The organism is Pseudomonas sp. USTB-Z, from assembly GCF_019691255.1.
In the GTDB taxonomy this organism is placed as follows: domain Bacteria; phylum Pseudomonadota; class Gammaproteobacteria; order Pseudomonadales; family Pseudomonadaceae; genus Aquipseudomonas; species Aquipseudomonas alloputida.
This window is the reverse complement of the sequence record NZ_JAECZP010000020.1, coordinates 1-108,655: the sequence shown is the minus strand read 5'-3', so window position 1 is coordinate 108,655 and position 108,655 is coordinate 1. Positions and strand designations below refer to the sequence as shown.

General features: G+C 63.4%; 91 protein-coding genes, 2 tRNA genes and 1 pseudogene. 51 read left to right on the top strand and 43 right to left on the bottom strand.

The window, feature by feature from the left end:
* Both I8746_RS21000 and I8746_RS20995 read left to right on the top strand, forming a co-directional pair.
* Positions 1 to 823: pseudogene (locus tag I8746_RS21000) on the top strand (hypothetical protein); the annotation flags it as partial.
* Positions 823 to 1,959, top strand: a complete 1,137-nt coding sequence (locus tag I8746_RS20995) for a DUF6708 domain-containing protein (RefSeq protein ID WP_221101036.1) — start codon at positions 823 to 825, stop codon at positions 1,957 to 1,959. The pseudogene I8746_RS21000 and the gene I8746_RS20995, both read left to right, overlap by 1 nt.
* A 79-nt stretch (positions 1,960 to 2,038) precedes the next feature.
* Here I8746_RS20995 and I8746_RS20990 read toward each other — a convergent pair whose 3' ends face one another.
* A complete protein-coding gene (locus tag I8746_RS20990) occupies positions 2,039 to 2,962 on the bottom strand; it encodes a LysR family transcriptional regulator (RefSeq protein ID WP_221101035.1) in 924 nt (307 codons plus the stop codon).
* 269 nt (positions 2,963 to 3,231) lie between these two features.
* Between I8746_RS20990 and I8746_RS20985 the strand changes: the two genes are divergently transcribed.
* The 8 genes from I8746_RS20985 (at position 3,232) to I8746_RS20950 (ending at position 11,098) form a co-directional block, all read left to right on the top strand.
* Complete coding sequence (locus I8746_RS20985) at positions 3,232 to 3,675, top strand: acetyltransferase (protein WP_221101034.1); 444 nt, start codon at positions 3,232 to 3,234, stop codon at positions 3,673 to 3,675.
* A 19-nt stretch (positions 3,676 to 3,694) separates the two neighbouring features.
* Positions 3,695 to 4,519, top strand: a complete 825-nt coding sequence (locus I8746_RS20980; RefSeq protein WP_004577449.1) for an AraC family transcriptional regulator — start codon at positions 3,695 to 3,697, stop codon at positions 4,517 to 4,519.
* A gap of 108 nt (positions 4,520 to 4,627) precedes the next feature.
* Positions 4,628 to 5,014, top strand: coding sequence for a cupin domain-containing protein (locus tag I8746_RS20975; protein WP_003247285.1), 387 nt, complete (start codon positions 4,628 to 4,630; stop codon positions 5,012 to 5,014).
* A gap of 169 nt (positions 5,015 to 5,183) precedes the next feature.
* Positions 5,184 to 5,894, top strand: coding sequence for a helix-turn-helix transcriptional regulator (locus I8746_RS20970; protein WP_012053202.1), 711 nt, complete (start codon positions 5,184 to 5,186; stop codon positions 5,892 to 5,894).
* A 103-nt stretch (positions 5,895 to 5,997) separates the two neighbouring features.
* Positions 5,998 to 7,416, top strand: a complete 1,419-nt coding sequence (locus I8746_RS20965) for an efflux transporter outer membrane subunit (protein ID WP_012053203.1) — start codon at positions 5,998 to 6,000, stop codon at positions 7,414 to 7,416.
* Positions 7,417 to 7,617: 201 nt separating this feature from the next.
* Positions 7,618 to 8,763 carry an HlyD family secretion protein gene (locus I8746_RS20960; RefSeq protein ID WP_012053204.1) on the top strand — a complete coding sequence of 382 codons (1,146 nt, stop codon included), beginning with the start codon at positions 7,618 to 7,620 and terminating at the stop codon, positions 8,761 to 8,763.
* Positions 8,753 to 10,267, top strand: a complete 1,515-nt coding sequence (locus I8746_RS20955; RefSeq protein ID WP_012053205.1) for a DHA2 family efflux MFS transporter permease subunit — start codon at positions 8,753 to 8,755, stop codon at positions 10,265 to 10,267. Before I8746_RS20960 ends, I8746_RS20955 begins: the two co-directional genes overlap by 11 nt.
* A gap of 93 nt (positions 10,268 to 10,360) precedes the next feature.
* The gene (locus I8746_RS20950; RefSeq protein WP_041168506.1) at positions 10,361 to 11,098 is read left to right on the top strand and encodes a GntR family transcriptional regulator; all 738 of its coding nucleotides are present in this window, start codon (positions 10,361 to 10,363) and stop codon (positions 11,096 to 11,098) included.
* A gap of 53 nt (positions 11,099 to 11,151) precedes the next feature.
* Here I8746_RS20950 and I8746_RS20945 read toward each other — a convergent pair whose 3' ends face one another.
* Together I8746_RS20945 and I8746_RS20940 are read right to left on the bottom strand one after the other, a co-directional pair.
* Positions 11,152 to 14,235: a MexW/MexI family multidrug efflux RND transporter permease subunit gene (locus tag I8746_RS20945; RefSeq protein WP_012053207.1), complete on the bottom strand. Its 3,084-nt coding sequence runs from the start codon at positions 14,233 to 14,235 to the stop codon at positions 11,152 to 11,154.
* Complete coding sequence (locus tag I8746_RS20940) at positions 14,232 to 15,329, bottom strand: efflux RND transporter periplasmic adaptor subunit (protein ID WP_012053208.1); 1,098 nt, start codon at positions 15,327 to 15,329, stop codon at positions 14,232 to 14,234. The genes I8746_RS20945 and I8746_RS20940 overlap by 4 nt, the downstream gene beginning before the upstream one ends.
* Positions 15,330 to 15,413: 84 nt before the next feature.
* Between I8746_RS20940 and soxR the strand changes: the two genes are divergently transcribed.
* Together soxR and I8746_RS20930 are read left to right on the top strand one after the other, a co-directional pair.
* Positions 15,414 to 15,869, top strand: coding sequence for a redox-sensitive transcriptional activator SoxR (gene soxR, locus I8746_RS20935; protein WP_004577443.1), 456 nt, complete (start codon positions 15,414 to 15,416; stop codon positions 15,867 to 15,869).
* A 146-nt stretch (positions 15,870 to 16,015) separates the two neighbouring features.
* Positions 16,016 to 16,264: a CsbD family protein gene (locus I8746_RS20930; protein WP_221101033.1), complete on the top strand. Its 249-nt coding sequence runs from the start codon at positions 16,016 to 16,018 to the stop codon at positions 16,262 to 16,264.
* A gap of 52 nt (positions 16,265 to 16,316) precedes the next feature.
* On the opposite strand, the gene I8746_RS20925 is transcribed toward I8746_RS20930, so the two are convergent.
* The 4 genes from I8746_RS20925 to I8746_RS20910 form a co-directional block, all read right to left on the bottom strand.
* A complete protein-coding gene (locus I8746_RS20925; protein WP_012053209.1) occupies positions 16,317 to 17,570 on the bottom strand; it encodes an OprD family porin in 1,254 nt (417 codons plus the stop codon).
* A gap of 63 nt (positions 17,571 to 17,633) precedes the next feature.
* A complete protein-coding gene (locus I8746_RS20920; RefSeq protein WP_012053210.1) occupies positions 17,634 to 18,938 on the bottom strand; it encodes a CitMHS family transporter in 1,305 nt (434 codons plus the stop codon).
* Between the two features lie 114 nt (positions 18,939 to 19,052).
* Positions 19,053 to 20,360: a dicarboxylate/amino acid:cation symporter gene (locus I8746_RS20915; RefSeq protein WP_012053211.1), complete on the bottom strand. Its 1,308-nt coding sequence runs from the start codon at positions 20,358 to 20,360 to the stop codon at positions 19,053 to 19,055.
* Between the two features lie 71 nt (positions 20,361 to 20,431).
* Positions 20,432 to 21,511, bottom strand: coding sequence for a 4-oxalomesaconate tautomerase (locus I8746_RS20910; protein ID WP_080754563.1), 1,080 nt, complete (start codon positions 21,509 to 21,511; stop codon positions 20,432 to 20,434).
* Positions 21,512 to 21,658: 147 nt separating this feature from the next.
* Between I8746_RS20910 and I8746_RS20905 the strand changes: the two genes are divergently transcribed.
* Positions 21,659 to 22,552 (top strand): LysR family transcriptional regulator, encoded by an 894-nt coding sequence (locus I8746_RS20905; RefSeq protein WP_003247268.1) that lies wholly within the window; start codon positions 21,659 to 21,661, stop codon positions 22,550 to 22,552.
* 153 nt (positions 22,553 to 22,705) lie between these two features.
* Entirely contained in the window at positions 22,706 to 23,410 is a 705-nt protein-coding gene (locus tag I8746_RS20900; RefSeq protein ID WP_155295231.1) for an RHS repeat-associated core domain-containing protein, read from the top strand.
* Positions 23,411 to 23,501: 91 nt separating this feature from the next.
* On the opposite strand, the gene I8746_RS20895 is transcribed toward I8746_RS20900, so the two are convergent.
* Complete coding sequence (locus I8746_RS20895) at positions 23,502 to 23,798, bottom strand: DUF3144 domain-containing protein (protein ID WP_004577437.1); 297 nt, start codon at positions 23,796 to 23,798, stop codon at positions 23,502 to 23,504.
* Positions 23,799 to 24,194: 396 nt separating this feature from the next.
* Between I8746_RS20895 and mtlD the strand changes: the two genes are divergently transcribed.
* The gene (gene mtlD, locus I8746_RS20890; RefSeq protein WP_221101032.1) at positions 24,195 to 26,318 is read left to right on the top strand and encodes a bifunctional mannitol-1-phosphate dehydrogenase/phosphatase; all 2,124 of its coding nucleotides are present in this window, start codon (positions 24,195 to 24,197) and stop codon (positions 26,316 to 26,318) included.
* A 79-nt stretch (positions 26,319 to 26,397) separates the two neighbouring features.
* Here the strand turns inward: mtlD and I8746_RS20885 are convergent, their stop codons facing one another.
* The 5 genes from I8746_RS20885 to I8746_RS20865 are packed head-to-tail and all read right to left on the bottom strand — an operon-like array spanning position 26,398 to position 32,238.
* Complete coding sequence (locus I8746_RS20885) at positions 26,398 to 27,582, bottom strand: acetyl-CoA C-acyltransferase (RefSeq protein ID WP_014753993.1); 1,185 nt, start codon at positions 27,580 to 27,582, stop codon at positions 26,398 to 26,400.
* A complete protein-coding gene (locus I8746_RS20880) occupies positions 27,579 to 28,031 on the bottom strand; it encodes a thioesterase family protein (RefSeq protein WP_003247263.1) in 453 nt (150 codons plus the stop codon). Before I8746_RS20880 ends, I8746_RS20885 begins: the two co-directional genes overlap by 4 nt.
* Complete coding sequence (locus I8746_RS20875; RefSeq protein ID WP_221101031.1) at positions 28,031 to 29,194, bottom strand: iron-containing alcohol dehydrogenase; 1,164 nt, start codon at positions 29,192 to 29,194, stop codon at positions 28,031 to 28,033. The genes I8746_RS20880 and I8746_RS20875 overlap by 1 nt, the downstream gene beginning before the upstream one ends.
* Before the next feature lie 33 nt (positions 29,195 to 29,227).
* Positions 29,228 to 31,003: an acyl-CoA dehydrogenase C-terminal domain-containing protein gene (locus tag I8746_RS20870; protein WP_014753995.1), complete on the bottom strand. Its 1,776-nt coding sequence runs from the start codon at positions 31,001 to 31,003 to the stop codon at positions 29,228 to 29,230.
* On the bottom strand, positions 31,000 to 32,238 hold the full coding sequence (locus I8746_RS20865; protein WP_012053217.1) for a 3-hydroxyacyl-CoA dehydrogenase: 1,239 nt from the start codon (positions 32,236 to 32,238) through the stop codon (positions 31,000 to 31,002). The genes I8746_RS20870 and I8746_RS20865 overlap by 4 nt, the downstream gene beginning before the upstream one ends.
* A gap of 84 nt (positions 32,239 to 32,322) precedes the next feature.
* Between I8746_RS20865 and I8746_RS20860 the strand changes: the two genes are divergently transcribed.
* Both I8746_RS20860 and I8746_RS20855 read left to right on the top strand, forming a co-directional pair.
* Entirely contained in the window at positions 32,323 to 33,246 is a 924-nt protein-coding gene (locus I8746_RS20860) for a LysR family transcriptional regulator (RefSeq protein ID WP_041168508.1), read from the top strand.
* A 101-nt stretch (positions 33,247 to 33,347) separates the two neighbouring features.
* On the top strand, positions 33,348 to 35,309 hold the full coding sequence (locus I8746_RS20855) for an alkyl/aryl-sulfatase (RefSeq protein WP_012053219.1): 1,962 nt from the start codon (positions 33,348 to 33,350) through the stop codon (positions 35,307 to 35,309).
* Positions 35,310 to 35,337: 28 nt separating this feature from the next.
* On the opposite strand, the gene I8746_RS20850 is transcribed toward I8746_RS20855, so the two are convergent.
* From I8746_RS20850 to I8746_RS20835, 4 genes are read right to left on the bottom strand one after another with little or no spacing between them, the layout of a single operon-like run.
* Positions 35,338 to 35,631, bottom strand: coding sequence for a DUF202 domain-containing protein (locus tag I8746_RS20850; protein ID WP_003247257.1), 294 nt, complete (start codon positions 35,629 to 35,631; stop codon positions 35,338 to 35,340).
* Positions 35,624 to 36,010: a YidH family protein gene (locus I8746_RS20845; protein ID WP_003247256.1), complete on the bottom strand. Its 387-nt coding sequence runs from the start codon at positions 36,008 to 36,010 to the stop codon at positions 35,624 to 35,626. The genes I8746_RS20850 and I8746_RS20845 overlap by 8 nt, the downstream gene beginning before the upstream one ends.
* Positions 36,010 to 37,320, bottom strand: a complete 1,311-nt coding sequence (locus I8746_RS20840) for a DUF1329 domain-containing protein (RefSeq protein WP_017147819.1) — start codon at positions 37,318 to 37,320, stop codon at positions 36,010 to 36,012. The genes I8746_RS20845 and I8746_RS20840 overlap by 1 nt, the downstream gene beginning before the upstream one ends.
* A gap of 22 nt (positions 37,321 to 37,342) precedes the next feature.
* The gene (locus tag I8746_RS20835; RefSeq protein WP_017147820.1) at positions 37,343 to 39,196 is read right to left on the bottom strand and encodes a DUF1302 domain-containing protein; all 1,854 of its coding nucleotides are present in this window, start codon (positions 39,194 to 39,196) and stop codon (positions 37,343 to 37,345) included.
* A 214-nt stretch (positions 39,197 to 39,410) separates the two neighbouring features.
* Here I8746_RS20835 and I8746_RS20830 point away from each other — a divergent pair, with 214 nt between their 5' ends.
* Positions 39,411 to 40,355, top strand: a complete 945-nt coding sequence (locus tag I8746_RS20830; RefSeq protein ID WP_014754004.1) for a LysR family transcriptional regulator — start codon at positions 39,411 to 39,413, stop codon at positions 40,353 to 40,355.
* Positions 40,356 to 40,367: 12 nt separating this feature from the next.
* Here I8746_RS20830 and I8746_RS20825 read toward each other — a convergent pair whose 3' ends face one another.
* The 3 genes from I8746_RS20825 to I8746_RS20815 all read right to left on the bottom strand — a co-directional run bounded on the left by I8746_RS20825 (position 40,368) and on the right by I8746_RS20815 (position 44,454).
* Positions 40,368 to 41,621 carry an MFS transporter gene (locus I8746_RS20825; RefSeq protein WP_003247252.1) on the bottom strand — a complete coding sequence of 418 codons (1,254 nt, stop codon included), beginning with the start codon at positions 41,619 to 41,621 and terminating at the stop codon, positions 40,368 to 40,370.
* A 104-nt stretch (positions 41,622 to 41,725) separates the two neighbouring features.
* Entirely contained in the window at positions 41,726 to 42,892 is a 1,167-nt protein-coding gene (locus I8746_RS20820; RefSeq protein WP_012053224.1) for an acyl-CoA dehydrogenase family protein, read from the bottom strand.
* A 14-nt stretch (positions 42,893 to 42,906) separates the two neighbouring features.
* Positions 42,907 to 44,454: an AMP-binding protein gene (locus I8746_RS20815; protein WP_012053225.1), complete on the bottom strand. Its 1,548-nt coding sequence runs from the start codon at positions 44,452 to 44,454 to the stop codon at positions 42,907 to 42,909.
* Between the two features lie 244 nt (positions 44,455 to 44,698).
* Here I8746_RS20815 and I8746_RS20810 point away from each other — a divergent pair, with 244 nt between their 5' ends.
* The 4 genes from I8746_RS20810 (at position 44,699) to I8746_RS20795 (ending at position 49,053) form a co-directional block, all read left to right on the top strand.
* The gene (locus I8746_RS20810; RefSeq protein ID WP_004577435.1) at positions 44,699 to 45,481 is read left to right on the top strand and encodes an aldolase; all 783 of its coding nucleotides are present in this window, start codon (positions 44,699 to 44,701) and stop codon (positions 45,479 to 45,481) included.
* A 44-nt stretch (positions 45,482 to 45,525) separates the two neighbouring features.
* Complete coding sequence (locus I8746_RS20805; RefSeq protein WP_012053226.1) at positions 45,526 to 46,413, top strand: dihydrodipicolinate synthase family protein; 888 nt, start codon at positions 45,526 to 45,528, stop codon at positions 46,411 to 46,413.
* Positions 46,414 to 46,561: 148 nt separating this feature from the next.
* Positions 46,562 to 47,776: a benzoate/H(+) symporter BenE family transporter gene (locus I8746_RS20800; RefSeq protein WP_012053227.1), complete on the top strand. Its 1,215-nt coding sequence runs from the start codon at positions 46,562 to 46,564 to the stop codon at positions 47,774 to 47,776.
* Between the two features lie 59 nt (positions 47,777 to 47,835).
* Positions 47,836 to 49,053 (top strand): MFS transporter, encoded by a 1,218-nt coding sequence (locus tag I8746_RS20795; RefSeq protein WP_012053228.1) that lies wholly within the window; start codon positions 47,836 to 47,838, stop codon positions 49,051 to 49,053.
* A gap of 35 nt (positions 49,054 to 49,088) precedes the next feature.
* Here the strand turns inward: I8746_RS20795 and I8746_RS20790 are convergent, their stop codons facing one another.
* Positions 49,089 to 50,399 (bottom strand): DUF2235 domain-containing protein, encoded by a 1,311-nt coding sequence (locus tag I8746_RS20790; RefSeq protein WP_012053229.1) that lies wholly within the window; start codon positions 50,397 to 50,399, stop codon positions 49,089 to 49,091.
* 227 nt (positions 50,400 to 50,626) lie between these two features.
* Here I8746_RS20790 and I8746_RS20785 point away from each other — a divergent pair, with 227 nt between their 5' ends.
* The 6 genes from I8746_RS20785 to I8746_RS20760 are packed head-to-tail and all read left to right on the top strand — an operon-like array spanning position 50,627 to position 57,438.
* Complete coding sequence (locus tag I8746_RS20785; RefSeq protein ID WP_003247242.1) at positions 50,627 to 51,586, top strand: MoxR family ATPase; 960 nt, start codon at positions 50,627 to 50,629, stop codon at positions 51,584 to 51,586.
* Positions 51,587 to 51,590: 4 nt separating this feature from the next.
* Entirely contained in the window at positions 51,591 to 52,535 is a 945-nt protein-coding gene (locus tag I8746_RS20780; protein WP_004577431.1) for a DUF58 domain-containing protein, read from the top strand.
* A complete protein-coding gene (locus tag I8746_RS20775; protein ID WP_012053231.1) occupies positions 52,532 to 53,026 on the top strand; it encodes a DUF4381 domain-containing protein in 495 nt (164 codons plus the stop codon). The genes I8746_RS20780 and I8746_RS20775 overlap by 4 nt, the downstream gene beginning before the upstream one ends.
* Positions 53,019 to 54,095: a VWA domain-containing protein gene (locus tag I8746_RS20770; protein WP_012053232.1), complete on the top strand. Its 1,077-nt coding sequence runs from the start codon at positions 53,019 to 53,021 to the stop codon at positions 54,093 to 54,095. The genes I8746_RS20775 and I8746_RS20770 overlap by 8 nt, the downstream gene beginning before the upstream one ends.
* Positions 54,092 to 55,810, top strand: a complete 1,719-nt coding sequence (locus I8746_RS20765) for a tetratricopeptide repeat protein (RefSeq protein ID WP_003247238.1) — start codon at positions 54,092 to 54,094, stop codon at positions 55,808 to 55,810. The genes I8746_RS20770 and I8746_RS20765 overlap by 4 nt, the downstream gene beginning before the upstream one ends.
* The gene (locus tag I8746_RS20760; RefSeq protein WP_012053233.1) at positions 55,807 to 57,438 is read left to right on the top strand and encodes a BatD family protein; all 1,632 of its coding nucleotides are present in this window, start codon (positions 55,807 to 55,809) and stop codon (positions 57,436 to 57,438) included. Before I8746_RS20765 ends, I8746_RS20760 begins: the two co-directional genes overlap by 4 nt.
* A 72-nt stretch (positions 57,439 to 57,510) precedes the next feature.
* Here the strand turns inward: I8746_RS20760 and I8746_RS20755 are convergent, their stop codons facing one another.
* Positions 57,511 to 57,942, bottom strand: a complete 432-nt coding sequence (locus tag I8746_RS20755; RefSeq protein ID WP_003247236.1) for a DUF2628 domain-containing protein — start codon at positions 57,940 to 57,942, stop codon at positions 57,511 to 57,513.
* Positions 57,943 to 58,431: 489 nt separating this feature from the next.
* On the opposite strand from I8746_RS20755, the gene I8746_RS20750 reads away from it, so the two are divergent.
* From I8746_RS20750 to I8746_RS20740, 3 genes are read left to right on the top strand one after another with little or no spacing between them, the layout of a single operon-like run.
* The gene (locus I8746_RS20750; protein ID WP_012053234.1) at positions 58,432 to 59,670 is read left to right on the top strand and encodes an exonuclease SbcCD subunit D C-terminal domain-containing protein; all 1,239 of its coding nucleotides are present in this window, start codon (positions 58,432 to 58,434) and stop codon (positions 59,668 to 59,670) included.
* A complete protein-coding gene (locus I8746_RS20745; RefSeq protein ID WP_221101030.1) occupies positions 59,667 to 63,311 on the top strand; it encodes an AAA family ATPase in 3,645 nt (1,214 codons plus the stop codon). The genes I8746_RS20750 and I8746_RS20745 overlap by 4 nt, the downstream gene beginning before the upstream one ends.
* Complete coding sequence (locus tag I8746_RS20740) at positions 63,308 to 63,901, top strand: glutathione S-transferase (protein WP_003247233.1); 594 nt, start codon at positions 63,308 to 63,310, stop codon at positions 63,899 to 63,901. The genes I8746_RS20745 and I8746_RS20740 overlap by 4 nt, the downstream gene beginning before the upstream one ends.
* A 72-nt stretch (positions 63,902 to 63,973) precedes the next feature.
* Here the strand turns inward: I8746_RS20740 and I8746_RS20735 are convergent, their stop codons facing one another.
* From I8746_RS20735 to I8746_RS20685, 11 genes are all read right to left on the bottom strand, one after another.
* Positions 63,974 to 64,150, bottom strand: a complete 177-nt coding sequence (locus tag I8746_RS20735) for a hypothetical protein (RefSeq protein ID WP_012053237.1) — start codon at positions 64,148 to 64,150, stop codon at positions 63,974 to 63,976.
* A 122-nt stretch (positions 64,151 to 64,272) separates the two neighbouring features.
* Positions 64,273 to 65,403: a lactonase family protein gene (locus tag I8746_RS20730; RefSeq protein ID WP_259674182.1), complete on the bottom strand. Its 1,131-nt coding sequence runs from the start codon at positions 65,401 to 65,403 to the stop codon at positions 64,273 to 64,275.
* A complete protein-coding gene (locus I8746_RS20725) occupies positions 65,369 to 65,659 on the bottom strand; it encodes a DUF5629 family protein (protein WP_121783838.1) in 291 nt (96 codons plus the stop codon). Before I8746_RS20725 ends, I8746_RS20730 begins: the two co-directional genes overlap by 35 nt.
* Positions 65,660 to 65,810: 151 nt before the next feature.
* Positions 65,811 to 68,210 carry an RND family transporter gene (locus I8746_RS20720; protein ID WP_003247228.1) on the bottom strand — a complete coding sequence of 800 codons (2,400 nt, stop codon included), beginning with the start codon at positions 68,208 to 68,210 and terminating at the stop codon, positions 65,811 to 65,813.
* The gene (locus tag I8746_RS20715; protein WP_012053239.1) at positions 68,207 to 69,247 is read right to left on the bottom strand and encodes a YCF48-related protein; all 1,041 of its coding nucleotides are present in this window, start codon (positions 69,245 to 69,247) and stop codon (positions 68,207 to 68,209) included. The genes I8746_RS20720 and I8746_RS20715 overlap by 4 nt, the downstream gene beginning before the upstream one ends.
* Before the next feature lie 271 nt (positions 69,248 to 69,518).
* Positions 69,519 to 72,176, bottom strand: a complete 2,658-nt coding sequence (pepN, locus tag I8746_RS20710) for an aminopeptidase N (protein ID WP_221101029.1) — start codon at positions 72,174 to 72,176, stop codon at positions 69,519 to 69,521.
* Positions 72,177 to 72,189: 13 nt separating this feature from the next.
* Entirely contained in the window at positions 72,190 to 73,020 is an 831-nt protein-coding gene (locus I8746_RS20705; RefSeq protein WP_003247225.1) for a DUF2797 domain-containing protein, read from the bottom strand.
* Entirely contained in the window at positions 73,017 to 73,277 is a 261-nt protein-coding gene (locus tag I8746_RS20700) for a YeaC family protein (RefSeq protein ID WP_003247224.1), read from the bottom strand. Before I8746_RS20700 ends, I8746_RS20705 begins: the two co-directional genes overlap by 4 nt.
* A gap of 13 nt (positions 73,278 to 73,290) precedes the next feature.
* The gene (locus I8746_RS20695) at positions 73,291 to 74,178 is read right to left on the bottom strand and encodes a rhomboid family intramembrane serine protease (protein WP_012053241.1); all 888 of its coding nucleotides are present in this window, start codon (positions 74,176 to 74,178) and stop codon (positions 73,291 to 73,293) included.
* Positions 74,175 to 75,146: a metallophosphoesterase gene (locus I8746_RS20690; protein WP_143494777.1), complete on the bottom strand. Its 972-nt coding sequence runs from the start codon at positions 75,144 to 75,146 to the stop codon at positions 74,175 to 74,177. Before I8746_RS20690 ends, I8746_RS20695 begins: the two co-directional genes overlap by 4 nt.
* Positions 75,146 to 76,036 (bottom strand): NAD(+) kinase, encoded by an 891-nt coding sequence (locus tag I8746_RS20685; protein WP_003247220.1) that lies wholly within the window; start codon positions 76,034 to 76,036, stop codon positions 75,146 to 75,148. The genes I8746_RS20690 and I8746_RS20685 overlap by 1 nt, the downstream gene beginning before the upstream one ends.
* Here I8746_RS20685 and I8746_RS20680 point away from each other — a divergent pair.
* The gene (locus I8746_RS20680; protein ID WP_121783843.1) at positions 76,035 to 77,057 is read left to right on the top strand and encodes a DUF1853 family protein; all 1,023 of its coding nucleotides are present in this window, start codon (positions 76,035 to 76,037) and stop codon (positions 77,055 to 77,057) included. The two genes, I8746_RS20685 and I8746_RS20680, sit on opposite strands and share 2 nt — an antisense overlap.
* A 223-nt stretch (positions 77,058 to 77,280) precedes the next feature.
* Positions 77,281 to 77,826, top strand: coding sequence for a cytochrome b (locus I8746_RS20675; protein WP_003247218.1), 546 nt, complete (start codon positions 77,281 to 77,283; stop codon positions 77,824 to 77,826).
* On the opposite strand, the gene I8746_RS20670 is transcribed toward I8746_RS20675, so the two are convergent.
* From I8746_RS20670 to I8746_RS20650, 5 genes are all read right to left on the bottom strand, one after another.
* Complete coding sequence (locus tag I8746_RS20670) at positions 77,817 to 78,710, bottom strand: 1-aminocyclopropane-1-carboxylate deaminase/D-cysteine desulfhydrase (protein ID WP_014754022.1); 894 nt, start codon at positions 78,708 to 78,710, stop codon at positions 77,817 to 77,819. The two genes, I8746_RS20675 and I8746_RS20670, sit on opposite strands and share 10 nt — an antisense overlap.
* 236 nt (positions 78,711 to 78,946) lie before the next feature.
* On the bottom strand, positions 78,947 to 80,983 hold the full coding sequence (locus I8746_RS20665; protein WP_004577419.1) for an NADPH-dependent 2,4-dienoyl-CoA reductase: 2,037 nt from the start codon (positions 80,981 to 80,983) through the stop codon (positions 78,947 to 78,949).
* Between the two features lie 263 nt (positions 80,984 to 81,246).
* On the bottom strand, positions 81,247 to 82,155 hold the full coding sequence (locus I8746_RS20660; RefSeq protein WP_014754024.1) for an AraC family transcriptional regulator: 909 nt from the start codon (positions 82,153 to 82,155) through the stop codon (positions 81,247 to 81,249).
* Positions 82,156 to 82,290: 135 nt separating this feature from the next.
* Positions 82,291 to 82,632 carry a hypothetical protein gene (locus I8746_RS20655; protein ID WP_306299048.1) on the bottom strand — a complete coding sequence of 114 codons (342 nt, stop codon included), beginning with the start codon at positions 82,630 to 82,632 and terminating at the stop codon, positions 82,291 to 82,293.
* Between the two features lie 347 nt (positions 82,633 to 82,979).
* A complete protein-coding gene (locus tag I8746_RS20650; RefSeq protein ID WP_029611774.1) occupies positions 82,980 to 83,903 on the bottom strand; it encodes an NADP-dependent oxidoreductase in 924 nt (307 codons plus the stop codon).
* A 511-nt stretch (positions 83,904 to 84,414) separates the two neighbouring features.
* Between I8746_RS20650 and I8746_RS20645 the strand changes: the two genes are divergently transcribed.
* The 3 genes from I8746_RS20645 (at position 84,415) to I8746_RS20635 (ending at position 86,554) form a co-directional block, all read left to right on the top strand.
* A complete protein-coding gene (locus I8746_RS20645) occupies positions 84,415 to 85,152 on the top strand; it encodes an SDR family oxidoreductase (RefSeq protein ID WP_017147827.1) in 738 nt (245 codons plus the stop codon).
* Between the two features lie 29 nt (positions 85,153 to 85,181).
* Entirely contained in the window at positions 85,182 to 85,436 is a 255-nt protein-coding gene (locus tag I8746_RS20640; RefSeq protein ID WP_014754027.1) for an Atu4866 domain-containing protein, read from the top strand.
* Positions 85,437 to 85,648: 212 nt separating this feature from the next.
* Positions 85,649 to 86,554 carry an AraC family transcriptional regulator gene (locus I8746_RS20635; RefSeq protein WP_012053250.1) on the top strand — a complete coding sequence of 302 codons (906 nt, stop codon included), beginning with the start codon at positions 85,649 to 85,651 and terminating at the stop codon, positions 86,552 to 86,554.
* 311 nt (positions 86,555 to 86,865) lie between these two features.
* Here the strand turns inward: I8746_RS20635 and I8746_RS20630 are convergent, their stop codons facing one another.
* On the bottom strand, positions 86,866 to 87,771 hold the full coding sequence (locus I8746_RS20630; RefSeq protein ID WP_012053252.1) for a LysR family transcriptional regulator: 906 nt from the start codon (positions 87,769 to 87,771) through the stop codon (positions 86,866 to 86,868).
* Between the two features lie 297 nt (positions 87,772 to 88,068).
* Between I8746_RS20630 and I8746_RS20625 the strand changes: the two genes are divergently transcribed.
* The 3 genes from I8746_RS20625 to I8746_RS20615 are packed head-to-tail and all read left to right on the top strand — an operon-like array spanning position 88,069 to position 90,035.
* The gene (locus I8746_RS20625; protein ID WP_014859533.1) at positions 88,069 to 88,833 is read left to right on the top strand and encodes an SDR family NAD(P)-dependent oxidoreductase; all 765 of its coding nucleotides are present in this window, start codon (positions 88,069 to 88,071) and stop codon (positions 88,831 to 88,833) included.
* Positions 88,834 to 88,864: 31 nt separating this feature from the next.
* Entirely contained in the window at positions 88,865 to 89,152 is a 288-nt protein-coding gene (locus tag I8746_RS20620; RefSeq protein ID WP_012053254.1) for a putative quinol monooxygenase, read from the top strand.
* A 43-nt stretch (positions 89,153 to 89,195) separates the two neighbouring features.
* On the top strand, positions 89,196 to 90,035 hold the full coding sequence (locus I8746_RS20615; protein WP_221101028.1) for an oxidoreductase: 840 nt from the start codon (positions 89,196 to 89,198) through the stop codon (positions 90,033 to 90,035).
* Positions 90,036 to 90,163: 128 nt separating this feature from the next.
* Here I8746_RS20615 and I8746_RS20610 read toward each other — a convergent pair whose 3' ends face one another.
* Complete coding sequence (locus I8746_RS20610; RefSeq protein ID WP_029611775.1) at positions 90,164 to 90,508, bottom strand: hypothetical protein; 345 nt, start codon at positions 90,506 to 90,508, stop codon at positions 90,164 to 90,166.
* A gap of 197 nt (positions 90,509 to 90,705) precedes the next feature.
* On the opposite strand from I8746_RS20610, the gene I8746_RS20605 reads away from it, so the two are divergent.
* From I8746_RS20605 to I8746_RS20555, 12 genes are all read left to right on the top strand, one after another.
* Positions 90,706 to 91,410, top strand: coding sequence for a molecular chaperone (locus I8746_RS20605; RefSeq protein ID WP_014859530.1), 705 nt, complete (start codon positions 90,706 to 90,708; stop codon positions 91,408 to 91,410).
* Positions 91,411 to 91,435: 25 nt separating this feature from the next.
* Positions 91,436 to 92,425: a fimbrial protein gene (locus I8746_RS20600; protein WP_012053258.1), complete on the top strand. Its 990-nt coding sequence runs from the start codon at positions 91,436 to 91,438 to the stop codon at positions 92,423 to 92,425.
* 70 nt (positions 92,426 to 92,495) lie between these two features.
* Positions 92,496 to 95,303 (top strand): ATP-binding protein, encoded by a 2,808-nt coding sequence (locus I8746_RS20595; RefSeq protein ID WP_221101027.1) that lies wholly within the window; start codon positions 92,496 to 92,498, stop codon positions 95,301 to 95,303.
* On the top strand, positions 95,300 to 96,493 hold the full coding sequence (locus I8746_RS20590; RefSeq protein WP_012053260.1) for an EAL domain-containing protein: 1,194 nt from the start codon (positions 95,300 to 95,302) through the stop codon (positions 96,491 to 96,493). The genes I8746_RS20595 and I8746_RS20590 overlap by 4 nt, the downstream gene beginning before the upstream one ends.
* A gap of 84 nt (positions 96,494 to 96,577) precedes the next feature.
* Positions 96,578 to 99,790 carry a hybrid sensor histidine kinase/response regulator gene (locus I8746_RS20585; RefSeq protein ID WP_012053261.1) on the top strand — a complete coding sequence of 1,071 codons (3,213 nt, stop codon included), beginning with the start codon at positions 96,578 to 96,580 and terminating at the stop codon, positions 99,788 to 99,790.
* 69 nt (positions 99,791 to 99,859) lie between these two features.
* Positions 99,860 to 100,507 carry a response regulator gene (locus I8746_RS20580; RefSeq protein WP_221101026.1) on the top strand — a complete coding sequence of 216 codons (648 nt, stop codon included), beginning with the start codon at positions 99,860 to 99,862 and terminating at the stop codon, positions 100,505 to 100,507.
* Positions 100,508 to 100,624: 117 nt separating this feature from the next.
* Positions 100,625 to 101,224, top strand: coding sequence for a fimbrial protein (locus I8746_RS20575; RefSeq protein ID WP_012053263.1), 600 nt, complete (start codon positions 100,625 to 100,627; stop codon positions 101,222 to 101,224).
* A gap of 72 nt (positions 101,225 to 101,296) precedes the next feature.
* Positions 101,297 to 102,043: a molecular chaperone gene (locus I8746_RS20570; protein WP_104887245.1), complete on the top strand. Its 747-nt coding sequence runs from the start codon at positions 101,297 to 101,299 to the stop codon at positions 102,041 to 102,043.
* An 83-nt stretch (positions 102,044 to 102,126) separates the two neighbouring features.
* A complete protein-coding gene (locus I8746_RS20565; protein ID WP_221101025.1) occupies positions 102,127 to 104,682 on the top strand; it encodes a fimbria/pilus outer membrane usher protein in 2,556 nt (851 codons plus the stop codon).
* A gap of 50 nt (positions 104,683 to 104,732) precedes the next feature.
* Complete coding sequence (locus I8746_RS27280) at positions 104,733 to 104,855, top strand: hypothetical protein (RefSeq protein WP_257645153.1); 123 nt, start codon at positions 104,733 to 104,735, stop codon at positions 104,853 to 104,855.
* On the top strand, positions 104,855 to 105,973 hold the full coding sequence (locus I8746_RS20560; RefSeq protein ID WP_012053266.1) for a nitrilase-related carbon-nitrogen hydrolase: 1,119 nt from the start codon (positions 104,855 to 104,857) through the stop codon (positions 105,971 to 105,973). Before I8746_RS27280 ends, I8746_RS20560 begins: the two co-directional genes overlap by 1 nt.
* Before the next feature lie 4 nt (positions 105,974 to 105,977).
* Positions 105,978 to 107,018: an AraC family transcriptional regulator gene (locus tag I8746_RS20555; RefSeq protein WP_221101024.1), complete on the top strand. Its 1,041-nt coding sequence runs from the start codon at positions 105,978 to 105,980 to the stop codon at positions 107,016 to 107,018.
* 290 nt (positions 107,019 to 107,308) lie between these two features.
* Here I8746_RS20555 and I8746_RS20550 read toward each other — a convergent pair whose 3' ends face one another.
* From I8746_RS20550 to I8746_RS20540, 3 genes are all read right to left on the bottom strand, one after another.
* Positions 107,309 to 108,127, bottom strand: coding sequence for a DUF2242 domain-containing protein (locus I8746_RS20550; protein ID WP_221101023.1), 819 nt, complete (start codon positions 108,125 to 108,127; stop codon positions 107,309 to 107,311).
* Positions 108,128 to 108,327: 200 nt separating this feature from the next.
* Positions 108,328 to 108,404, bottom strand: a tRNA-Asp gene (locus I8746_RS20545).
* 141 nt (positions 108,405 to 108,545) lie between these two features.
* Positions 108,546 to 108,622, bottom strand: a tRNA-Asp gene (locus I8746_RS20540).
* Positions 108,623 to 108,655 lie beyond the last annotated feature (33 nt).

The window sequence follows — 108,655 nt, the reverse complement described above, 5'->3', positions numbered from 1 at the left end:
TGCAGGCCAGGTATCAAGGTACCTCGACCAGGCCTGGGCTGAAGGGTTGATGCAGGCCCGTAACAGTGACTTCTACAAAGTGCGTGTCTCCGGGCTGGTGTGCCTGCTGGAAGGGATGCTGATGGCCTTCAAAGCGCGCGAACTGCCTGACAGTGATGCGCGGGTGAAGACCGAACTCCTGGCGGCCGCGATGACCACGGCAGCGGCGGGCTTTGAAGTTGGAGCCAGCTATGTGGACCAGGTGGTCGCGCGGTACGGCGCGAACAGTGTGACCGGACGAGGAGCAGCGGCCGCTTTAGGGCGTTTGAAACTATGGGGCGCCAGTTTAGCTGTGACAGGTGGTTTCGTACTCGCCTGGTGGGACTTCGCCGATGCGGCTCAGCAGTTAGTATACCGCCAGCAAAACCTTACCGAACAAAGTACAAAAAAACCTAGAACGCTGGCACTCGCATACGCATCGCGGGCACTGGCAACTATTACAATCTCGCTGGCGGAAGCAGGAACAGCCATTGCAATCGCAAAACCTCTTTTTGACCATCTATCTCAGAATGCCAAAACAAAACTTGTGAGAATGATGACAACATCCATGGGCGCGCTCGCCAATAAACTGGGAACACAAGCTGCTCGCCTACTGCTTGCACGTTTAGTCTTGGGTGCATTTTGGATCGGACTCATCCTGACACTCATAATCTATATTCTGGAAGATGACGCGTTAGAGAAGTGGTGCAAACGTAGCTGCTTCCGAACTCATAAAAATATCAAGCCCTATGAAGAGCAGGAAGAACTGAGCGCCCTACATTCTGCTATCGGCGAGGTTTTATAATGTATCTTATCGAATGGGGATTCTGGCAGATGGCAACTCAGCCAGAAGCTGCACGTAGAACGTACGAAGCAGGGATGACACCAGCAGAGAAGCGCGCACATAGAGATTTTTATGAAGGCGACCTGAATGAAGAGATTCATTTTTGCCAGGTAAGTGAAGCCCCCCTCATACGCGGCCCTGTTTATGCATTCAATGAAACCTACATAGAAATGCGCTGTGGCGGTTCAGAAGAGAAGCGCGGCCTCATTACGCTAGTCACGATCGGCGGAGTGCTGCCTGGGATAATTTTCGGAACCGGCATAGCTGTCGGTTCCATCTGGCTTGATATCACCCAACCTTATTCAATCTCCTTTATAGCACTCCTACTTACAGCTCTCTTGGCTTCAGCTTCAGGAGCAGCATTGTATTTTTACCTGAAGTACGGCGTAAAAATCTCGCGACTGGAAATGCTGACCAGTCGGCATCTGCTTATTCGCTTCAATCGAATAACTCAACAGGTCCACCTCCATCGACCCAGCTACTGTGGTGGCATCGTCACCTTCCCCTGGAAAACAACCGGTAGCACGGGCATTCGCCCAGAAGATGATTCGCTAAGCGTTGGAATACGACTCGGCCTAATCTGGCACCCCAGCCGCACCGGCCTGCCCCACATGGAAATGGCCCTGCTAGGCAAACAAGGCCAAGGCGGCAGCGAACTGCGTGATGAGTGGGAATTCATCCGCCGTTACATGGAAGAAGGCCCACACGCCGTCCCCCGCCCCCGCCTGAGCACCCAGCTACCCTCACCCATCCAGGCATTCAGCGCCCAGTTCGAAGGCCTTGGGCGTTTCTTCCGCAAAAGCAGCTGGCTGTTCAAAGTTGCGCTGCTGTTTGTCTGGCCCGCTTTCGTCATCATCGGCACCGGCCACTGGCTCAGCCTGCTGCTGTGCTGGCGACCGCGCTGGCCGAAGGTCATCCGCGAGGCCGGCCTGCCCGGCAAGCCAGTCCCACCCGTGACAACCCTGAGCGACTACCCACCCGCAATCCAGGCACGCCTGCTCGCCAACGCCGACCGCTGGCAGCTCAAGCCCGGCAAGCGGCCGGCGAAAAAACCACGCAAGCGCTCTGCACCTCAACAGGCCAACGAAAGTGACTGATCAAACTGCACCCAGCGCGCGGGTACATTTGCGACACCTTCACTTCATCGGCAGCCAGTTGCAGCACGATGCAAAGCCATCATCCCATGACCGCTTCCCGTAGTCCGCCCATGTAATGCTCCAGGCGACTACGCAGCCAACGCTCGGCCGGGTCGCTGTCGGTGGTGCTCAACCAGACCATGGCCAGCTCCAGTGCAGCAGTCTCGAACGGCAGCGTCTCGGCCTGCAGGTTGCCCCAGCGTTCCATACCCTGTGCGGCATAGTCCGGGCAACAGGCCAGCAGGTCGGTACCGGCCAGAATCGCCGGCAGCGAACTGAACTGCGGCACCGACAACACCACCTTGCGTTCACGGCCGATGTCTTTCAACCAGTCATCGACCACACCCTGGGTGTTGGCGGTTGGCGAAACCTGGACATGCGGGCGTTGGCAAAACTCATCCAGTGAAAGCGGCGTGCTGGACTTGTCGGCCCGCACTACCTTGGCTTGCAGGGTGCGTAGCACCTTGCGTTTGGCATTGGCGGGCAGGCCCTTGGTCTGGCTGATACCCACCGTCACATCGCCCGCCGCCAGCAGGTCCGGAATGCGCCAATAGTCCACATGCTGCACGACCACCACCACGTTCGGCGCCTCCACCCGCAGCGCCCGCAACAGCGGCGGCAGCAGGCCCGACTCGACATCATCGGACAAGCCGATGCGGAAGGTCATCTTGCTGGTCAGCGGGTCGAAATCATGGGTCATGCTGAGGGCGACAGACATCGCATCCAAGGCTGGCGTGAGGTACTTGATCACCTCTTCGGCCCTGGCCGAGGGCTCCATGCGGTTGCCCACTCGAACCAGCAACGGGTCGTTGAACATCGCACGCAACCTGGCCAGCGCGGCGCTGACCGTGGGCTGGGCGACGAACAGCTTCTCCGCGGCACGGGTGAGGTTGCGTTCCTGCATCAGCGCTTCGAACACCACCATCAGGTTGATATCGGCTTTGCGCAGTTCGTTGCGGTTCATGGGTGCTCCCGGGCCGTGCTTGTTGTTCGGGTTCAATTCCGGCATCGACATGCATCCTAGCCGAGTCGAAACCTGCACTGCACCTTATGCGATCGCCATTGCCCCCTACTGCGCGACCGGGGTAATCTTCCGCGCTCTTCCCTTCCGGCCTCCCCTGCCGTGCACCGCCCAGGCGTTGACTCGCGAAGCGGTCATTCATGATGCCGACACTTGCATGGCCGCCGCTCACTGGCGCGCCCATCCGCCATCAATACACTCAGGATGACACCATGATCATTCGCCAAGGCATCGCTGCAGACTACACGCAGCTGCTCGACATCTGGCTGCGCGCTGTTCGCGCGACGCACCACTTCCTGCAACCCTCCGACATCGACGCACTGTTGCCACAGCTGCGCGACGTGTACTTCCCGGCCGTCGAGCTGTGGGTTGCGGTAGACACCGATGACCAGCCACTGGGCTTTATCGGCTTCAATGAAAACCATGTGGAAATGCTCTTCGTCGACCCAGCGCACCACCGCCAGGGCATTGGCCGTGCACTGCTGGATTTCGGCCGCCAGTCACGCAGTGCGATGAGTGTCGATGTCAACGAGCAGAACCCACAGGCAACAGCGTTCTACCAGCGCTATGGTTTCGTCCAGACCGGCCGTTCACCGCTGGATGGCGAAGGTCGCCCGTTCCCTTTGCTGCACATGAGCTTGCCCACCCGGGCGTGAGCAGGAGGCACTCACCGCGATGGCCCGTAAAGCGAAGCCCCTACCGCCGTCCGACTGGGTCATCCGTAGTGCCCAACCGGGCGGTATCGAGCGTATCGAAGCCTGGTTCGGTAGCCACGGCTACGACCCGCATCGCCACGATACCTATTCGATCGGCCGCACGCTGGCCGGCGTGCAAAGCTTCCACTACAAGGGTTCGCTGCGCCACGGCATACCGGGCAACACGCTGGTGTTGCACCCGGACGAACTGCATGACGGCATGGCCGGCACCGACGCAGGCTTTCGCTACCGCATGGCCTACGTCGACCCGGCACTGATCCAGAACGTGCTGGGTGGTCAGCCTTTGCCCTTCATCGCTGGCGGGCTGTCCAGCGACCCTCGCCTGTACCACGCCAGCGAAGCGTTCGTGCAGGCAGTGGACCACGCGCTGGAGCCATTGGAAGAACAGGACGCCCTGTATGACCTGGCGATCGCCTTGCGGGCCGTCGGCGGCAAGCCGCGCGGGCGCAAGCGCCTGGATTACCAGGCAGCCGAACGCGCCCGGGCCTTCATCATGGAACACCTGCATGTGGGCATAACACTGGACATGCTGGAACAGGCCAGCGGCCGCGAACGCTGGAGCCTGTCGCGTGACTTTCGCACGCTGTACGGCACCAGCCCCTATCGCTTTGTCACCCTGCGCCGCCTCGACAGCTTTCGCCGAATGATCCTGGACGGCTTCACCTTGGTCGAGGCAGCCCTTGCCGCAGGCTTTCATGACCAGAGCCACATGACCCGGCACTTCACCCGCTGCTATGGCGTACCGCCCTTACGCTGGCTGGAGCGTTTGCGAGCGTCACGCTGAGAAACCGCAGTCGCCCGCGTATCCCGTGGGAGCAGGCGTGCAGGATCGTACAAGAACCGGACTCGCCCGGCGCGATAGGCTGACCACTCCACTTTCCGAGGAACTGTCATGCCTGAATCCCGTCATCCACATCCCTCCCTGCCAGTGAACCTGGTCCACAAGGCAGCGCTTATCGAACAGCAATGGAGCCCCAGGGTCGTTGCCGAGATGAACGATTACCAGTTCAAGGTCGTGCGCATCGAAGGCGAATTCATCTGGCACGCGCACCCGGAGACCGACGAAGCATTCCTGGTGCTGGAAGGTACGCTGCGTATCGACCTGCCGGATGGCTGCGTGCATGTGAACCCTGGGGAACTTTATGTGGTGCCACGCGGCGTCGAGCACCGGACCGCCGCGCAAGGCGAAGCGAAACTGATGATGATCGAACCGCGGGGCATTCTGAATACCGGTCATGAAGGGGGGGATCGCACAGCACAGAGCGATGTCTGGATTTAACAACATTCACCACTTTCAAGCTGAGGTCTCTAACTTCACAGCAATAATTAACCATAAACAATCGCCTTATTGCGATTTGTAACCATGGCAATTCGCTCGCCGCCCACACTTCGCAACCCGGCACAGGTTCGCCTCGATATAATTGGATCCAATAACGAGGGTAACCTGCATGCAAGCACTGGAAATGGACTACGGACACGGCGATGAAGTGGCCAGCCACTGCCACGCCGAAGACCAGCTGATCTACGCCGCCAGCGGCGTGATGCGGGTCAGCAGCGAGGGCGGCAGCTGGGTGATCCCCGGCGGGCATGCCTTGTGGATGCCTGCGGGGGTCAGCCATGCCATCCGCATGGAGGGCGTGGTCTACCTGCGCACCTTGCTGCTCGATGCCCACATCGAACGCTGCCAGGTCATCGTCGTGTCCGGCCTGCTGCGCGAACTGATCCTGGCGGCGTCACGGGTGCTGAACCTGCGCGACGGCGCGCATGCTCGTGCGCTGATCTTGTTCGAACTCGCCGCCGCCCGGCGCATCGATGCCTTCGTCCCTACGCCGCAGCACGCACGCCTGCGTGCCTGGTGCGAGCGCTTCCTGCAGGACCCGGCCCAGGACCTGACCCTGGAGCAATGCGGCGCACAACTGAACATGAGTGCCCGCAGTGTGGCCAGGCTGTTCCAGCGCGAGGTGGGCATGTCGTATGGCCAATGGCGCGCCCGTGCCCGGGTGATGCTCAGCCAGCAGTGCCTGGCCGATGGCAAGCCGATCCTGAACGTTGCGCTGGAGCACGGCTATCAGAGCGCCAGCGCATTTACTGCCATGTTCAAGCGCATCCTCGGCCATGCACCGAGTGATTGGCAAAACGGTACCGCGCGCGAGCACTGAGCCTCAGGTTGTCCCGCTTGCGCGCAGGGTTGTCCCGCTTGCGACAGCGACGCCCATGCAACCCTCGTTAACCTCGCATCACGACCTTTGAGCGACAATCGTGATGCCCTTACTGCACTCATTTCCAGGCCCTGCCCGGCTTGCCACAGCCCTCGGCATGCTCGCTGCACTCGCGGCGTGCGGCCACCAACCCACGCCTGCCGAACCACCTCCAGCGCTGCAGGCAGACCCGCTGGCGAACATGCCGGCCAGCGTCAGCAAACAGCCCCTGCCCGAACGCTGGTGGGCACTGTATCAAGACCCCCAACTCAACCGCTGGGTACAGCAAGCCCTGGCGCACAACCAAGGCCTGGCACAGGCCGAGGCCAACGTGCAGGCCATGCTGGCCGGCATCGGCGAGTTCGACGCCAGGCGCTGGCCGTCTACCGCGATGGGCGTTGCCGCTACCTATGGAAGAAGCGCCGATGACCAGACGCTGGCCGAGGCGACCGACAGCAACGCGCCGTCACAATGGCAATTCAACCCGGGCATCGAGCTGGCCTATCAGGTGGATATCTGGGGCCAGGTACGCGCCGCCATCCAACGTGCCCGGGTGCAAGCCGAAGCCAGCGCTGCGGCACTAGACCTGGTACGCCTGCAGGTAGTCGCCCAGACCACCCGCGCCTACATCGACCAGTGCACCTACGCGGCCCGCCTGGAGGCAGCGAAGCAGGCCTTGCAAACCCTCGACCACAGCGTGCAACTCAGCCAGCGTCAGCGCCAGGCCGGTGTGGCCACTGCCCTCGACGGCGAGCGCCTGTTGGGCTTGCGGGAGCAGGTGCGTGCGCAACTGCCGATGCTCTCAGCCCGGCGGCAGATGGCGCTTTACGAACTGAGCATGCTCAGTGGCCAGGCCTCGGTGGCCGAAGCCAGGACCTGCGTAGCCATCCCCACGCTGTCGGCGCCGCTGCCGGCTGGCGATGGCTGGCATTTGCTCGAACGCCGGCCAGATGTGCGCCAGGCCGAACGGGAACTGCAGGCGGCCACCCTGGAGACCGACATCGTGCGGGCTGACCTTTACCCAAAGGTCAGCTTCGGCGCTTCGTTGACGTCTTCAGACCATCACCTTGCCAACCTCGGCGCCAGTCGCGCGGTGATGTTCGGCATTGGCCCGCTGATCCGCTGGGAATTTCCCAACCTGCAGGCCAACCGCGCACGGGTGAGCAAAGCCGAGGCATTGCAGCGGGCGCAGGTCGCCCGTTACCACGGCGTGGCGCTGAGCGCGCTGAAAGACGTGCGCCAGGCACTGGCCCGCTACGACGGCGAGCGACAACGGTTGCAGGCGCTGGACGCAGCCCTGGTGCACAGCCAGCACAGCTTTGCCCTGGCCCAGGGTAACTACCGTGCCGGCACCGTGGACGGGCTGGCCCTGCTCGACAGCGAGCGCGAAATGATCAGCCTGCGGGCCAGCCACACAGAAGCCCGAGGGCGCCTGGCGCAAGCGCAGGTAAACCTGTTCCGCGCGCTGGGCGGGCGGTGGTAGCGAGAAGCAAGACCAACAGCGAGCACCGCCCACTGTAGGAGCGGGTTTACCCGCGAAGAATACACCGCGGTGGATGGCACGGGCTTCGCCCGTGTTCGCGGGCAAGCCCGCTCCCACACGCGCCAGCTTTTAGAAATTGAGCAAGACAGTTGCTCCCACAACGGACAGCCAGCAGGCCCAATTCGAGAATGGAAACCAACCATGAATGTTGCCGTAGACAAACCCTCACCCGCCGAAACTGAACAGCGGCCGAGCGCTAGAAGCCGTCGCCGCCTGGCAGTCATCGCCAGCGGCAGCCTGGCCGCAATCACCCTGCTGGCCTTCACCTGCTACTGGTTAAGCACCGGCCGCTACCTGGAAACCACCGACGATGCCTACGTCCGCGCCGACTGGGTGGCCCTGAGCCCACGCGTGGCGGGCTACGTAGCCAAGGTCGAGGTGGCTGACGACCAGCCGGTAAAAGCCGGTGATGTGCTGGTGCGCCTGCAAAACCGCGACTACCGCGCCCGCCTCGACCAGGCCCGGGCTGGCGTGACCGAGGCACAGGCGGCACTGGCCGCCGCCCAGGCCAGCCAACAGATAGCGACCGAGCGCATCGACCAGCAACAGCAAGCCATCCTGCAGGCCGAGGCTGTCGTGCGCAGCGCCACCGCCGAACAGCACCGCAGTGAACTGGATGTCCAACGCTACCGTGGCCTGGTGCGTGACGATGCAGCGACCATGCAGCGCCTGGAAACCGCCAGCGCCCATGCCAGCCAGGCACAAGCCGCGCGGCAAGGTGCCCAGGCCGCGCTGCGCCAGCAACGCGCTCAACTGGCCATGGCCAAGGCCCGGTCAGCCCAGGCCGAGGCCGAGCTGCAACAACGGGCAGCGGCCCTGGCACGCGCCCTGGCCCACCAACAGCTTTCCGAGCAAGACGAACAGGACACGGTGATCCGCGCGCCGATCACCGGCGTGGTCGGCCAACGCCGCGTACGCACCGGCCAGTACGTGGTGCCGGGCCAGCCGCTGCTGGCTGTGGTGCCCCTACAGCAGGCCTATGTAGTGGCCAACTACAAGGAAACCCAACTGGCCCGCATGCGCCCTGGGCAACCGGTAGAAATACATGTCGACAGCTTCGCCAGCCAGCCACTGCATGGCCATGTGGCCAGTTTCTCGCCAGCCTCGGGCAATGTCTTCGCCTTGCTGCCGTCGGACAATGCCACCGGCAATTTCACCAAGATCGTCCAGCGTTTCCCGGTGCGCATTTTGCTCGACAAACCGTTGGATGGCCCGCAGGTACTGCCCGGCATGTCGGTGGTCAGTACAGTCGACACACGCCCCGCAGAGGTTGCCGATGCGCACTGAGCAAACGGTCTCGCTGCGTGCCTGGGTAGCGGTGCTTGGCGGCCTGTTCGGCTGCTTCATGGCGGGTATGAACGTGCATGTCACCAGCGCCGCACTGCCGGAAATCCGCGGCTCGCTGGGTGCCAGCTTCGAGGAAGGCTCATGGATCTCCACCGCCTACCTGGTGGCGGAAATCGTGATGATTCCGCTGACGGCCTGGTTGGTGGACGTGTTCTCGCTGCGCCGGGTCATGTGGACCGGCTCGCTCATCTTTCTGATCGCCTCGGTGGCCTGCTCATGGGCGCCCAACCTGGAGGCGATGATTGTAATCCGGGTGATCCAGGGGGCTGCGGGCGCGGTGCTGATTCCCCTGTCGTTCCAGCTGATCATCACCGAACTGCCGGCCAGCAAGATGGCCATGGGCATGGCGCTATTCAGCCTGGCCAACAGCGTGGCGCAGGCCGCCGGGCCGTCGATTGGCGGCTGGCTGACCGATGCCTATTCGTGGCGCTGGATCTTCTATCTGCAACTTTTCCCCGGCATTGCGCTGCTGCTGGCCATCGCCTGGTCGATCGAAGCCAAGCCGATGAAGCTCGAACTGTTACGCAAAGGTGATTGGCTGGGTATCGCGGCCATGGTGATCGGCCTGGGCGGCTTGCAGATCGTGCTGGAAGAAGGCGGTCGGCTGGACTGGTTCGGCTCGCCGCTCATTGTCGGCATGAGCGTGGTCGCTGCCATTGCGTTGGTGGTGTTCGTGGTGACCCAGCTGTTCGGCCAGCGCGCGTTCATCAACCTGCGCTTGCTCGGGCACTACAACTTCGGCGTTGCCAGCGTGGCGATGTTCATCTTTGGCGCTGCCACGTTCGGCCTGGTGTTCCTGGTGCCCAACTACCTGTCGCAGTTGCAGGGGTTCAGCGCGCACGACGTGGGCGTGGCGCTGATCGCCTATGGCGTGGTGCAGTTGTTGCTGGCGCCGTTGATGCCCCGGCTGATGGGCTGGACCAGTGCCAAGTTCATGGTCGCCAGCGGCTTTTTGATCATGGCGCTGGGCTGCTGGCTGGGGGCTGGCCTGAGCGCCGACAGTGCCGACAACGTGATCATCCCGTCCACGGTGGTGCGCGGTATTGGCCAGCCTTTCATCATGGTTGCGTTATCGGTGCTGGCGGTGGCCGGGCTGGACAAGCGTGAAGCCGGCTCAGCCTCGGCGGTGTTCTCGATGTTGCGCAACCTGGGTGGCGCCATCGGTACGGCCGGGTTGACGCAACTGGTGGCGACCCGTGAACGCTTTCACAGTGAGCGCATTCACGAGCAGGTGACGCTGTTCGAGCCAAGCGTCCAGGCGCGTATCAACCAGACGGTGCAAAGCTGGCTGCCGCCTCAGCAGCAAATGCTGGAAGCGTTGGCGGCGACCATTCGACGAGAGGCTTACCTGATGGCCTACAGTGATGCGTTCTACCTGGCGTGCCTGGCATTGGTCGGGTGTGCCCTTGCAGCGTTGCTGCTGCGGGCCAGAGAGCAGCATTGAAGGCAGTATCGACCTCTGTGGGCGACCGGAGCGTTCGGCATTCGGCCGCTGTTACACTGTCAACCGATGAAATTGGCGAGCCCGAGCAAAGGTATGAACCCGACGCGCTACTCCACCGTGGCAAAGGACCTGATGCAAGCGATTGCCAGCGGTCGCTACCCAGTAGGCAGCCTGCTGCCGACCGAGTTCGAGCTGTGCGACCTTTACAATGTGAGCCGGCACACGGTGCGTGCCGCTATCGACCAGTTGCTCACCCAAGGGCTGGTGTCGCGCCGCAAGCGTGTGGGCACCCGGGTGGAGGCCAGCAGCCCGCGCGGCGGCTATTCGCAGTCGTTAGCCAGTGTGGCTGACCTGGCGCACCTGGCAGACACCCAGCAGCGGGAAATCCAGAACGTGCGCCACTTTGTCGCCGACCTGAGCGAGGCGGCGAGGCTGGGGCTGGTGCCGGGGGAGCATTACTTCTGCGTGTCGAGCCTCCGCGTCGACAGGCAGCACCCTGCCGCGCCGCTGTGCTGGACCGACGTGTATGCGCCGCGCGACTACACCGCGGTCGTCGAACTGGCCCGCGAGCATCCTGACCAGCTGATTATCGGGTTGATCGAACAGCACTATGGCCGGGCAATCGCAGTGGTCGACCAGCGGGTGCGCGCGGTGTTGCTGACAGCGGAAATGGCCAGGGCGCTGAAGGCAGAGGCAGGCTCACCGGGGCTGAAGATCATCCGCCAATACCGCGAGGAAAATGGTGATTTGATGGCGGTCTCAGAGACCGTGCACCCGGATGACCGCTTTACCTTGGTCACCCAGATGCGCCGCGACCGCTCCCCCGCCTGAACCCGCTCGTACAGGGATGCTGCAACTTTCAGCTGATGAACAGGCCGTTGCGCCTAAAGCGCCCCCAGTTGCCTTTCAGCTTCGACCAACTGCCTCGCCCGCGCCGTGCTCACCCGGTGATCGCGTGCCAGCCAGGCGTAGATCGTCGGTAGCACGAACAAGGTGAACAAGGTCCCCACCAGCATCCCGCACACAATCACCACCCCCAACCCGAAACGGCTGTTGGCGCCGGCGCCGCTGGCGAACAGCAGTGGCAGCACGCCAAAAGTCATCGCCGCCGTGGTCATCAGCACTGGCCGCAAGCGTATTTGCGCCGCGCGAATAATGGCGGCAGCACGATCGAGGTTGTCGCGCACCTGAATCTCGTTGGCGAACGCCACCATAAGGATTCCATGCTTGCTGATCAGGCCGATCAGCGTCACCAGGCCAATTTGTGTGTAGATGTTCAGCGTGGCCCAGCCCAGCGCCAATGGCAGCAGCGCACCGCAGATCGACAGCGGCACGGTCACCAGAATGATCAGTGGGTCGACCAGGCTTTCGTACTGCGCCGCCAGCACCAGGTAGATCACCACCAGGGCCGCGAGAAATGCCCACATCAAGGCAAAGCCCTCCTGCACATACTGGCGCGATTCCGATTGCCAGTCGTGGCTGAAGCCCGGTGGCAGCTCGGCGGTGAGCTGTTCCAGAAATGCCACAGCGTTGCCCATCGATACACCCGGGGCCGGGATTGCCTGCAGGGTACTGGCGTTCTGCTGATCGAACTGCAACAGGCGGTTGGGTGCCACTTCGATATCCAGGCGCACCAACGTAGCCAGCGGCACCAGGCTGCCATCTTCGGCGCGCACATACTGGCGGCTCAGCGCCGCAGGCGTCAGGCGCTGGTCCTGGATACTCTGCGGGATCACGTCATAAGAGCGCCCGAACAGGGCGAAGCGGTTGAGGTACTGCTCGCCCACCAGCACCCCCAGCGACTCACCAATGGCCTGCATGCTGATGCCCAGGCTCGCCGCCTTGGCCCGGTCCACGCGTACCTTGACCACCGGGTTGTTGTAGTCGAGGTCGCTGTCCACCACGGCGAACAGGCCGCTGTCGCGGGCGCGTTGCTTGAGCACTTCCATGGTCTGGAACAGCTCGGGGTAATCCTGGGCGCTGCGCAGCACCATCTGCACCGGCAGGCCACCGCTGGAGCCCGGCAGCGACGCGACCTGGAAGGCGAAGATGCTGCTGCCCTCGATGTCCGCAACGGCCTGCTGCAACTGCGCCTGCACCTGTGCGGCGGAACGCTTGCGCGCCTGCCAGGCGCTGAGGTTGATGCCACCGAAACTGGCGGCCGGGCCGTCGGTACCGTTGATGATCCAGGTGTCGGTGGTTTCGGCAATGGACTTCATCACCTGGTCGAGCTTCAGCGCAAAGCGTTCTGCGTATTCGAGGCTGGCATGCTGCGGCGACTTGATGGCAGTCAGCACCGCCGCCTGGTCCTCGGGTGGCGCCAGCTCGCGCTGTGGCAGCAGGTACAGCCAGGGCAGGCTCAGGCACACCAGCAACGCCACGCCGCCACTGATCCAGCGGTGTGCCAGTGTGTAGGCCAGCACCCGTCCATAGGCCCCGCTCAGCGTACCAAACAACCGATCGGCGAGAGTGGCCATGGCGCCATGCTGCTGACCGGGCTGCAGCAACAGCGAGCTCATCACCGGCGACAGGGTCAGCGCCACAATGCCGGACACGATCACCGCCCCCGCCAGGGTCAAGGCAAACTCACGGAACAGCGTGCCGGTCAGCCCGCCCATCAAGCCAATGGGCGCATACACCGCCGCCAGGGTCAGGGTCATGGCGATCACCGGCCCGGCGATTTCCCGCGCCCCGGCCAATGCTGCCGCGACCGGCGACTTGCCCTCCTCGATATGCCGATGCACGTTTTCCACCACCACAATGGCATCGTCCACCACCAGGCCGATGGCCAGCACCATCGCCAGCAAGGTCAGCAGGTTGAGGCTGAAACCGAACATCAACATCAGGCCCGCGGCCCCCAGCATCGACAGCGGAATGGCCACCACCGCGATCAGCACGCTGCGCAGCGAACCCAGGCACAGCCAGATCACCAATACCACGATCAGCATCGCCTCCACCAAGGTGCGCAGCACTTCATGGATCGACGCATCGATGAAGCGTGCGGTTTCATAGGCCAGCGCCACGTTCACGCCAGGCGGCAAGGTCTGCTGGATCTGTGGCAGCAGCTGGCGAATACCCTCGACAATCACCAGAGGGTTGCCGCTGGGCGTGGGGAACAGCCCCAGGTGCACGGCAGGTTTGCCGTCCATGGTGGCACTGGTCTGCGTGGCCGCCGCACTCAGCTCGACGGTGCCGATATCGCGCAGGCGCACCAGGTCGGTGCCATCGTTGCGGATGATCAGCTCCCGGAAGTCTTCGACCCGGGTCAGGTCGGTGTCCACCTGGATATCGGCCAGCACGTACTGCCCGCGCACCTGGCCCGGCGTTGCCTGGTAGTTGTTGGCACGTACCGCCTGCGCCACGTCCGCCGCCGTCACCCCGCGCCCGGCCATCTGCTCACTGTCCAGCCACAGGCGCATGGCCAGGCGCTGCCCGCCGAACGACTGCACCTTTGCCACGCCGTCGATACCGGAGAACTGCGGTTCCACCACCCGCGACAGGTAATCGCTCAGTTCCGGTATCGACAGGCTGTCGCTGGCAAACCCCACATAGGCCACGGCAGTGGAGTCACCTGCCGACAGTTCCACCACTGGGTCGTAGGCTTTTTCCGGCAGGCGATAGCGCACCTGGTTGACCTTGGCCATGGTTTCGGCCAGCGCCTGGGTCGAATCGCGGTTGAGCACCATGCGCAAGGTGATCAGGCTGCGCCCCTGCTGCGACGACGAGGACAGGTAGTCGATGCCTTCGACCGACGACACTGCCTGGGTGATCGGCTGCGTCACGAAACCCTGCATCAACTCGGCGGAGGCACCGGGGTACTCGGTGCTGATGGTAATGGTCGAGCTTTCCAGCAACGGGTACTGGCGGATCGGCAACTTGCCCATGGCAAACAGCCCCATCAGGATGATCAGGCTGCTGACCACCAGCGCCAGCACCGGGCGGCGCACGAAGACGTCGGTAAACCTCACGACTGCCGCCCTCCCTGGCTGGCCTGCAGGCTGTCCTGCGCCACTGGCTCGACCGGCATGCCATCACTCAGTTTCAGCTGGCCGGAAACCACCACACGGTCACCGGGCGTCAGGCCGGAGGTGATTTCCACCCGCCCCTGCCAGCGCTCACCGGTGGTTACCTGCACCCGGCTCACCCGGGTGCCATGCTGCGGGTCCTGGGTCGCGACAAACACCGTCTGCCCATAGGCGGTGTAGGTGATCGCGGTTTCCGGCACGGCCAGCACGGTCGACGGCTGCGCAGCATCCAGCCGCACGCCGGCATACATACCCGGCTGCAACTGCCCTTGCGGGTTCGGCAAGGCCGCCTGTACCTGCACAAGGCGTGCTGTGCTGACCACCGGATCGACCGCCACCACCCGCGCCTGGAAGTCTTGCCCACGCACCGCGTCTACCGTCAGTGCCAACACTTGCCCGGCGTGCACTTCGGGGGCGGCCTGCTCGCCCAAGGCGAAGTTCACATGCAACTGGCTGATGTCGGCCAGGCTGACGATGGTCTCGCCAGCGCCCAGGTACTGGCCCTGATGCACACGGCGGATGCCGAGCTTGCCGGCGAACGGAGCACGAATGGCCTTCTGCGCGATCAGCGCCTCGACATGCTGCAGCTCACCACGGGCCACGTCCACGGCAGTGGCGGCGTTGTCCAGCAGCTCTTGCGACACGGCATTCATCGCGCGCAGTTTGCGGCTGCGCTGCAGCACCACGTCAGCGTTACGCAACCTGGCCTGCAACTGCACGCGAAGGGCCTGCTCGGGCGCGTCGTTGAGCTGCACCAGCAACTGCCCGGCCGCGACTGTCTGCCCCGACTCGAAGGCGATGCGGGTAATACGCCCTGGCATCTCGGCCGCCACCTGCACCTGGTTGACCGCCTCCAACTCCCCCGAAGCAAAGCGCTGCCGCGCCAGTTGCACCTGCTCGGCCGTGGCCAGCGCCACCTTGGTCGCCGGCCACACCGCCGCAGCGGGTGGCGCCGAGCCGCTTCCCACCAGCGCATAGGCAGCGGCCAGCGCACCGGCAACAGCGCCAGCCCAGGCCAGTAACGTCCGTTTGTTCATGCACAGCTCCGATCACAGGGAAAGCGGTTGCAGGGAAGATCGGGCAGGACTATAAAAGCTCAACTTTACTTGAGGTCAACAGGCATGGCAGCGGACAACACACGGATGCTCACAGTGGGTGAAGTGGCCAAGCGCAGCGGCGTGGCGGTGTCTGCGCTGCACTTCTACGAAACCAAGGGGCTAATCGCCAGCGTCCGTACGGCAGGCAACCAGCGCCGCTATCCCTCGCTGGTGCTGCGTACCCTGGCGATCATCAAAGTGGCCCAGCGCACGGGTATTGCGCTGGAGGAAATCAAACAGGCCTTCAGCCGTTATGCCCCCAACAGCAAGCTCACGGCCGCGCAATGGGGCGAGATGTCCACGGCCTGGCGCGAAGACCTGAATGCCCGCATTCGCACACTGGAAGCACTGCGCGACAGCCTCGACAACTGCATAGGCTGCGGTTGCCTGTCGCTGGAAGACTGCCCGCTGCGCAACCCCGAAGATGTGCTGGGCAAGGAAGGAACCGGGGCGCGGATCCTCGAAAAGAAGGCGCGCTAACCTCCCGCGCTCATGTCAGATGCGACTCTATGCCGGCACGCATCACCTGCAGGTGACAAGCAGTCGCTTTGAACCATTGCGGCGATTCACCGCCCTAACCCTGTGCTGTTAACCCAAAGCCGCTCACAGGAAGGAACTAAGCCATCATGAAACGCGAACAGATCGAAGGTGTAGCAGAGGACCTGGCTGGCAAGGCGCAAAGCGCCGTAGGTCGCCTGGTCGAAGACCCGGCACTGGAAGCCGAAGGCGATGCGCGTCAGGCCGCAGGCCAGTTGACCAAGTCCTACGGCGACACCCTGGACACGGTGTCCTCGTTCGTCAAGGAAAAGCCCTTCGCCGCACTGGCCATCACCGCCGCCGTCACACTGGTGGTACCTCGCCTGCTACGCCGCTGAACCACGGCGCCTCAGGCGTTTCAGGGCCGGATATCTTGTCCGGCCTGCGCCATCACCAGATGGCGATATCGTAGGTCAGGTAAAGGCGATTGCTGTCTCGGCCGCGGGCGAAATCTGATCGATACACATAGTTTCGCAGCTTTACGCCCAGCCCTTTCAGCGGCCCGCCCTGCACCACATAGGCAATCTCGGCATCACGCTCCCATTCTTTGATGCCCTCGCCACCTGAGCGGCCATTGTCGCCACTCAGGTAGCGCGTCATGAAGGTCAGCCCCGGCACCCCGGCGGCAGCGAAGTTGTAGGCGTAGCTGGCCATCCAGGTCTTCTCTTCCTCTTCGATGAACTTGCCGATGCCGACGTTGCTGAACGAATAGACCGTTGCCCCACTGATATACGGCAGCCCCGCTTCACCATCGAGCACCTGGTAACCTGCGCCGACGGTATGCCCGGAGTGGGCGTACGACAGTTGGCCGCTGAACATGTCGTTGTCGATGCCACCGCCATACGCCGTACCGCTGTCGCGGCTTTTGAAGTAACGCAGGTCGGTGGTCAGCACGCCGCCGCCCAGCGGCAGGTCGTGCACCAGCCCGGCGAAGTCCTGGCGGTAGAAATGCTCGAGCTCGCCATGGAAATAACTCAGGCGCAGTTGCTTGCTGACGGCATAGTCAGCACCGGCGAAGCTGAAGTCGCCAGACGCTGGGCCGCCATACCCGTCCAGGTACAACCCGGTACTATTGGATGAGTCGCGCTGTTTGAAGCGGTCCAGGTGGCCAGCGGTAAGGGTGAGGTTGTCGATGTCGGTGCTGGTCAGCTGGGTTCCCTGGTAAGTCTGCGGCAGCAGGCGTGCATCGTTGTACACCAGTACCGGCGTCTTGGGCAGCAAGGTGCCGTGCTTGACCACGGTGCTGCCCAGGCGGGCTTTGGCCGTGATACCGGCGCTGGCGAACTCATCCGCCGCGCGGCCATCGTCATGCACCGGCAACAACCCTGTACCGCTGCGCACACGGCCGGAATCAAGGCGTACGCCCAGCAGGCCCATGGCGTCGACGCCCAAGCCCAGGGTGCCTTGGGTAAAACCCGACTGGTAGTCGAGCAGAAAGCCTTGAGCCCACTCCACCCGTTCGCTTTTGGCAGTGGCGGCGGCGCGCGCGCTCATGCCCTGCTCGTCGCGGAAGTTCTCGTTGAAATACACGTTGCGTAGCTGCAGCTTGAGCTTGCTGTCTTCGATGAAACCGGCGGCACCGGCCACAGGCAGCCAGCCGCACAGCAGGCCACAAGTGGCCCCACGGAAAAGAAATCGGGACATGATGGTTACTCTGTTGTTGTTCTTGGGTGAGTCAGCGGGGCGCCGAGCGGCGCCCTGGGTGCTTCAAACCATGAAGGACAAGGCGCCCGTCAGCAGTGCCAGCGCAGTGATCACCAGAGAGGTGAGCACGGCCCACTTGAAGGTGGCTTTCTGGAAATCACCGATATCCCTGTCGACCATGCCCACCAGCAGCAGGGTCGAGGCCACCAGCGGGCTCATGAGGTGAACCGGCTGGCCAAGCACCGAAGCGCGGGCAATTTCCACCGGGTCGATGCCGTACGCGGCCGCGGCATTGGCCAGGATCGGCACAACGCCGAAGTAGTACGCGTCGTTGGACAGCACGAAGGTCAGCGGCATGCTGGTCAGCGCCACCACCAGCGGGAACCAGTGGCTCCACGCATCCGGAATCCAGTCCACCAGCGTCTGGGCCAATGCATCGACCATCTTGGTACCCGAGAAAATACCGGCAAAGATGCCTGCGGCGAACACCAGCAGCACCACGGTCATGGCGTTGCCCGAATGGGCGAGGATGCGCTCTTTCTGCAGGTCCAGCTGCGGGTAGTTGATCATCAGTGCGGCGACGAAACCGATCATGAACAGGATGGCCGCGTGCATCAGCCCCAGCACCAGCGCGGTCATCACGGCGATCACCAGCACCAGGTTCACATAGGCAAGGCGCGGGCGTTTGTGCGGGTTGTCGCCAAGGATTTCCTTGATGTAGCAGTTGCCGCCACCGGACTCCAGGGCAATATTGCCGATACGCCGGCGCTCGGCACGGCCCAGCAGGTAGGCGGTGAACACGACCCACGCCGCCCCACCGATGACGGTGGGCAACATCGGAATGAAGTACTCGGTCGCATCCAGACCGAGCGCGGCAATGGCGCGGGTGGCGGGACCACCCCACGGGCTCATGCCGCTCATGATGCTCAATGACAGCATCGATACGGTCGCCAGGATCATCGGGTTCATGCCGATGCGCTTGTACAGCGGCAGCATGGCAGCGCAGGTAATCATGTAAGTCGTGGTGCCATCACCGTCCAGCGCCACCAGCAGCGACAGCAGAGCGGTGCCGATAGCGATCTTGATCGGGTCACCATTCACCCGCTTGAGAATCTTGCGGATCAGCGGGTCGAACAGGCCGGCGTCGATCATCAGGCCGAAGAACAGGATGGCGAACAGCAGCAGCGCGGCAGACGGTGCGACCATTTTCAGCCCATCGAGCATCATCTTGCCCAGGTCTGGCGCGAAACCGCCAATAAGGGCGAAAACAATCGGCACGATGGTCAGCGCGACGATCGGTGACAGGCGTTTACTCATGATCAGGTAGGTGAAGGTCACCACCATGATCAGGCCCAGAAGTGCGAGCATGGTTTGTTCTCTTGTTTTTATTGTCTATGTGGCCCCCTGCAGCGCAGACGGCCCCCTGGCCCCCACCCGGCAACGCCTGGTGGGGGCCTGTGAAAAGCTTGAGGGTGTCGAGGCTCAGCCGTGGCGGTGTGGTTCGGCGACCCAGTCGGCCGATTCAGCGACGGGGGTGACCACCGGCTCGCCGTTCAGGCGGCTGTGCAACGTCTGGCGGTCACAAGCGTTTTCCGACAGCGATACCACCACCGTCGCCACAGCGTTGCTGGCAAGACTCGTCAGCGCACGGGCTTCCGACATGAAGCGGTCGACCCCGATCAACAGGGCCAGGCCAGCCAGGGGAATGTCATGGATCACGGTAAGGGTCGAGGCCAAGGCCACGAAACCACTGCCGGTGACACCTGCCGCGCCCTTTGAGGACAGCAGCATGATCGCCAGCATGGTGACCACCTGGCCCAGGCTCAGGTCGATGTTGCAGGCCTGTGCGATGAAGACGGCTGCCAACGACAGATAGATCGCAGTACCGTCCAGGTTGAACGAGTAGCCAGTGGGCAGCACCAGGCCAACCACGCCTTTCTTGCACCCAAGCTTCTCGAGTTTCTCGAGCATGCGCGGCAGCACCGGCTCGGTGGAGGAAGTACCCAGCACGACGAGGAACTCTTCGCGGAAATAGCGCAGCAACTTCCACAGGCTGAAGCCATGGGCGCGGCAGATGCCACCGAGCACCACCAGCACGAAGAAGGCGCAGGCGATGTACAACGTCCCCACCAGCTTGGCCAGCGCACCAAGGGACGTAATGCCGTACTGGCCCACGGTGAATGCCAGTGCGCCGAAAGCGCCGACCGGGGCAAAGCGCATCAGGTAGCCGAAGATGCGGAACACCATGGTCGAGGCCGACTCCAGCACATCCAGTACAGGCTTGCCCTTTTCGCCCATCGACGAGAGGGCGAAACCGCTGAGTACGGCGATGAACAGCACCGGCAAGACCTCACCCTTGTTGAAGGCACCGATGAAGGTGTCCGGGATGATGTGCATGAAGAAGTCCACCACGCTCAGCTTGGCGGCCGACGCGGTGTACTGGCTCAGGCCCGCTGTGCTCAAGGTAGCAGGATCGATGTTCATGCCGGCACCTGGCTTGAACAGGTAAACCGCCGCCAGTCCGATCACCAGGCTGACCACCGTCAGGCCCAGGAACAGCAGCAGGGTCTTGCTCATCAAGCGCCCCAGGGAACGCTTGTCGGTCATGCCGGCGATGCCGGTTACGATGGTGCAGAACACCACCGGCGCGATCATCATCTTGATCAGCTTGATGAACGCATCACCCAGCGGCTTGAGGGCCACGGCCTGTTGCGCCCAGAAGTGTCCGACCACCACGCCCAGCAGGACGGCGCAGAGAATCTGGAAATACAGCGATTTGGCGAGTCTCATGGCATCACCCATTGTTGAAATTGTGCGGATGCGCTTGTTACGAATGTGCAGGTCTGGATTGGTGCCTGGAACTACCCGGCCAACCTGCGGAATGTAGGGGCGTAGACGAACCCTGAGAAGAGCCGCCGGGCGGTTCGCACCACCGAAGCCTGGATCGTCTGGCCCTCGGCACCGCTGCGCGTCAGCGCAACATCGATGCCGCCACTTGGGTGCTCCAGGCGGACCTCGGCCAGTTGCTGCGCGCCTTCGCCCAACAGGTCGGCAATCACGGTGCCAGGGCTGACGCAGGCAGTCGCCAGCCCCACGGCTCCCGTGATCGCCAAGGCACGATGGCAGTTGTGCGGCATGAAATAGCGAACCTGCAGCGTGCCGTCGTAGCGCGGCTTGGACACCAGCACTGGCTTGGGGATGACCATGCCACTGACATCGCCCAGGCCCATGGCCTTTCCGGCCTTCAGCCGCAACGCTTCCAGGCGTTCGAGCAGCGCGCTGTCGGCGTCCAGCTGAGCCGGGGTTTCCGAGCCGCTGACCCCCACCTGGCTGGCCTCCACTACCATCATCGGCATGGCCATGTCGATGCAGGTCACCGGCACGCCATCAATCACGTCCTGGGCCTTGCCCGTGGGGAACAGCTTGCCGGTCTTGCTGCCGACCGCGTCGAGGAAGGTCAGGTGCACCGGGGCGGCAGTGCCCGGCACCCCATCGATCGCCGTACGGCCTTCGTAGCGCACGATACCGCCGGGCGTTTCGACCAACGAATTGACGAAGGTGCCAGTGTTGAGGTTACGGATGCGCACCAAGGTCTTGCCTTCCTGGCCTTTTACCAACCCCTGTTCGATGGCGAACGGCCCAACCGCACACAGCATGTTGCCGCAGTTGGGGGCCGTATCGACCCGGCGCTGTGCGACCATCACCTGCACGAACAGGTAGTCGACGTCGGCGTCGGCGTGCAATGACGGGCTGATGATCGCCACCTTGCTGGTCTGCGGGCTGCCGCCACCGATGCCGTCGATTTCCAGCTCATGGCCAGAGCCCATGAGGTTGATCAGCAACTCGTCGCGCTCGACCACATTGGCAGGCAGGTCCCAGGCGTGGAAGAACGGCCCTTTGGAGGTACCGCCGCGCATGAGTACGCAAGGAATTCGTTGCATGATTTCGCACTCTTGTTGATCAATGGACATCATTGATGCTGTGAGCAAAAGAGTGACAGGGATGGATAAATCAATCCAATGCAAATATCGTAGCTATTATTGCGATTCAAACATAAATAAAGCGCCAGGCCAGTCGAAGGTTTTCTTATGGAATATGAGCTGCAAGACATCAGATCTTTCGTGAAAATCGCCGAACTTGGCAGTTTTCATGAGGCCGCCGAAGCGCTTCACCTGTCCCAGCCGGCCCTGAGCCGGCGGATCAAGAAGCTGGAGGAAGGCCTGGGCACCTCCCTACTGGAACGCACCACTCGCCGGGTCAGCCTGACCAGCGTGGGCCGCGACTTCCTGCCCAAGGCCAGGCGCCTGCTGGATGATTTTGAAGACTCGATCCTCAGCATCCGCGAACTGGCCGAGCGCCAGACCGGTCAGGTTACCCTCGCCTGCATCCCTACCGCCGCGTTCTACTTCCTGCCGTCGGTGATCCGCGATTACAACGAGCAATACCCGAAAATCCGCATTCGCCTGCTGGACCTTAGCGCCAACGACGGGCTCGAAGCCGTGCTGCGCGGCGAGGCCGACTTCGGCATCAACATGATGAGCGGCCAGCACCCGGACATCGAGTTTGTCTCGCTGGTGCAGGAGCACTTTGTACTCGCCTGCCGGCGTGACCACCCACTGGCGAACCGCGCCTCCGTTACCTGGACAGAGCTGGCTGATTACCGCCTGATCGGCGTCGGCCGCCTGAGTGGCAACCGCATGCTGCTGGACCATGCGTTGTCCGGGCTCAACCTGCGGCCCAAGTGGTTCTACGAAGTGCAACACCTGTCCACGTCGCTGGGCATGGTCGAGGCCGGGCTGGGCGTGTCCGCCATGCCCAGCCTGGCCATGCCCAATGCCGACCACCCCACGCTGGTGAGCGTGCCGTTGATCGAGCCGCAAGTCACCCGCACGCTAGGGCTGGTGTACCGGCGCGGCGCATCGCTGTCGCCGGCTGCGGAAAAATTCGTTTCGATCCTGCTGCAGAAATGGCCAAATCGCTGAAGGAAGCGGCGCGCACAAAATCTAGTAAAACTGCCAGTTGCTAATAAAGGCTGTCTGCAGCAGGTTATGTGCAGGCGCACTGTTAGGAAGCATTCTGACGTGAAACACACAGGTGAACACTTTAATTACCGAATATTTGTCGACGAGAGGCGAATGAAGAAACAGCCGCTGTCGTATACAGCTTACGGGAAACTGTGGGCCAGGCCAGACGCGTGCTTAGGGTACAATGGCGAGTGGAAGGACGAGATTTTACAATCGTATAGTCTTGGCCAGGGACATCGCTACTATAGCCCTGCCTTGATGCGATTTCTCAGTCCAGACGCGTTGAGCCCGTTTGGGCAGGGTGGAGTAAATACATACTGTTATTGCCTGGGCGATCCGGTAAACAGGCATGACCCATCAGGCCGGATAAGCATCATTAAGCTAATGATGCCTTGGCGTAAAACAGGTCTTACTCAATTTCTGAAACAACATGGGATACCTAAGGAGCCACTCAAACCATTTTTAAAAACCTGGGGAAAAAGCTTGTCAGTGTACAAGAAGCAGGAAGATGGGACCTACAATCACTTCTTGATAAAGGAAAACGGCAAAAACGGGACATATGACGATCTTCCCCACCCTGTCCTGCGCGATGATCTTGCGGGCAAGACTGTTTTCAAGAAAGATGATTTAAGAATCGACCTATGGCTGGATGACGGTCGCAACAGAAACCATGACCGTACTGATGCCCACTTTAAAAAGTATGGTTTTGAAAGGGTTACCTACCCTCGTAAATGGTTCATAAGCGCCGCCCCTGCGCAGCCACAACAGAGCGAATCCGCTGAATCATTGGTTCCCGCTCTACGTGGAGCTCCATAAGGCACAAAGCAAAAGTACGCATCAAATTGCCATCATGCGGCGATAATTCACGCGCTTCATTGGATGGAACTTTCGAGATCGCGCACAGAAACTAGTCGTTCTTACCCAGCATGTACCGGTCAAAATGCTCGATATGCTCATCGAGGTTGTCCTCGAGCATCATCCGGTACTGATCGCAGAAGTACTTCAGAATCTCTTCCCGTGCCGCCCCCAGCTCCGCGCCGCTCTTGAAGCTGCGGGCGCTCATCCAGGCGCTGAAGCGCGCGGCACCGAAGGTCAGCGAGGCGCTTACCTTGCCCAGGTCTTCGAACTTTTCGATCTGCTGGTTCGCCAGTTCGATGTGCGCATCGGCGCGATCGTAAAAGGCCTGGTCGGTAGCTTGGGTCATTGGGGTTCACCTTGTTGCGCAATGCGAGCGGGAGGCCAAGCCTTGCATGTCGCGGCGCATACGTGCAAGGCTGAAAAAGGATCACCCATGACGAAAAGGAAGCAAAGCACCTCATGCTTGGAATCACACGTATCCATCGCTATTTGCGCCCACTGCCTGCAAAACCGACTGCAGCCAGTGGGCGTGACCTCAAGGCCAAACGCGCCACCCGCCTCACCTCAACGGTTGCCAACCTCCTCTGCACGCCCCGCTCCGCCCCGCCTTACCTCTGCGTCACTCCTGAGCGTCCCCCTGTCGAACGTGTGCCCCCGACCTGACTGCCTCCACTGCAGCTCACACACCGTTCTCGCCTGTTGCAGGCGGGATGCCTGACGCAACGACAAGGGGCAACAGCCAATGCTTTTCTTTCACGGTAAACAGATTTTCAGCGCCATCTTCGATATGGATGGCACCCTCTTCGACACCGAGCGCCTGCGCTTCAAGACACTCAAGCAAGCGTCTCTGGAAATCTTCGGCAAAGCGCTGAGCGAGCAGACCTTGATTGGCTCGCTGGGCCTGAGCGCAAAAAAGGCCGAAGCCCTTGCCAAGGCGCATAACGGCGACGACTTCCCGTACGCCGAAATCCGCCAACGCGCCGATGAACTTGAGCTGGAGTACGTGCGCAATCACGGCGTACCGATCAAGGCCGGCCTGCTGGAGGTGCTGGAGCGCCTGCGCAAGTCGGGCCTGACCATGGCAGTGGCCACCTCCAGCCGCCGTGCCATCGCCGAGGAATACCTGATCAACGCCAACGTGCTGAAGTACTTCGACATCACCGTTTGTGGCGATGAAGTCGGCCAAGGCAAACCCCACCCCGAGATTTTCCTGAAAGCCGCCCGCGCGCTCAATTGCGAGCCAGGCCAGTGCTTCATGGTCGAGGACTCGGAAAACGGCATGCTGTCAGCGATGCGCGCCGAAGGGCAGGCGATCCTGATCGAGGACATCAAGCCGCCTGCGCCGGAAATCAAGGCGGGCGCGCTCAAAGCCTACCGCAGCATGCATGCGTTTCTCGCCGACCTGAGCGAGTGCGTACCCGACCTGGGCATGCCTGCATTGAGCGAGCCGTTCCCGGCCTCGATGAACCAGTTCAGCGTGGGCATTCATGGTTTTGGCGCCATCGGCGGCGGTTACCTGACGCAGGTATTTTCCCATTGGGACGGCTACACCCGACCGCGTGAAATCATTGCCGCAACCCGCTCGCGCATGCTGCGCGAAAGCGTCAGCGCCTTCGGCCGCTACAGCGTGCGCTACGGTGCCACATCGTTCGACCAGACCATCGACAACGTGCGCATGATCGACATGGACGATGACGACGCGGTCATCAGCATGTACACCACTGCCGAAATCATCGGCCTGAGCCTGCCCGAGCAGGCCATCAGAAGCCAGGCCAGGGTGATCGCCCAAGGCCTGCTGCAACGCTTCGAGCGCCGAGGCCGCGAGCTGACCCTGCTGATCGTGCTGAACAAGGTTGGCGGTGCGGCGTTCGTGCGGCGTCATGTGCAAGCCGAGCTGGCGTTACTGTGCCCGCCTGCGATCAGCGAGCAGGTTTTGCAGAAGACCCATTTCGCCGAAACGGTGGTCAGCCGCATCGTGTCCAAACTGGGCAATGACGCGCTGGTGCGGCAACTGCGCATCAAGTCGCAGATGTTCCAGAACAGCCTGGAAGACGAGCCCGCAAGCACCTGCAAACCTTCAGCGCCGCTACCGGAGTACGAACGGCTGATCGGCCACTTCAGGCCCTTTGCACAGCCCAGCAGCGCCATGAGCCAGCTGCATCTGGTGCTGTTCAACAGTGAAGCCGACATGCCGCTTTACGCGGAGCGCGGCAGCGATCTGCTCGAACGCCTGCGCCAGGTGAAGACAGTGCCAGACATTGCCCAGATCCAGATCATCAAGAACCGCCTGTGGAACGGCCCGCACGCCATCGTGGCCTGGTACGCCAGCCTGCTGGGCCATGCCTGGGTCGGCCAGGGCATGGGCGATGCGCGGGTGAGTGAGTTGGCCGAGCGCCTGATTCGCCAGGAGGTCGCGCCTGCACTGGTGGCCGAATACCCACAGATGGCCGAGGTGGTCAGCCGCTTTGCCGAGGCATTCCTCGAGCGCTGCAAAACCTCGTTCAAAGACCCCTGCGCCCGGGTAGGCCGCGACCCCTTGCGCAAGCTGCAACGCAACGAACGCATCCTCAGCAGCATCGACCTTGCCCGCAAGCACGGTATTGCAACCCCGGCCCTGGCGTTTGGCGCCGGGCTCGCCATTCACCACGCCCTGAACTGCAGCAACAGCAAGGACCTGGAAAGCCAGGCAATCAGGCAGGTTTACCTGGATAACCAGGAAAGCGTCGAAGCCGTGCTCACCCATGCCAACAAACCGTTCCCCGGGTTGTGCCCCGTCAAGGACGCGGAACTGATCGCTGCCATCCGTGAAGGCTTCCGCCAATTGCCACAGCCAGCTTCGCGCCACGCGGTTGCTGTAGGCTCATAACCAGCCCTGGCCGGGACACCGTGGGCGCGGGTTGCGCCTGCGTCCCGGTCAGCGCCATGGGCTGGCCTTGGATACCGGCCTAAAGCACTTCGAACAGGCCTGCTGCGCCCATGCCGCCGCCCACGCACATCGTCACGACCACGTACTTCACCTTACGTCGCTTGCCCTCCAGCAAGGCATGGCCGACCATCCGCGCGCCGCTCATGCCGTAGGGGTGGCCGATAGCAATGGCGCCGCCATTGACGTTCAGTTTCGCCGGGTCGATCTGCAACTGCTGGGCGCAATACAGCACCTGGCAGGCAAACGCCTCGTTCAGCTCCCATAGCCCGATATCGTCTACCGTCAGGCCCTGTTGGCGCAGTAGCTTGGGCACCGCCAATACCGGGCCGATGCCCATTTCCTCGGGGGCAAGGCCAGCCACGGCGATACCGCGGTAAAGCCCCAGGGCTGCGATGCCCGAGCGCGCCGCCAGCGCGCCCTCCATCAGCACGCAGGCACTGGCGCCATCGGACAACTGACTGGCATTGCCGGCCGTGACACAACCGCCTTCGACCACGGGCTTGAGCCCCTGTAGATCGGCCAGGGTCGTCGCCGGTCGGTTCCCTTCGTCCTGGATCAGGCGCACCTCTTCATGGCTGACAACACCTGTCAGCTTGTCCACCACCTTCTTGCGTGCGGTGACCGGCACGATTTCAGCGGCGAACAACCCTGCCGCCTGCGCCGCCGCCGTGCGCTGCTGAGACTGCAGGGCGTAGACATCCTGTGCTTCGCGGCTTATGCCATAACGCCGGGCCACCCGTTCGGCCGTTTGCAACATCGGCATGTAGGCGTGCTCGCTCATGCGCAGCACTGCGGGGTCGTAAGCCTCACTGGCCAGCTGGTTGTGCACCTGCTGCACCAGGCTGATCTGCTCCTGGCCTGCGCCAATGGTCACTTGCATGCCATCAACCATGATCTGCTTCGCCGCCGTGGCAATGGCCATCAGGCCTGAAGCGCACTGGCGGTCGACGGTCTGACCGCTGACCGTTTGGGGCAGGCCGGCGGCCAGCGCCGACAGCCGACCCGGGTTGATCGCGGCAGTGCCGCTCTGCATGGCAGTCCCCAGCACCAGGTCATCGACCTGCGCCGGTTCGATACCGGCACGTTCTACCGCGGCGCGGATGGCGACAGCCGTCATGCTGGGGGTTTTCAGGTCGTTGAAGGCGCCACGCATGGCTTTGCCGATAGGGGTGCGAGCAGTGGCGACGATCACGGCGTCTTTCATGATGGCTGTTCCTCAGGGGATAGGGGCTGCAGTTCGCTCAACACGCGCCGCAGGCAGTCAGGTACCGGCACCGGGCGCCGCCCTTCGCGGTCGACGAATACATGGACGAAGCGGCCGGTGGCGCAGGCCAATGGCTGACCGGCAAGGAACACAGCCAACTGATAGTGCACCGAGGTGTTGCCCAACCGGCCCACCACTAGGCCCACTTCGATGTCATGCGGGAAGGCCACCGGCGCCTGGTAGTCGCAGGCGGAGCTGACCACCAGCGCGATCACCCTCCCCTGGTCGATATCCAACCCGCCCTCCCGCACCAGCAGGCGGTTTACGGCGCTGTCGAAAAAGCTGTAATAGACCACATTGTTCACGTGGCCATAGACATCGTTGTCGTGCCACCGGGTGGTTATAGGCGTGAAGTGCCGATAGTGTTCACGTTGCCGGAGGTCGCTCATCAGTAGGCTGCCTCATAGATGGCCAGCGCATCGGCCTGGGTGACTTCACGCGGGTTATTGACCAAAAGGCGCTGCTGTTGCATCGCGTCTTCGGCCAGCTGGCCAAGCCGATGACGCGGTACATCGGCGTCGCGCAGGCGGTCCGGTAACCCGCAGCGGCGACCTAGCGCGGCCAGCTCGGCCACGAATTGTTCTGCCTGCTGGCGCTGATCACCGGGCTGCAAACGGGCCCCCAGCAGCGGCACGGCCAGTTCGGCGTAGTCCACTGCCGCCACCGGCAGGTTGAAGCGCAGCACATGCGGCAACACCAGCGCGTTGGCCAGGCCATGGGGAACATGAAAGTGCCCACCCAGCGGATAGGCCAGGGCATGCACCGCCGCCACCGGTGCATTGGCAAAGGCCTGGCCGGCCAGGCAAGCCCCCAGCAGCATGGCCTGGCGGGCCTGCAGGTTGCCGCCATTGTGCACAGCCTGGTCAAGGTTATCCGCCAGCAGCCGCAGCGCCTCACGGGCCAGCAGACTGGACAGCGGGTTACGTTTGAGGCGGCTGGTATAGGCTTCGATGGCATGTACCATGGCGTCGATACCGGTAGCAGCCGTCACCGCCGATGGCAGGCCGAGGGTACAGACGGCGTCGAGCACTGCCAGGTCTGGCAACAGCAGCGGCGAAACAATGCCCATCTTGGTGGTGGCACCGGTGGTGACGATGGCGATCGGCGTCACCTCCGAACCGGTACCTGCCGTGGTGGGCACCTGGATCAACGGCAGCCGGCGGCCCTTGGCCCTGTCGATGCCGTACAGCTCGGCGATGGGCTGCGAACAGTCGCGGTGGGCCAGCAGCGCAACCAGCTTGGCCACATCCATCGAGCTGCCGCCGCCGAACCCCACCACCAGGTCGGCGCCGATATGCCGGGCGCGCTGGGCGGCCGCCAGCACGCATGCCTCGCTAGGGTCGGCCGTAACCTCACTGAAGATCGCCACACCGACCTTGGCTGCCGTGAACCCCGGCAGCAGGTCATCAAGCATGCCAAGGCGGGCGATACCCGGGTCACTGATAATCAAAACACGCTTGGCACCGCGCTCACGGCACAGACCTGCAAGGCGCTGCACCGCGCCGGGTTCGCAGAGGATCTGCGCAGTGGTGGCAAAGCTGAAAGGCTGCATCGCACTCTCCTTGTTCGTGTGGTTTGCCGTGCGCTAGAACGCGAAATCGCTCGCCGGTAGCGCCATCAGGCAGTCCGCGCCACCCAGCAGGGCCTCGCGGTGAGCAGTGGCGCGGGGCAGGAGCCGCCGCCAGTAGAACGTCGCGGCGTCAAGCTTGGCCCTGTAGAAGGCTGTTTCCGCGCTGCCGGCGGCAAGCGTCGCTTCAGCGCACACCGCCGCTTGCAACCACATCGCCGCCAACAGCACGTAGGCCGAGTAGGCAAGAAAATCAACCGACACTGCCCCTGACTCCTGGGGGTCGCGTTGACAGGCCTCGACCACATGGGCGGCCAGGACGCGCCATTCCTCCAGACGTTGCCCCACGGCCGTCGCCATGGCCTGCAGGCCGTCGAGCGCATTGGCAGCCCTGACGTGCGGCGCCATTTCGTCGATCAGCAGATTGAGCTCGGCCCCGCCGTCCCCCAGGACCTTGCGGCGTATCAGGTCGAGGGCCTGTATGCCGTTGGTGCCTTCATAAAGCTGGGTGATGCGGCTATCGCGCATCAACTGCTCCATCCCCCACTCGCGGATGTAGCCGTGACCGCCGTACACCTGCACCCCAAGACTGGCGACTTCCTGACCGACGTCGGTGAAGAACGCCTTGACGATAGGGATCAGCAACGCCGCCCGCCGAGCTGCGGCCTGGCGCGCCGGTGCATTTTTCGCAGCATGCTCCAGGTCCAGTTGCCGAGCGGTGTAGATGCCCAGCATGCGACAGCCCTCGGTAAGGGTCTTCTGGGTCAGCAGCATGCGCCGCACGTCTGGATGGACGATGATCGGATCGGCAGGCTTTTCCGCTGCCACCGGCCCAGCAAGCGAGCGCGACTGCAGACGCTCCCGGGCGTAGGCCAGCCCTCCCTGAAAAGCGGCCTCGGCAATACCAAGCCCCTGCAGGCCGACCTGGAAGCGGGCATCGTTCATCATGGTGAACATGCAGGCCAGGCCCTGGTTGGCCTCCCCCACCAGCCAGCCCTGGGCACCGTCGAAGTTCATCACGCAGGTCGATGCCCCCTTGATGCCCATCTTGTGCTCCAGCGCCCCGCAGCCCAGCGCATTGCGCTCGCCACCGGGCAACAGCTTGGGCACCAGGAACAGGCTGATGCCCCTGACACCGGCCGGCGCATCAGGCAGGCGCGCGAGTACCAGATGAACGATGTTGTCGGTCAGGTCCTGCTCGCCACCACTGATGAATATCTTGCTGCCGGTAATGCGATAGCTGCCGTCCGCTTCGGGCTGGGCGCGGGTACGCAGCAACGCCAGGTCGGTGCCGGCCTGCGGCTCGGTCAGGCACATGGTGCCGGCCCACTCGCCACTGACCATCCGGCTCAGGTAGGCCTGCTTGAGTGGCTCGCTGCCATGGCGATGCAACGCCAGGACCGCGCCCTCGGTCAGGCCGGAGTAGATGCGGAACGACAACGACGCTGCCATCAGCATTTCATGGAAGCTGGCCGATGCCATCTGCGGCAAACCCTGGCCACCGTAGGCCTGCGGCCCGGTCATACTGGCCCAGCCATGTTCGACGTATTGCCGATAGGCGTCCCGCATGCCGTCCGGGGTGGTGACCTCGCCGCCCACCCACTGGCAGCCCTGTTCGTCACTGTTGCGATTGAGTGGTGCGATGATTTGGCCAGTGAAGCGTGCGGCCTCCTCAAGGATGCCGTCGAGGGTGTCGCGGTCCAGTTCGATACCGAGTTGCTGGCAATGTCCGCTCAGGTCGAACAGTTCATGCAGCACGAAACGCATGTCGCGAAGGGGCGCCTGGTAGTTCATGCCTGAACCTCCCCGCGCGGTTCGAAACGCTTGCCACCGGCCACGAGTGAGTAGAGCAGCCCTGCCGGGCGCCAATGCTCGCCAAGCACGCCCTGCAGGTATTCCAGCCGGGCCAGGATAAACGGCGCCCCCTGCTCGTCAGCCCAGCGCATGGGCCCGCCAGTGGCAGCCGGGAAGCCATAGCCGTGGAGCCAGACCCGGTCGATGTCGCTGCTGCTGGCGGCGATACCTTCCTGGAGAACCTTCGCCCCTTCGTTGACCAGTGCCAGCAGGCACCGTTCGAGGATTTCCTCGGCACTGATGCCCCGACGTCGGTAGCCAAGGTTCTGAGACACCTGCAGCACCAACGCGTCGACCTGCGGGTCATGCTCGGCCTGCCGGCTGCCGGGGGCATAGCGGTAATAGCCCTGCCCGGTCTTCTGCCCAAGGCGGCCGAGCTCGCACAGTGCATTATCGACCTGCACCAGCGGGTCGTGCATGCCTTGCCCGGCCAACTGCCGGGCGCGCCACTCCAGGTCGATGCCCACCACGTCGTACATGCGGAACGGCCCCATGGCGAAGCCGAACTGCTGCAGTACCGCATCCACCTGATGTGGCAACGCCCCTTCAAGCAGCAACTTGCGCGCTTCGCCCACATAGCTGCGCAACATGCGATTGCCAATGAAACCAGGGCAGTTGCCTGCCACTATCGCCACTTTGCCCATGCGCTCGCCCAGCGCTTTGGCGGCATCGAGCACCTTCTGATCGGTGTGCGTCCCACGCACGATTTCGAGCAGCTTCATGACATGCGCAGGGCTGAAGAAATGCAGCCCCAGGACCTGGGACGGCCGCTGGGTGACGGCGGCAATCGCGTCGATGTCCAGCGCCGAGGTGTTGCTGGCCAGGATCGCACGTGGCTTGAGGTGTGCATCCAGTGCACGGAAGATTTCCTGCTTGAGCGCCAGGTTTTCATACACCGCTTCAATCACCAGGTCGGCCTCCGCCAACGCCGGATAGCCGTCCACTGCCTGCACACGCGCCAGGCAAGCGTCGGCCTGGGCCGGGGTGATGCGCTGCTTGTCCACCTGCTGGGCCCAGGCCTGGCTGACCATGCCCAGCCCGGCTTCGAGCGCTGCCGCGTTGCAGTCCAGCCACAGCACCGACAGCCCGGCGTTGGCCAGGCTGATGACGATGCCGCGGCCCATGGTGCCTGCACCTATCACAGCCACCTGATTGATCGGGAAGGGAGTATTCACGCGCAACGCTCCTGCTTTCTTGTAGGTATGAGGACTGTGATCACCCTAAGCAGGCCGAAGGTATTTTTGAAATTTCCATTTCGTATGCCATATATTTTCGGCATGAATATTTCGAACTTCGACCTGAACCTGCTGCGCGTCTTCGATATGTTGCTGCGTGAACAGAACGTATCCCGGGCAGCCGAGCGTCTGGCCCTCACCCAGCCGACCGTGAGCAATGCCCTGGCGCGCCTGCGTGACCAGCTGGGCGACCCGCTGCTGGTCCGCGTGGGCCGGCGCATGCGCCCGACACCACGGGCCTTGGCACTGGAGGGGCCAATACGAGCGGCGTTACAGCAGATCGAGCAGACGTTGGGCACCGGCGATGGCTTCGAGCCTCAGCGCAGCCATCGCCAGTTGCGCATCGCCCTCACCGATTTCGTCGAACAGCTGTGCATGCCGCCACTCCTGGCGCGGCTGGAGCTACTGGCACCCAACGTGCGCATCGACGTGGTGCACCTGGCCCCCAACCTGCCGGCCGAGGCGCTGGACCGGGGCGACCTCGACCTGGTACTGGGCCGTTTCGACGAGGTGCCGGCGCGCTTCACCCGCCACCCCTGGCGCCGTGAAACCCTGCAGATCGCGCTGCGCCAGCAGCACCCGCACCTGGTGCCGGGCCAGGCACTGGACCTCGACGCGTTCCTGGGTTTGCGGCACATCTGGGTGCACGGCGGCCAGACCCGGGGCATGGTCGACCAGTGGCTGGCCGAGCAAGGCCTGACCCGGCAAATCGCCTATACCACGCCCAACTACCTGCAGGCCGCCCATCTGGCCGCAGCCACCGACATGTGTGTGGTGCTGCCGCGGCAACTGGCGCAGCAGTTTGCGCACCTGCTGCCATTGGCGGTGTACGAACTGCCATTTGCCCTGGAGCCTTTCGAATTGGAAGTGGTGCACCTGAGCCACCGTCAGCACGACCCCGCCCTGGCCTGGCTGGTCGAACAGATCCTCACGCTCCCCCCCGCCTGAAGCCATCAGGAAACGCGATAGCGGCCATGCCGCTCTGGTATTGGCTGGTGCGCAAGCCCCTCCCCTAGAGTGTTCTGCCCCAATAACAACAAGGACATCCCATGCGCTTTTCACTGTCGATGCTGGCGCTTGCCCTGCTGGCCCCCCTTCCGAGCCTGGCCGCAACAGCGGCCAAGGATGCCACCCCGGCCACCCAGGCCAGCAACCAGCAGTGGCTGCAACGGTTGCCTTTCGAGGATCGCGTCGATTACGAAACCGCCCGGCGTGGGCTGGTCGAGCGGTTTGACGGGCCAGTCGCGACAGCCGATGGCAAGACCGTGTGGAACCTGGCCCAGTATGCTTTTCTGGAACCGGCGCAATCCCCTGCCACGGTAAACCCGAGCTTGTGGCGCATCGCTCAGTTGAACAACATCGCCGGACTGTTCAAGGTCACCGAGGGCATCTACCAGCTTCGCGGCCTGGACCTGGCCAACATGACCATCGTCGAGGGGAAGGACGGGCTGATTGTGCTTGACCCGCTGCTTGCCGTGGAGACTGCCAAGGCGGGCCTCGAACTGTACTTCAAGCACCGCCCGCGCAAGCCGGTGACCACGGTGATCTACACCCACCCGCACGTCGACCATTTCGGCGGCGTGCGCGGGGTGATCAACGAGGCGGACGTCAAGGCTGGCAAAGTCCAGGTCATCGCGCCCGAGGGGTTCTTCGAACATGCCATCGGCGAAAACGTGCTGGCCGGACCGGCCATGAAACGCCGCGCCCAGTACATGTACGGCGCCCCCCTGCCCCGTGGGCCGCGAGGCCAGGTGGATGCCGGACTGGGCAAGGGCGTGCCGGCCAATGCCACTGTCAGCCTCATCGCGCCGACGCTCGAAATCAGCCAACCGCTGCAACGCATGACCCTGAGCGGCGTGGAGGTGGAGTTCCAGCTGACCCCGGGCACCGAGGCGCCGGCGGAAATGAACATTTATTTCCCGGTGCTCAGGGCACTGTGCATGGCCGAGAACGCCACCCATGTGCAGCACAACGTACTGACGCTGCGCGGGGCACTGGTGCGCGATCCGAAAGTGTGGGCCCATTACCTGGACCAATCGCTGGCGCGCTATGGCGACCAGGCCGAGGTGGTGTTCGCCCAGCATCACTGGCCCACTTGGGGCGGCGCGGCCATCCGCGACTACCTGGCCGACCAGCGCGATATGTATGCCTTCATCGACAGCCAGACCTTGCGCCTGATCAATCAGGGCCAGACGCCCATGGAAATTGCCCAGACCTTGGCCAGCCTGCCGCCGCGCCTGGCAAGCAAATGGTACAGCCGCGACTACTACGGCTCGCTCAGCCATAACGTCAGGGCCGTCTATCAACGCTATATGGGGTTCTACGACGGCAACCCGGCCAACCTCGACCCATTGCCACCGCAAGCGGCCGGCAAGCGTTACGTGGCGGCGATGGGAGGTGCCGATCAGGTGCTGACCCAGGCCCGCCAGGCCTTCGCCGAGGGCGACTATCGCTGGGTGGCGCAATTGGTCAACCACCTGGTATTCGCCGAGCCAGACAACACCGAGGCCCGCGAACTGCAGGCCGACGCGCTGGAGCAACTGGGTTACCAGAGTGAGAACGCCACCTGGCGCAATGCCTACCTCAGTGGCGCGCAGGAATTGCGCTCAGGCGTTGCCACCGGTGCGGGTAGCGGCGGCAACGCCGATGACATGGTGCGGGCCCTGACACCCAGCCTGTTTTTCGACTATCTGGGCGTGCGGGTGAATGCCTACAAGGCTGCCGATAGCGACCTGACCATCAACTGGCGGTTTTCCGACCTGGACGAAGACTACGCGCTCACCCTGCGCAACGGCGTCCTCACCCACCGCGACCTGGCGCGCCACGCCAAGGCCGATGTAGAGGTGACCATGCGCAAGCAGACGCTGGACAGCATTGCCTTGAAGCAGACAGGCTTTCTCAAGGAAGCCACAGCAGGGGCAATCGACATCAAAGGCGAGCGGGTAAAGTTCCTGCAATTCATGGGCGGGCTGGAAGAGGCTGATTCACGCTTCAATCTCGTCACGCCCTGAGCGGCAGCGGGCGGCGCCGGCACTGCGCTCAGCCGCCCTTCGCCAACCGGCACAAGCCTGCCAATGCCATGAGCCACACCACGCTACCCAGTGCCAGCACTTCCCACGGCGCAGGCTGGCCGCGTTCGGCCTGCAACATCGCCAGGCCCCGTTCGTAACGCCGCCCCTGGCGGGTCAGCAGCGCCAGCGCGGCCACGCCCGCCAATGCCAGCACGTACACATCGCCCTGACGACAGGCCAACCCCGCCACCGCCATCAGCGCCAGCACAGTGCGCCGCCAGGCCAACTCGGTGCGTTCTGCCTGCAGGCCCGGATCACCCATGCCAGCGTGGCCACAGGACGAGACCTGCCAGCAGTACAGCGACCAGGCAGCCCAGCGCCAACAAGGGCACCAGTGCCGGCAACGGCAATGGACGTCGATGACGCAATGCCCGCTCTACCCGCAGCCAGCGCAGGCAGGCGCCCGCGCTCAGCAATGCGCTCAGCAGCATCAGGCCAGCGACCAGCCACAGCCGCAGGGGTGTCTCGAGGACGTGGCCGGCGAAGGTTTCAATGGCGATAGCGCCACCCAGCAGCGCCAGCGCGGTGCGAATCCAGGCCAGGAAAGTACGTTCGTTGGCCAGGGTGAAGCGCGGATCAGGCGCTTCACCCTGGCCCAACAGCCGCCGCGACCAGTCAGGCCGTGGTTCAGGCACGCCCATCAGCGCACACCAAAGCTGCGCAGGGCGCCGGGCGAGAAGTACGAAAGGCTGGTGCGCACATTGAAGGCAAAGGGCCGACGCTGCTCGTTGATCAAGCCCGATGCATGGTAGCGGCCACTCTTGAGGTCGTAGGTGACCTCCATGGCGTTGACCGCCACCTGGCCGCCGGGGTGAAAGAAACCATGGGCCTGTGAGGTGCGCCACAGCTCGCCACGTGCGTCGTAGCTGTCTGTTTCGAGAATGGCCCAGGTGTCTTCATCCAGGTAGAACCGGCGCTTGGCGTAGATATGCTGCGCCCCGGGCTTCAACGTCGCCTCCACGACCCATACCCGGTGCAGTTCGTAGCGGGTTGGTGCCGGGTCGATGTGACCTGGCTTGATCAGGTCCGCATAGCGCAGCTCAGGCGATGCCAAGCGGTAGCTGTTGTAGGGCACGTGCAGCGTCTGCTTGCCCAGCAGCTTCCAGTCGTACCGGTCTGGCGCGCCATTGAACATGTCGCGGCTGTCGGCGGTCCGCAGGCCGGCGGTGCCTGGGCCGGTGGTGTCATAGGCGATGTTCGGCGCCCGCCGTACCCGGCGCTGGCTGGCACTGTACACCCAGGACAAGCGCGGCTCGGCGACCTGGTCCAGTGTCTCATGCACCACCATCGCATCGCCGGCAAGCCGCGAGGGCGCCGTCATGCGGTAGGTGAAGTAATAAAGTACATTGCCCGCCCCCAGGCTGGCCAAGCCTTCAGGCCGGGCCACTTCCTGACGCGCGCTCATCAGCACGAAGCGGCCATTCTTCAGCGGCGTGACGCTGTCGGAGCTCAGGCTGTAGCTCTCGTTGCGATGCCGGGTCAGGTGGTTCCAGATCACCTCCAGGCCGTTGGTTGGCCGCGGAAAGGCGATGACGCCAGTGAAACCTCGCACACCGTTGCCCTGGTCATCCAGCTGCGCCTGCTCGGCGTTGCGGGCGGCCGATGCCGCGACCGCGTCGGGTACCGCAACACTGCGGTGGGTGGGATACACCGGCAAGCTGAGGCTGGCTGGGAAGCGTTTGAGCAAGGCCACCTGGCCGTCGGTAAGCTGACCTCGGTACTGCCGGTAGTTGGCGGCCGTGATTCGGTACAGAGGCTGCTCATCGGCAAACGGATCCAGCGGCGTGCCGTTGTCGCCCAGGCGTTGCTGGGCTGTACTCAACCCACCTTGCCAGGCCGGGATGCGCCCGTCGGGGCTGGCAGCACGCTCGGCTCCCACCGGGGTCAGGTTGTCGGGCAGGCCGGCTGCTGCCAGCGTGCCACTCGCCCAGAACAGGCCGATCATCACCATACGCATTTTCATTGTCATGCCCTCAGAAAGTGACGCCCAGGCTCAGCGAGATGAAGTCCCGGTCGCCGCGGGTGCCATAGTCGCCGTCGATAAAGTCGGTGTACGACACACTCAGGCTGTAGGTGCTGGCGAGCGTCGCATCCAACCCGACACTGATGGCCCTGGAGCCTTCGCTGAACGCCGACCCCTCCACCGGGCCGGTGCCGTGCACGTCATGTGCCCAGGACAGGTTCGGCCGCAGGTCGAAACCGGCAATCACGTTGGGGTAGGCCCAGGTGGCACGCAGCCGGTAGCCCCAGGAAAACGGGGTCATGAAGCCTTCGTCGTTGCAATGCTCAGGGGTTTTGGAAATGGCCACGCACACGCTGTTGTCCGCCAGTTCGCCGCTGTTGAACGTGCCCGAGCGCCCGTAACGGGGGCCATAGGCGCCCTCCAGACCGCCCACGTAGGTGGCGCCAGCCTCGCCTATCAACAGCAACTGGTTGGCCCCCATCACCTGGCTGAAAGCGTGAACAGCGGTTACCTGCAACTGGGTCATCTCTTTACGGCGGTAGCCGTCGAACAGCGTACTGGCGCTGTCTGGCCGCAGGCCGTCACCCAGCAAGGGCGAGCGGCCATCGACGTTCAACAACGACTGGATGATGTCGGTACCGTTGAGCTGCATGGGCATGTTCGGCCGGTAGCTCAGCTCCCCCTGCAGCGCCGTGCCGGTGCGCAGGGTAGTGGAGAACGAAAGGCCGTAGAGGCGAATGTCCTCGGGGTATTGCACCCGGTACTGCGAGGTGCCCAGGCGTAGCGCGCCGACCAGCGACTGGCCTGCGCTGGAACCCAGAAAAGCGGCACAGTCTGCAAGCCCGATAGCGAGGTTGGCGCACAACTGCGGGGCGAAACGGCGGTTGTCGAAATACGGGCTGCTGACCGTACCCAGGTAAGGCGTGCGGCTGTGGTAGTTCGCCGCGTAAGCACCAAACTCGGTGTCCAGCGCCGCCACGTACCAGCGCAGCGAAACGCCCCACTGCCCGCTGTTGCGGGCATCCTGGTCGCTGCCGCGAGGTATGCGCACGCCTTCGCGGGTGAGGTTCACACCGAACGGCGCAAGCCCGGTCACGGCTGTGGGGTTGCCGAGCAATTTGGCGCCCACGTCCAGGCCATCACACCCATCGGGCAAAAAGTCGTTGTTCGAAAAGAACGTGCCGCAGTTGTCGAGCTGGGTCTGTTCCCAGTCCAGCTGATAGAAACCGTCGACCGACAGCGCTTCGGTAAGGTTCTGGGTGAAGTAGAACAGGTTCACCGGCACCAGCGCGTCCTTCACTTCCGAGCCGGGGCGGCGCAAGGCCGCCAGGTTGAAGGGGTTGATGACGTTCAGTCCGCCCTGGATGAAGGTGCTCTCACCCCAGTTGACCACCTGCTTGCCCAACCTGAGCGAGCCCGGCTGGCCGTCGATGTCATACAGGTAGTAACCGAAGGCATCGAGCAGCTGGCTACCTGCGGTCTTGGCCGAACGCTTGCGGTTATTGTCATCGACCTGCTTGAAGCGCTGATCGTGATCACGCAGGGCCGTGTCGTACCAGTAGGTACCGCGAAGGAACACCCCCAGGTTATCGTGCTTGAGCTCCAGGTCATGGGTGCCTTTGAACACCGCTGAAAACACATCGCCAGAGGCAAAGTTCAGGCGGCCGTCATCGCTGTTGGCGCTGTTGTGCAGGGCCGGGTCAGGGTTGGCAGTCGCAAGGCTGGTACCAAAGGAAAGCGCCGAGTCGAATTGCCCCTCAAGTTCACCCCAGTGAAACTGAGCGGCACAGGCAGACGCAGAAAAAAGTACTGATGAGGCAAGTACCGACAACGGTCCCGAGCGACCGAAAATACGAGATGCCATCACTCTTAACCTCTTATTGTGTTTATTAGAGAGTGAATTGCGAGTTAATGCTTAAGTACGGCGCAAAGGCCTGCAGGCAAGGGCTTGGGTAATTATTCGAACGTTTCTGTTATCCTCGTTTTGCTGCTTACCGATACTAAGTAGGCCACCGGGGCTGAACAAATAGCGTCTCCCGATGGTTGCCATATCACTTCGGCATAGCCTGAGAACCACAATGACTTTGAAACAGCTGCGTTATTTGATCGCCATTGTCGAAGCCGGCAGTTTTTCCAATGCCGCACGCCAGGCGTTCATCGCCCAACCGGCCTTGAGCAGACAGATAGGCCTGCTGGAGAGCGAACTGGAAATGCAACTGCTGGCGCGCCAGCATGACGGTATCGAACTGACCGATGCCGGGCGGCAGTTGTACGAGGTGGCCCGATCGGTCGTGCAGCAACTCGATTCGGTGAAGGATGAGCTGAAGTCCAGCCGCGGCAACCCCAAGGGGCACGTGGCCATCTCGATTCCCGCCACGGCCTCGGCACTGTTGTTGCCGGCCATCATTACCCAGGCCCAGGCACGCTTCCCGGGGATCAAGCTCACCGTATGGGATGGCCTGAGCCGCGAAGGTGGCCAGGCGATCGAGCTGGGCAAGGTGGATTTCGGCGTAGTGCCCAACGCCGAAGAACTTGTCCATGTGGTCGCCGAGCCCGTGTTTTCCGAAGACCTGTACTGGGTCGGCCTGCCTGGGCACGGTCCTGACGAGTCGCCCATCACCTTGGCTGAAGCCGCAGCGAGCCGCCTGGTAATGCCACCCCGTAGCCTGCACTTGCGCAGGCGCATCGAGCAGGCTGCCATGGAGACCGGTGTGACCCTGGACTCCAGCTACGAACAGCAGTCCGCCCCCGGTATCACCAGCCTGGTCCGTGCTGGCCTGGCGGCCACCATCAGCAACTGGCCGCCGCTGCTGGATTTGGCCGCGCCTGCCAGCGCGCGGCTGATAGTGGAACCGCGCATCACCCGCACCATCGCCTTGGCCCACTCGCAGCACAAGCCGCTGTCGTTCGCCGCCGCCTGCATGCGCGATCTGGTGCGCGCACTGCTGGTGGATGCGGTGCGCAACGAGCGCTGGAAAGGAACCTTGATCGAGCGCGAGGCCCTGGCGGAGCAGAGCCTCTGAGCGCTGTGCACATCACGCTTGGGCTGGCGCAGCCGTGCCCACCTGCATCAGACGTTGCCGGGTTTTCTGCGGGTCCATCCAGGCCAGCCCGATCAGCCCGGCAATCACCAGCACCGCGCCGCACACCAGAAATCCCTGGCCAAACCCTGCCGTGTGCCCGGCCCCGGCGCCCTGCACCAGCAAACCGGTGACCACCGGTGCCGACAGCCCGGCCAACGAGGCGATACCGTTGCCGATCGCCAGAATGCCGCCGCGCTGCCCGCTGGGCGTGAACTCCGCCAGCATGGCAGGCCCCACGGAGTACATCACCAGCGCCAGCCCGCCGCTGAAGGTGAGGCTGACGATCCGCTCGACGTTGCTCAGACCGGGCAGAAACAACGCCGCTGACAGCAGCCCGCTGGCGATCAGGCACACTGAAACGAACGCACCGCGCGACCAGCGCGTGGCAACCCCGGCACGCATCATTCGCTGTGACAGCCAGGCCATGAACAGGCTCAGCGGCGTGGTAACCACCACGAACAGAACGAACACCTGGCCGGTCATGATCGGGTCGATCCCCAGCCCGGTTTCCAGGTAGCTCGGTACCCAGGTCAGGGTCAACGCCAGGGACCAGTTGGCGGCGAAGTGGCACAAGTAGTTGCCCAGTACCGTGCGGTCACCGAGCAGCCGACGATAGGGAACAGGGGCCTGCCCTTCTTCACGCTGGCCCGGGCGAATGCGGTCGAGGTTGCCCTCGCTGCCCAGCCACCACCACAGCACACACCACACCGCCCCGATCACCGCCAGCACGATGAAGTTCATGCGCCAGCCGTAGTGCACACTGATCCATGGGATCATGGCACCCGCTACCAACAGCCCCAGCGCACTGCCGGTATGCAACAGCGCCACGGGAAGGTTGCGACGGTCGTTGGGGAACCACTTGTACAAGGCATGTGTAGCCACCGGTGAGGCCGGTCCCTCGCCAATACCCAGCAGCACCCGGCAGGCGACGATCGCCCACAGCGAGCTGACGAACAACATGGGCAACTGGATAAGCGCCCAGAACGCGCCCATCCCCAGCAGCAGGGTGCGGGTTGGCCGGCGATTGGCCATGAAGCCGCCTATCACCGCCGAGATGGCGAAGAACCAGTGCAGTGCGCCCCCTACCAGGCCGAACTCGGCAGGGGACAAGCCCAGTTCCCTGGACATCGGCACCGCCACCAGGCCAATGACCACCTTGTCCAGGAAGTTCACCAGCATCAACAGCGCCAGCAGTACCGCAATCATCCAGGCCGTGCCTGCACGCGCGGGGGTGTCAGTATGAGTCATGATGATCTCTCGTTATTGTTCTTGTCTGGAGAGCCCGGCCGCCACGGGCCGGGCATACCGCGTCATTGCTCAGGCATGAGCACGCCCTTGGCGATGGTGTTGCGCTGGATCTCGCTGGTTCCCGTGAGAATGCGCATCATACGTGTCGCACGGAATATCCACTCCACCGGGTTGCCACGCAGCAGCCCGGCACCGCCGTGTATCTGCACGGCGCGATCGGCGATGCGGAAGGCCGTCTCCGAAACGAACAGCTTGCACATCGGGGCCTGGGTGCGGATATTGCCACCGGCGTCATTCACCGCTGCCGTGGCGTAGACCATGCTGCGTGCAGCATGCAGCTCGGTGGCCATGTCGGCGATCATGTGGTTGATCGACTGGAACATGGCGATAGGCTGGCCGAACTGCTTGCGCGTGCGGGCATAGTCGATCGAGAGGTTCAGTGCCAGGCCGGCCAGCCCCAGCAAGGTGGGGCAATGCAGCAGGCGGTTGAGGGTGATGCGCCCCATCGCCAACTTGAAGCCCTGCCCTTGCTCACCAATGCGGTTGGCCGCCGGCACCCGTACGTCCTCAAGAATGATGTCGCCATGCGCACCACCGCCGGACATGACCGAATAATCGCTTTCAACCCTTACCCCCGATGCGCTCAGGTCGACGAAGAACGCCGAAATCCCCTGGGCACCGCGCCCGGGATCCGTCACCGCAAGCAGCACGGCGATGTCGGCATAGGGCGCCCCTGAAATGTAGCGCTTGGCGCCATTGAGCACATAGTGTTCACCTTCCCGCCGTGCGGAGGTCTTGATCGCCGTTGCATCAGAGCCGGCTTCGCTTTCAGTCAGGGCGAAGCACACGGCCTTTTCGGCACGGCACACCGGCTGCAGGAACGCCTCGATCTGGGTCGGGCTCGCCACCTTGAACAGATGGCCGATACGGGGCGGTCCGGAAAGCTCACCGAGAATGTGCGGCGACAGCATCGAGCCGGTGAGCACCGTGGCTTCCTTGACCGCACACAGGTCTGACACGCTCAACCCGGCGCCACCTATCGCCTCGGGCAGCATGATGTTGTAGAAGCCCTGCTCGCACGAACGCTGCCATACCTGCTGCAGCACCGCCCGCGGGTGCGGCTCTGCCCAACTGAGACCGGCTTGCTGTTCCAGGGGCAGGATTTCGTTGCGAACGAAGCCACTGATGGCCTCGATGATCTGCTGGGCCTTTTCGCTTGGCTGATACATGGTCGTTCCTCGTGTCAGATACGGCGTTCGCTGTTTTGCCAGTAGGCGTCACGGATCAACCGGCGCACCACCTTGCCGTTGGGGTTTTTCGGCAGCTCGCTGACGAAGTCCACGGCACGTGGTTTCTTGAAACCGGCCAGGGCCTGGGCGCAATGTTCGATGACGTCCTGCTCCTGCAGCGCCATGCCCGGCTTGAGCACGATCACCGCCCGCACCGCTTCGCCCCACTGCTCGTCAGGCACCCCCACCACCGCCGCCTCGAACACCTGCGGCATGCTGTAGAGCACCTGCTCGACCTCGCTGGGGTAAATGTTGAAGCCACCGGAAATGATCATTTCTTTCTTGCGGTCGACGATGAACACATACCCCTGCTCATCCACCGTGGCCAGGTCGCCAGTCAGGTAGTAGCCGTCGCGCATCACCTCGGCGGTGAGGTGGGGGGCGCGCCAGTAGCCCTGCATGATGTCCGGGCCCTTGACTACGATTTCGCCCACCTCTCCCGGCTGGACGTCCTGGAAGTGGTCGTTCACCACGCGCAGGTCGGTTTCGAAGTAGCAACGTCCGCACGAGGCCAGGCGCCGGTAGTCGCCGCCCTCGCACAAATGGTCCTGTTCGGTCAGGACGGTTACCAGCGAGCAGGTCTCGCCAGCACCGTAACCCTGGGCCAGGATCGGCCCGAATACCTCGATGGCCCGTTTCACCAGCGCTGGTGCCATCGGCGCGGCACCGTACATGACCAGGCGCAAGCTGCTCAGGTCGTAGCGCTCGACATCAGGGAAGTTGACCAGGCGATTGATCATGGCAGGCACCAGGAACAAGCGGGTCACGCCTTCGCGCTGAATGGTCTCGAGCAACAGCTGGTCATCGTAGCGCTCCAGCAGCAGGTTGCAGGCACCGACCGCCAGCAGCGGCATCAGCTGCATGCCGCTGGCATGGGTGATAGGGCCGACGTGAGCCATGACGTCGCCCGGGGCGGCGCGACGGGTCGGGCTGGCGAGGCTCTTGCGGATTAGCGCCTTGCGGTTGCCCACGCTGAGCATCGCAGCCTTGAGCACACCAGAGCTGCCAGAGGTGTAATGCAAAACGGCAAGGGCGTCGTCAGGCAGGTCGCAGCTGATTGGCTGGCTACTGCCTTGTGCCAGCAGCGCGGCATAGGTGATGTCACCGCCCCGCTCACCCAAGGTCACGATCAAGCGTAATGAAGGTACCTCCTGCCTGCGGTCCAGCAACGCCTGGGCGAGTTGCGCATCGGCGATCAGCGCGACACTGCAGGCGTCGTTGAGCACCTGAATGACTTCATCCGGTGCCAGACGCGCATTGACCGGTACCTTGACCAGGCCGGCCTTGTAGAAAGCCACCTCTGCTTCCACCAGTTCGGCGCGGTTTGGCGCCAGGATGGCGACATGCTCGCCCGTGGCGATGCCCTGTGCCAGCAAGGCCGAGGCCAGCTGGTTGGCCCGCTGTTCGAGCTGAGCGAAGGTCAGCCGGGTGTGGCGGTCGATTACCGCCAGACGTTCAGGCCAGTATCTGGCACTTCGACTGGATAGGGTTCCAAGGTTCACGTTGTTGTTCTCGTCGACGGTTAAGACCCGCTCGATGCTAAACAGCGTGAAGCCGGGGCAAGTAATACCAGTTGCGTATGCACGCCATAACAGATTGCGCTGGCACTGATGTGTTGAGGCCCTGAGGCAAGGATGACACATCGCTTGCATATGACACCTTGTGTCATTATGATCAACGCCGTGTCCTGGCGTCGCCTCCGCGCCGATCAGCCATCCCTAGTCTCCACCCCAGCAGGTACCGCCCATGACGACCACCATGCACACCCCCAAGGACCAGCTTGTCAAACTCGCCCAGCAACAGATGCTGACGGCGCTGACCGACAACACCTACACCGTACGACAAAAGCTCGCCCTCACCTGTCGCATCCTGTTCGACGGCGGCCACGACTCTGGCCTGGCCGGGCAGATCACTGCGCGTGCGCAGGAACCTGGCACCTACTACACCCAACAACTGGGGCTTGGCTTCGACGAAATCGCTGCCTCCAACCTGCTGGTGGTGGACGAAGACCTGACGGTGCTGCAAGGCCGTGGCATGGCCAACCCGGCCAACCGCTTCCACAGCTGGCTGTACCGCGCCCGCCCCGACGTCAACTGCATCATCCACACCCACCCGCTGCACAGCGCCGCCTTGTCGATGCTGGAAGTTCCGCTGGCCATCTCGCACATGGACCTGTGCCCACTGTTCGACGACTGTGCATTCCTCAAGGAATGGCCCGGTGTGCCGGTGGGCAACGAAGAAGGCGAAATCATCGCGAACGCGATTGGCGACAAGCGCGCAATCCTGCTTTCCCATCATGGCCTGCTGATCGCTGGGCGTTCGATCGAGGAAGCCTGCGTGCTCGCCCTGCTGTTCGAGCGGGCAGCAAAGATGCAACTGCTGGCCATGGGCGCCGGTGACATCCGCCCCATCCCCGAAGCACTGGGCAAAGAGGCCCACGACTGGATTTCCACCCCCAAACGTCACGGTGCTGCCTTCAGCTACTACGCGCGCCGTGCCTTGCGTGCCCATGGCGACTGCCTGGGCTGATCGAAGCTGTACTCTTCCCTCAACAACGGCAAAGGTGCCTGGTCATGTCTACACCTGTAATTCGCGGCGTTATCGGCTACACCATCACTCCCTTCACGGCAGACGGCTCACTCGACCTGGATGCCCTGGGCACGTCCATCGATAGCCTGATCGCAGACGGCGTGCACGCCATCGCGCCGCTGGGCAGCACCGGCGAAGGGGCTTACCTGTCCGACAGCGAATGGGAAACCGTGGTGCGCTTCAGCCAGGTACGCATTGCCGGGCGCGTACCCAGCGTGGTCAGCGTCTCCGACCTGACCACCGCCCGCACCGTGCAGCGTGCCCGCCTGGCACAGGCCTGCGGTGCTACGGCGGTGATGGTGCTGCCCATCTCTTACTGGAAGCTCACCGAAGCCGAAGTGGTCGCCCACTACAAGGCGGTCGGCGCCGCCATCGACATTCCGATCATGCTCTACAACAACCCGGGCACCAGCGGCACCGACCTGTCGGTGGAGCTGATCCTGCGTATCCTCGGCGAAGTGCCCACTGTGACCATGGTCAAGGAAAGCACCGGTGACATCCAGCGCATGCACCGCCTGTTCACGGCTACAGATGGTCAGGTGGCGTTCTACAACGGTTGCAACCCGCTGACCCTGGAAGCCTTGGTGGCCGGCGCCACGGGCTGGTGTACCGCCGCGCCCAACCTGATCCCTGCACTCAACCTGGCACTGTGGGACGCCGTACAACAAGGCGATCTGGCCGAAGCCCGTGCGTTGTTCTACCGCCAGTACGAGCTGCTGGAGTACATCACCCGCCGTGGCCTGCCGACCACCATCAAGGCCGGCCTGAAAATGCTCGGCCAGGAGGTCGGCGCCCCACGCCTGCCCCTGCAGCCGCTGGATGCGCAAGGCAGCAACCACCTGAAAAACCTGCTGGTGGCGCTGACCAACTGATGCACAAACCTGCCCGGCAGCCTGTCGCTGTCGGGCAGCCTTTTTTTCAGGAACAGCCTTGGGCTGCGAAAGGGCCAATGACGCTGCAGTCGGATTACCCCTTCGCCGCACAAAACCGCTCCTCATCTGACCATTACCAGAGGCAACCATGGACGCGCCTGCTCAAAGCTCTGCAACGCCGCTCAGGCTGACAGACATCCTTCACCCGGTGATTGCCGGACTCGTTTCGGTGATCGTCAACTACGGCGGCACGTTCATCCTGGTGTTCCAGGCGGCCAAAGTGGCCGGGCTGAGCCCGGAGCTGACGTCGTCGTGGGTCTGGGCGGTGTCGATCGGCGTCGGCCTCAGCGGCCTGGCATTGTCCTGGTACAGCCGCGAGCCGGTCATCACAGCCTGGTCCACGCCAGCCGCCGCGTTCCTGGTCACCGCCCTGGCCAGCGTGCCCTACAGCGAGGCCATAGGTGCCTACCTGCTGTCGGCCGCCGGCTTCGTGGTGCTGGGGCTGAGCGGGTGCTTCGAGCGCCTGGTGCGTGTCGTGCCCGGCGGCATTGCCGCCGGCCTGCTGGCCGGCATCCTGCTGCAGTTTGGCATCGGTGCCTTTGCCAGCCTGTCGGTCGACCCCACCCTCGCCGGGCTGCTGATTGCAGCCTATGTGGCCTTCAAACGCTTCACCGCCCGTTACGCCGTGGTCGCCATATTGCTGCTGGGCCTGGGCTACCTGTTGCTGCAGGGGCAAGTGGGCCTGACGACGTTGCGGCTGGAATTCGCCTCACCGGTTTTCACCGCGCCCACCTTCTCCCTCAACGCGGCCCTCAGCGTGGCCCTGCCCTTGTTCCTGATCACCCTCACCGGCCAGTACATGCCCGGCATGCTGGTGCTGCGCAACGATGGTTTCAAGACCAGCGCCAACCCGATTGTCGCCGTCACCGGCATCGGCTCGTTGCTGATGGCGCCCTTCGGTTCACACGCGTTCAACATCGCTGCCATCACCGCGGCCATCTGCACCGGCAAGGAAGCCCATGAAAACCCGGACAAGCGCTGGGTGGCGGGCATCGCTGCCGGTGTCTGCTACATCCTCGTCGGGGTGTTCGGGGTCACGCTGGCGAGTGTCTTCATGGCCCTGCCGGGCACCTTTATCACCACCCTGGCGGGCCTTGCCCTGCTGGGCACCATCGGTGCCAGCCTGGCCAGCGCCCTGGCCGATGCCCGTTCACGCGAATCAGCACTGATCACCTTCCTGGCGGCGGCGGCCAACATCAGCCTGTTGGGCATTGGCGGGGCTTTCTGGGGCCTGGTCATTGGTCTGCTGGCCCATGTTGTGCTGAACGGTCGCTTGCCCGGTTTGCGCGGCGCCTCCCGCTAAACGAGCTTTCCACCACCTTGCCGTGCGCCAGGGGCGCACGCTGTTCAACAGGTATCGACATGCCCCACGCTGGCCCCAAGCTGCTGACCCAAATTGCTGCCGTGCACTTCGTCAGCCACGTGCACATCATGCTGATCCCGGCGCTACTGCCCGTATTGCCCGGCCTGCTGGGCGTGGGCTTCGTAGAGCTGGGCGTAGCCCTGGCGGTGTTCAACATCGTCTCCGCGCTGGTACAGGCCCCGCTGGGTTACGCCGTCGATCACTATGGCGCACGTAAAGTGCTCAAGGCGGGGCTGTTGCTGGGCAGCCTCAGTTTCGTGCTACTGGCGGCCAGCCCCGGGTATGCGGTATTGCTGGTGGCGATGGCCATGGCTGGCCTGGCCAATGGTGTGTACCACCCGGCCGACTATGCGCTGCTGGCCAACGGCATCGAGCCCGCACGCCTGGGGCGGTCGTTCTCTATTCATACCTTTGCCGGTTTCCTCGGTTCAGCCGTTACCCCAGCCGTATTTCTCGGCATCGCCGCGGCGCTCGGCACGCGGGCAGCCCTGGCGGCGGGCGCGGTATTCGGGGTAGCCGCGCTACTGCTGATATCGATACCAGGCAGTGGCGTTTACCGGGTCGCCAGGCCTGCCAACAAACAAGACACAGGCCCGGCCGCAGCAACAGGCCGCGTACGTTTGTTCACCCCCATGATCGGCGTGCTGACGGTGCTGTTCATCCTGCTCAACCTGAGCACCAGTGCCATCGAGAAGTTCTCCGTAGCCGCCCTGGTCCAGGGCCAAGGCCTGACACTGGCCTGGGCCAACGCCGCGCTCACCGCTTTCCTGCTGAGCAGCGCAGCCGGCGTGCTGTGCGGAGGCGCTTTGGCCGACCGTACCCGGCGCCATGGCCTGGTGGCGGCGCTGGCCTTCGCGCTGGCGGCTGCGCTGACCGCTCTGGTGGCACTGGGGCTGCTGCAGGGCTGGGCATTGGTGGTCGTACTGGGCGCCATTGGCTTGCTCACGGGGGTCATCGCCCCATCAAGGGACATGCTGGTCAAGGCAGCGGCGCCACCCGGGGCCGAGGGCAAAACCTTCGGCCTGGTGTCGACCGGGTTCAACATCGGTGGCGCCATCGGGCCGGTAGCGTTCGGCTGGATGCTCGATCAGCGCCTGCCCAACGGGATCTTCATCGCATCGGTGGTGTTCATGTTGCTGACGGTGCTGCTGACCCTGGCACAGGAGACGTATTCAGCCAGAAGGCGCGCGACTGAACAGCTGGCGCGCGCCCTGTAGGCCCGGTGCAGCATTGCCAGGCCAGGGTCAGTCATTCATTGCGCCGGGTTGGCATGCATCACTCGCCCGCCTGCCCCCGGCCGATTGACGAACAGCACATCCAGCACACTGTTGCGCAAACCCTTCAGTGCATTCCAGTTCGCTGACGCATGCATGTATCTGTCGCGCAACAGCCGCTGTTCTTCCTCGCTCAACCCCGCCTGGCCAGTTTCCCCCAAGGCAAAGGCATGCAGTTTTCGGCTGATGCCCGACAACTCATCCGGCAGCCAATGCTCTGCCTGCGCGCCCAACGGCGCAAACGGCACACCCGCGCGCACCGCCAACGCCCGCATCACGCTCAAGTACACCCGGGACAAGTGCCCCGCCACTTGCCGCTCCCGGTACACCGCCGCATAGACCTGCTTTTGCGCCTCGTCCCGATGCCCACCGGCAATCGGCTCCTCCCAGGTCATCACGCGCGGCCTGGGTTCGCCCATATCGGCAAACGCCGAAGCCAGCAAGGCGCTCACCTTGGCATGGACGCGGCACTGCTCGACACGCATGCCTGCGGGCACACGCTGGGACTGAGGTTTACACAGCAGCACCTGCTCCAGGGTGGTTTCCGGGTAACCACCTCCAATGTTCGAGTGCACACCCGGCAGCACGATATCGTGGCCACTGCGTACCAGCGGGAAGTTATGCCGCCGCTCGTCCTCGGCCACCAGTTGCACCACGTGCCGGGCAATACCCGCACCCAGGCCCAGGCGCAGGCCACCGTGGCGGCCGTCTGCAGGGTCGAAGTCACCCTGTAAGGGCGCGATGATCGCCGCCACGGTGTCGAACAGGCCGATAAAGTTGATCGAGGTTTCGCACGCCACCGATAACAGCCCGCCCGCGTCCTCGTGCAGCAGGTTGGCCAGATGCCGCACCGCCGCCGCACCCCGGCTGAAACCGAAAAGATCGAACTCGACCCCTTCCAGCGTTGCCTGCGGATGCGCCCGGCGCCACGCCTGCAGTTGCTCGGCCATCGCCTGCAACGCCTCGGCAACCCGCGCCTCGGCCCCCGTGCGCCCATGCCCGGTGGCCGAGGCGTAGACATGGTCGGCTTCACCCGCCAGCGTGCCCACGCCTTCCACATAGTGCTTCAAGAACGCCTGCGGCCCGTCGGTATTGGCCGCATCAGCCGGATACAACGCATGCAACAGGGCCACATTGCTCAAGGCGTTGCCATAGCTGCCGCCCTTGTCGCCCTGATCACCCATCGTCATGGCATTGTGCTGGTTATTACCGGTGCCATCGAAGAAAACGCCAAACCGCAAGGTGATCGGCGTAAGGTTTGGCGTGCTGGCGCTGGTCATTTTCATCATCGTGCCTCCTGCTTGTCCGAAAAGCACAAGCAGGCGCCAGCACGCCGTCACGGAACATCAGGCAATGGCCAGCCATACGTGGGACATTTCTTTGCCCGCATGCCCGGCTGCAACGATAAATTTACCCGCCGCCATTGGTGGTCGCCCCCCCGGATAGATTAAAGTATCCCCCCTTGCCAAGGCTGCTGCCTCACGCCGCCTCAGGCCCCTACCAGGAACCGTCGCCGATGGAACACCGTGAAGCGCTGATCGCGCTGCGCACTTTTCTTTCTACCCAGATCCTAGGCCAGGAGAAACTGGTCGAACGGCTGTTGATCGTGCTGCTGGCCGACGGCCACATGCTGGTCGAAGGGGCACCGGGCCTGGCCAAGACCAAAGCCATCAAAGAACTCGCAGAAGGCATCGAAGCGCAGTTCCATCGCATCCAGTTCACCCCCGACCTGCTCCCGGCCGACATCACCGGCACGGAGATTTACCGCCCGGAAACCGGCAGCTTCGTGTTCCAGCAGGGGCCTATCTTCCATAACCTGGTGCTGGCCGACGAAATCAACCGCGCACCGGCCAAGGTGCAGTCGGCGCTGCTCGAAGCCATGGCCGAGCGCCAGGTCAGCGTGGGCCGCAGCACCTATGACCTGTCGCCGCTGTTTCTGGTCATGGCCACACAGAACCCGATCGAGCAGGAAGGCACCTACCCGCTGCCCGAAGCCCAGCTCGACCGCTTCCTGATGCATGTAAAAATCGGCTTCCCCGACGCCGCCGTAGAGCGGCGTATCCTGGCGCAGGCCCGGGGTGAAGCCCTAGGCGGCGAGACCAAGCCTGAGCGCCGGGTCAGCCAGCAGGCCATCTTCGCTGCGCGCAAGGAAATCCTTGGCCTGTACATGGCCGACGCAGTGGAGGAATACCTGGTGCAGCTGGTCATGGCCACCCGCACCCCGGCCAAGTTCGACACCGAGCTGGCCGACTGGATCGCCTACGGCGCCAGCCCGCGTGGCTCCATCTCGCTGGACCGCTGCGCGCGTGCCCATGCCTGGCTGGCCGGGCGCGACTTCGTCAGCCCCGAAGACATCCAGGCCGTGCTGTTCGACGTCCTGCGCCACCGCATCATCCTCTCGTTCGAGGCCGAGGCGGCAGGGATCGACCAGGACCGCGTGGTCCAGCGCATCCTCGACGTCGTCGCCGTTGCCTGACCCCATGCCCACTGCGCAGCTGGCCGAACACGGCATCCGCATTGGCCTTGCCGAGCTGATCGACATGCGCCACCGCGTGCGCGAAATCCAGCTGTTTTCCAAGCCCGGCCAGCGCAGCCCGCTGGTCGGCCTGCACCATTCCAGGCTGCGCGGGCGCGGCGTGGACTTCGACCAGGTGCGCGTTTACCAGGCCGGCGATGATGTGCGCAACATCGACTGGCGTGTCACTGCGCGTACCCAGGAGCCGCACACCAAGCTGTTCCACGAAGAACGCGAGCGGCCGATCTTCATCCTCGTCGAACAAAGCCAACGGCTTTTCTTCGGCTCAGGGCTGATGTTCAAGTCCGTGCTGGCGGCCCAGGCGGCGGCGCTGTTCGGCTGGGCAGCGCTGGGCCACAACGACCGCATCGGCGGCTTGGTGTTCGGCGACAACGAACACCACGAGATCAAGCCCCGACGCAGCAAACAGAGCCTGCTGCAACTGCTCAACCGCTTGGCAAAGGTCAACCAGTCACTGCACACCGAAGCCATACCCGGGGCCGACAGCCTCGGCCTGGCCCTGCGCCGCGCCCGCGAAGTGCTACGCCCCGGCAGCCTGGCCATCGTGATCTGCGATGAGCGCTCGCTCAGCGCCCAGGTGGAACAGCACCTGGCCATGCTCTCACGGCATTGCGACCTGCTGTTGCTGCCGGTATCCGACCCGCTCGACCACGCGTTGCCCGCCGCCGGCCTGCTGCGCTTCGCCCAGCGCAGCGCCCAGCTGGAGCTCGACACCCTCGACGCCAACCTGCGCCAGGCCTACCGCCAGCAGGCCGAGGCCCGCATCGAGCGCTGGGAGCTGATGGCGCAAAAGCTGAGGGTGGTCCTGATGCCACTGAGCACGCAAAGCGAAATGATCGAGCAACTGCGCGAGTACCTGAACGCCCAGCGGCCCCGGAGCGCGTCATGAACCCGCTCGACCAGTTGCACCCACTGATCGCCCCGGCACCGGTCAGCCTGTGGCCACCCGCACCAGGCTGGTGGCTGCTGCTGGCCGCCCTGCCACTCCTGGGCTGGGGCCTGTGGCGGCTGCGCCGCTGGCGCCCGGGCAAACGCCGCATCGTGCGCGCCGAACAACCCCTGGACCCGGTACGCCTGGAGGCCTTGGCCGAGCTGGCCCGCCTGCCACGCCCGTATGACGGCGCCCCGGCCGGCGCCTGGCTGCAACAGATCAACGCCCTGCTCAAACGCCTGTGCCGCAACCACTACCCAGGCGCCAACAGCCACACCCTCAACGGCCGCCAGTGGCTGGCCTTTCTGGATAACCGCTGCCCGGCCGCCGGCCTGACCCGCTGGATGGTACTGGTAGAAGGCGCCTATAAACCCGAGTGCAAGCTCGATGACAAGGCCATCGCCGGGCTCAGCCAAGCCGTCGAAACCTGGATCCGCAAGCATGTTTGAACTGGCCTGGCCGTGGGTCTTCGCCCTGTTGCCGTTGCCATGGCTGGCGCGCCTGCTGCTGCCCGCCGCCGACAGCGGTGAACCGGTGCTCAAGGTGGGCTTCCTCAGCGAGCTGGAAGGCCTGGCCGGGCGCCGCGCACGGCTCAACCTGCCCACCTGGCGCCAGCAGGCACCGTTCGTCGTCATCTGGCTGTTGCTGCTGTGCGCCGCCGCTCGCCCGCAATGGCTGGGCGAACCGGTGCCGATCGCCGCCAGCGGCCGCGACCTGCTGGTGGCGGTGGACGTGTCCGGGTCGATGGACTTCCCCGACATGCAGTGGAAGAACGAGGACATCAGCCGCCTCGACCTGGTCAAGGCGCTGATGGGCGACTTCCTGCAAGACCGTGAAGGCGACCGTGTGGGCCTGATCCTGTTCGGCAGCCAGGCCTACCTGCAGGCGCCGCTCACCTTTGACCGGCGCACCGTGCGCACCTTCCTCATCGAGGCGCAGATCGGCATCGCCGGCAAGAACACCGCCATCGGCGACGCCATTGGCCTGGCGGTCAAACGGCTGCGCGAACGCCCGGCACAAAGCCGGGTGCTGGTGCTGATCACGGACGGTGCCAACAACGGCGGGCAGATTCACCCGCTGACAGCCGCCCGCCTGGCGGCCCAGGAAGGCGTGCGCATCTACACCATCGGTATCGGCGCCAACCCCGAAGCCAGTGGCACACCAGGCCTGCTCGGCCTCAACCCGAGCCTGGACCTGGACGAAGCCGCGCTCAAGGAAATTGCCGACATCACCCACGGCGCCTACTTCCGCGCCCATGACGGCGCCGAACTGGACGCTATCGGCGATACCCTCGACCAACTGGAGCCCGTGGCCCAGCAACCGACCCAGGCACGCACAGCCCAGGCCCTGTACGCCTGGCCCCTGGCGCTGGCGCTGCTGCTCAGCGTGCTGCTGGTGGTAGCCGTGCAGTGGCCTGACAACCTGTTGCAGCGCCTGCTGCGCAAGCCGCGCTTCCTGCAGCCGCACCCGGAATGGCGCCAGCGCTTGAAGCGCCTGCGTTTAAGGAGGCGGCGATGATCGACTTGTGGCCCCAATGGCTGCGCCCGCTCTGGCTGCTGGCGGTTCCCGTGCTCGGCTGGCTGCTGTACAAGCTGTGGCACCGGCGCAAGCGTGCCGGGCGCTGGCAGATGATTCTGCCGCCCGCCTTCCATGGTGTACTGCTGGGTGGCGGCAGCGGCAGCACCAGCAAACTGCCGTGGGTGGCGCTGGGCCTCGCCTGGTTACTGGTGATCCTGGCGCTGCTCGGGCCCAGCTGGCAGCGGCTGGAAGAAAGCCGTCAGCGCCCGGCCGACCCCCTGGTGATCCTGCTCGAACTGACCCCGCAAATGCTCGCCGAGGACAGCCCGCCCAACCGCCTGGAACAGGCCCGGCGCAAGATCCTCGACCTGCTTGAACACCGCCGCGACAGCCAGACGGCGCTGGTGGTGTATGCCGGCTCCGCGCACACCCTGGTGCCGCTGTCTGACGACCTGGCCACCACCCGCAACTTGCTCGAGGCCATCGACCCGTCGATCATGCCAAAACCCGGCCAGCGTGCCGACCTGGCCGTGCAAAAAGGCCTGGCGCTGCTGGCCCAGAGCGGCCTCGGCCAAGGCCGCCTGCTGCTGGTAGGCTCGGCACTCAGCGCCGCCGAGCGCCAGGGCATCACCCAGGCCCTCGGCCGCCAGGGCCCAAGCCTGCTGATGCTGGGCATCGGCAGCCGCGAAGGCGCCCCGGTGCGCCAGGCCAATGGCGAATACCTTAAAGACGACCAGGGCGGCATCCTCTTGCCTCGCCTGGACAGTGCCAGCCTGAAGGGTTTTATCAGCGGCACGGGCGGGCGCTACCGGCACGCCCGCATTGACGACCTCGACCTGCGTGGCCTGGGCCTGTTCGACAACCCGCGGAGCGGGCGCAATGACGGCCAGACCCTGCAACTGGACAGCTGGGCCGACCAAGGTTACTGGCTGCTGATTCCGTTGTTGCTGCTGGCCGCCTGCGCTGGCCGGCGCGGCTGGCTGTTCTGCCTGCCGCTGCTGCTGGCCTTGCCGCAGCCTAGCCAGGCTTTCGAGTTCAACGACCTGTGGCTGCGCCCCGACCAGCAAGGCCAGAAGCTGCTGGAGCAAAACCGCCCGGCCAGCGCTGCACGTCACTTCCAGAACCCGCAATGGCGCGGCATGGCCCTGTACCAGGCCGGCGACTATGCCGGGGCCGCCGAGGCATTTTCCCAAGGCGACACTGCAGCAGCCCACTACAATCGAGGCAATGCCCTGGCCCATAGTGGCGAGCTGGACGCCGCCCTGGATGCCTACGAGCAAGCCCTGGAGCGCCAGCCCGACCTGCAGGCCGCGCTGGACAACCAGGCGCTGGTGCAGCAACTGCTGCAGCAACGTGAAGCCAAGGCCGAGGAACAACCGCCCGGCAGCGATGCCCAAGACACGCCCGGCAGCGAAACCGAAGGCAACAGCAGCTCGGCCAGCAGCCCGGCCCAAGGCACACCCGGCGACGACCAACAGGCCAGCCCCGAACAACCCGGCGAAAGCAGCAGCAACAGCCAGGCCGCCCCCGGCAACCAGGCCGGGGGTGACGACAGCGTCATCCAGCCGCCACAGCGCCCGGTGTCGACCAGCCTCGACGGCGAACAGCGCCAAGCCCTGGAGCAATGGCTGCGGGAAATTCCCGACAACCCGGCAGAGCTGCTGCGACGCAAATTCTGGTATGAACAGCAATTGCATCAGGAAAAATCACGATGAGTCGCTTCGGCGTCTTTCTCCTCACCCTGCTATGGGCCGTAATGGCCCAGGCCGAACCGCTGCTGCAGGCCAGCGTCGACCGCACCCGCCTGGAAGCGGGCGAAAGCCTGGAACTGACCCTGGAAAGCCAGGACGTCACCCAGTTCGGCAAGCCTGACCTGCGCGCCCTGGAAGGTGACTTCGAAGTGCGCGGCACGCGCCAGTTGAACAGCCTGCACACCCTGGACGGCGAAACCCGCGCCAGCACCCGCTGGATCATCACCCTGCTGCCACGGCGCAGCGGTAGCCTGCGCATCCCCGAGCTGCAGCTGGGCCAGTCACACAGCCAAGCCATCGAATTGCAAGTGCTGCAGGCCGATGCCAGCCGCCAGGACAACGCTCAGGTCTTCATCGAAGCGACCCTCGACAGCCATGACGTCTATGTCCAGGCCCAAGCCGTGCTGACCCTGCGCATCTACCACTCGGTAGCGCTGTACGACGACAGCAGCCTCAGCCCCCTGCAACTGGAGAACGCCAAGGTCGAGCCGTTGGGCGAGTCGCGCACGTATGAAAAGGAAATCAACGGCGTGCGTCACGGTGTGATCGAAACCCGCTATGCGGTGTATGCCCAGCAAAGCGGCAACCTCGACATCCCGCCACTGACGTTCACCGCCACGGCAGCCGCCAGCAGCGACGAAGCAGCACAGGCCAATGGCACGGCCCGCGCCGGCCACCAGGTGCAGGTCAGCTCGCTGCCCTTGCGCCTCACGGTACGGCCGATTCCGGCAGCCTGGCCGGCTGGCTTGCCGTGGCTGCCCGCCAGCAGCCTGACCCTGGAAGAGCACTGGAGCCCCGACCCCAGCAGCCAGCAGGTACAGATTGGCGACTCGCTGACGCGCAACATCACCTTGCGTGCCGAAGGCTTGTCCAGCACCCAACTGCCGCCGCTGCCGGCCACAGAAATCATCGGCCTGCGCCGCTACCCTGACCAGCCGATGCTGCGCAACGAAATCAGCGAACGGGGCATGACCGCCAACCGCGAAGAGCGCGAGGCCCTGGTGCCGACTCACAGCGGCACGCTGGCCTTGCCGGCGCTGGAAGTGGCCTGGTGGAACACCCGCGAAGACCACCTGGAGCACAGCAGCCTGCCGGCGCGCACGCTGAACGTGCTGGACAACCCGGCACTGAGCGCCGACACCCCGGTGGGCGACAACAGCAGCGCCAGCACCCTGCTGTGGCCCTGGCAGCTGTCCACACTGGTGTTCGCCCTGACCACTGTGCTTGGCTTTGCCCTGTGGTGGCGCGCCCGTTCGCGGCCAGCGGTGCTGCGCACGGCACAGAACGGGCCAAGCCCACGCACCTTGCTGGACGACCTCAAGCGCGCATGCCAGGCCAACGACCCCCAGGCTACGCGCCAGGCGCTGGATGCCTGGGCCCGGCAGCAACCGGAAACCCTGGCCGAGATGGCGGCGCGCTTCGTGCCGTTGTCGGATGCGCTGGATGGTTTGAACGGGGCGTTGTACAGCGAGAGCGGGCAGTATTGGCAGGGGGAGGATTTGTGGCGGGCGATTGGTACCATTCCGCCAGCTGAGCAGGTGTTGCTGCCGGCGGGCGAGAACGGCAGCTTGCCGCCGCTCTATCCCAAGTGATGCGCAGTGGCTGATTGCGAATTTTCAGCTCATGGCCGCCCCTGACAATACTTGCCGAATGTACCAGCCGAGTCAGATGAACCGCTGCCCCTCGAACGGGTTCCAGCTCTGCTGCCCTTTGGCCTGCTTCAGGTAATAGGCCCGGTTGGTCAGGAAGCTGTACAGAAACGCAAACCCCATGCTGATACCGTTATCCAGAGGACGCGGGATTTCGCTGCCCGTCGCCACCTCATAGACGCTCAGCAGCAGCCCGATGCCGATGATGATGGCCAGCATGACCAGGTTCTTCTTCCACAGCCCCAGCACGAACCAATAGATCGGGCCGAAGAAAAAGGCTATGAAATTGTTGTTGATCAGCAACTTCTTCCCGAATGGCAAGGCGCGGAATGCGGCTTTGTATGACTCGGAGGTGGGGGCGCCGTACTGATCGAAGAAGGCGAAACGCTCCCGCCATTTTGGCTTGAGGTTATCCGGGGAAGATTGGGTCTGAGGGATGCCTTCCATTGGTGACTCCTGTGATTGTCGTCCGTGGGTTTCGAATAGCCGTGATCATGGCCGTTTCGGAGGGTAGATCAGCCTACTTTTGAGGGCAAGCTTGATCCCTGGTACAAAGCGAGAGCCAGCTCACAGAACGTTCAAGGCGGAAGTGGCCGAGCGTGTGCTCGCTGCTTTGCCGCGACACGTCTTGTGGGGCAAACCGAGATGAGCGACACCCTGCTATCAATGTCAGCTTTTCATGGAACCAACGTGGCAACCCGCGTCAACGCCTGGAGTCGCAGGACGCTACCGCGATAAGCCAATGCCATCCATGAACAAGGGGTTTAATGCGCGGGCTTGCCTGCAGGACAACCAGCACCGTACGCCGATGAGATCAAGCGCTGAACTTTCGGGCCGCACAGCGCCCCCGTGCTTGGGTTACCATACCGCCCTTGCGCAACACCCATCACCCAAGCCAAGCCCTCGCTTGCTCGACTCGACACCAACAGGTCATCCATGCGTCTGTTTCATACCTCCGACTGGCACCTGGGCCAAAGCCTGCACGGCCAGGAACGCGACTTCGAACACGCCTGCTTCCTCGACTGGCTGCTCGGCCAGCTGCGCCTGCGCCAGCCGGATGCGCTGCTGATTGCGGGCGACATCTTCGACACCGTCAACCCACCCGTCAAAGCCCAGGAACGCCTCTACGACTTCATCGTCCAGGCCCATGAGCAACAGCCCAAGCTGGACATTGTGATGATCGCCGGCAACCACGACTCCGGTTCGCGCATCGAGCTGCCCGCCGCACTCATGCGCCGCCTGCGCACCCATGCGTTGGGCCGTGTGCACTGGCTGGACGAGGGTCAGCTGGATGCCGAGCGCCTGTTGATTCCGCTGACCAACGGCCGGGGCAAGGTCGCTGCCTGGTGCCTGGCCCTGCCCTTCCTGCGGCCGGCCGAAGTCACCGGCCCGCAGCTGGGTGACGATTACCTGCAAGGCATCACCCAGGTGCACCAGCAACTGATCGCCGCCGCCCTGAAGAAACGCAAGAAAGACCAGGCGCTGATCGCCATCAGCCACGCGCACATGGCCGGTGGCGCGGTGTCGGAAGACTCCGAACGCAGCCTGATCATCGGCAACGCCGAGGCGCTGCCGGCCAAGCTGTTCGACAAGGCTATCAGCTACGTCGCCCTGGGCCATCTGCACAAACCGCAGAAGGTCAACCGCGAAGAACGCATCCGCTACAGCGGCTCGCCAATCCCGCTGTCGTTCGCCGAAATCAACTACCCGCACCAGGTCCTGGAAGTGGAGCTGGACGGCAACGGCCTGGTCAGCGTCGAGCCACGCCCCGTACCACGCGCCGTGGCCCTGCAACGGGTGGGCCCGGCACCGCTGGGCGAGCTGTTGCAGCAACTGGCCGACCTGCCCGTGATCGACCTGCTTGAAGACCCCAACCGCCAGCCCTGGCTGGAGGTGCGGGTGATGCTCGACGAGCCGCAACCCGACCTGCGCCAGCAGATCGAAACCGCGCTTGAAGGCAAGGCGGTACGGTTGATCCGCATCAGCGCCGAGTACGCCGGCCGCAACAACGCCGAGGACGATGACCTGGCCTTTGTCGAACTGGCCCAGATGACCCCGCAAGACCTGTTCAGCCGCGCCTGGGAGCAAGCCTACGGCAACCCCGCCGACGAGCAGGCGCTGGCCGACTTCGCCCTGCTGTTGCAGGACGTGCAGCAGGAAGAGGAACAGCCATGAAGATTCTCGCCATCCGCCTGAAGAACCTGGCATCGCTGGCCGGCCCGATCGACATCGATTTCACCGCAGAACCGTTGGCCAGCGCTGGCCTGTTCGCTATCACCGGGCCTACCGGTGCTGGCAAGAGCACCTTGCTTGACGCCCTGTGCCTGGCGCTGTTCGGCACCGTGCCGCGCCTCAATGCCATTGGCCGTGAGGCCAAGGTGCCGGACGCCGACGGCGACATCCCCACCTCCGACCCGCGCAACCTGCTGCGCCGTGGCACCGGCAGCGGGTTTGCCGAGGTCGATTTCGTCGGCATCGACGGCCGCCGCTACCGCGCCCGCTGGGAAGCCAACCGCGCCCGCGACAAGGCCAACGGCAAACTGCAGCACAGCCGTCAAAGCTTCTACGACCTCGACAGCGAGCAAGTGCTCGGCAGTGGCAAGAACGAATACAAGCAACTGGTCGAAGCCCGTTTGGGCCTGAACTTCGAACAGTTCACCCGTGCGGTGATGCTGGCCCAGAGCGAGTTCGGCGCGTTCCTCAAGGCCGACGACAAAGACCGCAGCGAGTTGCTGGAAAAGCTCACCAACACCGCGATCTACACCCGCCTGGGCCAGCGTGCCTTCAGCAAGGCGCGCGAAGCCGGCGAGGCGCACAACACCCTGAAAGAGCGCGCCAGCCACCTGCTGCCGATGGCTGCCGAGGCCCGTGCCGAGCTCGACAAGCGCCTGGAGCAGGCGCAGCAGCAGTTCAAGGCCGACCAGGCCGGCGAGCGCCAGCTGGAGCAGCAACGCAACTGGCTGAATGAACAATGCCAGCTACAGGCCCAACACACCGAAGCCAGCACCACGCTGCAGGCCGCCGAACTGGACTGGCAACAGCTGGCCGAACCACGCCTGGACCTGGCACGCCTGGAGCGCCTGGCCCCACAGCGTCACCAGTTCCACCGCCGACAGGCCCTGAGCGCACAGCTGGCGCCAGTGGCCGCGAAAATGGCCGAACAGCAACAGCAGCAAGCCGAACTGCAGGTGCGCACCCGCGAGCTCGAACAGGCGCTGGACACTGCGCGCCAAGCGCTTGCGGACCGCCAGGCCCAGCACAGCGAGAACGCGCCGCGCCTGCGCCAGGCCTTTGCCGCCCAGGACAGTCTGGCACGCCTGGACCAGGAGCTGGCCGCCCAGCGCAGCATCAGCCAACAGGCCCAACAACAGGTCGCTGACGGCCAGCAGCAACTGCAGCAGCTGGAAGACAACCAGCAGCGCAGCGTGCAGCAACTGGCGCAGATCGACACCGCGCTTGCCGACAGCCAGCACCTGGCGGGCCTGGCCAATGCCTGGCACGCCTACCTGCCGCAACTGAAACAGGTGATGCTGATCGGTGGCCGCCTGACCAAGGGCCGAGAAGAGCTACCCGGCTTGCAGGCCCAGGCCAGCCAGGCCAATGCGCACCTGCAGGCCGAGCGCGATGCCTACGACCTGTTGTTCCGTGAAGCCAAGGCCGAACCCCAGGCCCTGGCCGAACAGATCGACCTGCTCGGCGGCATGCTGCAGGACAACCGCAAACAGCAGCGCGCCGTAGAAGAAATGTCACGCCTGCACGGCCGTGAACAGGAGCTGCGCCAGCAGCTGGATGCCCTGCGCGAACGGCAGCAGCAGGCCATGCTGCAACGCCAGCAACTGATTACCGAAGGCACCGCCGCCAAGGCCGAGCTGGAGGCCGCCGAGCAGGCGTTGATCCTCACCCGTCAACTGCTGGAACGGCAACGCCTGGCACGCAACACCAGCGTCGAAGAACTGCGTGACCAACTGCGTGACGGCGAACCCTGCCCGGTCTGTGGCAGCGCCGAACACCCCTTCCATCAGCCAGAAGCGCTGCTGCAGAGCTTGGGTCGCCATGACCAGGCCGAAGAGCACGCCGCGCAGAAGCAGGTCGAAACGCTCAACAACACGCTGGTGGAGCTGCGTACCCAGCTGGGTGTGGTCAATGCCCAGCTCAAGGACTTTCAGCAGCAACAGCAGCAACTGGGCGAACAGTTGCAACCGCTGGTGGCTCAGGTACAGGCACACAGCCTATGGCCAGCCCTCGCCCCGCAGGACGACAAGGCCCGTAGCACCTGGCTCGACAGCCAGCTGCGTCGCCTGGATGAAGAAATCAGCCAGGACGAGAAACGCCAGAGCGCCCTGCTGGCCCTGCAAAAAGACGCCGCCCGCCTGAACCAGCAATTGCAGGCGGCCCACGACGCCCAGCAACAGGCCCAACGCCATCTGGAGCAACAGCACCAGGCCCTGGCCAACGACGAACAGCTGTTGCAGCAAGGCCTGAACGACCTGGCCGGCGTACTGCCAGAGGAAGCGCTCAAGGCCCTCAACGACGACCCGGCCAATGCCTTCCTCGCCCTCGACCAGCAGATTGCCCAGCGCCTGCAGCAACTGGAACAGCGCAAGGACGAACAGGAAGAACAGCAAGCCCGGCAAGCCCAGCTGGACAAACTGCGCGATCAGCAACAGGCGCGCGTGCAAGGCCTGCAGCAGTTGCAACACACACTCGCGGCCCTCGACGAACAGCGCCAGCAGGCCCAGGCGTCGCTCGGCGAGCTGCTAGGCGAACATGCCAGTGCCGAAGCCTGGCAGCAGCATATGGAAGCCACGCTGGAACAAGCCCGCGCCCTCGATGCCGACACCGCCCAGCGCCTGCAAGATCTGCGCACCCAAGGCGTGCAACTGGCCAGCGAGCTCAAGGCCAATACCCAGCAACAACAGGCACTGGATGCCGAATGCCAACAGTTGCAGGCCCAGATCGCCCAGTGGCGCAGCGAGCATCCGGAACTGGACGATGCCGGCCTCGATCGCCTGCTGGCCATGGATGACGCGCAAGTCAATGAATTGCGCCAGCGTTTGCAAGCCGCGGAAAAAGCCATCGAGCAGGGCCGCGTGCTGCTGCAGGAACGTGAGCAGCGCCTGCAACAACACGCCGCACAAATGACCGTGGACACCTCGGCCGAAGCCTTGGAACACGCCCTGACCGAGCTGCGCGGGCGGCTGGTCAACCATGAGCAGCAGTGCGCCGAATTGCGTGCACAACAGGCCGACGATCAGCGCCGGCAGCAGGCCCACCAGGCGCTGGCGGCAGAAATCGAACAGGCCCACCAGCAGTGGCAACGCTGGGCCCGCCTCAATGCCCTGATCGGTTCGGCCTCCGGTGATGTGTTCCGCAAGATCGCCCAAGGCTACAACCTTGATCTGCTGCTGCACCACGCCAACGCCCAGCTACGTCAGCTGGCCCGTCGCTACCGCCTCAAGCGCGGCGGCAGCGCCCTTGGCCTGCTGGTACTGGACACCGAGATGGGCGACGAACTGCGTTCGGTGCACTCGTTGTCGGGCGGGGAAACCTTCCTGGTGTCGCTGGCCCTGGCGCTGGGCCTGGCGTCGATGGCGTCCAGCACCTTGCGTATCGAGTCGCTGTTCATCGACGAAGGCTTCGGCAGCCTCGACCCCGAGTCGCTGCAACTGGCAATGAACGCCCTCGACGGCTTGCAAGCCCAGGGCCGCAAAGTGGCGGTGATTTCCCACGTACAGGAAATGCACGAGCGCATCCCGGTCCAGATCCAGGTGCGGCGCCAGGGTAATGGCCTCAGTGACGTGGAGGTGTGCGGGTGATCCTCTACTCGTTCCGCCGCTGCCCATGGGCCATGCGTGCGCGCCTGGCCCTGCGCTATGCCGGCTGCGAGGTGGAAATTTGCGAGGTGGCGATGAAGAACAAGCCGGCAGAGCTGCTGGCCTTGTCGCCCAAGGGCACGGTACCGGTGCTGGATACCGGTGCCGAGGTACTGGAAGAGAGCCTGGACATCATGCGCTGGGCGCTGACGCAAAACGACCCGCAGGATTGGCGGCTACAGGCCAACCCTGCGGCTGCGCAGCAGGCTGAAACGCTGATTGCGCGCAATGACACCACGTTCAAGGCGCACGTGAACCTGTACAAGTATGCCGAACGTTACCCGGAGCATTCCCGCGAGCATTACCGCCAGCAGGCCGAGGCCTGGCTGGCGGAGCTCGAAGGCTTGCTGGTGGGGCGGGCTTACCTGCTGGCCGACCACCCGAGCATGGCCGATGCCGCGTTGCTGCCCCTGATGCGCCAGTTTGCCGGGGTCGAACCGCAGTGGTTCGCCGAGGCGGCTTATCCGCGTGTGCGGAGCTGGCTGGAGGGGTGGCTGGCTTCGGAACTGTTCAGGTCAGTGATGGCCAAATGAGTTCACGCGATACCTTGTAGGAGCGGCCTTGTGTCACGACGCAGGCCGCTCCTACAGGACACCGCACAAGGCTCAGTGGTGGTGCTTGCCACTCAGGGCCGCATGGAAATGGGCGCTCTGGCGCAGGTACTGCTCGGTGTAGCTGTGGGTGGCAGAAGCCTTGCTGCTGTCGGCATGGGCATGCGCTGGCAGGACGACCGATGCGGAAATGGCGGATGCGGCAATAACCGGGAAGAGATTGAAGTTCATCTGGGCTGACCTCGACGGCGGTGGTTTGACGGTGGCCCTTTTGGGCCTTGGGTCAAACTTACGCCGCCGAGGCCGCACGCAAAAATTCATTGCAGCAGTACCGATTATCACGCTGATCGATATCACTCGATGAACTTGAGGTCCGAGGGTGCATCCTGCTTCAGCGTCTGCATCGTCTCCAGCAGCTTGCCACTGCGCGGATCGCGACGTATCACCACGATCTGGTTGCTCTTCTGGTTGGCCACCAGCAGGAAGTTGTCACTCGGGTCCAGGGCAAACTCCCGAGGGTGATCACCTTCTACCGGGCGACGCTGCAGGAACGTCAACTGGCCGTCCTGCTTGCCCACGCTGAACGCCACAATTTCATTGGCTGTGCCACGGTTGCTCACGTACAGGAAGCGCCCGTCCGCCGACAGGTGCAAGCCACCTGCCGCCTTCGCTGCGGCCTCCTGGCGCTCGGTCAGGGGTAAGCGCTGGCGTTCAACCAGGTTGCCGTCCTGCACATCGAACATCACCACCTCGGCGTTCATTTCCAGGGTGAGGTAGGCGTGCCGGCCCTTGGCGTCGAACAGCAAGTGACGCGGACCGCTGCCCGGCGGCAAGGCCACGGACGCAGGTATCGCCGCTGTCAGCGGGTGGTCCGCACTGGCACCGTCGTAGCGGTAGATAAACACCTTGTCGGCACCCAGGTCGCTGGCATACAGGTGCTGGCCATCCGACGACAGCACCAGCGAATGCACGTGGGCGCCGGCCTGACGCTCAGGGTTGACCCCGCTCGCCTTATGCCGGGCCTGTTGCACCACGGGCTTGAGCGTGCCGTCCTTGGCCACCGGGATCACCACCAGGCTGCCACCGGGGTCGGGGTTGACCGCGTAGTTGGCCACGAACAGGTAGCGCTGGTCACGGCTGAGGCTGGCGTGGGTGGGCTCGTCGCCCTGGGTGACCACTTGGTTGAGCGGCTTGATTTCGCCTTTGCTGCTGATGCTGAAACTGCTGGCATGGCCCTGCGGGGTCTCATTCACCGCGAACAGCTGACGCTGGTCGGCCGACAGCACCAGCCACGAAGGGCTGACGCTTTTCACCACCTGCAGAGGTGTGGGGCCGATTTGGCCGGCCTTGTCGTCGAAATGGTAGCGGTAGATACCCTGGCTGGCGCCATCGGTGTAGCTGCCCACCAGCAAGGTGGCAGCGTGGGCAGAGATTGTCAGGCTCATCAGGCTAGCGGTCAGCAGGCTCGTCCAGGTCCGGTTCATCTTGGTCATCATCCGGGGCACGAAAGGCACTCATACAGATTAGCCGATGCTCGCCGTTGGCATCGTTGAGTTGCCATTCATCTCCGGTGGCGATAGCGGCGGCGACTTGTTCGGGGGTGAAGGACCAGCGGCGAAGCTGGCGGCCGTCCATGCATTCGACGGTGAGACCGGATGCGTCGGCGGTGAAATCGAAGGCGTGCAGGCCGTCAATCAAGAGCATGTCGCAGGACTGCAGGGCGGTGGCGAGGGGGGACATGGGGGTACCTGTGGAAGATGTGGCGGCATTATAACCCTGGTGCTGCTTTGCAGCCCAATCGCGACACAAGGCTGCTTCTACAAGGGCACGCGAACCTAGTGGAGGAGCGGCCTTGTGTCGCGATTGGGCCGCAATGCGGCCCCCTTGCGATTCAATGGGCGAAAATCGAGCCCCCCTCCTTGCCCACCATCTTCTCCGGCTTGATCAGGAACCGTGCCAGCGCCGGCAGCAGCCACAGCGCGCCAAACATGTTCCACAGCAGCATGAAGGTCAGCATCAGCCCCATATCAGCCTGGAACTTGATTGCCGAGAAGATCCAGGTGCACACGCCGATGGCCAGGCACAAGCCAGTGAACAACACGGCTTTACCCGTCGAGCGCAGGGTCTGGTAATAGGCCTCCTGCAACGGCAGCCCCGCACGCAGGAAGCTCTCCAGCCGGCTGTAGATGTAGATGCCGTAATCCACGCCAATCCCCACCCCCAGCGCCACCACCGGCAAGGTCGCCACCTTCACCCCGATGCCCATATAGGCCATCAGCGCGTTGCCCAGCACCGAGGTCAGCACCAGGGGCAGCACGATGCACAGCGTGGCGGCGAACGAGCGGAAGGTGATCAGGCACATCACTGCCACGCAGATGTACACCAGGATCAGGATGGTCAGTTCGGCCGACTTGATCACTTCGTTGGTCGCTGCCTCGATACCGGCGTTGCCCGCCGCCAGCAGGAACTGCAGGCCTTCCTTGTCATGGCTGTCGGCAAACGCCTTGGCCACGGCGGTGACACGCTCCAGCGTTTCAGCCTTGTGGTCATTGAGGAACACCAGCACGGGTGCCAATGAGCAGTCGCCGTTATAAAGGCCGTCAGCCCGGGCGATGGAGTTGTTGAGGATGTCCGGGTTACGCGACAGGGTTTCCCATTTCAGGCTGCCCTCGTTCATGCCCTTGATCACCTGCTTGGAAACGGTGACCAGGGAAATCGCCGACTGCACGCCAGGGGTGTTTTCCATGGTCCACATCAGCTCGTCGATCGGCGCCATGGTCGAGTGGACCGAGCACTTCTCCGACGGCGTCTTGACCATGATCACCAGCACATCGGAACTGGTCGAGTAGTTGCTGATGATGAAGTTGTTGTCCTGGTTGTAGCGTGAGTCGGGGCGCAGCTCCGGTGCGCCCTGGTCGAGGTCGCCGATCTTCAGGTTCTGGCTGTACCACAAGCCCCCGGCGAAGGCGAGCAGCGCCAGCACCACCGACACCGGCGCCACCTTGGCACTGGCGAAGTTCGACAACAGGCGCCAGAACGGGTGCTCGCGGGTCGCGTCTTTCTTGCTGCGTTCGATGGCCTTCTTGCTGATGCCCACGTAGGAGATGGCCACCGGCAACAGGATCAGGTTGGTGAACACGATCACCGCCACGCCAATGGAAGCGCCAATGGCCAGTTCGCGAATCACCCCGATGTCGATGATCAGCAGGGTAATGAAGCCCACCGCGTCGGCAAGGATGGCGATCATTCCCGGCAGGAACAACTGACGGAAAGTGCGCCGGGCAGCGGTAAGGGCGTTGTCGGCGTCACTCGACTGCAGGGCGATGCCGTTGATCTTCTGCACCCCGTGGGAAATGCCGATGGCGAAGATCAGGAACGGCACCAGCATCGAGTACGGGTCCAGGCCAAAGCCCACCGCATGCATCAGCCCCAGCTGCCAGACTACCGCCACCAGCGTGGTGATGAGCACGGCGACAGTGCTGCGGATGCACCAGGTAAACCAGTACAACAGCACCCAGGTGATCACCAGGGCAACGCCGAAGAACATCGCCACCATCACCAGGCCATCGATCAGGTCACCGACCTTCTTGGCAAAGCCGACGATGTGGATTTTTACATTGGGGTTCTGCGCCTGGAACTTGTCACGGATCTTCTCTTCCAGCAGGTGAGAGAACTGCTGGTAGTCCAGCTTCACCTGTTTGCCCGGGTCCTGCGGGTCGGGGTAGCTCTCCAGCAGCGGCACGTCGACGATGCTGGACTTGAAGTTGTTGCCTACCAGACGCCCCACCTGGCCTGACTTGAGCACGTTGTCGCGCAGGGTATCGAGGCTGTCCTGCGACCCGTTGTAGGTGTTAGGGATGACCTCGCCACCGGAAAACCCCTCTTCGGTGACCTCGCTCCAGCGCACGCTGGGGCTCCACAGTGACTTCAGCCCGGCCCGATCGACACCCGGGATGTAGAACACTTCGTCATGGATCTGACGCAGGGTCTCCATGTAGTCCTTGTCGAAGATGTCACCGTTCACCGCCTCCACCGAGATGCGCACGGTGTTGCCGAGGTTGGCCAGGTCGTTGCGGTGCTCCATCATCTGCTCGATGAACGGATGCTGCAGCGGGATCATCTTCTCGAAGCTGGTGGAGGGGCGAATCTGCGTGGCCTGCCAGAACAGGAAAATGCTGACCAGCACGCACAGGGCGATGACCACTGGGCGGTTGTTGAAGATCAGGCGTTCGAGCAGCGTGGCTTTATCCTGGTGATGCGGGTGCATGGCAATGCTCTCCCTGCTGGTCATGGGCGCACCTCCCGGGCCGCCTGATCAGCCCCTTCGGCGCTGGCCAGGTGCACACCCCCCTGCCCCACCAGCAGCAGGCCGCCGTTGGCCAGGCCACTGACGCCGGCCAGGGCCAGGCGGTCGGCACGGTTGTACACGCTGAAGGTCTGGCCGTCGTCCGTGCTGCGCAGCACGCTGCCACCATTGCCGACCAGCACCAGGCTGCCATCATCGACAAGCGTAGCGCCTGCCAGGCCGAACTCCAGGGTACCGCGCGCGGCCTTGAGTTCGATCGGCTGCCAGCTGTCACCGAAGTCGCTGGAGCGGAACAGGTTGCCGCGAAGGCCGTAGGCCAGCAGGGTCTGCGGCCTGGCGGTGCCGATCACGCCGAACAACGAGCCCTCGTAGGGGCCCTGGACCTTGGCCCAGGTCTGGCCGTTGTCGGTGGAGCGGAACATGCCGCCCTGCTCACCCACGATGAACAGGCCGGCATCGCGCACGTGGGCGATACCGTTCAGGTGCAGCTGGTCCGGGTTGTCCAGCCGCTCGGCCACATCCTGCCAGTGCTGCCCACCATCGGTGGTTTCCAGCAAGGCACCATAGGCCCCCACGGCAAAGCCGTGCTGAGCGTCAAGGAAGGAGACATCGAGCAAGGGCGCTTCACGGGCGAGGTCTTCGAACTGCTTGCTCCAGGTGGCGCCGCCGTCGCTGCTGGCGAGGATCTGCGCGTCATGGCCGACGGCCCAGCCACGCTTGTCGTCGAGGAAAAACACGGCAGTGAGCAATTGCCGGGTGGGTACCCGGGCCTGGGTCCAGGTACTGCCTTGGTCGTCGGAGAACAGAATGTGGCCGCGATCACCCACCACCACCAGGCGCTTGCCGGCATGGGTGGCGTCGATCAACAGGCTTTGGCTGGCCTTGGCCGATTCGGTGGAGTATTCGTCGGCGGCCGCGGCCTGGGCGCTGTCTGCCCACACCCCCAATGCCAATGCCAGCATCGCGCTGGCTGCCCATGGCCAGGCACCACGCCTGGCTGGCGTACGTAACTGTTCCCTCATGACTGCCCCCTTGTTGTGTTCTTTTTGGTGGGTCAATGCATTGCAGGCTTTGCAAAAAGCCTGATCTAGAGGCCTGCAATCGCTTGAGGGGATCGTAGCGGGGATGTTTGCGGGAAGACAACGGGCGGGGTGTTATGTTTTGTTGTCGGCCGGGGAAAGCCGGGGCCGCTGGGCGGCCCTTCGCGGGTAAACCCGCTCCTACAAGGTTACGCCCCCCTGTAGGAGCGGGTTCACCCGCGAAGGGCTGCAAAGCAGCCCCAATTCACAACAATTACGCCAGACTCTTGCTCACAACCTCATACACATCACTGGACAACTCACCCGAAGCCAGAATCCGCTCCAGCTCACCCTTCATCAGCGCCTGACGCGCATCGTCATACTTGCGCCAGCGGGTCAGCGGCGCCAGTTGCCGCGAGGCAATCTGCGGATTCAGCGCATTCAGCTCGATCACCAGGTCCGCCAGGAAGCGATACCCGGAGCCATCGGCAGCATGGAAGTTGACCAGGTTCTGCCCGGCAAAGGCACCGATCAGCGCACGCACCTTGTTCGGGTTCTTCAGGGTAAAGGCCGGGTGCTGCATCAACGCCTTGACCCGCGCCAGCCCGCCCGGCAGCGTGCTGGCCGCCTGCACGCTGAACCATTGGTCCATGACCAGCGGGTTGTCCTTGAAGTGCTCGGCAAATGCCGCCAGCGCTTTGGCGCGCTCGGCCTCGAACGGCGAGTTGACCAGTACCGCCAGCGCGGTAAGGCGCTCGGTCATGTTGTCGCAGTGCTCGAACTGCTCCAGGGTCGCGTCCAGCACCTGTTGCTTGCCACTCTGCATCAGGTACGACAGCGCGATGTTCTGCAGGCTGCGGCGGGCAAAGTGCTCGGCCGAGGCCACATAGGCAGTGCTGCGCGACACTGCACGGTGGGCCTGGTAACGCGCCCACAGGGCGTCGAACAGGTGTTCGGCGATCTGCTGGCGTGCGAACTCGCGGGCGGCGTGGATGGCGTCGACGTCGGCCACCTGGCTGATCTCGGTAAGGTACGCCTCACCTGGCAGCGAGAGCATTTCGGCCACCATGGCCGGGTCCAGCGATTCGTTGCCCAGCACAGTGCCCAGGGCGGTGATCAGGCGCTGGTCGAGCTTCAGGGCTTCACCGCGTTGATGCTGGCCGATCAGTTCCTGCAGTACCTGCACCGACAGCTGCTGGCCCGCTTCCCAGCGGTTGAAGCCGTCGCTGTCGTGCTGCATCAGGAACATCAGCTGGTCGCGGTCATACGGGAAGCTCAGCTTCACCGGGGCGCTGAAGCCACGCAGCAGCGACGGCAGCGGCTTGGCCTGAATGCCCTGGAAGGTGAAGGTTTGCTCGGCCTCGGTCACCGACAGCACGCGGCTGGTCCCTTGAGCGGCCTCTTCGCCCGCCAACTGCAGCGGCAGATCGTTGCCGGCGGCATCCAGCAGGCCCAGCTCCACCGGGATCACGAACGGCAGTTTCTCGGCCTTGTCCGGGGTCTGCGGGCAGCTCTGGCGGAACGTCAGGCTGTAGGTCTGCGCGGCGGCGTCATACGCCTCGCTGACCTCCAGACGCGGGGTACCCGCCTGGCTGTACCAGCGCTTGAACTGGGTAAAGTCGACGCCATTGGCGTCTTCCATGGCCTTGATGAAGTCGTCGGTGGTTACCGCCTGGCCATCGTGACGTTCAAAGTACAGGTCGCTGCCTTTACGGAAGCCTTCGGTACCCAACAGGGTGCGGACCATGCGCACCACTTCGGCGCCCTTCTCGTAGACGGTCAGGGTGTAGAAGTTGGAGATTTCGATGAAGCTGTCCGGGCGCACCGGGTGGGCCATGGGGCCGGCGTCTTCGGCGAACTGGTGGGTGCGCAGGTAGGCGACGTCTTCGATGCGCTTGACCGTGCGCGAGTTCATGTCGGCACTGAACTCGGCATCGCGGAACACCGTGAAGCCTTCCTTCAGCGACAGCTGGAACCAGTCACGGCAGGTGACACGGTTGCCCGACCAGTTGTGGAAATACTCGTGAGCGACCACCCCTTCGACGCGCTGGTGCGCAGCATCGGTGGCGGTTTCGGCGCGGGCCAGCACACAGCTGGAGTTGAAGATGTTCAGGCCCTTGTTTTCCATGGCGCCCATGTTGAAGTCATTGACCGCAACAATCATGAAGATGTCCAGGTCGTACTCGCGGCCATAGACTTCTTCGTCCCAGCGCATGGACTTTTTCAGGCTGACCATGGCGTGGTCGCACTTGTCGATATTCTCGGGCTCGACGTAGATGCGCAGGGTCACCTCACGGCCGGACTGGCGGGTGAAGCTGTCTTCAACGCACCACAGGTCACCGGCCACCAGGGCGAACAGGTAGGCCGGCTTCATGAACGGGTCTTCCCAGGTCGCCCAGTGACGGCCGTCTTCGGCCGGGCCGCTGCCGATCGGGTTGCCGTTCGACAGCAAGACCGGGTAGCGATGCTGCTCGGCGATGACCGTGGTGGTGAAGGTGCTCATCACGTCCGGGCGGTCGAGGTAGTAGGTAATCTTGCGGAAGCCCTCGGCCTCGCACTGGGTGCAGAACATCTTGCCCGACTTGTACAGGCCTTCCAGGGCGGTGTTGCTTTCCGGGTGGATCTTCACGCTGGTGTCGAGGGTGAACCGCTCGGCCTTGGGCTGAATGGTCAGGCTGTCGGCGTCGAGCCGGTAGTCGCCTGGCTGCAATTCCTGGTCATCCAGGGAGGCGCGCAGCAGTTCCAGCTGCTGGCCATCGAGTTCCAGTGGCGGCAGGCCGGCACCGCGTGCCGGGTTGCGGCGCATGACCAGTTGCGCGTGAACCAGCGTGTGGTCCTCGAACAGCTCGAAGGTCAGGTGCGTCTCGTCGATCAGGTACTCCGGCGCCTGGTAATCCTTGAGGTAGATCACTTGCGGTTGTTCGGTACGCATGTGCAGGTCCTTTTTACTGGAGCACGGCCAACTGGTAGGCCGTGTACTTGCGAATATTGATCACACCGGTGTCGAAGATCAGGTACTGGCCCTTGATGCCCAGCAGCGTGCCCTCGGCCACCGGGTCCTTGTCGAGGTTGAAGCTGACAATCTTCTTCGGGTACGCCTCGACCGGGTAGTTCATCTGCACCACTTCGGCGTCCGGCAGCGGCTGGATCGCCTGCAGGCCAAAGCGCCCCTGCAGTTCGCGCAGGCCGTCGGCGCAGGCTTCGAAGACCTGCTCCCGGATGGCCGGCAGGTCGAGCACCTCGGCATCGCCCTTGAGCAGCGCGCGCCAGTTGGTACGGTCCGGCACCTGGCTGCGCAGCACGTCTTCAACCAGGCCCGATTGCTGCCGGGTGGCCACGCGCATGATCGGCAACGCCTGGCTGGCGCCCTGGTCGAGCCAGCGGGTGGGCAGCTGGGTGGCACGGGTGATGCCGACCTTGATCCCCGACGAATTGGCCAGGTAGACGACGTGGTCGGTCATGCAGAACTGTTCGCCCCACGACGGCTCCCGGCAGGTGCCGGCGTCGTAGTGGCATTTTTCCGGGGCCATGATGCACACATCGCACTGGGCCAGCTTGGTCATGCACGGGTAGCAGTAACCCTGGCTGAAGCTGGTCTTGGTGCGCTTGCCGCAATGGCTGCAATGAATGGCGCCGAGGTATTCCAGGCGCAGGCGCTGGCCGATCATGGGGTTGACCGGCACCTGCGTGTCATCCAGGCGGAAGCTGTACTGCACCACCGGTGCCTGCAGGCTTACCGCCATCTTGCTCAACGAGCCACGCGCGAGTTCGATCAATGTACCGAGTCCGACTTGAACAGAATGTTGGCGATGGGCGCGGACTTCGACGCGCATTCCTGAGGGCCCATGTAGCCGGTGCGCTGGTCTTCAGGCAGGTTCTTCATCTCCCAGGCGATGACCGCCTGCAGCGACAGCTCTTTCTGCTCGGCGGTGAGCTTGCGGCCATCGGACCATTTGCCGATTTCCACGGCCAGTTTCAGGCTCTGGTAGATTTCCGGGGTAATGTTTTCAATCATTTGCGCGAAAGTGGACATAGTGTCTCCTGATTCAAGCCGACAGTTTACGCCGGGCCAGCGCCCCACCCAAGAGCCCGGTCAGGCATCCGATGAGCAGCCCGCCGACGTGGGCGGCATTGGCGATCTGGCCAAGGCCGAGCGTGCCGACCACGCCGGTCAGGCATACCACCAGCCAGATCAGCATCATCACCAGCACGCCCTTGGGCAGGTTGAAGTAACGGTCAGGCGCCAGCCACTGGTACAGCCAGATATGCCCGAGCAGGCCGTACAGCACGCCGGACAGACCACCAAACAAGCTCGGCCCACTGGTGTAGTGCTGGGCCAGGTTGGACACCAGGCTGAACAGCAGGGTCAGGCCCAGCAACGCCCACGGGCCCTGGCGCAGTTCGATGCGTTTGCCCAGCTCCCAGTACCACAGGCTGTTCATGGCCAGGTGCAGCACGCCGAAATGCAGCAGCATGGGTGATACCAGGCGCCACCACTGGCCTTCATCCAGGGTTTGCGCCAGCGAGGTGAAGTACAGGTAGTCGCCCTGGACACGGAAGTCGAGGAAGGTGAACCAGCTGATGGTGGTGAAGTTGTCACCAAGGCCCGTAAGGCCGGCGACGATGAAGCACAGCAGCAGTGTGAGGGTGGTGATTTTGCAGGCCTTGGCCTGGGCTGCCAGAGAAGGCTGTGTGGGGGCATTCGCGGGTGAACCCGCCCCTACAGGTTCGGCGCTGGCCGGCAGGTCGGCGTTGCCGTCGGGGTAGCGCTGGTAAAGCTGCAGCACATCTTCGGCCAGGGTGTCGGGGGCCCAGAGGACCTGGGCATCGCCCTCCTCGCTGACCCGGTGCGGTACCTGCAGGCGTTGCAACAGGTGGACGAAGCCGCTGAGGTCGACCGACAGCGGCAGGCGCATCACTTCGATAATGTTCATTGGTTGGCCTGTGGGCGGTCGACGTCGACCCAGACGAACTTGTGTGGGTCTATACGGGTTTCATCATCCAGCCGGTAGGCGACCAGCTTGCCGTAGAGCACGGCGCTGTAGTCCAGGCAGGCCAGGTTGGCGCGGATCGGTGCCGGTCGGCCGCTGCGCCAGTAATGCCCGACGAACAGCATCGGCTGGTCTTCGTCATAACGCAGCAAGGCGTTCTTCTGGCTGTGGCTGAGCGGGGTGCTGGCCACTTCCTCGGGCAGGGCATCGGGCTGGAACACGATGTCACCGTAGGTTTTCGGGTCTTCTTCCCAGAACTTGGTGCGGAAGAACGCGCGGGTCAGGCCGTCGCCGCCGGTCAGCGTCAGCCCGTCCGGCAGGCGCATGTCGGTACCGCGCAACAGGCGGTTGCACACCGTGTCGGCAAAACTGCCACTGACCGCCGAGGCCTGGATGAAGTGCTCATCGATGCGTCCGTCGGGGTATTGCCGGCGCAGCGGCTCGATCAGCCGCGGGTCCCAGCAGGCGTGCACCAGACGGAAGCGCCCTGCGTCGATGAACAGCGGCAGCTGGTAGAACCAGTTGACGAAATCGTGCCAATCGCCGGGGTGTTGGGCAAACTGGGTCAGGGTTTCGTCGATCAGCCGGGCATGCCGCGGCGTGTGTTCGCGGACATAGGCCTTGCCGCTGCCAGGCAGCGCCGGGGTGACCCAGCCCAGGGCATTGTATTCGTGGTTGCCCATGATGCAGAACGCCTGGCCGGCTTCGACCATGCCGTGGACGATGTGCAGCGCCTCACGAATGCGTGGCCCGCGGTCGACGATGTCGCCAAGGAACAGTGCCTGACGTCGCGGGTGGCGCCACACGCCAGCCACGCGCTTGTATCCGAGGGCGTCGAGCAGGCGTTCAAGGGTCAGTGCACAGCCGTGCACGTCGCCGATGATGTCAAAACTTCGCGCCGGATCGAGCATCAGTCGTCACTGCTCCCCAGGCGGCTGCCCCAACCCAGTTTGGTGCGGCAGACCTCGTAGTAATTGTGGTCCAGCGGGTGGATCAGGCGCAGCTTTTGCGGCTTTTTGCTGACCGTGATGGTGTCGCCGGGGGCGCACGTGAAGTGGTTCTGGCCGTCACAGGACACCTGCGGGTAGATCTGCAGGTCCTTGGACACCACGATCTTCAGCTCGCTGTTGCCGTCAACCACGATCGGCCGGCCCGACAAGGTGTGCGGGTACATCGGCACGATGACGATGGCATCGAGCTTGGGGTGCATGATCGGGCCACCGGCCGACAGCGCATAGGCGGTGGAGCCGGTGGGGGTGGCGACGATCAGGCCGTCGGCCTTCTGGCTGCAGACGAACTGGCCGTCGATGTAGATCTCGAACTCGATCATGCGCGTGGACTTGCCCGGGTGCAGCACCACGTCGTTCAGCGCATCGCCCTGGCCGATGGCCTCGTGGTGGCGACGCACCTCGGCCTGCAGCAGGAAACGGTTTTCTACCAGGTAGTGGCCGTCGAGCACTTCGGCGACCTTCTGTTCCAGCTCGTCGGGGCGGATGTCGGTGAGAAAACCCAGGTTGCCACGGTTGATACCCAGCACCGGAATGTTGTGCCGGGCCAGCGCGCGGGCAGCGCCCAGCAGGCTGCCGTCGCCGCCGACCACGATGACCAGGTCGCAGACCTCGCCCAGCAGCTTGCGGGTGGACGTCTGCAAGCCATGGCCGGGCAGCACTTCGGCAATGGTGTCCTCGAGGATCACGTGCAGGTGGCGATCGAGGAGGAATTTTTTCAGTCGGCGAATGGTGTCGAGCACCTGCGAGCTGCCAAGGCGACCGATGATACCGATATTGCGAAATTGCTCCATGGGGCTCCTGCGAGGCTCTGCGGCGGGTGACGATGCGCCGATTATGGGCGAAACCACCGGGCAGCGGCAAACCGGCTATGCTCGCAGGATGACGCCATTCGCCCAGCTTCACGACCTGCCCCGACAACTGCAGCACTCTACCGTGCGTGACCTGGCATGGGCCCTGTTGTCGCCGCCCCTGCTCAGCGCCCCGCCCTGCCCCCAGCGACACCCGCTGGCGGGCAGCCTGTGGGCGCAGCAGCCACAACGCCTTGAACAATGGTTGCGGGCCCTGGATGCCGATGACCGACCGTTGCGCGAGTGGCTGGCGCAATTGGGCAGCCGGCGCCTGGGGCATTACTACGAACGCCTGTGGCAATTTGCCCTGGGCCAGGCGCCAGGCATCGAGCTGCTGGCCGCCAACCTGGCGATTCGCGACGGCGGGCGCACCTTGGGCGAGCTCGACGTGGTGTTGCGCGACTGCGACGGCGTGCACCACCTGGAACTGGCGATCAAGCTGTACCTGGGCCCGGAAGGCGCCGGGCACGATCCCCATGCCTGGCTGGGGCCAGGTTGCCATGACCGGCTGGGGACCAAGCTTGCGCACCTGGCGGGGCACCAGTTGCCCATGTCCAAGGGGGCGCACAGCCGTCAGGCGCTGGCCCAGCTAGGGGTGGAGCAGGTGCAGGCGCAAATGTGGCTGGGTGGTTACCTGTTCTATCCACGGCCTGGGCATGCCGAGGCGCCGGAGGGCGCCAACCCGCAACATTTGCGCGGGCGCTGGCTTCGTCGGCGGGACTGGGTGATGGCCGAGGGCGAGCGTTGGCAGCCGCTGCAGCGGCATGCCTGGCTGGCGCCGGCTAGGGTGGCGTCAGGTGAGTGCTGGCAGGCGGAGCAGTTTGCGGCGTGGCTGCATGTGCTGGAGCAGCAGGCACCGGCGCAGTTGCTGGTACGACTGGTGCCTGATGCCGAGGGTGCCTGGCAGGAGGCAGAGCGGGTGTTTTTGGTGGCTGATGACTGGCCGTATCTGCCCGGTAACTGATGTCGCCTGTTCCGGCCCCTTCGCGGGCACGCCCGCTCCCACAGGTACTGCACGGCTTCAAAGACTGTGCAGTACCTGTGGGAGCGGGCGGGCCCGCGAAGAGGCCGGTGGCTGGCAACAGAATTTTCACAGACCCAGCGCAAAGATTCGTTTCTGGTAACCATTACAATGGTACCTGAGCGCCAGCAAGAGCGCCTTTCCGACCTGATGACGAGGACCGATCATGGTTTCATCCAACCCCGCGACCCATTACGCGCGCCTGTCCATCGCCCTGCATTGGCTGATGCTGGTGCTGCTGGCCGCTGTCTATGCGCTCATCGAATTGCGCGGCCTGTTCCCCAAGGACAGCGTCGAACGCAACCTGATGAAGGACCTGCACTTCATGCTCGGGCTCAGCGTGTTCGTGCTGGTCTGGCTGCGTCTGGCCATGCGCCTGAGCCGCCCGACGCCGCCCATCGTGCCAAAACCACCGGCCTGGCAGACTGGCCTGGCGCACCTGATGCACCTGGCACTGTACCTGATGATGATCGGCCTGCCGCTGGCCGGCTGGCTGATCCTCAGCGCCGCCGACAAACCGGTGCCGTTCTTTGGCCTGGAGCTGCCCCATCTGATCGGCCCGAACCCGGACCAGGCCAAGTTCATCAAAGGCTGGCATGAGCGTATTGGCAGCTGGGGCTACTGGCTGATCGGCCTGCATGCACTGGCCGGGCTTTACCACCACTATGTGCAGCGCGACAACACGCTGTTGCGCATGCTGCCTTACAAGTAACCGCGTCGCCCCTGCAGGCCACCTGTGTGTACGAAGATCAGGCGGCTGCCGGGCTTGAACAGCCCGGCAGCGACCTGATCACGCAAGGCCAGCAGAGCCTTGCCGGTATAGAGGGCTTCGAGCGGCACGTCAGTGTGCTGCTCGCAGTCGGCGATAAACGTCAGTAGCGCATCGTCGAATTTTCCGAAACCGCCACGGCAGGCGTCGTGTAGCTGGTAGCCGTGCGTGCCGGCCAGTGCTGCCACCGTCTCCGGCACCCCATGATCCCTGGGTACGGCCAAGGCGCCATGCACGGCATGCGCCCCTGCCTCGGCCATCACCAGGCCGGCCAAGGTAGTCCCCGTTCCGGCAGCCAACCACCAGGCGTCGTAGTCTGACCAGCCCAAGGCCGAGATTTGCGCGCGCGCCTGCTGCATGATCAGCGCGCAGCCCTGCGCACCGGCCAGCCCGCCGCCCCCTTCGGGGATGCAGTGCCAGCCTGGATAGCGCGCCTGCCAGGAAGCCCAAAAGCCTGGCTCGTTGCGCGCACGGTAGCCGCCGTAGCCTAGCCAATGCAGTTTCATGCCCAGCGCCTGCAGGTCACGCACGGTTGGCGTGTCCTGGGCATGGCCGCGTAACAGGCCGACGGTGGCGAAGCCGAAACGCTTGCCGGCAGCGGCCAAGGCGTGCAGGTGGTTGGAATGGTTGCCGCCAAGGCTGATCAGGCCTGGAGCATGGCTGGCGCCGGCCTGTTGCAGGTGGTGGCGTAGCTTGAACCACTTGTTGCCGCTGATCAGCGGGTCAATCAGGTCCAGGCGCAGAATGGCGGCCTGGACCTGGGCTTGCCGCAGCCAGGGCAAGTCCAGAAACTGCAGGGGGGCTGGGGGGAGGTCGAATACATGCATGGATCGCAGTGTACAGGGTAATCCCGCAAGCGCTTGTAATCGATGAGTCACCCCCGCCGAGGCATCACAGTGCCAGGGTGGCTCGACACAGGCATCGATACCCCGGCACAGGCCGTCGTAGGAGCGGGTTCACCCGCGAACACCGGCAAAGCCGGTGCCATCCACCGCGTCACCTGTTTCGCGGGCATGCCCGCTCCCACACGTGCAGGTGTCGGGTTCACGCAGCCCCAACGACCTCAGAGCTCAGCCGCCAACCGCGAGCCTTGGTTGATCGCCCGCTTGGCATCCAGCTCGGCCGCCACATCCGCGCCACCAATCAGGTGCACCGACTGCCCCGCCGCCGCCAGCCCTTCCTGCAGCTCGCGCAGCGGATCTTGCCCGGCACAGATCACCACGTTATCCACCGCCAGCACCTGCGGCTCGCCGCCGTCCACACGAATGTGCAGGCCGGCATCGTCGATAGCCAGATACTCGACGCTGTTGAGCATCTGCACCCCCTTGTTCTTCAACCCGGTGCGGTGAATCCAGCCGGTCGTCTTGCCGAGCCCGTCACCCACCTTGGATTTCTTGCGCTGCAACAGGTACACCTGCCGCGCCGGGGCATGCGGCTCGGCCTTGATCCCGGCCACACCACCTCGCGCCTGAAGGTGGGTATCGATGCCCCACTCTTTCCAGAATGCCGCTCGGTCCTGGCTGGTGGCCACGCCCTCATGTACCAGGTACTCGGACACATCGAAGCCGATACCTCCCGCGCCAATCACGGCCACCGACTTGCCCACAGGCTTGCGCTCGAGCAGCACGTCCAGGTAGCTGAGCACCTTGGCGTGCTCCACGCCCGCAATGGCCGGGGTACGCGGGGCGATGCCGGTAGCCAGGATGATTTCATCAAAGCCGCCGCCCACCAGTGCCTGCACATCCACACGGGTATTCAGGCGCAGGTCGACGCCCGTGCTTTTGACCTTGTTGCGGAAGTAACGCAGCGTTTCGAAGAATTCTTCCTTGCCCGGCACCCGCTTGGCCACGTTGAACTGGCCACCGATCTCGCTGGCGGCGTCAAACAGGGTCACCGCGTGGCCCCGCTCGGCCGCCACGGTGGCCGCCGCCAGGCCAGCCGGGCCGGCGCCGACCACGGCAATGCGCTTCACCGTACGTACAGGCAGGTAGTTGAGTTCGGTCTCGTGGCAGGCACGCGGGTTGACCAGACAGCTGGTCAGTTTGCCGCCGAAGGTGTGGTCCAGGCAGGCCTGGTTGCAGCCGATGCAGGTGTTGATTTCATCCGCGCGACCGGCTGCGGCCTTGTTGACGAAGTCCGGGTCGGCGAGAAACGGTCGGGCCATCGAGACCATGTCCGCATCGCCCTCGGCCAGCACCGCCTCGGCCACCTCCGGGGTGTTGATGCGGTTGGTGGTGATCAGCGGAATGCTCACCACGCCCCGCAACTTGGCGGTGACTTTGCTGAAGGCCGCACGCGGCACTTTGGTGGCGATGGTCGGAATACGCGCCTCGTGCCAACCGATTCCGGTGTTGATCAAGGTAGCGCCGGCCTGCTCGATGGCCTTGGCCAGCAGCTCGATCTCGTCCCAGGTGCTGCCACCCTCGACCAGGTCGAGCATCGACAGGCGGAAGATGATGATGAAGTTCGGCCCTACCGCGCCACGCACCCGGCTGACGATTTCCACTGCCAGGCGCATGCGGTTTTCATAACTGCCGCCCCAGCGGTCGGTGCGGTGGTTGGTGTGGGCGGCCAGGAACTGGTTGATGAAGTAACCTTCCGAACCCATGATTTCGACACCGTCGTAACCGGCACGCTGGGCCAGCACGGCACAATTGACGAAGTCGGCAATCTGCTTCTCGATACCCTCCTCGTCCAGCGCCTTGGGCTTGAACGGGTTGATCGGCGCCTGGATCGCGCTAGGTGCCACCTGGCGTGGGCTGTAGGCGTAGCGCCCGGCATGCAGGATCTGCAGGCAGATCTTGCCACCGGCAGCGTGCACCGCCTCGGTGACGATGCGGTGCTTGTCGGCCTCTTCCTCGGTGCTGAGCTTTGCCGCACCGGAATACACCCCGCCTTCATCATTGGGCGCAATGCCGCCAGTGACCATCAGGCCAACGCCACCGCGGGCGCGCTCGGCAAAGTATGCAGCCATGCGCTCGAAGCCGCCGGGGCGCTCTTCGAGGCCGGTGTGCATCGAGCCCATCAGGGTGCGGTTGCGCAAGGTGGTAAAGCCCAGGTCCAGCGGGGCAAGCAGGTGCGGGTAGCGGTCGGCGGCCATGGAAAGGTCCCCTGATGGCGTGATCACGGATTGCGGGCACCTCACTGGGTGGCGGGCCCCGTCGTTTGTCTGTCAGCGACATTAAACAGCCGTTTGAAAGGGCTCAATGATCGAAACTGACAAGTTATTGATCCTGGCGCACAGCGAGACTGCTGAGGGCTGACGCATAGGCCCGACCGGTATCAATACCCCTACGCTGCCCCCCTTTACTTGCTTGCGGGGCATAGGGGGAGCCTCTTTGCATGCCCGTTCCACCTTGCAACTCATCCCATCGATCGAATCTTTGCGATGTCCTTGCTTGGAGGGGCTCCGAACATCCGGCTGTATTCTCGGCTGAACTGTGACGGGCTCTCATAGCCCACCGTGAACCCGGCCGTGGAAACATCCAGCCCTTCTGAAATCATCAACCTTCGTGCGTGCTGCAGACGCAGTTGTTTCTGGTACTGCAACGGGCTCATCGCGGTGATTGCCTTGAATCGGTGGTGAAGCGTGGAATTACTCAAATTGACATAGCTCGCCAACTCATCGATGTGCAGCGGCTGCGCATAGTTGTTGTTCAACCATTCGATAGCTCTTGTCACCCGGTGGGTCTGGCTGTCGTTGATGGCTATCTCATGTAATCGCTGGCCCTGCTGGCCTTTGAGCAACCGGTAGAATATTTCCCTGAGGGCCAGCGGAGCCAATGCCGGGATATCGGAGGGCACATCCAACAGACGTACCAGTCGCAACATGGCATCAAGCAATGGGGTATCAATCCTGTCCAGATAGAGGCCGCGACGAGATGGCTGGCTGGGTACGCCGATCGGGCTGACGTCGGCAATCAGCTGAGCGATTTCTGCCGGGTCGATATCCAGGCGAATGCAGAAGTAGGGCCTCTCTGGAGAGGCCTCGGTCACTTGCCCAGCCAGAGGCAGTGTCACAGAGACAACCAGATAGTTCAGTTGATCGTAGGTATAGCTTTCATCCCACAACTGGATCTGTTTCCGGCCCTGTACAATTATGCACAATCCCGGTTTATGAACCGTATGGATGACGTCTGTTGGCGTGTCGCTGCGTATGAAATGCAACGGATCAATCGCCGTTTGATAGACGCCGTATGTCGGAGCAAAACGTTGCATCGCTGATGCCAGTTCGGCCCTGAGGCGTGTCAGCTCATCGTCCAGATCACTCACTACCGTTACCTCCCCGTTCGGCTGTCCCGATTGCAGAGGATAGGTGGGTTCGCATCCATTTGGGTAGATGCCGAATGGATCATTTGATCTGCCAAAAGCCCGGTTTTTCCGGGCTTTTGGCGCAGCCCAGGCACATCAGGCATTGATGACTCGGTCCGAACCGTCCTCGGCTACACGCCGGTCGTTGAGTCGGTCTGCACCGTCCTCGGCGACCCGACGGCCATTGAGTCGGTCTGCACCGTCCTCGGCAACCCGACGGCCATTGAGTCGGTCTGCACCGTCCTCGGCGACCCGACGGCCATTGAGTCGATCTGCACCGTCCTCGGCAACCCGACGGCCATTGAGTCGGTCTGCACCGTCCTCGGCAACCCGACGGCCATTGAGTCGGTCTGCACCGTCCTCGACCAGGATTGGTGCACACAGGTATTTGCAAGGTTTATGGGTCCAGTTGCCTTGCTCTTTGGCTGGAAGCGCCATCGAACTTGCGCTCAGAACAGTTAAGGCGACTCCAATCATCATTTTGTTAACATTTTTCATGACAGCGACTCCGAAATTAGCGATGGATTCGTTGCCGGTTGTCAGTGCAATGCGTGACGTTGATGCCTGTATGCTTCCAGGCTTGGTCGCTCTGATGGCCGGCAGCAGCAGTGGGTTCGCTTGCTGCTTGGGCTCAGATTAAGGCGGCGGTAATGAACCCGTTATGGGTTTCCTGCGATGATTTTGCACATTCCTGCGGCGAGGCATCTCGGGGCTCAGGCTTCAGGCAGGAGCAGGCATCCCTTTCCCAGGCTTTGCATAAAGAGCCTAATACAGTTAACCGCTGTTCAACGATTGACATCCAGGACACGCTTGCCGCGGGTATGCCCCCCTGAGCTCAGCGTTATAGCGTCGGTCACCTTGGAAAGTGGCATCACCTCAACCTCGACGCGCAACTTCTCCTCAGCAATCAATTGCGCGATCTGTGCTAACTGGCGCCCGTCCGAACGGGTAGCGAAATGTTTGCCGACAGCGTCGTGTTCAAGCGCCTTCTGCGGGTCGGGTGGGCTGACGGTAGATACAAGTACACCTCCTCGTTTGACAATCGTCCACGAACGGTCTTGCGTTTCTCCTCCTACCAGGTCGAGAACAACATCGATCTCTTCAGCCACGTCTTCGAACCGTTGCGCGGTATAGTCAATGACCTGCTGCGCCCCGAGTGAAAACAGGTAGTCTCGGTTGCCGGCCGAGGCCGTTGTCAATACATAGGCACCGGCCAGGCGAGCCAGCTGTACGGCGAAACTTCCTACACCTCCCGCAGCCCCGTGAATCAACACTGTTTGACCCGACTGTAGGTTGGCGTGTTCATGCAGTGCTTGCCAGGCGGTAAGCGCTGCAGCAGGAATGCCACTGGCGTGGAGGAGCGGCAGGCCGGCGGGCTTATGCGCAAGCCTGTCGGCGGCTACCACGGCCTGAGTCGCGTAGCCACCGACTATGCCTATGAAACCGAATACCTCATCCCCCACAACAAACCCGTGGACATTTTTGCCAACCGCTGCAACGGTACCGGCAACCTCGACCCCCGGCGTATAGGGCAAAGACAACGGGATGAATTGCTTCATTGCCCCTGAGAGGATCTTCCAGTCAATCGGGTTGACTCCACTCCCCGCGACATTGATTAAAACCTGGTCGTCATTGGGCACCAAATCTGGGACATCTTTGAGTTCCAACCCCTGAACCTGACCGTACTGTGCCACTTGGATAGCTTTCATAGTTTTTCCCATTGGTAAGGTGATGATGCCCCAGATGCTCTGTGGTGCTGCACTTCGACTACTGACGACGGGCGTCCAAGCTGAAGCGGCCTGCACCAAAAAAGCCACGGTCTGCAGCAAGCCACCGGCCATCGCGATGTTCTTGAAGAAATGGATGAACTGGGCCTGGTCGGCCAGCGCGCTGTGGAAAATCGCTGCGGTGAGAACACTGAACAACGCCAGTACGACTGCAGCAGTTCGGGTGAGAGTGTGGCTCCATACGCCTTTGCTTAATAGCCGGTTAGTTTCGGCATTTATGTTCGAATAAATAGAAAAGTTGTATCCGGTTCGTGCAGCCCTCAGACAGTCCAGGATCGGGCAAAGGGCTGAGAGGAGTCGCAGATCAATCAAGCAGGATCGTGCATGACTGCCGCAGGAATCACATAACGCTGTTCCCCCCAGGATTTTTACTCTTGCTTCAACACCTGCCGGTCAGCAGGTGCCTCTGAAACCAGTAACAGGAGTGAAAAAAATGCACGGCATCGAACACAAAGTCATCGTGATTACAGGCGCCAGCAGTGGTATCGGCGAAGCCACAGCCCGCCTGCTCGCCAGCAAAGGCGCTCGCGTCGTTCTGGGGGCCCGCCGTACCGACCGCCTTGAAGCCCTGGCCGATGACATTCGTTCAGCAGGCGGTACCGCTGATGTGCTGGCACTGGACGTCACCAGCCTGGACGACATGCAGTCCTTCATCGATTTCGCTGTCGAATTGCATGGTCGCGTCGATGTACTCATCAACAATGCCGGCGTAATGCCTCTCTCGAAACTGGAAGCGTTGAAGGTCAATGAGTGGAACCGGATGATCGACGTGAACATTCGCGGCGTACTGCACGGTATTGCTGCAACGCTGCCGCTCATGCAACAGCAGCGTGCTGGCCAGATCATCAATATCGCCTCAATTGGTGCCTACGCCGTGAGCCCTACCGCTGCGGTGTACTGCGCCACCAAATATGCCGTCCGGGCAATTTCCGAAGGTCTGCGTCAAGAGGTCGGGGGTGATATTCGAGTCACGGTGATTGCACCAGGCGTTACCGAATCGGAGCTGGCCGACAGCATTTCGGATGAAGGCGGACGCGCGGAGATGAGGGAGTTTCGCAAGATCGCGATTCCCGCTGCGGCCATTGCCCGTGCGATTGCCTACGCGGTCGAGCAGCCAGCGGATGTCGACGTCAGCGAGCTGATCGTGCGTCCAACCGCGAGTCCATTCTGATGCTCTATTGACGATAGCGAGGAACAGAGATGGGCAAGCCATATGGAAACCAGAACACATACGTTGGCATGTGGGTGACGGCTGACGGTCGGATCCGCCATGAACTCTTGCCCGGGGGCCGCTACGACGAAGCACGCGGTCGGCAAGCAAGTGCTTACCAGGGCCGCTATTGGTTGGAGGGTGATCACATCGAGTATGTCGATGACACTGGATTTACCGCTGATGGTGAGTTTCGCAACAATGTGTTGTACCACGCCGGGATGGTTTTATACCCCGAACGTTGAAGCGCAAGCCGGAATGGAGACATTCCGGCTTTGTCGTGACTCTGAACCCTGAAAGCCCTGCCGTTGCGTCCAGAGTGTGTTCTCACTGCCGTGACCAGATCAGGTGAAATACACCGCGCGCTGTCCGCCTTGAACCTGTACCTGACCGTACGGCACCCAGGAAGCGAGGCAGCTTTTATCCTGCGTACTCGCCAAGAAAGAGGGAGGACACTATGACCCTGGATGTGACAGAGCGGACTTCTGCCCATGGTTTGGAGGCACACATCCGGGGCAAGCGAATTGCCGCTTCGGACGTGCTGGCCGACCGGGACATCTTGGTGCAGATTTTCAACCGGGAACGTGAGGAAGGTAACTTCATCGTCCCAGCGGTGGCCGAACCCTTGCTGGTCTGGATCATTTCGGGAAACGCTGCCGTACAGGAACGTGAGCTTGGGGGCCAATGGGAAACCAGCGAAGTTGCTAAAGGCGATTTCTTTTTGACCACTTCGGCGCAACCGTATGAGATGCGTTGGAACGTCTCCAGCGCAGACGCCTTTGAAGTCATGCACATCTATCTCGGTGTCCCGCTCCTGGAAAAAGCCATCCATGAAGTAATGGGCGGGCCTGTCGAGGCCGTTCGCCTGCGGGAAGTGTCAGGCGGGCGTGACGAAGGACTGTCGGTACTGCTGGAGCATGTTCGGCTGGAACTCATGGGACGTGGCGCAAGCCCGCTCTATTTGCAGGGTCTGGCCCAATGCATCGCCGTCTACCTTGCCCGCAATTATCTGGATAGCTCAGCGGACGATCGCCCACGCCGCAACGCTCTCCCTGCGTACAAGTTTCGGCGCGTGCTGGCGGCCATGGAAGCCGATCTGGCAAGGGACTTCAATTTAAGGCAGTTGGCCGAGGTTGCCGGGATGAGTGAATGCCACTTCAGCCGAATGTTCAAAAAAGCCGCCGGATATTCACCCTTGCAGTTCTTCATCAGGTTGAGGATGGCTCGGGCCCGGCAGCTTCTCCTCGAGACCGATCAGAGCATCATCGATATAGGCCTGGAGGTTGGGTATAGCAGTCACAGCCATTTCTCACAGGTGTTCAAACGCGAGGTGGGCGTAACGCCCACGCAATACCGCCAATAGGGGAATATGATGCCGTATAGAAGCTCGGCGAACGCATCGGTTTTTGTTACCGACCGCCCAGTGTGCCTTCAAGATCCCTCCAGCCGAACAGCCAGGGGCTCAGCGAAGCGGCAACCGTGCAGCGGCGTTGCGTAAGCGCGAGCGACACCTTAACTGGCCAACGCAGGAATCGGCGCATTCAGGGCAACGGCAGCCCGGACCGGGTCGAAGTACTCACGGATAAAGGCAAGCTTGCCGTCCTTGACACGCACGAAGAGCACATACTCCTGTTCATAGATGCGCCGGGCGTCAGGTTCGACTTTTTCGAATGGTCAGGAGGATCGGGCCTGAGCCTTAAACCGTTCGATCAGCCATTTCGAGGCCGGGCCGGGAGGCGTGTCGGTGCGGTAAATAACATCGAACGCATAATCGCCGCCAAAACAGTCGGGCAGTTCGACTTGCACGAGGCGTCCGGTGGCCAGGTCATCGCGAACCATGTCTATCGGCATGTTGCCCCAGCCGATGCCTTCGCGAAGCAGCATGTGCTTGGCGCCCAAATCCGCCAGGCGCCACGTGCGTGTGCCGATCACCGCGAATTCCTGATCTGCAGTGAGCCGTGAACGATCTGTCAGAACCAGTTGAACATGTGCGCGACCTGAACCCGGCGGGTGTGGACCCGGTTGCGCCAACGGGTGGTCAGGCGCGGCCACCGGAACCAGCGCCACCTTACCTACGCCGATACGTTCAATGCCATCAATGCTTGTGGTCAGAGGGCCACTCACACCCAACGTGGCGCCGCGGTCGAGCACCCGTTGGGTCACTGCGCCAAGCGCCTCTATATGCAGGTGTAGGGATACGGTTGGAAACGTTTCTCGGAAGGCTTTCAGCGCATCGACCATACGCTCGCGAGGCAACATTACGTCAAGCACGAGATGCACTTCGGCTTCCAGGCCATGCAGCAAACCGCGAACCTTGGCGCGCAGCCCGTCAATGCTGCTGTAGATGGTGCGCGCCTCGGCCAGCACTGTCCGGCCGGCGTCGGTCAATTGCGGCTTACGGGTGGTTTTGCGATCAAAAAGGCTGACGCCCAGCTGCAGTTCCAGGTTGGCAATGGAGTAGCTCACCACTGAAGTGGCGCGATGCAACTTGCGCGCTGCTCCAGCAAAACTGCCGACATCGACTACTGCAAGAAATACCCGCAGTTGATCGAGCGTTGGGGTACCCGGGTCTGAAATCATTGCTCTTCTCTCGAACGTTCCGGCTCATATTATCTGAGGTTTGCAGGTAAGCCAGCGGGTCAAAGCCCCGGTGAGCCAGGTGCCCCTGTGTTTACTCCGCTCCTGGATGGCGGGGTTGGCTGGCGATTCAAAGCATGATTTGCGCTTACGGACCGAGAGACTGCATATCGGCGCAAAATCCCGACAGCCTCGGCAAGCTTACGAAAGCCTCTCTCTGCGCGTTGCGCGACAGTAAAGCCGTCCCTTACGGGCTAGAGCCGGCGAATGTCTCCTCGGCTCACAACGCAGGAGAGCATCATGACTACTATCACGCCCAACATTCCCCATGAAGTCGAAGGCAAAGTCGCGCTGGTCACCGGCGCCGCCAGTGGCATCGGCAAGGCAATTGCGCTTTTGCTGCATGCACGTGGCGCCAAGGTCGTTGCCGAAGATATCGACCCTGCCGTAGAAGACCTCGCACGTCCAGGGCTGGTCCCACTGGTGGCGGACATCAGCGAAGATGGCGCTGCAGAACGTGCCGTCGGCCTTGCCGTCGAGCGGTTCGGCCGGCTGGACATCCTGGTGAATAACGCCGGGATCATCATCAACAAACTGGTCATCGACATGACCCGCGAAGACTGGGAGCGCATCCAGGCGGTTAATACCACCGCGGCCTTTCTGCATTGCCGCGAGGCAGTCAAGGCAATGATGCCTAACAAGTCCGGCGCAATCGTCAATATCGCCTCCTATGCCGCCTACTTCGCCTTTCCAACCATCGCGGCCTACACCGCCTCCAAGGGTGCGCTGGCACAGCTGACCCGTACGCTGGCACTCGAAGCCATCGAGTACGGTATCCGCGTCAATGCCATCGGCGTCGGCGACGTGGTCACCAACATCCTCAATGACGTGGTCGAAGACGGTCCTGGCTTTCTTGCCAAGCACGGCGAAGCGGCCCCCATCGGCCGTGCCGCACAGCCGGAAGAAATTGCCGAGCTCGTCGCGTTTCTCGCGTCCGAACGGGCCAGCTTCATGGTCGGTTCGGTTGTCATGGCCGACGGCGGCATGACCGTGACCGCCGGTTGATCGGTCTATCACCCATAAAGGAGCCCATAGCATGCTCACAAAGCTCGCGTTCTTCACCGCACGCCCCGGGCAAAGCGGTGCCCTCGGCCAGCGCCTGTTGGCGCTGGTCGGCCCCACACGGCAGGAGCCTGGCTGCGTCCGTTACGACATCTACCAATCGGGCGACTCGGTCGAGGGTTGGCTCGTTTACGAGGACTGGCACTCGTCCGAGGCCTTTGACGGACATCTGCAGACACCTTATGTGCAGGCCTTCATGACCGAACTCGACACGTTCTGCAGCGAGGTCCCCAAGGTCCATACGTTCGAGCGGCGCGCCTAGACGATCAAGCACTGAACCCGACCACTTGCAGGAGGACCCTCCCATGAGTACACAGAACACCTGGCTGGTAACCGGCTGTTCCACCGGTTTTGGCCGCCACATTGCAGCCCATTTGCTTAAGCAAGGCGAGCGCGTGGTTGTCACCGCACGCAAGACCGAACAGGTGCGGGATCTCGCCAGCCTCGGCCAATCGCTGGTACTGCCACTGGATGTAACCGATGCCGAACAGGCCAAGGCCGTGGTGGCTGAAGCTGAACGCGTATTCGGCAGGGTGGATGTACTGGTCAACAACGCCGGTATCGGTTACTTCGCCGCTGTCGAGGAAACAGACCCGCAGGCGGCGCGCCGCCTGTTCGACGTTAACTTCTTCGGCACCTCCCATATGATCCAGGCAGTGCTGCCCGGCATGCGCCAGCGGCGTCAGGGCATGATCGTGAACCTGACCTCCATAGGTGGGCTCGCGGGCTTCTCCGCAGTAGGCTACTACTGCGCGAGCAAGTTCGCTGTCGAGGGGTTATCGGAAACCTTGCGTGCTGAGCTTGAGCCCCTGGGGATCGGTGTCATGACGGTCGAGCCCAGCGCATTTCGCACCGAATGGGCAGGCTCATCGGGTGAAGTGCCGGAACCGATAGCGGATTACGAGGTTACCGCAGGTAAGGCGCGCCGTGCCTACCACGCTTCGGTCGGCAAGCAGGAGGGGGACCCGGCCCGTGCAGCTGCGGCGATTCATACTGCGGTTACTTCGCCTCAGCCACCACACCGCCTGCTGCTGGGCAACAGAGCATTCGATGTGGCGATGGCCAAGCTGTCCGCCATGCGTACGGAGTTCAGCCTCTGGGAAGCCACCGCTCGCGGCGTCGATTTTCCAGCGTCCCAGGGTTGAGAACCAGCGGCTCGCTTCCCGAGCCGCCATCCAAACGAACTGGCGGATTGCCTGTACGGCAATTCATGTTGTGTTGAGCGCTGAAGCTGAAGATGTTCTCCAAAGCGCGAGCGAGCGGCTGCCCGCCCTCAAGGTGAGGTCAGGATCACCACGTAATGGCCTTGGGTCAGCGGCTCGCCGCGCCCGTCGACCAGCCTGTAGGCCTGGTCGACCGTGGCCCCCTGATCGACGCGTACCGCCAGCGCCGGCAGTGCCTGGCCGTCCACGCCCTCAATGCCGATGACGCTGTCACGCGCCAGCGCCGGACAGTCATCCATACGCCAACCGGCACTGCCCACGGTAGTCGTGCAGGACGGCTCGACGATGCTGCCAGTGAACTGCAGCATGCCCGAGGCGACGACGGCGCCTGCCTGGGCCTGACCGACCAGGGCCAGACTCATTGCAACACTCAATGCGAATCGCTTGCCGCTCATGGTTTCCACTCCCCGATACCCACGTTTGAGCCTATCGGATGAGCAGTGACCGGGCCGTCTGCGCGCGTGAGGCAGTTCACAAAGCAGGCATTTAAACCACGCGGCAATTTAAGAAACGTCTCAAAGCCGGGGGCGGCCCAGCTGTCTAGGATGCCCAGGCCCTGCCCAGTCAACCTCACCGGAGCCCTGCCCTGACCATGTCGCGCTTGCTTCATACCCTCTCGCGCCCAGCCATGGCGGCGCTGGTCCTGATGGGCCTGGCGTCCGGTGCCTGGGGCCAGCTCAAAGTCGAGGGCACACGCCTCATTTACCCAGGCTCGAACAAGGAAGCAAGCATCAGCGTGGTCAATCGCAGCGACCTCGACACCGTCATGCAAAGCTGGGTCAGCAGTACCGACGAACGCGCCGATGCGCCCTTCGCCATCGTCCAACCGTTGGCATTGATACCGCCCAACGGCCGGCACATGCTGCGGGTGCTGTACGCCGGCAAGGGCCTGCCCGAGGACAGGGAGTCACTGTTCTGGCTGAACATCCTCGAGATCCCGCGCAAACCCGAACAGGCCAATACCCTGCAATTCGCCGTTCGCCAGCGCCTGAAGCTGTTCTACCGCCCCGCCGGCCTGCCAGGCTCGGCCAGCGAGGCGGTCGAGGGGCTGGCATGGCGCGCACGTCAGCCTGGCCTGATCGAAGTCAGCAACCCGAGTGCCTTTCATGTTTCGCTGGTCAACCTCCAGCTCGACAGCCCCGGGCAGTCGCGCCAGCTTGCGGACTACGTCCTCCTGCGCCCGGGGGCATCGCTCACCCTCGAGGCGCCCTCGCCCCTGCCCGCGCAAAGTCGCGTGGCGTTCAGCGAACTCACCGATATCGGCCTGCAGAAGCGCCACCACATCGCGCTGCCGTGAACACACCGCCACAGGATACCCACTCATGAACCTGATCCGGAAACACTTGCTTGGCCTGCTTTTCGTCGCCGCCAGCTGCCCCGCCACCAGCTATGCGCTGTCCTGCAAGCTGGACCCGTCCATGGCGACGGTATTCAAGGAGGCACTGGGCACTGCACTGGCGGTACCGGCCGACGCGCCCGACGGCACGATCATCTGGGAGTCGGCACCACACTCGCTTCCGGTCATCTGCGCCGACGACTATGAAACCGGCATCAAGGAAGATGTCTATTTCTATGTCAACCCGGCCAAAGCCAGTATAGGCAAGGGCATACGGGTCGGGATTCGCTACGGCTCGCAGAAAATCACTCAGACTTCGGGCGCCGTCACCACTGGCTACAACTCGTTTCATGGTTGCGACTGGGCGAACTGTACAGGCTGGTACAAGGCCCGCTTCACCCTGAACTTTACGGTGTTCATCGAAAAGTACGGCGCAACGCCAACCAACGGACAAGCCAGCACGCTCAGCGAATACCGGGTATTTCAGCTGGACGGCGGGTACATGCTCAACCCCAAACCCGACAGCAACCTCAACTATGTCGTCACCGGCATGAACAACATCCGCTTCGTGCCTTGCTCTCCCGAGTTGACCATCTTGCCTTCGGTGGTCAATTTCCGCCGTGCCCTGGCCAGCTCGGCACAGGTCGGCCAGGTCGCCAGCTCGGCCAGTTTCAGCCTCGACCTGACCAGATCCTGCGACACGCCCTACACCGTCAGCGCCCGCTTCACCCCGGTCGCTGGCAGCGCCAGCGTCATCGACAAGCTGCTGGTGCCCGCCAACAACACCTCCGTCGGCATTGCCCTGACCCAGCAGGACAGCAACCAGCCGGTGCCTTTCGCCACCTGGTTCAAGCTGGCCGACCTGGCTGCGCCGGGCGTGATCCACAACCCGTTCCGCGCCGACCTGATCTGGCGCTCGGCGCCCATTTCCGGTCCGTTCGAAGCCACGGCGCTGGTCGACCTGTACTACCAGTAAAACCTTCGGCCAGGCGGCCTTTAAGGATCGTCTGATGTCCAGTTGCCAGCGGCCTGCCTAGATTTGCGGGATGCGACTCAAAGCCTACCTGCAACAGATCAACCCCCTGCTCTCCAACCCCGAGGCAGCACGCCGCCTGCTTCGGTTGCTGGCGATCGTGCTATCGGCCGGCATTCTCGGCGCGGCCTACAATTTCCTGTCCTTTACCTTCAACACCGATATCGCTCGGCGCCATGGTGCCATGAGCAGCGCGATCGCCGAGGCCCATACCTTCTTCACCAACCGCGAGGCGCTGCTGGAGAGCCTGAGCCTGGCAGCCGTGCGTCAAACGGCGCCGGGTGTCGACTGGCTGCCCCTGGCACCGGGCGAGGAAGTGCACCTGCAACTGGGCAGCCAGCCGGGCAAACGCTGGAGCCTGTGGCTGACCCAGCGCATGTGTGCCTACCTAGAGGCCCGGCGGGTCAACCTGCTGTATGTCGACACAGCGGCTCAGGCCCCCATGCGCTGGTTGTACAACGCTGACGCCCAGGCCTCGCTGCCTTCGCCCGCCCTGCTGGAGCAGTTGCGCGCTGCGGAACTGCGGGCCACGGCCCCTCGGGAACTGTGGCTGGCCGACCAGGGCGCCCAAGGTTCGCGCCTGTTCATCTTCCTGCGCCTGGACGCACGCGACCCGGACTCTGGCTGGCTAGGCCTGGAAATCGACAGCCAGGCAGTGTCGCCGTCGCTCGAGGATGCCAGCGCGGGTAAGTTCATGATGTTCAATGCCGACGGCATGCTGGTGTTCACCAACACCCCAGGCCCGGCGCTGGACCGTTCGCTGCACCATCCCGTGGGTAACAACTTCTTCGGCTTCGCCGGCCAGGGGCTCCTGCCGGAGTACCTGGTCATCAGCAAGCCGTTGATGTCTTCGGACTGGCAACTGGTTTACGCAATCGACCTGTCCGCGATCCTCGCCGGTCTGTGGCAGCAGCTGCTGGGTGCCTTGCTGTTCTGCGTGCTCAGCATCACCTTGATTCGGGTGTTGATCCAGCGGTTCGACCAGCGCTTGTTCACCCCCACGGTTGAACGCATCCGCGCGCTGGTGGAAAGCGAGATGTTCAGCCGCGACGTCATCGAAACCGCACCTGTCGCCCTGTGCGTGTTGCGCCGCAGCGATGGCCAGGTGGTGCTGGAGAACCACCTGGCCCAGCAGTGGCTGGGCCAGGACCCGGCACGCGGTGCGCGTAGCGCGCAATGGATCGAGCAGGCTTTCGAGCGACACGAAGGCCAGTGCAGCGACTATTTCGAGAGCGCCGAAGGGCGCCACCTGTACCTGAGCTGCTCGCCAACCCGCTACAAGGGCGAGCCGGTGCTGCTTTGCGCGTTCAGCGACATCAGCGCACGCAAGCAGATCGAGGCCGCGCTGGAGGACGCCCGGCGCGCGGCCGACACCGCCAACGAAGCAAAAACCCAGTTCCTGGCGACCATGAGCCACGAAATCCGCACACCGCTGTACGGCGTGTTGGGGACCCTGGAGCTGCTGTCGCGCACCGTGCTCGACGCCCAGCAGCGCGATTACCTGCGGGCAATCGAAGGCTCCTCGTCAACCTTGCTGCAGTTGATCTGCGACGTGCTGGACGTGTCCAAGATCGAGGCCGGTCAGCTGGCCCTCGAACTCAGCGAGTTCAGTGCCCCGGACCTGGTCCGCGAGGTGGTCCAGGGCTACAGCGCGGCAGCCAGGAGCAAGGGGCTGCAGCTCTACAGCTGCCTGGACCCACGCCTGCCGGAACACCTGATCGGCGACGTCAACCGGATCCGCCAGATCCTCAACAACCTGCTGAGCAATGCGGTCAAGTTCACCGATTGCGGCCGCGTGGTGCTGCGGGCCAGGCTGCTCAACCGCGACGGCGAACGCTCCTGCCTGTTGTGGCAGGTCTCGGACACGGGCAAGGGCATCGCTGAACAGGACCAGCCGTTCATCTTCGAGCCTTTCTACCAGACCGAAGGCCATAGCCAAGTCATTCCCGGCACCGGGCTCGGCCTGCCGATCTGCCAGCGCCTGACGCAATTGATGAATGGCCAGCTGCGCCTGGTCAGCGAGCTGGGCCTGGGCAGCAGCTTCAGCCTGACCCTACCCCTGGAAGTGGCGTCAGGCCGCACCAGCGCCCCGTTCAACCTGCTGGGCGAACGCATTCACGTGGTATCGCCCGTACACGAACTGGCTGAAGCCATCAGTGGTTGGCTCTGCCGCTGGGGGGCGCGTGCGCAGGTCGGCGCGCCGGCGCCAGGCAGCGCCCTGCCCGGCGAACTGCTGGTCGAGCTGCATCCCGGCACTGTCGAACGCTGGCTGGTCGCCGAATGGCCCGGCCCGCGAATCCTGGCCAGCGCCCAGGACTGCTGGGAGGCGCGGCACGAGGCCGGTCACTGGCAGGTCAACCTCAACGACCTGGGCGCCCTGCACCATGCTGTCGGCCAGGCCCAGGGCCTGCGCCGTCCCAGGGACCCCGCCGCGCCGGCCCCCTTGACCGAGCCGCTGGGGCTGCACGTGCTGGTTGCCGAGGACAATGTCATCAACCAGTTGATCCTGCGCGACCAGCTCGAGGAGCTCGGCTGCAGCGTGACCTTGGTCAGCGATGGCGAGCAGGCCTTGCAAACCTGGCAGCGCGAGCATTTCGACCTGCTGCTGACCGACGTCAACATGCCCGGCACGAACGGCTACGAACTGACCCGGGCCCTGCGCCAGTTGGGCTGCACCCGCCCCATCGTCGGCGCCACTGCCAATGCCCTGCGCGGCGAGGAAGAACTGTGCCTGGCCGCCGGCATGGATCGCTGCCTGATCAAGCCCTTCAACCTGCAAGTCCTGTTCAACTGCCTGGCCCCGTATCGAGGTAGCCCTTGAAGACCTTTAACATCCTGATCGTCGAAGACCACCCCTTCCAGCATATGTACCTGCAACACTTGTTCAGCGAGCTTGGCAGCTTCAACCTGGAAGCAGCCCGGGATGGCCAGGAAGCGCTGGAGCGCCTGCGCCAGCGTGACTTCGACCTGGTGCTGACCGACCTGCTGATGCCCGGCATGGACGGTGTGCAATTCATCCAGCACCTTGCCGGCCTGCGCCACAAGCCAGGCCTGGCGATCATGAGCGTGGCCTCGCGGCGCATGCTCATGGCGGCGAGCCTGGTGGCCAAGAACCTCGGCGTGGACGTGCTCGGGCTGATCTCCAAGCCGGTCGAACCCGCCGCGCTGCGCAGCCTGATCGACCAATTGCAGTTGCACCATCAGGCACCGGCCCAGGCGGCACCGGCCACGCCCGAGTTCGATCGCCAGACCTTGGTCGATGCCTTGAACAACCGAGCTTTTCAGGCCTGGTTCCAACCCAAGAAGTCCTTGCACAATGGTCGCATCGTCGCGGCAGAGGCCTTGGTGCGCTGGATGCACCCGGAGCAAGGGGTGTTGCTGCCAGGCACCTTCCTGCCAACGATCAATGCCTTTGGCCTGGAGGAAAGGCTGCTGTGGGTGATGCTCAAGCAAGCCATGGATGCCCAGGCGCGCTGGCGCGAACGGGGCTATGACATCCCGGTTTCGATCAACCTGCCGACTCACCTGCTGAATAGCCATGACCTGGCCGACCGGCTGCTGGAATTCGTCCTGCACCACCAAGGCGTGCCCGGCAAGCTGTGCTTCGAGCTGATGGAATGCTCCATTCCCGAAGAGCTGAGCAACTTCTATGCAGGCGCCTGCCGCTTGCGCATGAAAGGTTTCGGCCTGTCCCAGGACGACTTCGGCAAAGGCTACAGCTCGTACATGAGCCTGGTCTCGACGCCCTTCACCGAACTGAAGATAGACCGGGCGCTGGTGCAGCGTTGCGATGAAAGCGAGAGCCTGGCCTCGGCCTTGGCCAGCATCGTTGCCCTGGGTCGCAAGCTCGGGCTCACCGTGGTCGCCGAAGGGGTCGAGACGCCTCAGGAGCTCGAAATGCTGCGCAAGGTCGACTGCAACCAGGTGCAGGGCTTTTTGATCTCCCATGCCGTGTCGGCGGAACAGTTCCAGCGCCTGCTGCACAACGACGGTCCCCCGTCAGCCTACTGACCGGCTGTAACTCTCAGCGCCGGCCGGGCATCAAAGGTAATATTCGTTGGGTATCGATGCCCCCACGCCCTTGCGGACCCTTGCATGAAACAGTACAACGCCCTGCTGGAAAACCTGGCCCGCAGCTCTCTGCGCCTGAACAAAGGCATGACCGTCCTGCTGGGCCTGGCGCTGCTGCTGGCCGGCTTCAGTCTCTGGTCGCTCGAGCGCCTGATCGACGAACACAGCGACACGGTCAGCATCCACTTCGCCCGGCTGATGGAGAATGTACAGGAGCAGGAAACCTTCCTTGAGGCCCTCGTGCAACGCAGCGCCAAGGGGGAGTTGCTCGACTACCCACGTGCGCTCGAGCCGGCGCTGGCACCCATGCCCGAGGAAGGGCCGGACATCTACAAGGGCCAGATCTTTCCATTTTCCATGCCGTTCAGCCTCAAATTCGACCCACGCAACCTGGCTGACCGCGAAGTATCGGACATCTTCACCCTGGGGGCGAACCTGGCCAGCTTCTACAGCATGTTCTGGTCGGCCTCTCCGTACCGATCGCCGCAGGTGTTCCTGTTCTCGCCGGATGCCCGTTACGACATTACGGTTCCCGCCGCAGGACGCGGGCGGGGCAAGCTGGAGAATGAACCGTTCATCGATGTGATCAGGCAGGTCATTGCGCGCCAGCCTCAGGACAAGGAATGGGGCCCAGGCAGCAGGATCGTCTGGCGCAGCTATGTCGAGCAGCCGGACCAGGCCTCCCCGCCACGCGTGCTGGCCTACGCCAACGTCCCCCTGCGCTCGGGCAAGGCAGAGGGCCAAGCCACGCAAGTTGCATCGCTGGTGGACCTGGCCCAGATCGATGACTTCGAACGCATCATGGACTGGACCGTGTATGACCACTTTAACCTCATCACCCCAGCCGGCGAGGTGCTGATCGGCGCGCCCGCGCCCCTGAAGGGGGTGCATGAAGGCCTCAACATCAAGCCCGAAGGCCTGGTATTCCGTCTCCACGAACAGGCCAACGGTGGCTGGAGTGCGATCTACACCGTGACCTACCGGCACTTCTTCCGTTACGCGTTCTGGTCGCTGGCCGGCATCGCCGCCACGTTCCTGGTCCTCATCGGGCTGGGCCGGGTGGTCATCCGTTGGTATCAGCGCCAGGTCATCCTGCCTGCGCGCGCGGCCCACGAGATCATCACCGAGAGCGAGGCCTTCAGCCGGGTGGTCATCGACACCGCCCCGACCGGCCTGTGCGTGGTCCGCAGCGCCGACAACGAGGTGCTGCTGGAGAACCAGCGGGCGCAGCAATGGCAGGGCACCCGCGAGCTGGTCAGTACCCTCGCCTCGGCAGTGGGCCACACCCGCAGTGGCGAGCACTACCTGCAGGTCGAAGGCCGCCACCTGCAGGTCGGTTTCGTGTCGACCCGCTACCACGGCGAAGACGTGCGCCTTTACGCATTCAACGACGTCACCCGCCATGTCGAGGACGCCCAGGCGCTCGACGAAGCCCGGCGCGCCGCCGACGCCGCCAACACCGCCAAGACCCTGTTCCTGGCCACCATGAGCCACGAGATCCGTACCCCGTTGTACGGCGTGCTGGGCACCCTCGAGCTGCTTGGCCTGACGCACCTGGATGCACGCCAGCAAGGCTACCTGCACACTATCCAGCGCTCCTCGGCAACCCTGTTCCAGCTGATCAGTGACGTGCTCGACGTGACCAAGATCGAATCCGGGCAGATGGCGCTCGAACCCGTGCCGTTCTGCCCGCTGGACATGCTCGAGGACACCGTGCGCACCTATCGCGCCTTCGCCGAGCGCAAGGGCCTGTTGCTCTATGCCTGCCATGACGCCCGCCTGCCGGCGCAGGTGGTGGGCGATCCGATACGCATCCGCCAGATCCTCAACAACCTGCTGAGCAACGCCATCAAGTTCACCGACACCGGCCGGGTGGTGCTGCGCACCCGCGTGCTGGCGCTCGACGACACCCACGTGCGCCTGCAATGGCAGGTTGCCGATAGCGGCATTGGCATTTCCCAGGCACAGCAGGCCAGGCTCTTCGAGCTGTTCTACCAGGTCGCCGACGCCTCCAGCGAGGGCGGTGCGGGCCTGGGCCTGCCGATCTGCGGCTGGCTGGCCGACATGATGGGTGGCCAGATCAAGGTGGTCAGTGAGCCGGGGCTGGGCAGCAGCTTTTCCCTCAACATCAGCCTGCCACTGGCCCAGGGGGCGCTGAGCGACAGCCCAAGCGCAGTGCCCGACCCGACCCCGGTGTATGTGCGTGCGCCGATACCGGAGCTTGCCCAGCATGGCGTCGACTGGCTGCAGCGCCTGGGTATCGCCGCGACCCTGACGATTCCCCCCCTGGAGAAGGACAACCACCAGGCCCTGCTGGTAGACCTGCTCGACTGCCCGGACGCCGCCACCTGGCATGGCCAACGGATCTGCGCCAGCAGCGACGGCCCTACCCCCGGCGCGTTCGTCGACGGCTGCTGGCGGGTAGACCTGCATGACGTGCGGGCCATCGCCCAGCTCATCGCGGTCGTGCGCCAGGGCGGGTCGCCCGATGACCAGAACACCGCGCAACAGCAACGCGCCGCTCTGCGCCTGCATATCCTGGTGGCCGAGGACAATCCGATCAACCAGGCGATCCTGCAGGAGCAACTCGAGGCGCTGGGCTGCACCACGGTGGTCGCGACCAACGGTGAACAGGCCATGCAACGCTGGCAGCCAGGCCTGTTCGACCTGGTCCTGACCGACGTAAACATGCCATTGATGAATGGCTACGAACTGGCCAGGACCCTGCGCCAGCACGACGCCCGGTTGCCGATCATCGGCGTCACCGCCAATGCACTGCGAGAAGAAGGCCAGCGCTGCCTCGAGGTGGGCATGAATGCCTGGATGGTCAAACCGTTGAGCCTGCAGGCGTTGCGCAGCCATCTGGTCCGTCTGTGTCGGCCAGCACTGGCCGAAGCACCCAGCCGCGCGCAAGCGGACAGCCTCAGCGCCTCCCCCTCCCCTGCAGCCACCGATACCGTGCAAGTGTCCGACGCCATGCGCGCGCTGTTCATCACCACCCTGCGCGAGGATATGCAGCAGTTGCGCCTGGCCCTTGAGCAAGGCGACCAGCGGCGTCTTGGCGAGCGCCTGCACAGCATCGCCGGCGCCCTAGGCGCGGTACAGTCCCGGCCCCTGGCCGAGCAATGCTGTGCGCTGGAAACCGCGCTGGCCGAGTCGCCGCTCGACGCAGCCCTGGCCGATAAGCTGGGGGGGGTGCTGGACAGGCTGTCAGCAATACTCGATGCCCTCGCATAGAATCAACTTCAGCGCTGATAGCGCATGGAAACAACCCTCCCATCCGCACCGGCTAACGGGTCGTCTTTTATGGAAAAACTCAAGGTCATCATCGCCGACGATCACCCCATCGTGCTGCTCGGCGTCCGGGAACTGGTCGAACGCGATCCACGCTTTAGCGTGGTCGGCGAAGCCGTCTGTTCGCAAGGGCTGATCGAACTGCTCGAACGCCAACCCGTGGACATGGTCATCTCCGACTACAACATGCCGGCAGACTCACCCTACGGTGACGGCCTGAAACTGATCGACTACCTCAAACGTCACTATCCCGCCGTCCGCATCCTCGTGCTGACGATGATTTCCAACCCGCTGATCCTGACACGGCTGCAGGAACTGGGCGTGGACGGCGTGATCCAGAAGAGCCAGTTGCATGGCGAAATCGAAAAGGCCCTCAATGCCGTCGCCCGCAACAGCACCTACCGGGCGCCGGCACCGGCAAGGCAGTCGGTGATCGCCTGTAACACCGCCATCAATCAACGGGTGGAAAACCTGTCACCCAAGGAATTCGAAATACTGCGCCTGTTTGTTGCCGGACAAAGTGTCAGTGAGATCGCCCGTAGCCAACATCGAAGTACCAAGACCATTAGTGCGCAGAAAGTTTCCGCGATGCGCAAACTTGAAGTGAACAGCGATCAGGAATTGTTGGCCTATTGCCTGGCGAGTCATATCTTTAATTAACTAGCGAGCGTCATTGCCCCACCATTAAGATTCGTCTGATGGGCCAGAGAAACCACCTGACTTATTGTGAGCGGGCATTAAGTTGCAGCACTTACTCACTCTCATGTGGACATCAATATGAATAAATTCTCCCTGGCCGCCCTGACCCTCTCGCTCCTGACCGCTTCGGCCGGTGCACTGGCCGTCGAGGCCACCGGGCCAGTCAACGGCGGCAGCGGCAAGATTTCCTTCACTGGCGTGATCAACAATGACGCCTGCTCGGTCGATGGCGCCAACGCCGACCGCGTGATCGCCGTAGACATGGGCAGCGTCTCGATCAAGGACATGGGCACCGCCGAAAACCCGACGGCTGGCCGCGTGACCGGCAAGGACTTCAACCTCAACGTCAACTGCAACCTCGGCACCAAGGTGGCGATGATCTTCGATGCCAACAGCGGCGGCTCGGGCCTGGTGACCGGCAAGAAGGTCCTGGCCCTGACCAAAGGCACCGGCACTGCTGCCAACGTTGGCATTGCCCTGCTCGACCCTAATGGCAACCTGATCGACCTGAGCTCGGCCGCCACCGCCAAGATCCAGAGCGATGTACACGGCACTGGCGCCGAGGGCGGCGACGCTACCCTGAGCTTCTCTGCGGCGTACGTGACCACTGGCGCCGCCGGCACTGCCACCGCCGGTCGTGGTGACGCCACCCTGCCATTCATCCTGCAGTACGAGTAATCACTTCGGCGCTGCTCCCTGCGCGAGGCTGAACAGCCTCGCCACTTCTTCGCCCCCGCAAGGTACCCAACCATGTTGCGTCGTTCTCTGTATCCCGTTCTCGGGTTGCTGGGCATGCTCGTCGCCGCCCAGGCAACTGCCAGCATCTCCCTGAGCGCTACGCGCGTCGTGTTCGACGGTGCGCACAAAGAAGCCAATGTCATCGTGCGCAATGGCAACCAGGAAGTCCTGGTGCAGTCCTGGGTGGATGCCGGCGACAGCGCGCAGGCGCCGTTCGCCATTACTCCACCGTTGGCCAGGGTATTGCCCAAGCAGGAACAACTGCTGCGCATTCTCTATGAAGGCCAAGGCCTGCCGACCGATCGCGAGTCGGTGGTCTGGCTCAATGTCCAGGAAATTCCGCAAGCCAGTACCAAGGCCAATACCTTGCAGTTGGCGGTGCGCCAACGTATCAAGATTTTCTTCCGCCCGGCCAACTTGCCCGGCAACGCCCTGCTGGCGCCCGAACAACTGGTCTGGCAATTGACCCGGCGCGCCGGGAAGCCACAACTGACCGTGAACAACCCCAGCCTGTATCACGTGTCGATGGCCGATATCGAACTTAAGAGCGGGAAACAAACCGTGCTCAGCGCCGATTCGACCATGATCGCCCCTGGCGAACAAAAAACATTCACCTCGGTATTTTCCCAGGTAGACGGACCGTTGACGCTGACGTTCAAGAGCATCAACGACTATGGCGCCCAACATGGATATTTCTTGCGTTTGAACACTGCCCAGCCGGGTAGCGCCAAGCCTGCCGAACCCGCCATCACCTTGTGAAATCGTAGCCCCCACCTTGTGCCCTGGTCGCGTGCGGCCTCCCCGTGCCCCGCCCGTGCCGCGATATGAAATAGGTTTCTGGTATGTCTCTGTCCATCGCCCCCCACCCTGTCGAGGGAGCCGATGCAGGCGCGCACGCGTTCAGTGGCGGCACGCTTCGTCCGGCCTGGAAGCTCAACGCCCTGTCATTGGTCATCTGCACCGCACTGCCCGGCCTTGCAACGGCGCAGGACGCCGCCCACCTGCAGGGCTTCAACACCACCTTTCTGCAGGGCGCGCAATCGGCGGTCGACCTGCAACTGCTGCTGTCGGCCAACAGCGTGCTGCCGGGCAACTACCGGGTAGACCTGTACAGCAACGACGTGCTGGTAGGCCGGCGTGACATCGAATTCAACCGCCACCCACAGACTGGGCGGGTGGAACCCTGCCTGACCCTGGAACTGCTCGAGCAACTGGGTATCGACATGGACAAGCTCAAGGCACAGGGGCGCCTGGATACCGCCTCGGCCTGCCACGACCTGGCCGCACTGATCGACCAGGCCAGCCTGAGCTACGACTCGGGTCACCTGCGCCTGTCCGCCAGCATCCCGCAGGTTGCCATGAAACGCGGCCTGCGCGGCTACGTCGACCCGCAACTGTGGGACGCAGGGGTGTCTGCGGCGTTCGTGAACTATCAGTTCAACACCAGCCGCAGCGCCGGCGATGCCGAGACCCGCATCGCCAACAACCTGAGCCTGCGCAACGGCATCAACCTGGGCAGCTGGCGCTTGCGCAACGAGTCGAACTTCAGCAGCGACACCGGGCAGCCGGACACCTTCAAGAGCAACCGCAGCTATGTGCAGCACGACGTGACCGCGCTCAAAGGCCAGTTCAGCGCCGGTGACATTTTCAGCGACACCGACCTGTTCGACAGCGTGCGCTACCGCGGCCTGAAGCTGGCTTCGGACGAAGGCATGCGCGCCGACAGCGAGCGCGGCTACGCACCTGTGGTGCGTGGCGTGGCGCAGACCAGCGCCAGGGTCGAGATTCGCCAGAACAACTACGTGCTCTACACCGCCAACGTACCGCCCGGCCCGTTCGAGATCAGCGACATCTACCCCAGTGGCTCCAATGGCGACCTGGAAGTCACCATCATCGAGGCCGACGGCCGTCGACGGGTCACCGTGCAGGCCTTCTCCAGCCTGCCGCTCATGGTCCGTGGCGGTCAGGTCAAGTACAGCCTGTCCGCTGGACGCTACAACAGCAACACGGAGGGCCTGGCCACGCCGCAGATGCTCAGTACGACGCTGGCTTACGGCCTGACCAACACCGTGACGGGCGTCTTTGGCCTGCAAGCCACCCAAGACTATAAGGCAATGGCCGTGGGCAGCGGCCTGAACACACTGCTGGGCGCCTTTTCGCTCGATGTCACCCACTCCTCGAGCAAGGCCCAGGGCCAGACCACCCAGGGCAACAGCTTGCGGGCGCTATACGCCAAGACATTCACCGGCACCGACACCAACTTTACCCTGGCCGCCTACCGCTATTCCACCGAGGGCTTCCGTACCCTCACCCAGCATGTCGAGGACCTAAGCGCCAGCGCGATCAAGCGCAGTGGCAACTCCAAGACCCGCACCGACCTGACCATCAACCAGAGCCTGGGCCGCAACCGCGCGTTCGGCAGCCTGTATCTGACCGCCACCGACCAGCGCTACTGGAACCGCGGCGGTTCGCAGAGCCTGACCGCCGGATACAGCAACAACTGGGGCGAGATCTCCTACAACCTGGACGTCAGCCGCACCAAGGAGCTGGGGAACTCAGGCCCTTCGGGGCAAGATACCCAGCTCAACCTGTCGGTATCGTTCCCACTCGGCAGCCGCGCCCGCGCACCGCGGGCGTTCGTCACCACCAGCACACAGAAGGGCAACGACACCACCCAGGCCGGCATCAACGGCTACCTGTCGGAGACCAGCGACACCTTCTACTCGATCCAGGGCGGCCACAGCCGCACCAGCGGCAGCTCGGCATCGGCCAACCTGAACACCCGCACTTCGGTCGCCGACATCAGCCTGGGCTATAGCCAAGGGCGCGGCTACGACTCGCAGAACCTGAACATTGCCGGCGCCGTGGTTGCCCACCAGGGCGGCATCAACCTCGGCCAGTCGCTCAGTGAGACCTTCGCCCTGGCCGAAGTGCCGGGTGTGAAGGGCGCAAAGATCAGCAGCTATAGCGGTGTGGAGACCGGGCGCAATGGCTATGCGGTGATCCCCAGCGCCCAGCCCTATCGCGTCAACTGGATCAGCCTGGACACCAGTGACCTGGGGGGCGACATCGAAATCGACAACGCCACCCAGCAGTTGGTGCCTCGCCGCGGTGCCGTGGTGCTTGCCCGCTATACCGGCAAGAGCGGGCGTCGGGTGCAGTTCGAGCTGTTCGACGAGCGCGGTCAACTGATACCGTTCGGGGCCTCGGTCGAGGACGCTGCGGGCCAGCAACTGGCAATTTCCGACCCGAGCGGCAAGGCGTTGTTACTTCTGGAACAGGACCAGGGCAGCCTGACCATCAAGTGGGGTGAGCGCCAGTGTTCGGCACCTTACAACCTTCCGGAACGGGACAAGGCTGTTAACTATGAACGTCAGCGCCTGGCTTGCCGGCCGTGACACCCGCTCTTGTCTGCAGAGAATGCTCATAAGCGCCCGGTAGCTTTGGTATGATCAAACGCGACTCTGCAAGAAGGCAGCGCAACAAGGATTCCGATGCTGATGAAAAAGGCCGCACCATGTCCTTGATTTCCCGCATGGCCACTCCATTTTTAGCGAATACCCACGCTTGATGCGAAAACTCCTGGCAAGCGCCCTGGCGCTGGTGATGATCGCCGCCCTCTGCGGCTATGGCTTCTGGACCCAACAGCGCCCGGAAGGCCACTACCTGTCCGACCTGCGCATCGAACTGGCGCTTAACCATGGCGTCCCGGGCGAGCACGGCAACCTGCTCGGTGTCGAACCACTGCTGTACCCGGGCGACTATCAGAACTTGCAACGCCTGCACCGCAAGCTCGCAGCCTATCTGGAGCAAGCCCGCGCCCAAGGCCTGGTGAACCCGCGCACGGTGGTCGTGCTGCCGGAACACATCGGTACCTGGCTGTGGGCGCGCGGAGAGAAGAGCGAGCTGTATCAAGTTACCCAGAGCCGCGAAGCCCAACAATGGCTGGAACTGAGCAACCCGCTGCGCTATGGCCTCGCGGTTCTTGGCGCTGACGGCGACGACTGGCGCGCCGATGCGCACTTGCGCATGAAGGCCGAGCAGATGGCCGCAGACTACCAGCAGCTGTTCGGCGGCCTGGCCAAGGAATTTGGCGTCACCTTGGTGGCCGGTTCGATCGTGCTGCCCGAACCTTATGTGAAACAAGGCGTACTGCATACCGGCCGTGGCCCGCTGTTCAACAGCAGTGTGGTGTTTGCCGGTGACGGCTCGCTACTGGGGCAGCCCCAGCGCCAGCAATATCCCGACAGTGAAATGCGCCGCTACGTCCACGACGGCCGCCAGCACCCGCTGCAGGTCGTACAGACCCCGGCCGGGCGCCTGGGGATACTGGTGGGCAGTGACAGCTGGTACCCGGAAAACCACCAGCAACTGACTGAACAAGCCGTACAACTGATCGCCAACCCAGCGTTTCTCAGTGGCAAGGGCAGCTGGCACGCACCCTGGCGGGGAAATCGCCACCAGGATGCCAGCGCCGGGCTGGCCTTGCAGCGCGGCGAAGTCAGTGAACAGGCGGCTTGGCAACGCCTGACCGAAGTGGCCGGAACCGACATCAGCAGTATGAGCGTGTTCATGCGCGGGCAGTTCTGGGAACAGGGCAGCGATGGCCAGGGCTTTGCCCGCCAGTCGGGAGCGTTGCTTGCCGCCCCTCCCAGCCCAGGTGCCCGCCTGCTGAATGTGTGGCTGTAAGCCCATGGCCCGCCCCCGCGTGCGCCTGGGCGAACTGTCGGTGGGTTTTGTCCAGCCTTTGAGCGAAGCCCTGCGCGAGCTGGGCCACGACCCTGAACCATTGCTGCGCCGCTACGGCCTGGACGCGACACGCCTGGGCGAAGCCGGCGCACGCCTGTCCATCCCCCGCTACATGCATCTGGGCCACGCAGCAATCGAAATGAGCGGCGAGGCTGCTCTAGGCCTGCGTATGGGGCGCCTGAGCCGTCTGGCGCATGCTGGCCTGGCCGGGGTCACCGCGGCCCAGGCCCCCACCTTGGGTGAGGCGGCGCGCACCCTGCTGCGCTTCGAGCCGCTTTACGCGGCCAACTACCGCGGCCATTCCTGCTTTGTGGAAGATGCCCAGGGCGCCTGGCTGCGCTTCTACTCCATCAGCCCGTATAACGACTACAACCGCTTTGTGGTCGACTCACTGCTGGCCGGCTGGCTGGCCCAGTTGACCGACCTTGCCGACACCCCGGTGCAGGCCGAACGCCTGGACATCGAGTTTGCCGCGCCCTCCTATGCCGCGCGCTATCAACCGCTCTGCAGCACGCCTGTGCAGTTCGCCGCCGACGGCAATCAGCTGCGTCTGAGCCGCGCCACCTTGCAACTGCCCAACCCCGGGCATTGCCCGAGTACATGGCAGCACCTGTTGCAGTTGTGCGAAGCAGAGCTGCTGCAGCGTACGCGGGTGCGCAGCCTGGGTGAGCGCATCACCCACCTGCTGGGCCCGCTGCTCAATGGCGGCCGTGAACCGGACCTGGAAGAAGTGGCGCTGCACCTGCAACTGCCAACCTGGACCTTGCGCCGCAAGCTCGCCGAGGAAGGCACGCGTTTTCGCGACCTGCTCAACGAAACACGGCGCGACCTGGCCGAGACCTACATCCGTGACACGGCGCTGGCCTTTGGCGAGATTGCCTATCTGTTGGGGTTTGCTTCGGCCGAGGCCTTCCAGCGCGCATTCAAGCGCTGGACGGGCCTCACGCCGGGGGAGTTCCGCCGCAGCCAGCGGCAGCCGGGCTAGAGTTCGGTGGCGTCGTCGGCCGGTTCCGGGGTGTCCAGTTCGTAAGCCTGGGTTTCGAGTAGTTCTTCCTGGTATTCATCCATTGCCCTGCGTCCTCTTTGCTCATTTTGCCTTTGTAGGTATCGCCTTCAGCCTAAGCAGGTGGCATGAAGGGATGATGACAAGCTTATGAGTGGTAAACGTAGCAGGTGTTCAGGAAGTTATCGCGGGGCGTCTGTAACAGGGGATGTTTACAGCCTGAACCGTCCCTTTCGCGGGCTGCCGGCGAAAGGGACGGTTCAGGCGACCCATCAAAGGGAGGGGGCGGCGGCTTCGACCGGCTGGGCATCCTGCTGCACCTGAATGGGTGCAGCTTCCGCCGGCGGGGCCACAGGCTGCGAACCCTGGCTGTCATCCACCACCGGCGCCGCTGCCGCCTCGCTGGCCGGGGCTACCCCCGCAGGTGCAGGCGTCGCCTCAACCAACGGTGCAGCTGCCGGGGCCGGCGCCACCGGGTTCGCCGCCGCCTGCTCCGGAAGCCCCAGGTCCACCGCCGGCTTTTCCACCTTGGGCGCCTCGACCTTGGCCTTTTCGACCTTCTTCGGCTTGGGCAGGTAACTCTCCACCAAGGCGAAATAGCGGTCATAGAACTGCGCCGCGGTCACTGTCTCACTGGCCACCTTGACCATCGAGTCGTCACTGGAGCCGATCGGCATCGACACCGAACCCAGCACCCCCACGCCCAGGCTGGCGGAGGTGTTGGACTTTTTCAGCGCATAGCGGTCCTGGAGGGCGTTGGCGAACATGGTCGAGCGCTGATCGTCGCTCACGTCCGGCGCACAGGTGACATTGAAGCTGATCTGCAGGTGGTTCTCGCTGTTTTGCTGAAAGCTCTTGTTACCCACCACCTGGTTGGCGCCGCTGCTGGTGATGATGTATCCCTGGCTAAGCAAAGCACGCCGGGCGGCCTCGCAAGAGCCGGCATCGCTCACCGGAAAGCTGCGCGAGAAGGTGCCCGAGTCATCGAAGTTCTCGTGCTCGTAGACGGCCGCTTTTTTCGAGGAACAACCGGTCACGCCCGCCAGCACCAGGGCCAGCCCGAGCGCACCAAAGACGGAAGATCTGGTCATTGCGAATTCCGGGTATGTCGGGAAAGTGCCTATTGTGCAACACAGCAGGCAGGCACAGGAACCGCTGGTCGGTGAAGAATCTGTCAGGCTGGTGTAAATCTGGGTAAAGGCAGGCACTTGCCAGGCGCACCAACGAAAAAAGCGACCCGAAGGTCGCTTTAACGTTGCTTCAAGGCGTTCATGGGGCCTTAAAGCGAAGATGGCGCAGCGGACGGGACTCGAACCCGCGACCCCCGGCGTGACAGGCCGGTATTCTAACCGACTGAACTACCGCTGCGTATCATTCAGGCTTGCGCCCGATTGAAACCTGGGTCTACCCTTCCGGCGCGATCGCCTCAGGGCAGGCACAAAAAAAGCGATAACACGATCGCTTCTCTTGTGTTTGCTTCAAGGTGTTCTAGGGACCTTGAAACGAAGATGGCGCAGCGGACGGGACTCGAACCCGCGACCCCCGGCGTGACAGGCCGGTATTCTAACCGACTGAACTACCGCTGCGCAGTGCGTTCCTCTCTGGCTATCGGCTTCTTG

Excerpts from the sequence above, each read along its gene's own strand:
- I8746_RS20995 (WP_221101036.1), top strand. The coding sequence starts at position 823 with ATGTATCTTATCGAATGGGGATTCTGGCAGATGGCAACTCAGCCAGAA.
- I8746_RS20990 (WP_221101035.1), bottom strand. The coding sequence starts at position 2,962 with ATGAACCGCAACGAACTGCGCAAAGCCGATATCAACCTGATGGTGGTG.
- I8746_RS20985 (WP_221101034.1), top strand. The coding sequence starts at position 3,232 with ATGATCATTCGCCAAGGCATCGCTGCAGACTACACGCAGCTGCTCGAC.
- I8746_RS20980 (WP_004577449.1), top strand. The coding sequence starts at position 3,695 with ATGGCCCGTAAAGCGAAGCCCCTACCGCCGTCCGACTGGGTCATCCGT.
- I8746_RS20975 (WP_003247285.1), top strand. The coding sequence starts at position 4,628 with ATGCCTGAATCCCGTCATCCACATCCCTCCCTGCCAGTGAACCTGGTC.
- I8746_RS20970 (WP_012053202.1), top strand. The coding sequence starts at position 5,184 with ATGCAAGCACTGGAAATGGACTACGGACACGGCGATGAAGTGGCCAGC.
- I8746_RS20965 (WP_012053203.1), top strand. The coding sequence starts at position 5,998 with ATGCCCTTACTGCACTCATTTCCAGGCCCTGCCCGGCTTGCCACAGCC.
- I8746_RS20960 (WP_012053204.1), top strand. The coding sequence starts at position 7,618 with ATGAATGTTGCCGTAGACAAACCCTCACCCGCCGAAACTGAACAGCGG.
- I8746_RS20955 (WP_012053205.1), top strand. The coding sequence starts at position 8,753 with ATGCGCACTGAGCAAACGGTCTCGCTGCGTGCCTGGGTAGCGGTGCTT.
- I8746_RS20950 (WP_041168506.1), top strand. The coding sequence starts at position 10,361 with ATGAACCCGACGCGCTACTCCACCGTGGCAAAGGACCTGATGCAAGCG.
- I8746_RS20940 (WP_012053208.1), bottom strand. The coding sequence starts at position 15,329 with ATGAACAAACGGACGTTACTGGCCTGGGCTGGCGCTGTTGCCGGTGCG.
- soxR (WP_004577443.1), top strand. The coding sequence starts at position 15,414 with ATGGCAGCGGACAACACACGGATGCTCACAGTGGGTGAAGTGGCCAAG.
- I8746_RS20930 (WP_221101033.1), top strand. The coding sequence starts at position 16,016 with ATGAAACGCGAACAGATCGAAGGTGTAGCAGAGGACCTGGCTGGCAAG.
- I8746_RS20925 (WP_012053209.1), bottom strand. The coding sequence starts at position 17,570 with ATGTCCCGATTTCTTTTCCGTGGGGCCACTTGTGGCCTGCTGTGCGGC.
- I8746_RS20920 (WP_012053210.1), bottom strand. The coding sequence starts at position 18,938 with ATGCTCGCACTTCTGGGCCTGATCATGGTGGTGACCTTCACCTACCTG.
- I8746_RS20915 (WP_012053211.1), bottom strand. The coding sequence starts at position 20,360 with ATGAGACTCGCCAAATCGCTGTATTTCCAGATTCTCTGCGCCGTCCTG.
- I8746_RS20910 (WP_080754563.1), bottom strand. The coding sequence starts at position 21,511 with ATGCAACGAATTCCTTGCGTACTCATGCGCGGCGGTACCTCCAAAGGG.
- I8746_RS20905 (WP_003247268.1), top strand. The coding sequence starts at position 21,659 with ATGGAATATGAGCTGCAAGACATCAGATCTTTCGTGAAAATCGCCGAA.
- I8746_RS20900 (WP_155295231.1), top strand. The coding sequence starts at position 22,706 with ATGAAGAAACAGCCGCTGTCGTATACAGCTTACGGGAAACTGTGGGCC.
- I8746_RS20895 (WP_004577437.1), bottom strand. The coding sequence starts at position 23,798 with ATGACCCAAGCTACCGACCAGGCCTTTTACGATCGCGCCGATGCGCAC.
- mtlD (WP_221101032.1), top strand. The coding sequence starts at position 24,195 with ATGCTTTTCTTTCACGGTAAACAGATTTTCAGCGCCATCTTCGATATG.
- I8746_RS20885 (WP_014753993.1), bottom strand. The coding sequence starts at position 27,582 with ATGAAAGACGCCGTGATCGTCGCCACTGCTCGCACCCCTATCGGCAAA.
- I8746_RS20880 (WP_003247263.1), bottom strand. The coding sequence starts at position 28,031 with ATGAGCGACCTCCGGCAACGTGAACACTATCGGCACTTCACGCCTATA.
- I8746_RS20875 (WP_221101031.1), bottom strand. The coding sequence starts at position 29,194 with ATGCAGCCTTTCAGCTTTGCCACCACTGCGCAGATCCTCTGCGAACCC.
- I8746_RS20870 (WP_014753995.1), bottom strand. The coding sequence starts at position 31,003 with ATGAACTACCAGGCGCCCCTTCGCGACATGCGTTTCGTGCTGCATGAA.
- I8746_RS20860 (WP_041168508.1), top strand. The coding sequence starts at position 32,323 with ATGCCATATATTTTCGGCATGAATATTTCGAACTTCGACCTGAACCTG.
- I8746_RS20855 (WP_012053219.1), top strand. The coding sequence starts at position 33,348 with ATGCGCTTTTCACTGTCGATGCTGGCGCTTGCCCTGCTGGCCCCCCTT.
- I8746_RS20850 (WP_003247257.1), bottom strand. The coding sequence starts at position 35,631 with ATGGGTGATCCGGGCCTGCAGGCAGAACGCACCGAGTTGGCCTGGCGG.
- I8746_RS20845 (WP_003247256.1), bottom strand. The coding sequence starts at position 36,010 with ATGGGCGTGCCTGAACCACGGCCTGACTGGTCGCGGCGGCTGTTGGGC.
- I8746_RS20840 (WP_017147819.1), bottom strand. The coding sequence starts at position 37,320 with ATGGTGATGATCGGCCTGTTCTGGGCGAGTGGCACGCTGGCAGCAGCC.
- I8746_RS20835 (WP_017147820.1), bottom strand. The coding sequence starts at position 39,196 with ATGGCATCTCGTATTTTCGGTCGCTCGGGACCGTTGTCGGTACTTGCC.
- I8746_RS20830 (WP_014754004.1), top strand. The coding sequence starts at position 39,411 with ATGACTTTGAAACAGCTGCGTTATTTGATCGCCATTGTCGAAGCCGGC.
- I8746_RS20825 (WP_003247252.1), bottom strand. The coding sequence starts at position 41,621 with ATGATTGCGGTACTGCTGGCGCTGTTGATGCTGGTGAACTTCCTGGAC.
- I8746_RS20820 (WP_012053224.1), bottom strand. The coding sequence starts at position 42,892 with ATGTATCAGCCAAGCGAAAAGGCCCAGCAGATCATCGAGGCCATCAGT.
- I8746_RS20810 (WP_004577435.1), top strand. The coding sequence starts at position 44,699 with ATGACGACCACCATGCACACCCCCAAGGACCAGCTTGTCAAACTCGCC.
- I8746_RS20805 (WP_012053226.1), top strand. The coding sequence starts at position 45,526 with ATGTCTACACCTGTAATTCGCGGCGTTATCGGCTACACCATCACTCCC.
- I8746_RS20800 (WP_012053227.1), top strand. The coding sequence starts at position 46,562 with ATGGACGCGCCTGCTCAAAGCTCTGCAACGCCGCTCAGGCTGACAGAC.
- I8746_RS20795 (WP_012053228.1), top strand. The coding sequence starts at position 47,836 with ATGCCCCACGCTGGCCCCAAGCTGCTGACCCAAATTGCTGCCGTGCAC.
- I8746_RS20790 (WP_012053229.1), bottom strand. The coding sequence starts at position 50,399 with ATGATGAAAATGACCAGCGCCAGCACGCCAAACCTTACGCCGATCACC.
- I8746_RS20785 (WP_003247242.1), top strand. The coding sequence starts at position 50,627 with ATGGAACACCGTGAAGCGCTGATCGCGCTGCGCACTTTTCTTTCTACC.
- I8746_RS20780 (WP_004577431.1), top strand. The coding sequence starts at position 51,591 with ATGCCCACTGCGCAGCTGGCCGAACACGGCATCCGCATTGGCCTTGCC.
- I8746_RS20775 (WP_012053231.1), top strand. The coding sequence starts at position 52,532 with ATGAACCCGCTCGACCAGTTGCACCCACTGATCGCCCCGGCACCGGTC.
- I8746_RS20770 (WP_012053232.1), top strand. The coding sequence starts at position 53,019 with ATGTTTGAACTGGCCTGGCCGTGGGTCTTCGCCCTGTTGCCGTTGCCA.
- I8746_RS20765 (WP_003247238.1), top strand. The coding sequence starts at position 54,092 with ATGATCGACTTGTGGCCCCAATGGCTGCGCCCGCTCTGGCTGCTGGCG.
- I8746_RS20760 (WP_012053233.1), top strand. The coding sequence starts at position 55,807 with ATGAGTCGCTTCGGCGTCTTTCTCCTCACCCTGCTATGGGCCGTAATG.
- I8746_RS20755 (WP_003247236.1), bottom strand. The coding sequence starts at position 57,942 with ATGGAAGGCATCCCTCAGACCCAATCTTCCCCGGATAACCTCAAGCCA.
- I8746_RS20750 (WP_012053234.1), top strand. The coding sequence starts at position 58,432 with ATGCGTCTGTTTCATACCTCCGACTGGCACCTGGGCCAAAGCCTGCAC.
- I8746_RS20745 (WP_221101030.1), top strand. The coding sequence starts at position 59,667 with ATGAAGATTCTCGCCATCCGCCTGAAGAACCTGGCATCGCTGGCCGGC.
- I8746_RS20735 (WP_012053237.1), bottom strand. The coding sequence starts at position 64,150 with ATGAACTTCAATCTCTTCCCGGTTATTGCCGCATCCGCCATTTCCGCA.
- I8746_RS20730 (WP_259674182.1), bottom strand. The coding sequence starts at position 65,403 with ATGAACCGGACCTGGACGAGCCTGCTGACCGCTAGCCTGATGAGCCTG.
- I8746_RS20725 (WP_121783838.1), bottom strand. The coding sequence starts at position 65,659 with ATGTCCCCCCTCGCCACCGCCCTGCAGTCCTGCGACATGCTCTTGATT.
- I8746_RS20720 (WP_003247228.1), bottom strand. The coding sequence starts at position 68,210 with ATGACCAGCAGGGAGAGCATTGCCATGCACCCGCATCACCAGGATAAA.
- I8746_RS20715 (WP_012053239.1), bottom strand. The coding sequence starts at position 69,247 with ATGAGGGAACAGTTACGTACGCCAGCCAGGCGTGGTGCCTGGCCATGG.
- pepN (WP_221101029.1), bottom strand. The coding sequence starts at position 72,176 with ATGCGTACCGAACAACCGCAAGTGATCTACCTCAAGGATTACCAGGCG.
- I8746_RS20700 (WP_003247224.1), bottom strand. The coding sequence starts at position 73,277 with ATGTCCACTTTCGCGCAAATGATTGAAAACATTACCCCGGAAATCTAC.
- I8746_RS20695 (WP_012053241.1), bottom strand. The coding sequence starts at position 74,178 with ATGAACATTATCGAAGTGATGCGCCTGCCGCTGTCGGTCGACCTCAGC.
- I8746_RS20690 (WP_143494777.1), bottom strand. The coding sequence starts at position 75,146 with ATGCTCGATCCGGCGCGAAGTTTTGACATCATCGGCGACGTGCACGGC.
- I8746_RS20680 (WP_121783843.1), top strand. The coding sequence starts at position 76,035 with ATGGGGCTCCTGCGAGGCTCTGCGGCGGGTGACGATGCGCCGATTATG.
- I8746_RS20685 (WP_003247220.1), bottom strand. The coding sequence starts at position 76,036 with ATGGAGCAATTTCGCAATATCGGTATCATCGGTCGCCTTGGCAGCTCG.
- I8746_RS20675 (WP_003247218.1), top strand. The coding sequence starts at position 77,281 with ATGGTTTCATCCAACCCCGCGACCCATTACGCGCGCCTGTCCATCGCC.
- I8746_RS20670 (WP_014754022.1), bottom strand. The coding sequence starts at position 78,710 with ATGCATGTATTCGACCTCCCCCCAGCCCCCCTGCAGTTTCTGGACTTG.
- I8746_RS20665 (WP_004577419.1), bottom strand. The coding sequence starts at position 80,983 with ATGGCCGCCGACCGCTACCCGCACCTGCTTGCCCCGCTGGACCTGGGC.
- I8746_RS20655 (WP_306299048.1), bottom strand. The coding sequence starts at position 82,632 with ATGGCGCTTCCAGCCAAAGAGCAAGGCAACTGGACCCATAAACCTTGC.
- I8746_RS20650 (WP_029611774.1), bottom strand. The coding sequence starts at position 83,903 with ATGAAAGCTATCCAAGTGGCACAGTACGGTCAGGTTCAGGGGTTGGAA.
- I8746_RS20645 (WP_017147827.1), top strand. The coding sequence starts at position 84,415 with ATGCACGGCATCGAACACAAAGTCATCGTGATTACAGGCGCCAGCAGT.
- I8746_RS20640 (WP_014754027.1), top strand. The coding sequence starts at position 85,182 with ATGGGCAAGCCATATGGAAACCAGAACACATACGTTGGCATGTGGGTG.
- I8746_RS20635 (WP_012053250.1), top strand. The coding sequence starts at position 85,649 with ATGACCCTGGATGTGACAGAGCGGACTTCTGCCCATGGTTTGGAGGCA.
- I8746_RS20630 (WP_012053252.1), bottom strand. The coding sequence starts at position 87,771 with ATGATTTCAGACCCGGGTACCCCAACGCTCGATCAACTGCGGGTATTT.
- I8746_RS20625 (WP_014859533.1), top strand. The coding sequence starts at position 88,069 with ATGACTACTATCACGCCCAACATTCCCCATGAAGTCGAAGGCAAAGTC.
- I8746_RS20620 (WP_012053254.1), top strand. The coding sequence starts at position 88,865 with ATGCTCACAAAGCTCGCGTTCTTCACCGCACGCCCCGGGCAAAGCGGT.
- I8746_RS20615 (WP_221101028.1), top strand. The coding sequence starts at position 89,196 with ATGAGTACACAGAACACCTGGCTGGTAACCGGCTGTTCCACCGGTTTT.
- I8746_RS20610 (WP_029611775.1), bottom strand. The coding sequence starts at position 90,508 with ATGAGCGGCAAGCGATTCGCATTGAGTGTTGCAATGAGTCTGGCCCTG.
- I8746_RS20605 (WP_014859530.1), top strand. The coding sequence starts at position 90,706 with ATGTCGCGCTTGCTTCATACCCTCTCGCGCCCAGCCATGGCGGCGCTG.
- I8746_RS20600 (WP_012053258.1), top strand. The coding sequence starts at position 91,436 with ATGAACCTGATCCGGAAACACTTGCTTGGCCTGCTTTTCGTCGCCGCC.
- I8746_RS20595 (WP_221101027.1), top strand. The coding sequence starts at position 92,496 with ATGCGACTCAAAGCCTACCTGCAACAGATCAACCCCCTGCTCTCCAAC.
- I8746_RS20585 (WP_012053261.1), top strand. The coding sequence starts at position 96,578 with ATGAAACAGTACAACGCCCTGCTGGAAAACCTGGCCCGCAGCTCTCTG.
- I8746_RS20580 (WP_221101026.1), top strand. The coding sequence starts at position 99,860 with ATGGAAAAACTCAAGGTCATCATCGCCGACGATCACCCCATCGTGCTG.
- I8746_RS20575 (WP_012053263.1), top strand. The coding sequence starts at position 100,625 with ATGAATAAATTCTCCCTGGCCGCCCTGACCCTCTCGCTCCTGACCGCT.
- I8746_RS20570 (WP_104887245.1), top strand. The coding sequence starts at position 101,297 with ATGTTGCGTCGTTCTCTGTATCCCGTTCTCGGGTTGCTGGGCATGCTC.
- I8746_RS20565 (WP_221101025.1), top strand. The coding sequence starts at position 102,127 with ATGTCTCTGTCCATCGCCCCCCACCCTGTCGAGGGAGCCGATGCAGGC.
- I8746_RS27280 (WP_257645153.1), top strand. The coding sequence starts at position 104,733 with ATGATCAAACGCGACTCTGCAAGAAGGCAGCGCAACAAGGATTCCGAT.
- I8746_RS20560 (WP_012053266.1), top strand. The coding sequence starts at position 104,855 with ATGCGAAAACTCCTGGCAAGCGCCCTGGCGCTGGTGATGATCGCCGCC.
- I8746_RS20555 (WP_221101024.1), top strand. The coding sequence starts at position 105,978 with ATGGCCCGCCCCCGCGTGCGCCTGGGCGAACTGTCGGTGGGTTTTGTC.
- I8746_RS20550 (WP_221101023.1), bottom strand. The coding sequence starts at position 108,127 with ATGACCAGATCTTCCGTCTTTGGTGCGCTCGGGCTGGCCCTGGTGCTG.